Genomic DNA, 109,780 nt, shown 5'->3' with positions numbered 1-109,780 from the left:
CCAGGGCTATTCCGAACCAGGCGCGGGCAGCGACCTGGCCTCGGTCCAGACCCGGGCCGAGGACCGCGGCGATCACTGGGTGGTGAATGGGTCGAAGATCTGGACCAGCTACGCCGATCAGGCCGACTGGATCTTCGCCCTGGTGCGCACCGACCGCGAGGCGCCCAAGCATCGCGGCATTTCCTTCATGCTGATCGACATGACGGCCGAGGGCGTCAGCACGAAACCCATCCGCCTGATCTCCGGCGCCTCGCCCTTCTGCGAGACCTTCTTCGACAACGTGGTCGTGCCCAAGGAGGACCCCGCCGGCCTGTCGCGCATCGTGGGTGAGCTGAACCGGGGCTGGGACGTGGCCAAGCACCTGCTGACCCACGAACGCGAGATGATCGGCGGCGGCGCGCAAGGCCTGCTGGGCACCCGCTCGCTGGGCGCCTTCCTTCAGGATCTGGACGATCAGGTGCTGGCCGATCCGGTGCTGCGCACCCGAGCGATGGAGTTGGAGGTCGACAGCCTGGCCACCGCCATGACGCTCGACCGGTACAAGGACATGGCGAAACAGGGTGGCGTCGGCCATGCCTCCGCCATGCTGAAATACGCCGGCACCGAGCTGAACAAGCGCCGCTATGAACTCTTGATGTCGGTGACGGGCAGCGACGGGTTGGACTGGGACGGGGCCCATGGCGCCCTGCCCTCGGAATGGCTGCGCACCAAGGCCAATTCGATCGAGGGCGGCACTTCCGAAGTGATGCTCGACATCCTGTCGAAACGCGTCCTCGACCTGCCCAGCCAATAGGAGATCCAAGATGACCGCTTCTCTTGTGCCCTCCGGGGATGAAGTGATGCTGCGCGACAGCGCCCGGGCCTTTCTGGCAGAGGCCAGCCCGGTCAGCGCCCTGCGCGCCAACCGCGATGCGGGCCGCCCCTATGATCCGGGCCTGTGGTCCGAGATGGTGAAGATGGGCTGGGCCGGTGTGCTGGTGCCCGAAGAGGCCGGGGGTGCCGACATGGGCCACCGCGCCGCCGGCATCCTGGCCGAGGAGATGGGCGAAGTGCTGGCCGCCTCGCCCTTCCTGTCGTCCGCGGTGATCGCCGCCACCGCCCTGCGCGCGGCGGGCAGCGCGCGGCTGGCCGAGATTGCCGGGGGCGCGACCTATGCGCTGGCCCTCGACGAGACCTCGAAGTTCGCGCCGGAACGCAGTGGGTTGCAGGCCACCCGCGCCGGGAACGGCTATCGCCTGACGGGGCGCAAATGCTTCGTCGCCGATGGCGGCAGCGCCGACCGGCTGCTGGTGCTGGCCCGCACGGCAGGCGCCCCGGGCGAGCCGCAGGGCCTGACACTGTTCGACCTCGACGCCAGCCGCGCCGGGATCAGCCGCAGCCCCCGCGCCACGGTGGACAGCCGCGATCACGCCAACATCGACCTCGACGGGGTCGAGGCCACGGGCGAGGACGTGCTGGGCGAGGCCGACAATGCCATGGCCGTGCTGGCCCCCGCTCTGCGGGCCGGTCAGGCGGGGCTCTCGGCGGAGCTTCTGGGCCTGACCTCGGGCGCCTTCGGGATGACGGCGGCCTACCTGCGCGAGCGCCGCCAGTTTGGCCGCACCATCGGGTCCTTCCAGGCCCTGCAACACCGCGCCGCGCATCTGTGGTGCGAGATCGAGGTGACCGCCTCGGCCGTGGCCAACGCGGGCCGGGTGCTGGACGAGACACCGGAGGAGGCCGACCTGGCCGTCTCAGTCGCCAAGGCCCGCGCCACGCAGACCGCGAAACTGGCGGTCAGCGAAGGCGTGCAGATGCATGGTGGCATCGGCATGACGGACGAGTTCGACATGGGGTTCTACATGAAACGCGCCCGGGTGGGCGCCGAATGGCTGGGCGACTACGGCTATCACGCCGCGCGCGTCGCCGCCGCAAGGGGGTTCTGATGAGCTTGAAACCATCCGATCTGAACGATCTGACCGGAAAGGTGGCGCTGGTCACCGGCGGGGCCACCGGCATTGGTCGCATGGCCGCCGAAGGGCTGGTGGCCGCGGGCGCCCGCGTCCTGATCGCCTCGCGCAAGGGCGAGGCCTGCGAGGCCGCCGCAGAGGAGCTGAACGCGCTGGACCTGCCGGGCAGCGCCGAGGGCTTCGCCGGCGACGTGGGCCGCGAGGCGGGCATCGCGGCGCTGGCCAAGGCCATGGCCGCGCGCACCGGCCAGCTGCATATCCTGATGAACAACGCAGGCCGCACCTGGGGGGCGCCCTTGGGCGAGTTCCCCTATGACGCCTGGGGCAAGGTGCTGGATCTGAACGTCACCGGCATGTTCCAGCTGACCCAGGCCCTGCTGCCCCTGCTGGAAGCCGCCGCAACGCCGGACGACCCGGCCCGGGTGGTCAACGTGGGCTCGGTCATGGGCGAAATTCCCAAGGGCCAGGGCGCCTATTCCTACGCCACCTCGAAGGCGGCAGTGCACCACATGACCCGCATCCTGGCGAATGAGCTGACGCCTCGGGGCATCACCGTCAACGCCATCGCGCCCGGCCCCTTCATGTCCAAGATGATGGCCTTCGCCATCGGCCACGAAGAGGGGCGCCGCAAAACCGCCGCCACCGTCCCCGCCGGCCGCGTGGGCCGCGAGGAAGACGTGGCGGGCGTGCTGCAATTCCTCTGCGGGCGCGGCGGCAGCTACGTCTCGGGCGCGGTGATCCCGCTGTCGGGCGGGATGCAGGTCGCCACGGCCCAGGCCGCCTTCCTGGAGGACGCATGACCGAGCTTACCCTGGACGCGTACACCGCCCTGACGGGGCAGGAGTTGGGCGTGTCGGACTGGATCGAGGTCACCCAGGCCCGGATCGACGCCTTTGCCGACTGCACCGAAGACCGGCAATACATCCACGTGGACCCCGAACGCGCCGCCGAAACGCCTTTCGGCGGGACGATCGCCCATGGGTTCCTGACGCTCTCGCTGCTGTCGGCCATGGTCTACCAACTCCCCAGCATCACGGGGACAACCATGGCGGTGAATTACGGCATGAACCGGATGCGCTTCATCTCGCCCGTGCCGTCGGGCGCGCGCATCCGCGGTCGCTTCGTGCTGCAAAAGGTCGAGGAGATCCGGCCCGGAGAGATCCAGACCACCACCGAGGTCACGGTGGAGATCGAAGGGCAGGACAAGCCGGCGCTGGCCGCCGAATGGCTGGGCCGCAGATATTTCGGAGACAAGACATGAGCATTTCCTTCGAGGGCCGCGTGGCCATTGTCACCGGTGCGGGCGTGGGCCTGGGCCGCAGCCATGCCCTTGGCCTGGCCGCGCGCGGCGCCAAGGTGGTGGTGAACGACCTGGGCGTGGCCACCGACGGCACCGGCCAAAGCTCGGCCGAGGCCCAGGCGGTTGTGGAAGAGATCCGCGCGGCGGGCGGCGAGGCCATGGCCCATGGCGCCAATGTCACCGATGCCGCCCAGGTGAAGGACATGGTGGATCAGGCCGTGGCCCAATGGGGCAAGGTGGACATTCTGGTCTGCAACGCCGGCATCCTGCGCGACAAGACCTTCACCAAGATGGAGTTGGACGACTTCGCCAAGGTCGTCGATGTGCATCTGATGGGCTCCGTGGTGCCGACCAAGGCGCTGTGGGATCAGTTCCGCGAACAGAACTACGGGCGCATCGTCTATACCACCTCGGCCTCCGGGCTTTACGGCAACTTCGGCCAGGCCAACTACGGCGCGGCCAAGGCGGCGCTGGTCGGGCTGATGAACGTGCTGACCCAGGAAGGGGCCAAGTACAACATCCGCGCCAACCTGCTGGCCCCCACGGCGGCCACCCGCATGACCGAGGGCCTGCTGCCCGAGGAGGTGCTGAAGCTGCTGCGCCCCGAGACCATCACCCCGGGCCTTCTGACCCTGCTGCACGAGGACGCCCCCAGCCGAATGATCCTGGGCGCGGGGGGCGGCTGTTTCACCGAAACCCGCATTTACGAAACCCCCGGCCTCGCCTTTGCCGACGACGAGCTGGACCCCGACACAATCGCCGCCCGGATGGAGGAGATCCGTGCCGAAGAGGGCCAGGAGGTCATGCCGGGCGCCTTCGCCCAGACCCGCAAATACGCCGCCATGGCGGCGAAACTGCGCGGCCTCCAGCTGCCCGAATAACCCACGAACGACAGGCGCGGCCCCCGGGCCGCGTCCCCCCCAACACAGTCTCAGGGAGGAGACCCAACCATGCGTGACGCCGTCATCGTCTCGACCGCCCGCACCCCGATCGGCAAGGCCTTTCGCGGTGCCTTCAACAACACCCAGGCGCAGGAACTGATCGGCCATGCCGTCCGCCACGCCGTGGACCGCGCCGGGCTGGAAGGCCCGGAGGTGCAGGACTGCGTCGTCGGCTGCGCCATCCAGCAGGGATCGACCGGGGGCAACATCGGTCGCCAGGCGGTGATCCGGGCAGGCCTGCCGACCTCTGTCGCGGGCTTCTCGATGGACCGGCAGTGCGCCTCGGGCATGATGGCCATCGCCACGGCGGCCAAGCAGATCATCACCGACGGGATGCAGGTGGCCATCGGCGGCGGGGTCGAATCGATCTCTCTGGTGCAGAACCAGAACATGCGCACCGACCGCGCCCGCGATCCCTGGATCATGGAACACCGCCCCGACATCTACATGACCATGCTGGAAACCGCCGAGATCGTCGCCGACCGCTATGGCGTCACCCGCGAAGACCAGGACGCCTATTCGCTGCGGTCGCAGCAACGCACCGCCTCCGCCCAGGAGGCGGGCAAGTTCGACGATGAAATCGTGCCCCTGACCACCACCATGGGCGTCATGGACAAGGAGACGAAGGAGGTCTCCTTCCACGAGGTGACCCTGGCCAAGGACGAGGGCAACCGCCCGTCGACCACACTGGAGGGGCTGCAATCGCTTTCGCCGGTGTTCAAGGACGGGCAGAAGGTGAAAGAGGGCAAGTTCATCACCGCCGGCAACGCCTCGCAGCTGTCCGATGGCGCCTCTGCCTCGGTGCTGATGGAGGCGAAAGAGGCCGAGAAGCGCGGGTTGCAACCGCTGGGCCGCTACATCGGCGTCATGGCGGCGGGTCTGGACCCCGAGGAGATGGGCATCGGCCCGATCCACGCGGTGCCGAAACTGCTGAAAGCCCACGGGCTGACCATGGACGACATCGGGCTGTGGGAGCTGAACGAGGCCTTCGCCTGCCAGGTGCTGCATTCGGCCCGCGTGCTGGGCATCCCGGACGAGATCCTGAACGTCAACGGCGGCGCCATTTCCGTGGGCCACCCCTACGGCATGTCCGGCGCCCGCATGGTCGGCCACGCCCTGATCGAGGGCAAGCGCCGTGGCGCCCGTTACGTGGTCTGCACCATGTGCGTGGGCGGCGGCATGGGGGCGGCGGGCCTCTTCGAAGTTCTGTAATGGGCACGCTCTACCTGATCCGGCATGGTCAGGCCTCCTTCGGCGCGGCGGATTACGACGTGCTGTCGGAGGTGGGCCATGCCCAGTCCCGCGCCCTGGGCGGCTGGTTCGCCGCCCAGGGCATCCGGCCCGACCGGGTGGCCCATGGCGGGCTGAAACGCCAGCGCGACACGCTTGTCGGTGTGCTGGAGGGCGTGGCTGACGCACCCGCGCCCGAGGTGCTCCCCGGCCTGTCCGAATTCGACTTCAAGGCCCTGCTGGAGGCGCGCTTTGCCAGGGGCGGCGCGCCCGAGCACATGCACGACGACCGCCGCAGCCATTTCCGCACCCTGCGTGACACCGTTCTGATGTGGCAGCGGGACGAGGTGGAAAACCCGCCCGAACCCTGGGCCGATTTCGCCGCCCGGGTGGAGGCCGCCCGCGCCCACCTGATGCGCGACGGCGCCGAGACGGTCTTTGCCGTCTCTTCGGGGGGCGCGATTTCCCAGATGATCGCCGCCACCCTCGGCGCCCCCGGCCAGGCCCAGATCGAGCTGCAATTGCAGACCCGCAACTGCGCTGTCGCCCGCTTCGTCTTCTCCCCGCGCCGCCATTTCCTCAACGGCTTCAACGAGACGCCCTTCCTCGCCAGCCCCGGCGACCCGCTGCTGACCTATTCCTAGGAGGCCCCGATGACGACCCAGACCCTCGACCTTGCCGCCGTCGAACGCTGGCTGAAAGCCCATCTGCCGGGCTTCGATGGCCCGCTGGAGGCGGAAAAATTCGCCGTGGGCCAGTCGAACCCCACCTTCCGGCTGACCACGCCGACGAAAAACTACGTGCTGCGCCGCAAGCCGCCGGGCGTGCTGTTGAAATCCGCCCATGCGGTGGACCGCGAGTTCCGGGTGCAGAAGGCCCTGGCCGACACGGACGTGCCGGTGGCGAAGATGCATGTGCTTTGTGAAGACGATAGTGTCATCGGCTCGGCCTTCTACGTGATGGACGAGGTCCACGGGCGGCATTTCAACCTGCCCGACCTGCCCGAGCTCGCCCGCGACGACCGCCGCCCCATCCAGGAGGAGATGTCGCGGGTGCTGGCCGCGATCCACGGGGTGGATCTGCAGGCCACGGGCCTCGACGACTATGGCCCCGCGGGCAACTACTACCGCCGCCAGATCGACCGCTGGACGAAGCAATATCGCGCCGCCGAGACCGAGGCGCGGCCCGACATGGACGCGCTGATCGCCTGGCTCGACGCCAATATCCCGCCCGACGACGGCATGCGCACGCTGGTGCATGGCGACTACCGGATCGACAACATGCTGTTCGACCAAAGCCGCCCCCGAATCGCCGCCGTGCTGGACTGGGAACTGTCGACCACCGGCCACCCCTATGCGGATGTGGCCGCCGTCATCATGCAATGGTCGATGCCCCAGGGCCCGGACGGGCGCGGGCTGGCCGGCGTCGACCGCCGGGCGGCGGGACTGATGGAGGATGAGGAGTTCCTGGCCGACTACTGCGCCCGGGCCGGGCTGCCGGGGATCGAGGGGTTCGGTTTCTACCTGGCCTTCACCTTCTTCCGCATGGCTGGCATCATCCAGGGTGTCTACAAGCGCGCGCTGGACGGCAACGCGTCGAACCCCGAACGCGGCCGCCAGATGGGCGCGCTGGTGCCCAGGTTCGCCGCCGCCGGCCTGGAGGCCGCGAAAACCGTCTGAGAGGTACCATGGACCCGAACCTGGTCGAAGATCCCTACGCCCTGCAACGCCACCTCGGCTTCTACATCACCGACTGGCGCGAGGATTACGCGCGCTTCGAACTGCCGATGGAAGAGTTCCTAATGAACCGCTACGGCATCCTGCATGGCGGGGTGCATTCGATGATGTGCGACACCGCCATGGGTTTCGCCGGGTGCTATACCGGCGACCCCGAGAAGAAGCGGCTGGCGATGACGTTGAACCTCAGCGTCAACTTCCTCGGTCAGATGACGGGCAAGATGCTGATCGCCGAGGGTTTCCGGACCGGCGGTGGCGCGAAGACCTTCTTCGCCGAAGCGAAGATCAGCGACGAGTCGGGGGCGCTGGCGGCCACCGGCACCGGCGTCTTCCGCCTCCGCCAGGGCGGCTGAGCGGGATGTCGGCCCGTGCCGGGCCGACGCCTCCGGCGGGAGTATTTCCGACAAGGTGAAGATGGGAACAGCCCTGCCCCCGGCGTGACCTACTTTGGCCCGGAGGCGGGTCCCGCCCGTGGCCAAAGTCGGCCACATCTGCCTGTCCGGGTGGCGCCCCTGTCTTCACCTCGTCCAAAATACTCAGAGGGCCGCGCCCCCTCCTCTCCTCAGAACAGCGCTTCGGCGCGGAAGCCCTCGGGGATCGCGTCGGTGCCCTCCAGCACCAGGTCGGCCATCACCGCGCCCACCTTGGGCCCCATGCCGAAGCCGATCTTGAAGCCGCCATTGGCGATGTAGTGCCCTTTCCGTCCCGGCCAGACGCCCAGCATCGGCGCGCGGGACCGGGCGCGCGGGCGCAGCCCCGCCCAGCGGTCGATCACCTCCGCCCCGCGCAGGACCGGCACGGCCACGCGCGCCGCCTCGATCACCGCGTCGAGCTGATCATCGGTGCCGAGCCCCTCGAACTCCCGCTCCGAGGTCGAGCCGACGGCGACGGTGCCATCCGCATGGGGCACCACGTGGACACCCCCGGCGAAGACCTGCGGCACCGCCCCCGCATCAAAGCGCAGCAGCGCCGCCTGGCCCTTGATCGGCACCCCCACCTGGCGGTCCGCTTCGCGGCTCATTTCCTCCAGCCCGGCGGCGCCGGTGGCCCAGATCACCGCGCCTTCGTCGGGGGCCTCGGCCATCACCTCGACCCCGCGCGCGGCCAGGGCGGCCACCAGGGCGGCACAGGCGCGGCGGGGGTGCATGCGGGCGGTCAGCGTGTCGTGGATCAGAAGCCCCGTGGGGCTGGCCGGTTCAAAGGCGGCGCCGGTCGCGGCGACGACCTGCCAGCTGGCCTGCCCCTGCCACAACTCCGCCGCCGTCGCCTCGCGCCCCCGCGCCAGGGCGACCGCCGCCTCATCCGCCAGGGGCTGCAACCGGCCCGACCGCGCGTAGCCCGCCGTCACGCCGCCCGTCGCCTCGACCTCGGCCCAGAACGCCTCGGCCATCAGCAGGCTGTCCAGCTGGAAGGCCTTCTTGTCGTTCCAGTTCTCCGGCACATGAGGCGCCAGCGCGCCCACCACGCCACCCGAGGACCCGGCCCCGGGACCGAAGGGATCGACCACGTGCACCCGTGCGCCACGCTGCACGCAGGCCCAGGCGCAGCTGAGGCCGAAGATCCCCGCACCGCGCACGGTCACGTCCACGCTGCCTGCCATTCCGCCGCTTGCCATTCCCCGGCCTCCGTTCCATCTTGCCGTTGATTTTGCCCTTCCTAGAGGATCGCCCCATGCAGGGCCAGAGACCCGAGCTGGCGTGGAAAGAGGGCGACGTGCCCGTCGCCACCCGCTTCGACGACCCCTATTTCAGCCTCGGCAACGGGCTGGCCGAGACCGGCCATGTCTTCCTGGCCGGCAACGACCTGCCCGCGCGGTTCGGCACCGGGTTTCACGTGGCCGAGTTGGGCTTCGGCACCGGGCTGAACCTGCTGGCGGTGTGGAAACTGTGGCGCGAGACGGGGCAGACCGGCCCCCTGCATTTCACCACCTTCGAGGCCTACCCGATGGAGGCCGCCGACATGGCTCGCGCCCAGGCGGCCTTCCCCGAGATCGCGGAGCTGGCCGAAGAGCTGGCGCCGCACCTGGGCAAGACGGCCTTCACCCTGCCTGACCTGACCTTCGAGATGATCGTGGGCGACGCACGCGACACCCTGCCCGCCTGGGACGGCCGGGCGGACGCCTGGTTCCTCGACGGCTTCGCGCCCGCGAAGAACCCCGAGCTTTGGGGCGAGGACCTGATTCAGGCGGTGCATGACCACACCGCCCCGGGCGGCACGGCGGCGACCTATACGGCGGCCGGCCACGTGCGGCGCGCCCTGGCCTCCGCCGGGTTCGAGGTGACGCGCGCGCCCGGCTTCGGGCGCAAGCGGCACATGACCCGGGCGCAGCGGCCCAACACGGATGCGGATGCCAGCATGGAAGGACAAGGCGCATGACCGACCAGGACACCCGGCGCGGCATCTGGCTGATGATCCTGACGACCTTCATCTTCGCCGCGCAGGATGCGCTGTCGCGGCATCTGGCGGGCACCTACAACACCTGGATGGTGGTGATGATCCGCTACTGGTTCTTCGCCGCCTTCGTTATCCTGCTGGCCACGCGCAAGGCCGGGGGCGTGCGCGCCGCCGCCGCCACCACGCAGCCGGTGCTGCAGATCATCCGGGGCGTCCTGCTGGCGCTGGAGGTCTGTGTGATGGTCGTGGCGTTCACTCACCTCGGGCTGATCGAGACCCAGGCCGTGTTCATTTCCTACCCGCTGCTGATCGCCGCCCTGTCGGGGCCTGTGCTGGGGGAAAAAGTGGGTTGGCGGCGCTGGTCGGCCATCGCCGTGGGCTTCGCCGGGGTCATGGTGATCCTGCAGCCGGGCATGGCCGTCTTCGCCCCCGCGGCCATCCTGCCGCTGATCGCCGCCGGCATGTTCGCGACCTACAGCCTGCTGAACCGCTACGTGGCGCGGCGCGACAGCTCGGCCACATCGTTCTTCTGGACCGGCGCGGTCGGCTGCATCGTGATGACCCTGCTGGGCGCCTGGTGGTGGGAACCGATGACGGCGCCGGACTGGGGCTGGATGGCCTTGCTCTGCATCACCGGCGCCTCGGGCCACTACCTGCTGATCCGCGTCTACGAACTGGCCGAGGCCAGCGCGGTGCAGCCCTTCGCCTATTTCCAGCTCGGCTTCGGCGCGCTGATCGCCATTCCGATCTTCGGCGAGACGATCCGACCCAACGTCGCCCTCGGCGCCGCCGTCGTCATCGCCGCCGGCCTATTCACCCTGTGGCGCGAGCGGCATCAGGGTTGATCCCTGAAGCTCAGCGGTGAAGGGGATGGGCAGAGGATCGCGCCCCAGCCGGGCGCGGTAGACCGGCAGGCTTTCGGCCACCCGCTGCACGTAGTTGCGGGTCTCGCGGTAGGGGATCGTCTCGATCCAGTCGACGATGTCGATGTCGGGATCGCGCGGGTCGCCGTAATCCTCGATCCAGGCGCGGGAGCGATGCGGCCCGGCGTTGTAACCGATCGACATCAGCACGACATTGCCCCAGAACTCCTCGCTCAGCTCGGCCAGGTAGGCGCCGCCCAGGGTGGCATTGTGGCGCCAGTCCCCGGTCAGCCAGGCGGGATCATGGGCAATCTCCAGCCCGTTGGCGACATGGGTCGCGGTGCCCGGCATCAGCTGCATCAGCCCCGCCGCGCCGACCGGAGAGCGGACGGTGGGGTCGAACTCGCTTTCGCGCCGGGCGATGGACAGGGACATTTCCGGAGCGATCGGCAGGGGCATCTCTGCCAGCGGATGCAGCGGATAGTAGGCCCGCGGCAGGATGACGTTTTCCTGCGCGGCCAGCTTGCCCAGGCGGACGGCCAGGTGCGCCTCGCCGCGCGCCTCCAGCAGGGCCGCCAGACGTCCCAGGTCGTCGGGACTGAGGCTTTCGGCCCAGTGCATCAGGAAATACTCCCCCGTCGCAGGCTGGCCCGAGGCAGTCAGCAACATGGCGGCCTGGCGCAGCTCTGCCGTCTCGACGGCGCTGCCGCGCCAGTCGGGCGGCGTCTGGGTGCCGGCCAGGCTGGCATCGAAGGGCACGCCCGCCTTCTCGGCGGACAGCAGGCCATAATAGGTCGTCTGCAGCTGCGCGCCGGCCTCATAGGCCACCTGCGCCTTGGCGGTGTCGCCCAAAGCCTCCTGCGCGCGGCCGATCCAGTACCAGGCCCGCCCGCGCGAGATGGCGCCGTCGACGCCCTTTTCCAGCGCGCTGAAATGCTTGAGCGCGGTTGCCGGATCCTCCAGCCACTTCAGCGCGATATAGCCCGACAGCCATTCGAGGTCGGCAAAGGTGCCGCCACCCGACAGCTGGTGGTGGGCCGCCAGCACATAGGCCTGTTGCGGCTTGTCATCGTCGAAGAGGGTCAGTCGCGCCCAGAGGCGGCGTTCAGGGCCCCAAAGCTCCGGCCGGCCCAGCCCGCCGGGCACCTCGCTCTGCGCCAGCAGGATCTCGCGGGCGGTGTCATCGCGCCCGGCGGCCAGCGCGCCGCGAAAGCGCGCATAGGCCAGCGCCGGATCGTCGCGCGCGGCGCGGGGCAGATCCGCGATGGCCTCGGCGGCCTCCGGCGCGCCGGATCGGGCCAGGCGGCGGGCCTCTGACAGGGCGGCCTCGGGTCCGGACAGATGGGCGGCCATGCGTTTCTGATCATCCGGGGCGCCTGCCCAGAACATCGCCTCGGCGCGCTCGGGATGGTGCGGGGCCAGAACCGAACCGAACTCGGCCAGGTAGGTTTCTTCCAGCGAGGCGGGCATGGGCATTTCGCGCCAGGCGCGCAGCACCTGCGCCTCCGCGCCGGCGCTGTCGCCCCCGGCGGCCAGGGCCCGGGCGTAGATCACGGCGCCTTCGGGCGTCTGCGGCGGCTGGCCATCGAAGAAGGCGCGCACCTGCGCGGCGGAGGCTGCAGCGAAGGCCGGCTCGCTCTTCCGGCGCATCAGGTCCAGGCCGGGCCAGTCGGGATGGGCGGCGAGGAAGACCAGCACGTCGACCGGGGTGCCTTCGCCGGCACGCAGGCGGGCCCATTCCACGATCTCCTGGGCCACCGGCCCGTCGCGTTTCGCCACCTCCGCCGCGCGGTCCCAGTCGCCCCGCGCGATGGCCCGGAACGCCCAGGCCAGGGGGCGCGGCATCATGCGCGAGGGTTCGCCGTCGCCGGTCACCTGGGTTGCCGCAGCCCCGCCGAGAGGCGCCATAAGCGCCGTGCAAAGGGCGAAAACCGCCGGAAATCGTCTCACTCTCACTTGTTTTGGCCCCGTTCCGAAGGTATGCGACCACGACGATAATGCGCCGTCTCTGTCTCTCAACTCACATATCCGGCAGAGCGGTTTCACCCACCGGGTCCGCGCGGTTTTCCGCCACCCGCCACTTTTAGAAGGAGCGTGTCATGTTCAAAGGGTCGATTCCCGCCCTGGTCACGCCGTTCAAGGACGGCGAGCTGGATCTGGTGACGCTCAAGAAACTCGTGGACTGGCATGTGGCCCAGGGCTCGAACGGGATCGTGCCGGTCGGCACCACCGGCGAATCGCCCACCCTGTCGCTGCGCGAGCATGAGATCGTGGTGGAAGAGGTGGTGAAATACGCCGCCGGCCGCATTCCGGTGATCGCGGGCGCGGGCGCCAACAACACCAAGGAAGGCGTGCGCCTGATCTCCCACGCCGCCGAAGTGGGCGCCGATGCCGCCCTGGTGGTGACGCCCTATTACAACAAGCCGACCCAGGCCGGGTTGATCGCGCATTACACCGCGATGCACGACGCCGCCGAGCTGCCGATCGTGATCTACAACATCCCCGGCCGGTCGGTGATCGACATGCTGCCCACGACCATGGCCGAGCTGGCCAAGCTGGAGCGCATCGTCGGCGTCAAGGACGCCACCGGCAAGCTGGAGCGCGTGGCCTTCACCCGCATGCTCTGCGGGGCCGATTTCTGCCAGCTGTCGGGCGAGGACGCGACCGCCGTGGGCTTCAACGCCATGGGCGGCGTCGGCTGCATCTCGGTCACCGCCAACGTGGCGCCGAAGCTCTGCGCGGAAATGCAGGCGGCAACGCTCGCGGGCGATTACGCCAAGGCGCTGGAGTACCAGGACCTGCTGCTGCCCCTGCACGAGGCGATCTTCATCGAGCCGGGCGTCTCGGGCGCCAAGTTCGCCATGTCCGAGCTGGGCCTGTGTTCCCCGGAGGTGCGCCTGCCCCTGCTGGAGCCCTCGGAGCCGGTGAAGGAGAAGATCCGTGCCGCCATGCAGCACGCCGGTCTTTACGAGACCGCCGCCGCCTGAGCGCGCCACGCGACGTGATCCAGGGGCCGTCCTTCGGGGCGGCCTTTTTCGTTTCGGCCCCCTTCTGCGCGGGCCGGCCCGGACGGGTCCGTGGTGTTTGAGTATTTTTGGCTATCGGGTGGGAGGGGCGTGATGCGCAGCCTCCGCGGGTCTTTGTCTTTCGCACGCCGGGTGACTAGGTAGAAGAGGCAACTTCCGAGGGCCCCATGATCGAGTTCCTGCTTGTCGTCCTGATCCTTGTCGCGGCCCTTGTGGGCGTGCTGGCCCTGCGTCGCCGGGCCCGGCAGACCCGGCGCGACGCCGGGCTGACCGAGGCGCAGCGCGCCATCGTCGCCGAGGAGGTACCCCTGTCGCGCGCCCTGCCCGCCGAGGTGCGCCCCGCCTTCGAGGCGCGCATGGTCGATTTCCTCGATCAGGTGGAATTTACCGGCTGCAACGGGCTGGAGGTGACGGACGCCATGCGCCTGTCCATCGCCGCCCAGGCTTGCCTGCTGATCGCCAATTCCGGCGCCTGGTACGAGACCCTGCGCAGCGTGCTGGTCTACCCCGATGCCTTCCGCTCGAAGATGAAGGACCATGACGGCTACGTGGTGACGGAACGCGAGACGGTGCGCAGCGGCGAAAGTTGGGCGCGCGGGCCGGTGGTCCTGTCCTGGGCCGATGCGCAGCACGGCGCGGAAATGGCCCACGACGGGCACAACGTGGTCTTCCACGAGTTCGCGCATCAGCTGGACGACCTGTCTGGCGCCACCGACGGCATGCCGGACCTGGCCCCGGGCCAGAGCCATGCCGAATGGCGCCATGTCTTCGACGAGGCCTATGCCCAGCACCTCTACCGGGTGCAGAACCACCGCCACACGCTGTTCGACCCCTATGGCGCCGAGGGCCCGCAGGAGTTCTTTGCCGTGGCGGTCGAGGCCTTCTTCGAGACCCCGCACCGCGTCCGGGACCACGCGCCGGAGGTCTATGACCAGCTGGCGCGGTTCTTCGCGCTGGACCCGGCCAGCTGGCGACAGCCCTAGCGCCGGTAGGGATCGGCGGGCGCGCGGCTGTCGGACAGGGTGTCGGTGCGGCGTTCCACGATCAGCTCGATCGCATCGGCCAGGTGCTCTTCGGCGATGTTGTAGTCGCCACGCGCGACGCGGATGCGGTGCGCCTCCAGCAGGACCTCGGCATGGGTCGATCCCTCGGGGGGAAAGAACTTGTAGCTGGCCAGTTCGATCAGCAGACCCAGCGGATCCTTGAAATAGATCGAATCCATGAAGCCGCGGTCCTTCACGCCCGAATGCTTGATCCCGCGTTCATCCAGCCGCGTCACGGCCTGGGCGAAACTCGCCGCCGAGACGTTGAAGGCCAGGTGATGCACGCAGCCGGGATCCATCGGCGTCCGGTCATGCACCGCTGTGCGGTCCTCGTTGGTGAAGATGGTGATCAGCCGCCCGTCGCCGGGGTCGAAATAGAGATGCCCCTGGTTCGGGTCATCCAGGTTGGGCTGATCGAAGACGAAGGGCATGCCCAGCACCCCCTCCCAGAAATCGATGCTGGTCTGCCGGTCGGCTCCGGTGAGGGTGATGTGGTGTACCCCCTGAACCTGTAGTTTGCGCATGGCCGTCTCCTCCGCTTGTTCTGCGGAAGATCGTCGGCCAGACGCGCGTTCTGGTCAACGCAGCGGGTCCACAGTCACCTGCGAACCCGCGCACCATTTCCCAGACGGCCCGGATCAGATGCCGGCGTCGATGATGGCCTTGGCCAGGATCGGCACGGTCTTGGTGTTCAGACCGGCGATGTTCATGCGGCTGTCGCCGACCATGTAGATGCCGCTCTCGTCGCGCATCTTCTCGACCTCTTCGGTCGAGCAGCCCAGGCGCGAGAACATGCCGCGGTGCTCGGCCAGGAAGGCGAACCGGTCGGAGTTGGTCAGCCGCGCCAGTTCGGCCGCCAGCTGCTTGCGCAGCTCCAGCATGCCCAGGCGGACCTCTTCCAGCTCTTCCTTCCACATCGCCGTCAGTTCCTCGTCATGCAGGATGGTGGCGACGATGCGGGCGCCGTGATCCGGCGGGAAGGAATAGTTCTGGCGGTTCAGGTAGGCCAGGGTGCCCTGGTTGACCTTGGTCTTGCCCGCGTCCTTCGACACGGCCATCAGCAGGCCGGTGCGTTCGCGGTAGATGCCGAAGTTCTTCGAGCAGGAGGCGGCGATCAGCAGTTCGGGCACGTTGGCGGCGACGTAGCGGGTCGCCGCGGCATCCTCGTCCAGGCCATCGCCGAAGCCCTGGTAGGCGATGTCGATCATCGGCAGCGCCTCGGTGGCGTTCAGCGTCTCGACGACCTTCTTCCACTGCTCCAGCGTCAGGTTGGCACCCGTCGGGTTGTGGCAGCAGCCGTGCAGCAGCACCACATCGCCCGGACGCGCCGCCTGCAGATCCTCGATCATGCCGTCGAAGTTGATGCCGCCGGTGGTGCTGTCGAAGTAGCGGTAGGGCACGGTTTCGATACCGAGGTACTTCAGGATCGACAGGTGGTTCGGCCAGGTCGGATCCGACACGAAGACGCGGGCGCCGGGGTTGGCCATCTTGATCAACTCGAAGGCCTGGCGCACGGCGCCGGTGCCGCCGGGGGTGGTCACGCCGGCGACCTGCTCGGGCGCGACGGCATCGGCCAGCACCAGCTTGCGGATCGCCTCGATGAACAGCGGCTCGCCGGCCAGGCCGGTGTAGCTCTTCGAGGTCTGCTCTTCCCAGATGCGCTTCTCCGCGGCCTTCACCGCGCGCATCACCGGGGTCACGCCCTCGGCGTTCTTGTAGACACCGACGCCCAGGTCGACTTTCTGCTCGCGCGGGTCGGCGCGATACATTTCCATCAGGGCCAGGATCTTGTCGGCGGGTTGTTCCTTGAGGTTCTCGAACATTTTTCTCTCACTCTCCGGTGGCCACAGGCAGGGTGGGGAAGGCCCCCCACTCGGTCCAGGAGCCGTCGTAAACTGCATGGTCCGTCTTGCCGATCCGTTCCAGCGCCAAGGCCAGGACACAGGCCGTCACGCCCGATCCGCAGGAGGCGATGACAGGCTTCTTCAGATCGACGCCGGCCCCCTCGAAGACACCGCGGATGCCCGCCGGATCCTTCATCGTCTTGTCGTCGTTCAGCAGGGCGGTATAGGGCACGTTCTTGGCCCCGGGGATATGCCCCGAGCGCAGGCCGGCGCGCGGTTCGGCCACTTCGCCGCGGAACCGCTCAGCCGCGCGGGCATCCACGATCTCGTAGTCGCCCAGCTTGGCGGCGGCGCTGACCTGGGTCACGTCCTTCACCATCTGGTTCTGGCGGCGCACGGTCATGTGGCGATCGCGGATCACCGGGTCCATGTCCTCGACCTCGCGGCCCTCGGCGACCCACTTGGGCAGACCGCCGTCCAGCACGGCGATGTCGAACTGGCCCATCAGGCGGAAGGTCCACCAGACACGCGCGGCGGAAAACAGGCCCTGGCTGTCGTAGACGACAACCTGATGGCCATCGCCCACGCCCATGGCCCGCATGCGCGACATGAACTTCTCCACCGTCGGCACCATGTGTGGCAGTTCCGAACGCTGGTCGCTGATCTCGTCGATGTCGAAGAAGCGGGCGCCGGGGATATGCGCGGCCTCGTACTCGGCCCGCGCGTCGCGGTCGGTGCCGGGCAGGAACAGGCTGGCGTCGAGGATCCGCAGGTCGGGATCCTTCAGGTGATCGGCCAGCCAGTCGGTGGAAACCAGTATCCGCGGGTCGTCCTGCATGATGCGCCTCTCCGATGAAAACCGCCGATTCCCTAGCCCCCCTGCCCGCACAAGGCAAGGAAAAGCCCGGGGCGGCGCGTCAGTGCTGTTCCTTCAGCAGGCGCTGCTTCTGCCGGTTCCAGTCGCGTTTGGCCTCGGTCGCGCGCTTGTCGTGGTTCTTCTTGCCCTTGGCGATGCCGATCTTCACCTTCGCCATGCCGCGATGGTTGAAGTAGAGAACCAGCGGCACCAGGGTCATCCCCTTGCGCTGCGTCGCATTCCACAGGTTCGCCAGTTCCTTCTTAGAAACCAGCAGCTTGCGCCGACGGCGATCCTCGTGGCCGAACATCGCCTGCTCGTAGGGGGCGATGTAGGAATTGACCAGCCACAGCTCGCCGTCCTCCACCGCCGCATAGCTTTCGGCGATGTTGGACTGGCCCGTGCGCAGGCTTTTCACCTCGGAGCCCTGCAGCTGGATCCCACACTCCAGATCGTCCTCGATCGCGTAATCGAAACGGGCGCGGCGGTTCTCCGCGATGACCTTGTAATTCGGGTTGTCTGGTTTCTTCGCCATGATCGGGCCTCTTTACGCCAGCCGGGCGGGCACTGTCCATCCGGGGGTTTCCGCTCCACCATCGGCGAGCCTCAGCTTCGCGGAAATCATTTCCGCAAAGCGGGTTGTCGCGACCGCCGGATGCCTTAACCTGTGTGCAAAGGAAAGGATTTCAAGATGACCGACACGATGCAACGGATCGTCCAGGCGCGCCGTCCCGATGGCTTCCCTGTGGAGGAGGATTTCCGGCTGGAAGAGATCCCCCTGCCCAGCCCCGGCGAGGGCGAGATCCTGGTGAAGGTGACCCACCTGTCGCTGGACCCCTACATGCGCGGCCGCATGGACGACGTGGCCAGCTACGCCGAGCCGCAGAAGCTGGACGAGACCATGGGCGGTGGCGCCGTGGGCGAGGTCCTGGAAAGCCGCAGCGATGCCTTCGCACCCGGCGACCTGGTGCTGGGCTACTTCGGCTGGGCCAGCCATGGCGTGGCCCCCGCCAAGGCCTGCCGCAAGCTCGACCCCGAGTTGCCGCCCTCCACCGCGCTCGGCGTGCTGGGCATGCCGGGCTTCACCGCCTGGGCCGGGCTGGAGGCCTATGGCAAGCTGAAGAAGGGCGAGACCCTGGCCGTCGCCGCCGCCACCGGCCCCGTCGGCTCCATGGTGGGCCAGCTGGCGAAACTGAAGGGCCTGCGCACCGTGGGCATCGCCGGCGGCCCGGAAAAGGTTGGCCTGCTGACCGATCGCTTCGGCTTCGATGCCGCCATTGACCACCGCGTCCATGGCGACGCCAAGGCGATGCGTGGCGCCCTGGCCGAGGCCGCGCCTGACGGCATCGACGTCTATTTCGAGAACGTCGGCGGGCCGGTCCTGGGCGGTGTCCTTCCGCTGATGAACCTGCACGGACGGATCATCGTCTGCGGCATGATCGCCTGGTACTCGGGCGAGACGGACGAGACCGGCTCCATCCCGCTGCAGAAGGTCTGGCGCATGGCGCTGGTGAAACGGCTGACGATCCAGGGCCTGCTGCAGACCGACCACACCGACCGCTTCGGCGACTTCCTGACGGAAGTCACGCCGTTGGTCAAATCGGGCCAGGTCTCCTACCTCGAAGACGTGGCCGAGGGGCTGGAAAACACCCCCAAGGCCTTCTTCTCGATGCTCAAGGGCGGCAACACCGGGAAGCAGGTGGTGAAGCTCTGAGGCGCTCCGGCGGGCGGAGGCACTCGCCCGCCAGTCGCGCGCCGTCAGAGCTGCGGCCGCGACCGAAGCCCCCGGAAAAATAAAAGGCGCGCCCCCTGCGGGCCGCGCCTCTCATTTGCTGCGGAAAGGGCCGAAGTCAGCCTTCCAGCTTGCCGTCCAGGATTTCCTGCAGGTCGGCGTAGGTCATGTTCGAATGCTTCTCGCCGTCGATCAGCAGGGTCGGCGTGGCGTTGATTTCATCCGCCTGGGCGTTCTTCTGATACCAGGCGGTCAGGGTGCGGGCCATGTCCACGTCGTTCAGGCATTCCTCCAGCGTGGCATCGTCCATGCCGGCCAGCCGCCCGATCTTGCGCAGGTTGTCGGCGATCTGCGCCTCGCTCTCGGCGCCGCGCAGCCAGGTGTCCTGCGACTTGTAGTACATCGACGCCAGGCCGAAGAACTTGTCCGGCCCCGCACAGCGCGCAATCATCGAGGCCCAGAGGCCGTAACGGTCGAAATAGACATCGCGGTAGATGAACCGCACCTTGCCGGTGTCGATGTAATCCGTCTTCAGCCGGTTGAAGACGCGCTCGTGGAAATCGGCGCAATGCGGGCAGGTGAAGGAGGCGTATTCCACCATCGTCACCGGCGCATCCTCGGCGCCCAGGGCCATCTCCACCACGGAGGAGGTGTCGATCTCGTCCAGCTCGGGGCTGGCCGCCCCGGCGTTGACCTGGGTCTGGGCCTCGGCCGGGCGGTTCATGTACCAGATGCCGCTCCCGGCGGCGGCTGCGACGACGGCAGCGCCGCCTCCGATGAGGAACCTGCGATCCATTATGGGTCGTCCTTTCTCAAGTCCTGTTTGTCTTGTTCAAAACGTTCTGGGCCAGCCGCTCCAGCGCATCCTTCAGGCCGGTATCGGCGACACCCTCGGCCACCTCGTGGGCCTTCGCAACCACCTCGGGCGGAGGCGGCGGCGGAGTGTAACTGGCCTGGCTGCGCGCGAAGGCGACGCGGCCTTCCTCGAACCCGGTGCGCGCGGTCTGGGTGATGCGCACGCGCGAAATGGCGTTGTAGCCGTAGACGCCGTTGACCTTGGCGCGCAGGCGTTCCTTCTCCATTTCCAGCACCGGGGCATGGGCGCCGGTGGTCAGCAGGACCAGCGTGGCCCCCATGGCACCGCGGCCATATTTCACCTCGACCGGGCGGGCCATGGCAGCGATGTCGCTGCCAGCGATCTCTTCCCAATGGGTCAGCAGCCGCGACACGGCAAAGCCGCGGGCCTCACCGGCCTTGCGGATGCGGGTCTCCAGCAGGCCGTAGGTCCGCTTGAAACCATAGGTCGAGGTCGCGCGTCGCGCCATTGCGTCGGGCCTTTCGCTCTTGCCGGGCCGCCGGGAAAACCTTGCGCCGAAGGGTTGCATCCCCCCGGCCCGCACTATTCTAGTCACCGCAAACGGGCACGCCAGCCTGAAAGGCCGTGCCCGCCCCTGACGAGGCATAAAGAATGCGTGACACGGCGCAAGCGGCGGATCTTCTTTCCTGGTACGACCAACACGCAAGGGCCCTGCCCTGGCGCGTGCCCCCGGCCGAAAGCCGAGCCGGCCACCGCCCCGACCCCTATCACATCTGGATGTCGGAGGTCATGCTTCAGCAGACCACGGTGGCCGCGGTGAAGGAGTATTTCACCCGTTTCACCACCCTCTGGCCGACCGTGCAAGACCTGGCCGCCGCCGACGATGCCCGGGTGATGGGCGAATGGGCGGGCCTGGGCTACTACGCCCGCGCCCGCAACCTGCTGAAATGCGCCCGGGTGGTGGTGGCCGAGCACAATGGCCAGTTCCCCGACAACCGCGAGGCGCTGCTGAAACTGCCCGGCATCGGCCCCTATACCGCCGCCGCCATCGCCTCGATCGCCTTCAACCGGGCCGAAACGGTGGTGGATGGCAACGTCGAACGGGTCATGGCGCGGCTTTTCGACATCCACACACCCCTGCCCGCGGCCAAGCCCGAGCTGACGGAGAAGGCCGCCCTGATGACGCCCGGGGACCGCCCCGGCGACTACGCCCAGGCGGTGATGGACCTGGGCGCCACGATCTGCAGCCCCCGTTCGCCCGCTTGCGGCATCTGCCCCTGGGTCGCGCCCTGCGCCGCCCGCGCCGCCGGCACCGCGGCCGAACTGCCGAAGAAGACCCCGAAGAAACCCAAGCCCACCCGGGTTGGCGTCGCCTACATCGCGCGCCGCGCCGATGGCGCCTTCCTGCTGGAAACCCGCCCCGACAAGGGGCTTCTGGGCGGCATGCTGTGCTGGCCCGGCTCCGACTGGGCCGAGGAGGTGCCGGAACACAGCCCCCCGGTGGAGGCGGACTGGCGCGACCCGGGCGCCGAGGCCCTGCATACCTTCACCCATTTCCACCTGCGCCTGGCCATCCGCGTGGCCGACCTGCCCCGGGGCAGCAACCCCGAACGCGGGCAGTTCCTGCCGCCAGAGCAGTTCCGCCCCTCGGATCTGCCCACCGTGATGCGAAAGGCATTTGACCTGGCCCGCGCCAGCTTCGTAGACATGAGCTGACGCGCGTCTTCGCCCCGGGAGGGCACATGATGAGCACTTCGCAAGGCATCTCCACCTTCACCCGCGCGGCGCCCTTCTGGCTGTCGCTGCTCATGGTGCCGCTGATCGTCATCGGCACGGTCTACGGCGGTTGGACCGTCCTGCTGGCGCCGCTCTACGGGCTGGGCCTCTTTTCCCTGCTGGATCGCCTGCTGGGCCTGAACACCGAGAACGCCGATCCCGACAGATCGGTGGACGACCTCTTCTGGTATCGCGCCATCACGCTGATCTGGGCACCTGTGCAATTCGTCACGCTTTTCTGGGCGATCTGGTACACCCGCCAGACCGAGACCCTGGGCCTGCTGGAGGTGATCGTGCTGTTCTACGGCATCGGCCTGATGTGCGGCGCCATCGGCATCGTCTACAGCCACGAGCTGATGCACCAGACCAACAAGCGCGAACGCTGGCTGGCGGACATCCTGCTGGCGATGACGCTTTATTCCCATTTCCGCAGCGAGCACCTGCTGGTGCATCACGTGGCCGTCGGCACCCCCCGCGATGCGGTGACGGCGCGCTACAACGAGAGCTTCCCGCATTACTTCTGGCGCGTGCTGCGCGACTGCCCGCGCTCCGCCTGGAAGACCGAGGTGGCACGGCTGAAACGCAAGGACCTGCCGCCCACCGACCGTCGCAACCCCTTCTGGCGCTACGCCGCGCTTCAGGGGGCCATGCTGCTGATCGCGCTGATCCTCGGCGGCCTGCCGGGGCTGTTGCTGTTCCTCTACCAGGCCTTCATCGCCGTCTGGATGCTGGAGCTGACGAATTACGTCGAACACTACGGGCTGACGCGGAAATACCTCGGGAATGGCAAGTTCGAGCATGTGAAGCCGCATCACAGCTGGAACGCCTCGCACAGGGCGACGAACTGGCTGCTGATCAACCTGCAGCGCCACTCGGACCACCACTACAAGCCCGACCGCCGCTTTCCGCTTCTGCAGACCTATACCGATGGCGAGGCGCCGGAGCTGCCGCACGGCTATCCGCTGATGACCATGCTGGCGATGATCCCGCCGCTGTGGCGGCGGCGCATGAACCCGCGCGTGCGGCTGTGGCGGCAAATGTACTATCCCGAGATCACCGACTGGACGCCCTACAAGACTGGCCGCCATGAAGGCCTGCCGGGGTAGGCAAGGGGGGCTCTGCCCCCCGCCGCTTCTGCGAAGCGACTCCCCCCGGGGGTCCGGGGGCAGCGCCCCCGGCCCGGGTGCAGCCCAAGGCTCAGGCGGCCATCACGCGCGACAGGTGGTAGTCGGTATCGCCCAGCTGGGCGTCGATCATCACCAGCCGCTTGGCGTAATGCGAGCCGGGATATTCCCAGGTCATCGCGATCCCGCCGTGCATCTGGATCGCCTCCTCCGCCACAAGACGCCCGGCGCGGCCGATCAGGTTCTTCGCCATCGAGGCATAGCGCCCGGCCTCGGGCCCGCCCAGCTCGCTGGCGGCCTTGATGGTGATGGAACGGGCCTGTTCGATCTCGGTCAGCATGTCGACGGAGCGGTGTTGCAGCGCCTGGAACTGGCCGATGGCCACGCCGAACTGCTTGCGGGTGCGCAGGTAGTCCAGCGTCATGGCGTAAAGCGCATCCATCGCCCCCACGGCCTCGGAACAAAGCGCCACGATCCCGGCGTTGACCGCATCAGCCAGGGCCGTCCCTGCATCTGCGATCAGCAAGCGTCCCGGGGTGGCGTCCAGCACAACTTCCGCCGCACCGCCGCCGTCGATCATGCCGTAGCCGGTGACCGAGGCCGCCTCGGCCGCCACCTCGAACAGGGCCACCTTGCCGTCCAGCCGGGCCGCCACCAGCAGCTTCTCGGCCACCTGGCCGCCGTAGACCACCGACTTGCGGCCCGTCAGCGCGTGACCCTCGCCCGAGGCCACGGCCTCGGTCGCCACGGCATCGACGTCATACCAGGCGTCGATCTCGCCAATGGCCACGGCATATTTCACCGCACCTGACAGCAGCGCCTCCTGGTCCTCGCCGGCGGCGGTCATCAGGCGCGAGGCCATCAGCGCGGCCAGCACCGGCTCGGGACAGAGCGCGCCGCCAAGCGCCTCGAAGACCACCGAGACGTCGAAGCCGGTGCCGCCAAAGCCACCGGCCTCCTCGGGCGCCAGGGCAAAGAGCGCGCCCAGCTCGCTGAGGCCCTCCCAATGCGCCGGCGCATGGAAGGGCTCGGCATAGGCGGCAGCATTGCGCGCCTCCATCGGGTATTTCTCCCGCAGGTAGCGGGTCAGGCTGTCCGACAGCATCTGCCGGTCTTCGGTCAGGGAGAAATCCATCGTTACAGCTCCAGCATGGTCTTGGTCAGGATGTTCCGCTGGATCTCGTTGGACCCACCGTAGATCGAGGTCTTGCGGTTGTTGAAGTAGCGTGCCGCGTTGTGCGCAGCGTCTTCCGGCGCGGGCGCGAGGTTGGCCGACAGCATGCCCGGGAAGGGCGCGGCGGCCGGACCGAGAGCCCGGCGGGCCAGATCCTTCAGCTCTTGTGCGATGACCGTGCCCTTGATCTTCAGGATCGAGGTTTCCGGCCCCGGCGCCCCCTGCTGCTGCGCCTTGTAGAGCATCCGCAGGTTGGTGATCTTCATCGCCTCCAGGTCGATCTCCACCTGGGCCACGCGGGCGGCAAACAGCGGATCCTCGATCAGGGGGCGACCATTGCGTTTCACCTGCCGTGCCAGCGCCTTCACCTCTTCCAGCGACTGCATGGAGAAGCCGACCCCGGCGATATTGGTGCGTTCGTGGGTCAGCAGGAACTTGGCGATGGTCCAGCCCATGTTCTCTTCGCCGACCAGGTTTTCCACCGGCACGCGGACGTCGGTGAAGAAGACCTCGTTCACTTCGTGCCCGCCCTCGATCAGCTTGATCGGGCGCATTTCGATACCGGGGGTGTCCAGATCTACGAGGATGAAGCTGATGCCCTTCTGCGGCTTCACATCCGGGTCCGTGCGGACCAGGCAGAAGATGCGGTTGGCGTGCTGGCCCAGCGTCGTCCAGGTCTTCTGACCGTTGATCACGTAATGGTCGCCATCGCGCACGGCGCGGGTTTTCAACGACGCCAGGTCCGACCCGGCGCCGGGTTCGGAATAGCCCTGGCACCACCAGTCCTCGCCCGACAGGATGCGCGGCAGATATTCCTGCTGCTGCTCTTCCGAGCCGAACTGCATCAGCACCGGGCCCAGCATCGCCAGGCCGAAGGGCACGATGCGCGGCGCATAGGCGCGGCAGGCCTCCTCCTCGAAGATATGCCGCTCGACCGGGGACCAGCCGGGGCCGCCGAACTCGACCGGCCATGTGGTGGCCAGCCAGCCCTTCTCGTTCAGGATCGCGTGGTAGCGGTCCATGATGTCCTTGGTCAGCTCGCCCCCCTTGCGCACCGCGTCGCGGATGTCATCGGGCAGGTTTGCGGCGAAGAAGGCACGTACCTCTTCGCGGAAGGCCTGTTCTTCGGCCGTGAAACTCAGATCCATGTCTTATCCCCAGTCAAGCCTTGTTCAAATCGGCGAAGCTGGTGCCCTCGGCCGCCATGCGGCGCAGGATGTCGGGCACCTGCCAGTAATGCGGGTCTTCCTCGGCGTAGCGCTCGATCCGGGCGACGATCTCTGCCGCCCCCAGGGTATCGGCGTAGTGCAGCGGCCCGCCGCGGAAGCGCGGGAAGCCGTAGCCGAAGAGGAAGACCATATCGACGTCGAGGGGGCGCTTGGCGGTGCCGTCCTCGACCACGCGGGCGGCCTCCACGATCATCGCGGTCATGTAGCGATCGACGATCTCCTGGTCGGTGAAATCGCGCGGCGTGATGCCCTTCTCGGCGCGCACCGCCTCGATGATCTCGGCCACCTCGGGGTTGGGCACCGGGGCGCCAGCGTCATAGAGGTAATAGCCCTTGCCGGTCTTGCGCCCGAACCAGCCCTGTTCGCAGATGCGGTCGGGGATGTCGCCGGCGTAGCGTTCCGCCGGATCCCGGTCGCCCGCCTTGCGCTTGCGCGTCATCCAGCCGATGTCGAGGCCCGCCAAATCGCTGACCTTGTAGGGGCCCATGGCAAAGCCGAAGTCCTCCAGCGCGCGGTCCACCTGTTGCGGGCTGGCGCCATCCAACACCAGGTAGCCGGAACAGAGGCCATAGTGGGCCAGGATGCGGTTGCCGATAAAGCCGTCGCAGACCTGCGCCAGCACGCCGACCTTCTTCAGCGTCTTCGCCAGGGCAAAGCCGGTGGCCAGCACCTCGGGCGCGGTCTTGTCGCCCTGCACGATCTCCAGCAGGCGCATCACATGGGCCGGGCTGAAGAAATGCAGGCCCAGCACGTCGGACGGGCGCGAGGTAGCCGCCGCGATCTCGTTAATGTCGAGGTAGGAGGTGTTGGAGGCCAGCACCGCGCCGGGTTTGCAGATCCCATCCAGCTTGCCGAAAATCTCGCGCTTGACCTCCATCTTCTCGAAGACCGCCTCGATCACAAGATCGACCTCAGCCAGGGCGTCCAGGTCGAGTTCGGGGGTCAGGCGGGCTAGCGCGGCGTCCTTCTTCTCCGCGCTCATCTTGCCGCGTTTCACCGCGCCGTCGAGGTTCTTGCCGATGGTCGCCACGCCCCGGTCCAGCCCCTCTTGCGCGACCTCGACCAGCACCACGTTCAGGCCCGCAGACAGGCAGGCGGTGGCGATGCCCGATCCCATGGTGCCGCCGCCGATCACGCCGACGGTCTGCACCTCACGCGACGGGCCCTTGGCCTCGGGGATGTTCGACACGGCGCGTTCGCCGAAGAAGGCATGGATCAGACCGGCGCGCTGCGGGGTCTCCATGCAGTCGAGGAAGCATTGCCGCTCGACCTTCAGCCCCTCGGGCAGCGGCAGATTGCAGGCGGCGATGGCATCGACGCATTTGCCCGGGTTCACCAGGTTGGGGGTCTTCGCCTGTGCAGCTGCCTTTGCCTCGGCTAGGGCCTCGGCGTCATAGGCGGCCTCGATCTGGTCGGTGCGGCGGGTGGGCAGATCGCCCGCGACCACGGCACGGGCCATCTCCAGCGCCACCTCGCGCGGCTCGCCCGTGACCACGCGGTCGATGGCGCCCGCTTGCGCCGCCTCTTCCACCGGCACCTGGCGGCCCGACAGGGACATGTCCAGCGCGAAGGGGATGCCGGCCAGACGCGGCAGGCGCTGCGTGCCACCGGCGCCGGGCAGCAGGCCGATCAGCACCTCGGGCAGGCCAACCTTGCTTCCGGCGATGGCGACGCGCGCGTGGCAGCACAGGCCCAGCTCGAACCCGCCGCCAAGGGCGGTGCCATGCATCACGGCGACGACCGGAATCGCGCTCCCCTCGATCACGTTGAAGACGTCGGGCAGCGCGGGCGGTTTCGACGGCTTGCCGAACTCGCGGATGTCAGCGCCCGCCATGAAGGTGCGCCCGGCGCACCAGATGGCGATGGCCTTCGCCTCGCCTGCGGCATTCAGCGCCTCTATCGCTTCGACCAGCCCCACGCGCACCGCATGACCGCTGGCATTCACCGGCGGGTTGTCGATGCATACCAGCGCCACATCGCCCAGAATCTCGGTCGTAACGACGTTCTCCGACACAGCTCCGTCGGCCATGGCGTTCTCCCTCTCTCCTGCGCGACCTCCACCGCCGCGCCTCATTGAGGAGCGACGTTAGGCCCTCGCGGAGAGGGGGTCAAGTTTTGCGGAAACAATTTCCGCAAAGCGAAATCAGGTCAGGAAATGATCTCGAACTTCTCGACGTCCACCATACCCCGGTCGGTGATCTTCAGCGCTGGGATGACCGGCAGAGCGAGGAAGGCCAGTTGCAGGAAGGGTTCTTCCAGTGTCACGCCCAGCCCCTTGGCGGCGGCGCGCAGATCGACCAGCGCGTCCCGCACCACCTCGAAGGGCTCCAGGCTCATCAGGCCCGCCACCGGAAGGGCGACCTCGGCCAGGACGCGGCCACCTTCGACCACGACGAACCCGCCCTCGATCTCCCCCAACCGGTTGGCGGCCAGGGCCATGTCATCGTAATCGACGCCAACGCAGGCGATGTTGTGGTGATCGTGGCAGACGGTCGAAGCGATGGCGCCCCGTTGCAGGCCGAAGCCCTGCACGAAGCCGGTGGCGATATTGCCGTTCTTGCCATGGCGTTCGACCACGGCGATCTTCACCAGATCACGGGACACGTCGGGGCGCTTGTCGCCGTCGGTGATGGCGATGTCCTCATGCAGGTGGCGGGTGATGATGCGGCCTTCGTCGATGCCGATCACATCCGTATCCTCATGGTTGGCCGAGGTGCGGAAGTTGGCGCCGGTGACCTGGCGCGCCTTGACCGAGTTGCGGCCCACCGGGTCGATCAGGTCGCGCGCGGCGAAGGCGGCATCGTCGACCACCACGCCGCCGGCCAGCACCATCTCGGCACGGCACTGGGCCGGGTCGTCCAGCACCACGATGTCGGCGCGCTTGCCCGGCGCGATCTGGCCGCGATCCTTCAGACCGAAGGCCTCTGCCGCAGACAGCGAGGCGGCACGGTAGACCGCCAGCGGCGACGACCCGAGGCGGATCAGCTCGCGGATCATGTAGTCCAGATGCCCATGCTCGCCGATGTCCAGCGGGTTCCGGTCGTCGGTGCACAGGCACATGTAGGCGCTGGTGATGTCGGTCAGCAGCGGTTGCAGCGCGTGCAGGTCCTTGGAAACGGAGCCTTCGCGGATCAGCACCCGCATCCCCTTCTGCAGCTTCTCCCGCGCCTCCTCTGCCGTGGTCGCCTCATGCTCCGTCCGGATGCCGGCGGCGACATAGGCGTTCAGGTCGCGGCCCGACAGCTGCGGGCAATGGCCGTCGATATGTTCGCCCCGGAACAGCTCCAGCTTTTCCATGCAGCCGGGGTCGCGGAAGATCACGCCGGGGTAGTTCATGAACTCCGCCAGGCCGATGCCCTGGGAATGCCCCTTCAGCGGGGCAAGATCGGCGGCCGTAATCTCGGCCCCGGCGGTTTCCATATGCGACGACGGCACGCAGGACGAAAGATTCACCCGGATGTCCATCAGGGTGCGGCGGGCGGCCTCCTGGAAATAGCGGATGCCGGGCACGCCGATCACATTGGCGATCTCATGCGGGTCGCAGATCGCCGTGGTCACCCCGCGCGGGCCGACACAGCGGTCGAACTCAAAAGGCGTCACCATCGAGCTTTCGATATGCAGATGCGTGTCGATGAACCCGGGCACCAACAGCTTGCCGGTCACGTCGATCTCGCGCTGGCCCTCGTAGGTCTCTCCGATGCCGACAATGCGGCTGCCGCAGATGGCCACGTCGCCCGGCACCTCCATCCCCGTCACCATGTCCCAGACCCGACCGCCCTTCAGCACCAGGTCGGCGGGCGCATCGCCGCGCCCCTGGGCAATCATCTCATCAAGCTGTTCCTGTGCCATTGCGGGCCTCCGTCGCTGGTTTCCCCCAACAGGCCCCATGCCCGCCCGCTTGTCCAGCGCAGCCCTCTCTTGCCGCCCGCCCGGGCGCCCGCTACCTCTGGAGCATCGCAGCAAAGGATCGCCCATGCCCCTCTTCGACCTGCCGCCCATCCCCGACCTCCCCGTCCTGGAGGAGGCGCAGGGCTATCCCGTGCGCCGCATCTTCTGTGTCGGGCGCAACTACGCGGCCCATGCCGCCGAGATGGGCAACGAGGTGCCCGAGCAGCCGTTCTATTTCACCAAGTCGCCCGCGAACATGGTTCTGACCGGCGCGACCCTGCCCTACCCGCCGGGCACCTCGGACTTCCACCACGAGGTGGAGCTGGTGGTGGCCCTGGGCGCAGAGCTCTTCCGAGCCACGCCGCAGGACGCGGCGGGCGCGGTCTATGGCTATGGCACCGGGTTGGACATGACCCGGCGCGACCTGCAGATCGCCGAGCGCAAGAAGCAGCGCCCCTGGGACCTGGGCAAGGACGTCGAAGGCGGCACGGTGCTGAGCCCGCTGACCCGCGCCACGGACGTCGGCGCTCTGACCGGACGGGCGATCACGCTGGAGGTGGACGGCGCGACGCGCCAGGCCTCCACCCTGGACCTGATGATCCATGACGTGCCGCATCTTCTGGCCCATCTCTCGGGCTTCTACCACCTGCGCCCGGGGGACCTGGTGCTGACCGGCACCCCCGAGGGCGTCGGCCCGGTCACCCCCGGCATGACCCTCACGGGCCGCATCGACGGCCTGTCGCCGGTGACGCTGACCCTGGGTCAGGCGGCCTGATATGTCACCCGACATAGCCCCGGGGCCAAAGGCCGCGGCGTCGCCGCACAGATAGGCAATTCTTTGCTCACACCGGGACAGAAAGCACGATGGACATCCGCGAATGTGACCGCTGTCACATCCTGCCGATTGCTGCGCCACGGCAGCTCCGATACCGTCTGACCCATGAGTAAACGGTCACGACTTTCCCCCGACGACTGGCTTCGCGCCGGTCTGGACGCCCTCAGCGCTGCCGGTCCCGAAGCGCTGAAGGCCGAACCCCTTGCCCGCAGCCTGGAGACCACCAAGGGCTCCTTCTACTGGCATTTTCCCGATGTGCCGGCGTTCCGGCAGGCCCTGCTGAAATTCTGGGGCAGCGAGGCCGGTGGCCTGCTGGCCGAGACGCCCTCCGACCGGACCGAGGCCGTGGCCCAGCTTCATGCGCTGGTCCGCGACGGGTTCTCCTCCGAGCCTGCGGCCGAGGCCGCGATGCGCGCCTGGGCCCGTACGGACCCGACGGCGGCGGAAACCCTGGCGCAGATCGACGCGGCCCGTCTGGATCACCTGCAAGAGCTGCTGACGCGGATCGGGGTGACCAATCCGGAGATCGCCCGCCTGCTTTACGCCGCCCAGATCGGCCTGCCGCAGATCGCGGGCGCCGAAGACAGCGACGACACGGCCCCGCTGGATACGCTGGTCGATCTGGTGCTGGCCCTGCGCTGAGCAGGACCGACGCCCACCCCATTCTCTCCCCAAAGGCCCCGAAAGAGGGCGGGTCGCGCGCCCCCGGCGCCGGCCTCGCCCGGGCCACCTCCCCCGGCCTTGCCCAGGATGCGGAACGTCGGGATCGCGCCGGGCCCCAGGGCCAGGCCCGCGACTGGTCACCCGGCCTGCCTCGGCGCCGCCTCTCCCAACCGTTTTTCGATCTGCCGCACCAGCCGCGCCCGCGCCTCGGGCAGAGGTTTCGTGCCCAGTTCCGGCGCCAGGTGGTTTTCCAGGAAATGCCCGGTCACCCGCAGCCCCGCAACGACCTCCGCATCCGGGGCCAGCCCCTCGCCGCGCAGCACCGGCGGCAGCGGCAACAGCCGATCCACGTAGTCCCCCGCCCCGGCCCGCGTCACTGCCCGCCCCGTCCGCGGCGAGACGAACGCAAGCCCCTCCACCGCGCCGGTTACTGCACAGGCCGTCAGGTCGAGGCCGAAGCCCGTATCCTCCAGCAGCGCCATTTCCCACCGCAGATAGGCCAGCGGCCAGACGTCCCCCTGCTCCAGCAGGTCCAGCAACTGCTCAGTCTGCCGATAGAGGCGCCCATGCGCCTCCCGTTCCGGCAGGGCGAAGGAGAGCAGGGCACAGACGGATCCCAGCCCGGCCAGCGCCAGCCGGTCGCCCAGGGATTGGGCAGCGCGCGAGCGGACTGGCTCGACGGTGAAATTTCCCAGCTGGTCCTCCAGCCGCGCGCGCCAGGTGATGTCCAGCTGCGCGCCGGGCTGCAACACCGGCGCCAGGCGGCGCGAGGCGCCCCCGCGGATCAACCCGGCATGGCGTCCGCGGGCCTCGGTGAAGACCTCGGCGATCGCCGCGCTTTCGCCATGCGGACGCACCGCCAGCAATATTCCCTCGTCACGCCATTCCATGCCGACACATCATCGGTGGGGTTGCGACCCGGGGCAAGATCAAGCAGCTTCCGGGCCATGGATTTTCGCTCCAACGCCCTCAATGCTCCCGCCCGCCTGACCGCCCGGCTGATCGCGCTTCTGGCGCTGGTTACGCTTGGCGCCCAGGCGCTGGTCACGGCGGCTCTGTACCCGGAGTACAGCGCGCTCGACACCGCCTGGCACATGCTGCGCTATTTCACCAACCTGACGGCCCTGCTGGCGCTGGTGACCTTTGCGGGCATGGGCGCCACGCGCCGCGCCGCGCATCGGCTGTGGCTGGGCGGGCTGGCCCTGTGGGAAGGCATGACGGCGGCGATCTACCATCTGCTGCTGGCGCGCGAGGGGCTGACGGGGCTGGAGCTCTGGGCCGATCACGGGTTGCATACGGTGCTGCCCGCCGCGGTGCTGCTGTGGTGGCTGGTCTTCGCCCGCAAGGACCGGATGCGCCCCTGGGCCGCGGTGGCCTGGCTGGGCTGGCCGGGGATCTACATCGGCTATGCCCTGGCGCGGGGCCGGTCGGACGGCTTCTACCCCTATTTCTTCCTCGATCCCGAGCAGGTCCGCTGGGACGGGGTCGCGGTCTGGTCGGGGATGATCGGGCTGGGCTTCTTCGCCGGCGGCCTGGTGCTGCTGTTCGTCGCCCGGCTGCTGCGGCGCTGAGGCGCCGCGCCGCTCACTCCGCCAGGCCGGGTTCGTCCAGCAGGTGACGGCCCTGCCGGTCCTCCACCTCGACCACCCAGAGGTCCGGATCAAAACCGCGCTGCCGCGCCACGGCCTCGTCCATCGCGCGCTCCTCGCCCTCGCTCAGGACCGTCCAGCGACGCGCGCCGGTCATCAGGTCGAAACTGCGCTGATAGAGCACGGCCTGCCCGTCCAGCGTGTTCATCTTCACCAGCACGGCGCCCGCATGGTCATCGCCATGGGCGGTGACGAAGGCGGGAATATCGGCCAGCCGCAGACGGGCCAGGTAGGCGTCGATCCAGAACCGGGCTGTCAGCCGCATGTCGCTCTCCTTGGACGGGATGCTTCCCCATGACATGCCGCGCGCCCGGCGCACAAGTCACCCGTGGTCAGCGCCAGCGGTCCGACCGCGCGCCTTTCTTTCGTCCGATTTCCTGCCTAGGGTCCTCCGGTCGGCCCCGTCCCGTACCAGGAAGATGCCGGCCCAACCAGGAAGGAGCGACCATGCCGATACCAGCAATGATCCTCATCGCCCTGGGCCTTGCGGGCTCCGGGGCCTTCCTGACGGGGCTGGCGCCTGGCCTCACTGGTGCCGGGCTGCATGCGGCCGGGGCCGTGCTGCTGCTGGCAGGCGTCCTGTGGTGGCGCATCGCCGCCCGCCGCCGCGCCAGACGCGCCGGCGCCGAAAGCTGACGCGCCGACGCTCAGGGCAGCCCCTTGGCAGCCCTGGACGATCATCCCGGTAGACCCATAGGCTCAAAAGCGGGCAGAGCGCGCCCTGTCCACCTGTCGCGACAGGCCCAGGGATCAGGCGTTGCCGTCCTTGAAATCCAAGCCCATCTCAGAATAGCGCTCGGCCTCTTCCAGCCAGTTCTCGCGCAGCTTCACCTGCAGGAACAGGTGCACCTTGCGGCCCAGGAACTCTTCCAGCTCCTCGCGGGCGGCCTTGCTGACGGCCTTGATCGTCTCGCCCTTCTTGCCCAGCACGATGCCCTTGTGGCCATCGCGGCTGACATAGACCATCTGGTCGATCCGGGCCGAGCCATCCTTGCGCTCTTCCCAGTGCTCGGTCTCCACGGTCAGCTGATAGGGCAGCTCCTGGTGCAGGCGCAGGGTCAGCTTCTCCCGGGTGATCTCGGCGGCGATCATGCGCATCGGCAGATCCGCGATCTGGTCCTCGGGGTAGAGCCAGGGGCCCTCGGGCATCTGCTCGGCCAGCCAGCTGCGCAGCGCCTGCACCCCGTGGCCCTTCTCGGCGGAGATCATGAAGGTCTCCTCGAAGGGAAACCGCTTGTTCATCTCGTCGGTCAGGGACAGCAGCACCGGCGATTCCACCCGGTCGATCTTGTTGATCGCCAGGGCGACCTTGCGGCCCTTGGGCAGCTTGTCGAGACCGTCGAGGATCGCCTCGACACCCGGCGTGATGCCGCGATGCGCCTCGATCAGCAGGACGATCACGTCGGCATCGGCCGCGCCGCCCCAGGCGGCGGCGACCATGGCGCGGTCCAGACGGCGACGCGGGCGGAACAGGCCCGGCGTGTCGACGAAGACCAGCTGTGCCTCACCCTCCATCGCCACGCCGCGAATGCGCGCGCGGGTGGTCTGCACCTTGTGGGTGACGATCGAGACCTTGGCCCCCACCATGCGGTTGGTCAGGGTCGACTTGCCCGCATTGGGCTCTCCGATCAGGGCGACGAAGCCCGCCGATGTGCTCATGCTATCCGTCCTTCAAGCGAAGTGCGCTCTCTAGAGGCTTTTAACGCAGCGCGCCAGCCCTGTCTGCCATGCTGTGATCCACGGATCACGGCCCCTCGGGCGCGGGGGGCACTGCGCCCCGCCCCGAGCGCATCAGCGTGTAGGTCCCGGACACCACGATCAGCAGACCGCCCGCCAGCGTCCAGAGGTCGGGGCGTTCGCCGAAGAACAGGTAGGCGATCAAGAGGGCGATCAGCAGCCGCGAATAGCGGAAGGGGGCCACGACCGAGACCTCGCCAGACCGCATCGCCACGGTCAGCGCCATATAGGCCGAGACCCCGACGAGCCCCAGGGCCAGCACCCGCGCGCCCTCCCCCGCCTCCGGCAGGCGCGGCGGCGCGGTGTCGAAGATCATGAAAACGAGGCCCGCACAGGTGATGACCAGGAAACCCAGGGTGCCCAGCTGGCGACCCGACACGGCCGGCGGCGCCATGCGCGTGGCCAGGTCGCGCCCGGCGAAGCCGATCATCCCCAGCAGGGCAAAGACCGATTGCGGCTCAAAGGCGGCGGGCGTGGGCTTCAGGATCAGCAGCACGCCCAGAAACCCGAAGGCCATGGCGATCCAGCGGCGCGGCCCGACCTTCTCCCCCAGCAGGACGGCGGCCCCCAGGGTAACGAAAAGCGGCGCGGCCTGCAGGATCGCGGAGGTGGAGCTGAGGGGCGTGAAGGCCAGCGCGAGCGCGAAGAACAACCGCCCCACCAGTTCGATGGCCGAACGGATCAGCAGGCGCGGGCGCAGCGCGTCGCGGGTCAGCGCCGGTTCTCCGGCCTGCCAGCAGAGGCCGGAAAACAGCAGCGTGCCGATGAGGCCGAAGAGCAGCGTGGTGAACCCGGGCGGCAGGGTGGTGACGATCCCCTTGAAGATGGCGTCCTCGATGGCGAAGCCGATCATCGCCAGGACCATGAAGAGGCTGCCGCGCAGGTTCGCGCTCACCCCTCGGTCTCCAGCCGGGCCAGCAACCGCGCGGCGGCCTGCTGTTCGGCGGCGCGTTTCGAGGTTGCCTGGGCCTGGGCCTCCTCGCCGGACTTCAGACGTGCGGCGATGGTGAAAACGGGGGCGTGATCCGGACCCTCGCGGGCCAGTTCCACATAGGCGGGCGGCGGCTGTCGCCGGGCCTGGGCCCATTCCTGCAGCGCGGTCTTGGCGTCGCGGGCGTCTTCCTCGACATCCTTGATGCGCTGCCCCCAGAGACGCAGGATCATTGCCTTCGCGGCATCGAAACCGGCATCGAGGTAGACGGCGGCAATCACCGCCTCCATCGCGTCGCCCAGCAGCGCCTGCTTGCGCCGCCCGCCGGACATCTGTTCCGAGCGGCCCAGCTTCAGCACCGCGCCCAGTTCGATCTCGCGGGCGATCTCGGCGCAGGCCTCCTTGCGCACCAGCGCGTTGAACCGCGGGGCCAGCTGGCCCTCGCTGGCGCCCGTGTCCTCGAACAGAAGCGCCTCGGCCATGACGAGGCCCAGCACCCGGTCGCCGAGGAACTCCAGCCGTTGGTTGTCGGGCCGCGTGGGCGAGGAAACGGAGCTGTGGGTGACCGCGCGCATCATCAGTTCGGGCCGGGCAAAGTCATGTCCCAGCCGCGCCTGAAAGGCCTTCAACTCGCTTGAAATCTTCATACGCCGGTTCCCGCTGCGGATTGCCGCCTTAAAAAGCGCAAAGCCGCCGCCCGTGCAAGGGCCGCGGCTTTGCCGGAAGGGTCCTGCGCCCCTGGGCGCGTTACTCGATCGGCTCCAGGAAGCGGTCGCCGCGCCAGTCCCAGAAGAACAGCAACGAGCGGCCCGCGGAGGAGAAGATCACCCGGTTGGCCCGGCCGATCAGGTTCTCGTAGGGCACGAAGCCCACGCCGCCGCCCGCCTGGGAGAAGCGCGAATCGGTGGAGTTGTCCCGGTTGTCGCCCATCATGAAATACTCGCCCTCGGGCACGGTGAAGACGGCGGTGTCATCCGCGCGCGAGGAATAGCCCACGTTCAGCACCGAATGGGTCACGCCATTGGGCAGCGTTTCCAGGAAGCGTTCCTTTTCACAGGTGCCGCCCAGGCCGACGGTGGCATCGTTGAAGCAACGCGGCATGCGCCCCTGGGGGCCCTGCGGACCGTAGGGTTCCACGAAGGTGCCTGCGGGCTCCATCTCGACGGCCTCGCCGTTGATGTGCAGCACCGAATCGATCATCTGGATGCGGTCGCCCGGCAGGCCGATGACCCGCTTGATATAGTCCTCTCCGCTGACCGGATGCCGGAAGACGGCCACGTCCCCGCGCTCCGGCTCCGAACCGAACAGGCGGGTGTTGTCGTTGTCGAGGAAACCGCAGAGGTCCTTGGCATCCAGGTCGATGCCGAAGCGCTGGATGCGGATGTTCGGGCAGGAGGCGTAGGAGTAGCCGTAGGACATCTTGTTCACGAAGAGGAAGTCGCCGACCAGGAGCGTGTCCTTCATCGAGCCCGAGGGGATCCAGAACGGCTGGAAGAAGACACTGCGGAAGACCCCCGCGATGATCAGCGCCCAGAAGATCGTCTTGATGGTTTCCCACAGGAAACTGCTCTCGCCCTCAGCCTTGGCCATGCCCGTCCGGTCCTTCCTGCCTGGTGGTACGCCTCGCCCTTGCGAAGCAGCCCGGCTTTCATGCGGGGGGCAGGCGGACAAGTCAACACGGGCCGGGGAAAAGGCGCCGAACGGTCTCGGGAACGTGTTTCACGGGGTGCGGGCAACGGGGCGCGAGGTCACGACCGTGCCGCCCCTGGGCCGGGCGGGCGGTTGCGACTTTCTGCGAAAGCCGCAGGCCTCCGGCGGGGATATTTCCGGCCAACAAATAGCAGGGAAGGGTTTCTCAACCTGAATCGTCGAGCCTGGGAGTGCGGTACAGGGAGGTAGATCCCGATGACCGCGCCCGGAAATGGGTCTCTCGCTCCGTCATGGGCGAGAGGTTCGTTCATTTTCTGTCTGAAAGTATCCTGGTCGACCGGCCCGATGCGGGCAAACGCGCAGGACAGGAGCGCCGAAGCTGGCCCTCCCGGACAAGCCCCGCGCTACAGCGGGCGCGCCTCGATCACCACGAAGGCCTGGGCCCAGGGGTGGTCATCGGTCAGGGTGACGTGGACGATGGCCTCATGCCCAGGGGGCGTCATCTCCGCCAGGCGGTCGGCAGCCCAGCCGGTCAGGGCCATGACGGGCTGTCCGGTGCCGAGATTGCTGACGGCCATGTCCTTCCAGGCGATGCCCATGGCCAGCCCGGTGCCAAGCGCCTTGGAGCAGGCCTCCTTTGCGGCCCAGCGTTTGGCATAGGTACCGGCCTCGTCCTTGCGGCGCGCGGCCTTGGCCTGTTCGATGGGGGTGAAGACCCGGTTGCGGAACCGGTCGCCATGGCGGTCCAGCACGCGCTGGATGCGGTCGATATTCGCCAGGTCCGTTCCGATTCCCAGGATCATGCCATGCCCCTTGTTGCAGGGGACAAAACTGGCGCGGGTCGGGGGTGGGATTCAACAGCTATTTCGCGGCACATGACGCACCGCGACAGGGTCGCAAGGACACGACATTCGGATTGGGAAATACGGCGCCCGGGGGGCGCCTCCGCCGGGCGGGCCTTCAGCAGGCCGCGGGGCGGGCGGCCGCGGGCGCGGCCATGCGGCTGTCCCGGCTTGCCTCGCGCGCGGGCGCCATCGGCGGCACCAGCGGCAAGTCGGCCAGTTCGCGCGGGGTCATCCGGGCGATCTCGGGGGTGTCCATCGGCTCGCGCGAGGTCGCGCGAGGGGCAGAACGGAACCAATTGAACATGGCTTTCTCCTTTCTTGGTTTCAGATGAACCCAACATAGGGACGCGCCAGACCCTTTTTAATTGCAGCAAAGGTATAGTCGAGTTTAGGTGATCTATATGAACCCACTGAACCGTCTTCACCTGAACAACCTGCGCGCGGTTGAGGCCGTGGCCCGTACCGGCGCCCTGCGGCTGGCCGCGACCGAACTGGGCATCACCCCGGGGGCCGTGTCACAACAGGTGGCGCGCGCCGAAGAGACCCTGGGCCACAGGCTCTTCGATCGCCGCCCCGAGGGGCTGCGCCCGCTGCCCGGCACCGAGGAGTTCTTTCGCCTGCTGACCTCGGGCTTTCGCCAGCTGACGGCGGCGGCGGAGCTGGGGCGGCGCGACCGGGGCGGGCAGCTGTCGCTGTCCTGCGCGCCGATCTTCGCCGCGCGCTGGCTGATCTGGCGGCTGCCGGGCTTCTACCGCGACTTCCCGGACATCAAGGTGCGGCTGGACAGCCAGGCGGCCCTGGCCGATCCCAACGACGGCGAGATCGACTTTGCCATCCGCATCGGGCGCGGCCCCTACCCCGGGCTGCGCGCCCAGGCGCTGTTTGCGCTGCGCATCGTGCCGGTCTGTTCGCCGGAAATGGCGCGCACGATCACCAGCCAGCAGGATTTCGCCTCGGTGCCGATCATCCGCGACACCAACGCGATGTTCACCTGGGACGACTGGCTGGCCCCGGAAGGTGCGGGCGGCCTGCCCTTGCGAGACGGGCCGGAGTTTTCCGAAGCCTCGCTCTGCCTCGATGCGGCAATGTCGGGGGCAGGGGTCTTCCTCAGCTTCGAGACGCTCTGCCGGGATGCGCTGGACCAGGGGCGGGTCTGCGCGCCGATCCCGCGCTTTCACCGCACCGACCTGCGCTACTGGCTGCTGTCGCACGGAGAGCTGTCGCTGTCCCCCGAACAGCGGCTGTTCCGCAAGTGGCTGATCGACAGCACCGGGGCGGAGGGGCTCGGCCACCGCGGCATCGTCAACGGTGGAAACGGTGGCGGCCTGCGAAGCGGCGGGGCCTGATCAGGCCCGCGCCTCATCCATCAGCCGGCGCATCTCGGTGATCGCCGTCGGCAGCCCGCGGAAGATCGCCTCGCCGATCAGGAAATGACCGATGTTCAGCTCGCGCAGCTCGGGGAAGGCGGCGACGGGCACGACGGTGTCGTAGGTCAGACCATGGCCCGCGTGGACCTCCAGCCCCAGGGAATGACCGAAGGCCGCCATCTCGCGCAGCCGCTCCAGTTCCGCGTCGCGGTCGTCGAAACGACCCTCGGCATGGGCGTCGCAATAGGCGCCGGTGTGCAGCTCGATCACCTCGGCACCGATGCGGTTGGCGGCCTCGATCTGGGCACGGTCGGCGGCGATGAAGATCGACACCCGGCAGCCCGCCTCGCGCAGGGGCGCGATGAAATGGGCCAAACGGTTCTCCTCGCGCGCCACTTCCAGCCCGCCCTCGGTGGTCCGTTCCTCACGCTTTTCGGGCACGATGCAGACCGCGTGGGGCTTGTGGCGCAGGGCGATGGCCTGCATTTCGTCGGTGGCGGCCATCTCGAAGTTCAGCGGCACGGTCAGCGCCGCGGCCAGCGCCTCGATGTCGGCGTCCGAGATATGGCGGCGATCCTCACGCAGGTGTGCGGTGATGCCATCGGCCCCCGCCTCCTCGGCCAGTTTCGCCGCGCGCAGCGGATCGGGATAGGCGCCGCCGCGCGCGTTGCGCACCGTGGCCACATGGTCGATGTTCACACCCAGACGCAGTTTCGGCTGATCGCTCATGACGGGACTCCCTTCGCGTTGCGCCAATTCATGCCGCAGCCCTGACCCAAGCGCCACCCCCCAAAAGCCTCCGAGGCGCCACGCCGGACCCGGCGCGGCCCGCCCCTGTCTTCACTTCGTCGAAAATACTCCGGGGGGAATTGCGCCGCAGGCGCAAGGGGGGCAGAGCCCCCGCCCGGCCCGACCAATGGCTCAGCGTTTCGGCTTGGCGCTCTTGGCGGCGGACTTGGCCCGCATTGCGGCCAGCTTGGCCTTCAGGGCGCCCTTGCGACGCGCCTGGTAGGCCCGGATCAGCGGCACCGAGATCCAGTAGCCGATCAGCCCGGCGATCACGCCCGGGATCAGCCCGCCCACCATGTAGGGGAAGAAAATCTCGTGGTAGAAGGTCGCCAGCCCCTGCCAATTGGCATCCACGTCGGTGAACAGCGCCCAGATGTTGTCCTTCAGGTCATCGGCGGCGGCCACGAACTTGCCCCCGAACCCGTGGGTGATCCCGTCGGGATGCGGCGCAGGGCCCGGCCCGTTGCGCATGCCAAGCAGCCAGTAGCCGGTCTGCAGCGACACCACCCCGATGGGCACGAAGGTCAGCGGGTTGCCGACAAATGTCGCCAGCAGCGCAGCCAGGACGTTGCCGCGCAGGATCACCGACAGCAGGGCCGCGACGACGAAATGCATCCCGTAGAAGGGCGTGAAGACGGTGAAGATCCCGGCAAAAATGCCGCGGGCGATCTTCTCCGGCGTATCGGGCAGCCGCCGCAGGCGATGCTTCACGTAATGAAAGGCGCGGGTCCAACCCCCACGGGGCCAGAAGAACTCGAAGGCGATCTTCCAGTAGGGTCGTCTGTCCCGACGTTTAAAGACCACTAGGGCGACCTCAGGGGCTTGGAGAAGGCGCCGCCGGCGGCTCCTCCGGTTTGCGATGGCGCGAGACAGAGGCCACATCCGCCTCGGCCTCAAGCGCCGAGATCAGGTTGTGGAGATGTTCCGCATCCCGCAGTTCCACGTCGACCAGCAAGCGGTAGAAGTCCGGCTTCCGGTCCTGGAACTCAAGGTCCGAGATATTGGCCTTCTGCTCCCCGATCAATGTGCAAATCCGCCCAAGCACCCCGGGATCATTTGCAAGAACGAGGTCGAGCGTGACGCCGTAGATCGCGGCATGGCGACCGACCTGCCAGTGCAGGTCGACCCAGCGGTCCGGCTGGTCCTCGTAGGCCGACAGGCTTTCGCAGTCGATGGCATGCACCTGCAGCGGCCGGCCGCGCCAGGTGATGCCGACGATCCGCTCGCCCGGCAGTGGCTGGCAACAGCGCGCCCGCTTGAAACTCTGACCCTTTTCCAGGCCGATCAGGGCGCGGTCACGGCTCAGCGCCTCGCCCTCGTCGCTGGCCATCAGCTCGGGGTAGAGGACGTTGACCACCCGCGCCACGCGCAGTTCGGCCCGGCCCAGTTGGGCCAGCAACTCATCCTTGCCGTCCTCGATCCGCAGCTTCTTGGCGGCGGTTTCCAGCACCTTGTCGGTGGCCTTCTTGCCCACATGTTCAAAGCCAGAGCGCGCCAGTTCACGGCCCAGCTTGATGTAGCGTTCGCGGTCCACCTCTCGCAGCGCCCGGCGAATGGCGGCCTTGGCGCGGCCCGTGGTGGCGATGTCTAGCCAGGTGGCCTGCGGCTCCTGGCCCTCGGCGGTGATGATCTCCACCGACTGGCCGTTCTTGATCCGGGTCCAGAGCGGCACGCGCATGCCGTCGATCTTGGCGCCCACGCAGGCGGACCCGATGCGGGTGTGGATCGCATAGGCAAAGTCGATCGGCGTCGCACCGCGCGGCAGCTTCACAACCTCGCCCTTGGGAGTGAAGCAGAAGACCTTGTCGGAATACATCTCCAGCTTGACCGCTTCGAGGAAATCCTCGTGGTCCTCGTCGGCGCCCATCTGTTCGGTCAGCGCGCTGATCCAGCGGGTGGGGTCGACGGCGAAGGGGTTCTCGGCCTTCACCCCGTCCTTGTAGGACCAGTGCGCGGCGACGCCCGCCTCGGCCACATCGTGCATGGCGCGGGTGCGGATCTGCACCTCCACGCGCTTGCCGTCACGGCCCGAGACCGTGGTGTGGATGCTTCGGTATCCGTTCGACTTCGGCTGGCTGATGTAATCCTTGAACCGGCCCGGGATCGACTTCCACCGCTGGTGGATGATCCCCAGGGCGCGATAACAGTCATCCTCGGTCTCAGTGATGACGCGGAAGCCGTAGATGTCGCTGAGGCGGGAGAAGCTTTGTTTCTTCTCCTCCATCTTGCGCCAGATCGAATAGGGCTTCTTGGCGCGGCCGTAGACTTGGGCGGGCACGTCATGTTCCGACAGTACCTTGCGCATGTCCTTGGTGATCCGCTCGATCACGTCGCCGCTTTCGTTCTGCAGCATCAGGAAGCGGCGGATGATCGAGTTGCGTCCCTCGGGGTTCAGCACGCGGAAGGCCAGGTCTTCCAGCTCCTCGCGCATCCACTGCATGCCCATGCGGCCTGCCAGCGGGGCGAAGATGTCCATCGTCTCCCGCGCCTTCTGCTGCTGCTTCTCCGGCTTCATCGCCTTCAGCGTGCGCATGTTGTGCAGGCGGTCGGCCAGTTTCACCAGGATCACGCGCATGTCCTTGGACATGGCCATGAACAGCTTGCGGAAGTTCTCGGCCTGCTTCGTCTCGCTCGACGACAGTTGCAGGTTGGTCAGCTTGGTGACGCCATCGACCAGTTCGGCCACGTCCTCGCCAAACATCTCGGCGACCTGCGAATAGGTAGCGCGGGTGTCCTCGATGGTGTCGTGCAGCAGGGCCGTGACGATGGTGGCATCGTCCAGCTTCTGCTCGGCCAGGATCATGGCCACGGCGATGGGATGGGTGAAATAGGGCTCGCCCGAACGGCGGAACTGCCCCTCATGCATCTCGCGCCCGAAATCATAGGCGCGACGCAGCATGCCGGCGTTGCATTTGGGATTGTAGGCGCTGACCAGCGTGGTCAGCTCCTCGACCGGCACCATGTCCGCGGTTTCGGATGCAGCCTCCATCGTGGCCCCCTCTTCCCTGCGCGGCGCATCCGCCGCATCGGCATCGCGGGGGCCCATGGATCGTTTACTCCTGGCGCTGAGCCTCGACGAGGGCGCGCAGCAGCTTTTCTTCGCTCATGTCGTCCTCGGCCGGCTTGTCGGCGGCCTCGGCCCCCATCAGCAGGGCCATGCTGTCTTCTTCCGGCTCATCGACCTCGATCTGGGTTTGGTTCGACTCGATCAGGCGCTCGCGCAGCTCGTCGGCGGACTGGGTCTCTTCGGCGATCTCGCGCAGGGCGACGACAGGGTTCTTGTCATTGTCGCGATCCACAGTGATCGGCCCGCCCGAGCTGATCTCGCGCGCCCGGTGGGCAGCAAGCATCACCAGTTCGAACCGGTTCGGTACCTTGTCGACGCAATCTTCAACGGTAACGCGGGCCATCAGTCACTCCTCGGTCGCGGCATGGATCATGAACGGATCATGAGCGGGGGTCGAATGAGGGTATCTAAGACCTCTGCCCCTTGAGAGCAAGCTGATTCTGGACGCCCCCCGGCGGGGGGCGCCAGTGCGCCGAAGGAACCGCGCCTCGCATGGATTGGTCGAAATTCCAGCACAGACGGCAAAATGCCGCTACGTCACCGGAACCAGCGCCCGGCGGTCCTCCGCCGGCAGGTCACGGCACATCTGCGCCACGCTACGGCACAGCAAGGGATGCACCCAATCGGGGGCCACATCGGCCAGCGGCACGAGGACGAACGCCCGGTCCTGCAAGCGCGGATGCGGCAGGATCAGCTCCCCCGGGGCCTCTGCCATTTGCCGCGCCAACGGCAGGCTGCGCCAGCGGGTCTGGGTGGCCGTATCGGGCCGGATTTCCCCGTCGCAGGCGATCAGGTCGAGGTCCAGAACCCGGGCGCCCCAGCGGGTTTTCCTTTCGCGACCAAAGTCTTGCTCGACAGCATGTAACCGCGCCAACAGGACCTCGGGAGACTCGACGCTTTCCAGCGTCAGGGCGGCGTTGATATAGTCCGGACCAGACCCCGCGGGAAAGGCCGGACTGCGGTAGAACGGGCTGACCGCGGTGACCTGGCCGGGCCCTGCCCGCAGCGCCTCCACCGCCTCTGTCAGGGTGGCCGCGATGCCCCCGGGACCGGCCTCGATATTGCCGCCAAGGGCGATCAGGAAATGGTGATTCACGCTCTGCAAACCGTGCTCCCGCTTAGACTTGGACATGCTCCATCACTTGATGCATGCTCAGTTAGGATTTATTTTCATTCACCTGCCCCGGGTCGGGCCCTCACTCAGCCCGTATTGGATCCGCGGCGGTAAATTGGGAAGGTTATATTCATGTTCTACAAAGACGAACGGCTTGCGCTGTTCATCGACGGGTCGAATCTATATGCCGCCGCCAAGGCGCTCGGGTTCGACATCGACTACAAGCTCCTCCGCCAGGAATTCATGCGCCGCGGCAAACTTCTGCGCGCCTTCTACTACACCGCCCTGCTGGAAAATGACGAGTATTCGCCCATTCGCCCCCTGGTCGACTGGCTGCATTACAACGGCTTCACCATGGTGACCAAGCCCGCCAAGGAATTCACCGACAGCCAAGGACGGCGCAAGGTGAAAGGCAACATGGACATCGAACTGACCGTCGATGCGATGGAGCTGGCCCCGCGCGTCGATCACATCGTGCTGTTCTCCGGCGACGGCGACTTCCGCCCGCTGGTGGAAAGCCTGCAACGCCAGGGCGTGCGCGTCTCGGTCGTCTCCACCATCCGCAGCCAGCCGCCGATGATCGCCGATGAACTGCGCCGCCAGGCCGACAACTTCATCGAGCTGGACGAGCTGAAGGACGTGATCGGTCGCCCGCCGCGCGAAACGCCCAGCGAGGACACCCGTAGCGCCCGCGCTTCGGCCTGATCCCTGACAGATCCCTGCGGTGCCCCGGGCGGGCGCCGCACCCAGGATCGGGACCCCAGTCACCGGGCCCCACTTTGCCCGCCGCCGGATCCCGCGCCTGCCCTTTCCAACCGGTGCATGCCAGGCCTCATTTCTCGGCCCAGCCGCGCCGGGCTGCCGCACCGGCAGACCAATCCCGCCCGCGCAGCCGTCATCGCACCGCCGATCCGTTTTGCAGGGCCTCCCCCCTCTGGACGTGCCGCCACCGCTCCCCTACCTGTGGGGGGCAGCAGGAGACGCATCATGACCACCGCCGCCAAGCCGCCCCTTACCCTCTACCTCGCCGCCCCGCGCGGGTTCTGCGCCGGCGTCGACCGGGCCATCAAGATCGTCGAGATGGCGCTGGAGAAATGGGGGGCGCCGGTCTACGTCCGTCACGAGATCGTGCACAACAAGTTCGTCGTCGACGGCCTGCGCGAGAAGGGCGCGATCTTCGTCGAGGAACTGGACGAATGTCCGACCGACCGGCCGGTGATCTTCTCCGCCCATGGCGTGCCCAAGGCCGTGCCGGAGGCCGCCGCCGCGCGCAAGATGATCTATGTCGACGCCACCTGCCCGCTGGTGTCCAAGGTCCACATCGAGGCCGAGCGGCATGCCGAGGAGGGGCTTCAGATCGTCATGATCGGCCATGCCGGCCACCCCGAAACCATCGGCACCATGGGCCAGCTGCCCGAGGGCGAGGTCCTGCTGGTGGAAACCGAGGCCGACGTCGACACGCTGGAGGTTCGCGACCCCGAACAGCTGGCCTTCGTCACCCAGACAACCCTGTCCATCGACGACACCGCCGGCATCGTCGCGGCCCTGCAGGCGCGCTTCCCGGCCATCGTCGGGCCGCACAAGGAAGACATCTGCTACGCCACCACCAACCGCCAGGAATCGGTGAAGGCCATGGCCGGCAACATCGACGCCATGCTGGTCGTCGGCGCGCCCAACTCGTCCAACTCCCGCCGCCTGGTCGAGGTCGCCGCGCGCCAGGGCTGTGAATATGCCCAGCTCGTGCAGCGCGCCACGGACATCGACTGGCGGTCGCTGGAAGGCATCCGGTCGATCGGAATCACCGCCGGGGCCTCCGCCCCCGAGGTCCTGGTGAACGAGGTGATAGACGCCCTGAAGGCGCGATATGACGTGACCGAGGAACTGGTGGAAACGGCGAAGGAGAACGTCTCCTTCAAGGTGCCCCGCGTGTTGCGCCAGCCGGCCTGAGGGCTCCGCGAGGAACGCTCACGACAGAAGGGAACTTTGCCCCACCCCGCGCCCGCGCGCGGTCTAGTGCGGCGCCTCGCCCCGCGCGATCGCCAGGTGATGCGCCTGGTGATGGGCGCCCAGCGTCATGACCCCGTGAAAGCCCAGGGCGCGGATCTGCGCCGCATCGCCCGTCACCCGCAGCTCCGCGCCGTTGTCCAGCAGCCGCGCCGAGGCGGCCCATCCGGTCTCGGCGGTGATGAAGGGGGCATGGGCGGGCACCATGGTCCGGATCGCCTCTACCACCCGGCCGCTGCCCGTCACGGTGAAGACCATGCCGTCGTCCAGCCGATCCCGCGACACCTTCGCCTCCAGCGTCAGCAACTCCATGTCCACCAGGTGATTGCGCAGCGCTTTGATGTCGACGCGGCTCCAGTCCGTCTGCGGGTCGGCGCGCAGGAGCGCCACGATCTCTGCCAGTGCCGCGAAGGCCCCCTGCCCCGGCTCCACCGGCAGCGCAGCCCCGGACATGCCATGCGCCGCGTGGTCATGGGCGGTCTGCGCCCAGGCCGGCAGGCCGAGGTATAGGCAAAGGGGCAGCGCCAGCAGGAACAGGCGTGACCGGCGGGAGGATGGGGCGGAATGGGGGCGCATGGCGATCTCCTTGTGTGACCGCAGGTTAACCGGCGCCGCCATCCGGGGGGAACAGTATGGTCACGCGACCCGCTCACCGCCCCGTCACGGGCCTTGACCTTCCCCCGCGCCCCGTGCTGTCTCCGCCCACGATCCAGCACGCATGAGGACCCCATGGCCGAGTTTCTTGCCTTCACCGATGGCGCCTGTTCCGGCAACCCCGGCCCCGGGGGCTGGGGCGTCCTGCTGCAGGCCCGCGAAGGCGAGACGGTTCTGAAGGAACGCGAGCTGAAGGGCGGCGAGGCCAATACCACCAACAACCGGATGGAGCTGCTGGCCGCGATCAACGCCCTCGACTCCCTGGGCCGCCCCACCGAGATCACCATCTACACCGACAGCCAGTACGTGAAGAACGGCGTGACCGGCTGGATCCACGGCTGGAAGAAAAACGGCTGGAAGACCGCCGCCAAGAAGCCGGTGAAGAACGCCGAGCTGTGGCAGGCGCTGGACGAGGCGGCGAAACGCCACCAGGTGACCTGGAAATGGGTCAAGGGCCACGCCGGCCATCCGGAAAACGAACGCGCCGACGCGCTGGCCCGGGCTGGCATGGCCCCCTACAAGGGCTGATCGGCTCGGCCGGTCACGCCTCCGGTCAGAGCTTCGCGTCGTAGTCCGACACCAGCAGGTGCAGCGGATCGGCATCTTCCTCGATGGTGGAAAACCGCCCGATCGGCGCCTCGAAGATGTTGTCGGTGCGGTCGTCGTTGACGGTCGAGACCTCGCCGATGCAGACACGCCCGCCCTCGCCCCAGAAGGCATGCCAGATGTCCGGGGTCAGGGTCACGCTTTCGCCCGGCATCAGCTTCAGGTGCCCGCCCGCCGGCAGGGTCCGCCACAGCCCGTCGGTCATCACCCGCACCGGGGCCGCGCGGTCGATCCCATCGGGGCCGTCCATCCACAGTTCCAGCACCAGCGGCGCGCCGCCGCGGTTGATGATGTCCTCGGTCTTCACGATGTGGCGGTGCATGGGCGAGATCTGGTGGTCGCCGGAAATCAGCAGCTTCTCGGCATAGACCCGACCGCCCTTCGGGTTGCCCAGATCGCCCGCATTGCCGTTGCGGACGGTGAACAGGAACAGACCCAGCGTGTCGTAATGCCCGTCGCCGTAATCCGTCACGTCCCAGCCCAGGCCCTGGTCGACGATCAGCCCGGCCTCCGCCTTGCGGGCGCGGAAGTCGTCCGGCGACCAATGGGCGAAGGGCGGCAGGGTGAAACCGTACTGTCGGAAGAAGGCGTCGCCCTCGCGGATCAGCTCGTTGATCTCGGATCGCAGCATCTCAACCTCCCAGGATGGTGCCGGTGGCAAGCGCCTTGCCGCGCAGGAAGACATCGACCGCCTGCGCCCCCTTGCCGGCCCGTTGCAGTTTCAGCAGCTCGACCGCGCCCGCGCCACAGGCCACAATCAGCCGGTCGTCGGCGCGCAGCACCTCACCCGGGGCGCCATGACCCTCCGCCAGGCGCGAGGCCAGAAGCTTCAGGCGCTGCCCATCGTGATCCACCCAGGCGCCGGGGAAGGGCGAGAGGCCGCGGATCTGCCGGTCCACCCCCTCGGCGGGCTGGGTGAAATCCACCCGCGCCTCGGCCTTGTCGATCTTCGAGGCATAGGTCACGCCCTCCTCGGGCTGGGCCTCGGGCACCAGTTCGGGCAGGCGATCGAGCGCCTCGACGATCATCCGCGCGCCCATCACGGACAGGCGGTCGTGCAGCTCGGAGGTCACCTCCTCGGCCCCGATGGGGGTCGCCTCGCGCAGCAGGACGGGACCGGTATCCAACCCCGCTTCCATCTGCATGATGCAGATGCCGGTCTCGGCATCGCCCGACAGGATCGCGCGGTGAATGGGGGCGGCGCCGCGCCAGCGGGGCAGAAGGCTGGCGTGGATGTTCAGGCAGCCGTGCTTCGGCGCGTCCAGCACCGGCTGCGGCAGGATCAGACCATAGGCCACGACGACCGCCACATCCGCCTGCAACGCGGCGAACTCGGCCTGTTCCGCCTCGCCCTTCAGGCTGACCGGGTGGCGCACCTCCAGCCCCAGCTCGGCCGCGCGGGCGTGGACGGGGGTGGGCCGGTCCTTCTTGCCGCGCCCGGCGGGCCGGGGCGGCTGGCAGTAGACGCAGGCAATGTCATGCCCGGCGGCGACCAGCGCCTCCAGCACCGGCACCGAAAACTCGGGCGTTCCCATGAAGATCACGCGCATCGCCTGCCCCTTCACCTTGTTTCCAAATACTCAGGTCCGACAGCGCCCGCAGGCGCCGTCATCGCAGTTTCGCGGCCTTGCGCAGCAGCATGTCCCGCTTCACCTTGCTCAGCCGGTCGAAATACATCTTCCCCGCCAGGTGGTCGATCTGGTGTTGGACGGAGGTCGCCCAGAGACCGACGAAATCCTTCTCCTCGATCTCGCCCGCCTCGTTGAGGAAGCGCACGGTGACGGCACGCGGGCGTTTGATCTTGGCCGAAACGCCGGGCAGGTTCGGGCTGGCCTCTTCATGCTCGCGCAGCTGGACGGAGGCATGCAGCACCTCCGGGTTCGCGATGCGCACGGCCTTGCCCCGCTCCTCGGAGGCATCGACGACCGCGAGGCGCAACAGCACGCCGATCTGATTGGCGCCCAGGCCCACGCCCGGCATCGCCTCCATCGTGTCGATCATGTCGTCCCAGGTGGCACGGATCTCGTCGGTGATCTCACTCACCTCGGCGGCGGGGGTGCGCAGCCGCTTGTCGGGCCAGGGAATGCAGGTGCGGGCGGTCATGCGCCGGCCTCCTCATAGGCGCGCAGAACCTCGGCGCGATGGTCGGGGGAAAGGTAATCCAGGTAGACCCGGCCCTCCAGGTGGTCGAACTCATGCTGGGCGCAGACGGCTTCGAAGCCCGAAAGCTCCGCCTCGTGCAGAGCCCAGTCGGCATCATGCCAGCGCATGCGCACCCGCGCCGGGCGCGGCAGGCTGGCCACCACGCCGGGGATCGACAGGCAGCCCTCTTCATGGGTGGCGATCTCGTCCGAGCGCCAGAGGATCTCGGGGTTCACGCAGGCGCGTGGGCTGCGCGGGCCATCCTTCCAGGTGCAATCCATCACGAAGACGCGTTTCAGCACGCCGACCTGCGGCGCGGCCAGGCCGCGACCGGGGGCGTCGTACATGGTGTCGAACATATCGGCCAGCAGCGGGCCCAGATCGGTCCCCTGCTCCACCGTCTCCGCTGCCGTCTTCAGCGTCGGATCGGGCCAGCGCAGGATCTCCATCACGGCCATCAGCGGCGCGCCCGCTCACGTTTGAGCTTCTGGCTCTTGCGGGTGATCATCTGGCGGCGCATCGGGCTGAGGTAGTCGATGAACAGCTTGCCTTCCAGGTGGTCGATCTCGTGCTGCACGCAGGTCGCCCAAAGCTTGTCGAAGGTCTCTTCGCAGGCATTGCCGTCGCGGTCCATCCAGCGCACCGTCACCTCGGCGGGGCGGGTCACCTCGGCATATTGCTCGGGGATCGACAGGCAGCCCTCCTCGTAGGAGCTGGTCTCGTCCGAGCTGGCCACCACCTCGGGGTTCAGCATCACCAGCGGGCGCGGCGTCTCGCCCTCTTCCTTCACGCAGTCCAGCACGATCAGGCGCTGCAGCAGGCCGATCTGCGGCGCGGCCAGGCCGATGCCGGGCGCGTCATACATGGTTTCCAGCATGTCGTCGGCCAGCTTGCGCAGCTCGTCCGAGCTGTCCTCAAGCGGGGCTGCGACCTTTTTCAGGCGCGGATCGGGATGGATCAGGATAGGGCGTTTCATGGGGCCGATCTAAGCGATGCCTTGCGTTTGCGCAACTCCGCCGCGCCAGGCGGACCGCGACGGGATCAGGGGAGCAACTTGCCCGGGTTCAGTATGCCCTTGGGGTCCAGCGCGGCCTTGATCGCCCGCATGGCGGCCAGCGCCCCCGGGTCCTTGCGGCGCGCCATCGTCGTCAGCTTCAGCTTGCCGATGCCATGCTCGGCCGAGAAGGAGCCACCCAGTTCCGCCACCACGTCCTCGATCCCCTCGACCAGCACGTCCTTCTGCGCCGGATCCGTGGGGAAGATGGTGTAGTGCACGTTGCCGTCCCCCAGGTGCGCCACGACCGAGGTTTCCGCCCTGGGATCCATCCGTGCCAGCGCCGCATCGGCCCGGTCGAGGAAATCGCCCATCCGGTCCACCGGCACCGCCACGTCCATGATGATCTGGTTGGGTCGCAGGCCGGCCACTTCGCTGGCGGCCTCGCGGATCGCCCACATCTCGCGGCGCTGCTGCTCGGAGCTGGCGATGACCGCATCATCGACCTCCCCCTCTTCCAGCATGCCGCCCAGCACCTCTTCTAGGTAGCTGGCAATCGGCATCTGCCCGTCCGGACCGGGGGTATAGTCCCGCGGGCTCAGCGCGCCGATCTCCAGCAGGATGTTGACCTTGTGCGCCTCTTCGAAGGGGCGGCGGGTCTCGGGGCGCATGGCCTGGTAGTCGGCCAGGTAGGTGTCGGGCATGTATTCGAAGGCCTCGACGGCGCCGCCGGTGACCTCTTGCAGCCGGTTCAGCAGCGACAGCGCCGGATCCAGCGCCTTCAGCCCCACCATGGCCGTGACATAGGCGCCGGGCTTGGGCATCAGCCGCACCACGGCGCCGGTGATGATGCCCAGCGTGCCCTCGGCCCCGATCAGCAGGTGGCGCAGATCATAGCCGGAGTTGTTCTTGTGCAGGTTCTGCATCAGGTCGATCACCGTACCATCGGCCATCACCGCCTCGATGCCCAGCACCAGGTCGCGCGTATTGCCGTAGCGTAGCACGTTGGACCCGCCCGCATTGGTCGACAGCGCGCCGCCGATCATGGCCGATCCGCGCGCCCCGAAGAACAGCGGAAAGATCAGCCCCTCGGCCTCCACCGCCTCGTGCAGGTTGGCCAGGATCACGCCGGCCTCGACCACGGCGGACCGGGCGCCGGTGCGGATCTCGCGGATGCGGTTCATCCGCTCCATGGAAATCACCAGGCTGCCTTCGCCCTGGCCACCGCCGGCCATGCCGCTGCGCCCGCCCAGGGGGGTGACCACCGTGCGGGTCTCATGTGCGAGCTTCATCAGCGCCGAGACCTCCCCGGTGCTGGCAGGGCGCACCACGGCAAGGGGAGCCTCGAACCGCTCATGGGCCCAGTCCCAGCCATAGGGTTCGGCCTCTGCACCGGTCAGCACATGGGCCGCGCCGACGATTTCCTGCAGCTTCTCGATCATGGTCACTCCGCTCTTGCGCGGCGCATATTGGCCCTCCCGCAGGGGAAGGACAAGCGGGTCGCCCGGGGCGCGAAAAACCTCGATTTTTGCGCTTGACCTGTCCGGGGCGCTATCTTAGGAAGCGCCACGGTTTGGCGGAGTAGCTCAGTTGGTTAGAGCAGCGGAATCATAATCCGCGTGTCGGGGGTTCAAGTCCCTCCTCCGCTACCAGACCTTCCCCTGAAAATTCGACGATATGACGCGGCGCGGCGATGCGCCTGCCGGTTTTTCATGCGCTGGATCAGCCCAGCTCCATCGTCGCGATGGCCTGAAGGGTCGTGCCCGCCTGCGGCGCCGGGCCGCGATACATGCGGGCGGTGGCGAAGGTCGGTGCGAACCCAAGAGCTTGCAGCTGCGCCGCCAGATCCGCACTGGCCTCGGGCAGGTCGATCATCACCTCCGGCAGGCCCTCGGCCCCGTCCAGCGCCGCGCGGGCCAGCCGCAGGGCGGCCTCGGCGTCGGGCGCAATCACTGGCCCTATCTTGATCCCCTCGCGGCACACCCGGGCGGTGGCGAAACCGCCGATGGTGCCCTCTTCCTCCAGCACAACGCTCCACCGGGTCGGGTCCGGCGCCAGCCAGGCCGACAGAAAGGTCGGGCGGGCATAGCCGTTGGCGGCGCCATCCAGCGCGGCGACCGCCGCCGCATCGCCATCGCGCAGCGGGCGCACCGCCGGATCTGCCGCCGGGTCCAGCCTGCCGCTGTAGCGCGTCGTGCTGCCGGCCAGGACAAAGCCCGATTTTGCATAGTTCGCCTGCTGCGCCGCCACCCCGTCCAGCCCCACGGTACGACCGCCCGCATGAGCCAGCGCATGCTGCCACAGGGCATAGCCGATCCCCTGCCCGCGATGGTCGGGGTGGCAGAGGTAGAGGCCCAGAAAGGCGATCTCGTCGGAATGGGTCACCACCGAGATAGCGGCCACGGGCGCGCCCTCGACCTCGGCCACGAAGAATCCCTGCGGGTCGGCGGCGCGAAAGGCGGCCGCGTCACCCAGCCCGGGGTTCCAACCCTCGGCGGCGGCCCAGTCCAGCATCCGGGCCACATCGGCGGCCGTGGCGACCCGCATCACGGCGCTCATGTCAGCGCCTCGCGTAGCGAACCGGGGGCGGACACCTGGTTGCGCAGATCCAGCGACGACACGAGATCCAGCAGGTGGCTCTTCATCAGCTCCTCCGCCTGCGGCCCGTCATGGGCGGCCAGGGCGGCGATCAGCGCATCATGGGCATGGCTTTCGCATATCGCCATCCGGCGGCGCCAGTAGAGCGCGATGATCAGCGAAGACCGCGAGACGAGCTGGGCGATGAACGCCGCGATCGTCTCCTGGTCGGCAATCCGTGCGATCTCGATATGAAAGAGGCCCGACAGATGCAGCGCGCGGCCATTGTCGCCGGCGGCCAGCGCGGCGTGTTCGGCCTCGATATGGGCGCGCAGTTTCTCGACATCCTCGGGCGTGCAGCGGGCGGCGGCGGAATGGGCCGTGCGCGGCTCCAGCAGGGCGCGGGCCTCGAAGACCTCGCGCGCCTCGCGCAGGGTGGGCTGGGCGACGAAGGCCCCGCGGTTGCGTTTGTGCTCGACCAGTTTCAGGTGCGACAGCGCCTGCAGGGCGGCGCGGATCTGGGTGCGGCTGACCCCGTAGATCTCCGCCAGGTCATCCTCGCCCAGCTTCGAGCCGGGCGGCAGGCGATGTTCGTGAATCGCCTTTTCCAGCGCGCTTGCCACGCTCTCGATTGTGCCGCTCTGGCTCTGCTTCTTCGTCATCGTCCCAACTTTCATGACCATCGGGACACTACTGCACAGCCCCGCGAGAGCAAGCGAATCGCTATCCAGACCAAGTGTCGACATGATTGTATGCAATATTGAATTCATTTTTGCGCACAGACACCGCGGAACCGCCCATTCCTTGGGCAGAGTCTGTTTTCGCCCCGACCGCCCTCCGGAAAGACCTGACAGGGGACGCAGGCCGTGACCAGCGTGAGACAGGACAGCGACCAGAGGGCTTCATGGCACGCAGCAACCAACTCGAACTTGTGCAACTGACGAAACGCTACGGCGAGACGGTGGCGGTGGATGATGTAACCCACGCCTTCCCCGCCGGCGCCTACGTCTGCCTGCTGGGCCCCTCGGGCTGCGGCAAGTCGACGACGCTGCGGATGATCGCCGGGCATGAAGAGGTGACCGAGGGCTCGATCCTGCTGGACGGCTTCGACATCTCCGACCTGCCGCCCGCGCGCCGGGGCACTGCGATGATGTTCCAGAACTACGCGCTGTTCCCGCATCTGAACGTGCGCGACAACGTCGCCTTCTCCCTGCGGATGAAGGGCGTAGACAAACCCACCCGCCACAAGCGCGCCAACGAACTGCTGGAGCTGGTGGACATGGGCCGCTTCGCCGACCGGCTGCCGGCGCAGCTGTCGGGCGGCCAGCAACAGCGTGTCGCCCTGGCCCGCGCGCTGGTCACCGACCCCAAGGTCCTGCTGCTGGATGAACCGCTGTCGGCGCTGGACCCCTTCCTGCGGATCCGCATGCGCGCCGAGCTGAAAAAGTTGCAGCGCGAGCTGGGCATTCCCTTCGTCCACGTCACCCACGGCCAGGACGAGGCGCTGGCTCTGGCGGACGAGGTCGTGGTGATGAACAACGCGGTGATCGAACAGGCCGGCCCCGCGCGCGAGGTCTTCAATGCGCCGCGCACCGAATTCGTGGCCCGCTTCATGGGCGGCCACAACGTGATCGCCACGCCCCAGGGCAAGGTCGCCTTCCGCGCCGATGGCGTGCGCCTGGCCGGCCCCGACGCGGGCCTGCCCGCCACCGTCACGGCCGTCGAATACCAGGGCGCCAGCGTCGCCCTGACCGCCGCCACCGAAAGCGGCGAGGAACTGCTCGCGCTGCTGCCCGAGGAGGATTTCTTCGCGGCACCGAAATCTCCGGGAGAGGCCGTGCGCCTGTCCTGGGACGAAGGACGGGCCAACCGTCTTCAAGCCTGATCAATGACAATCCAACGGGGAGTTACCACCATGTCGAAGATGAGATACAGCCGCCGCACCATCCTGAAAGGCGGCGCCGCGGCAGCCGCCGCCACCGCCCTGCCGGCCCCGATGATCTGGGCGCAGGAGATCAAGGACATCACCCTGCGCCAGTTCGGCACCGGCGTGTCGAACCTCAACGACGTGGCGCAGAAGGTGAAGGAAGACCTGGGCTTCACCCTGGAGATGACCGCGCTGGATTCCGACAGCGTGACGCAGCGCGCGGCGACCCAGCCCGACAGCTTCGACATCGCCGATATCGAATACTGGATCTGCAAGAAGGTCTGGCCGACCGGCAACCTGCAGGCCATGGATGTCTCGAAGATCGCCAACTACGACAAGATCGTCGGCATCTTCAAGGACGGCAAGCTGACGCCCGACAGCGAGATCGCCCAGGGCACCGCGCCGCACTCCGTGGGCTTCATCCCCGAACCCGGCGCCACCACCTTCGCCGATGAACAGACCAACTGGATGACCCTCATCCCGACGATCTACAACGCCGACACCCTGGGCATCCGTCCCGACCTGATCGGCCGCCCGATCAACACCTGGGCCGAGCTGCTGAACCCCGAGTTCAAGGGCAAGGCCTCGATCCTCGACATCTCCTCCATCGGCATCATGGACATGGCCATGGTCTGTGAGGCGATGGGAGAGATCACCTACGGCGACAAGGGCAACATGACCCGCGAGGAGATCGACGCCACCTTCGCCATCTTCACCGAAGCCAAGCGCGCCGGCCAGTTCCGCGCCTTCTGGAAGACCTTCGATGAAAGCGTCAACCTGATGGCCTCGGGCGAGGTGGTGATCCAGTCCATGTGGTCGCCCGCCATCACGGCGGTGAAATCGCGCGGCATTCCCTGCGTCTACCAACCGCTGAAAGAGGGCTACCGCTCCTGGGGCGGCGGCATCGGCCTGTCCTCCTCCCTGTCCGGGATGGAACTGGATGCGGCCTACGAATACATCAACTGGTACCTGTCCGGCTGGGTCGGCGGCTACCTGATGCGCCAGGGCTATTACTCGGCCGTGCCCGAAACCTCGAAGGACTTCATGTCCGAGAACGAGTGGGGCTTCTGGTTCGAGGGCAAGGAAGCCACCGACGTCATCACCTCGCCCACCGGCGACACGCTGGCCCAGGCCGGCGAGGTCCGCGATGGCGGCTCCTTCGAGGAGCGCATGGGCTCCGTCGCCTGCTGGAACGCCGTGATGGACGAAAACCAGTACATGGTCCGCAAGTGGAACGAGTTCATCGCCGCCTGACCCCATTGCGGGCGGTTCCCTTCCTGTCCGCCCGCAACGCCGTGGCCGGGTCCCTCGGGACCCGGCCCATCCGCCCCGCCTGACCCTGCCCCAATGAACGGACCGACCGGATCATGACCGACCTGACCGGAGACACCCCACCGCCCGAAACCACCGCCGCCCCGAAACGGGCGGGCCACGGGCTGGGCGCCAATCTTCTGGGCTGGCTGCAGGCCGCGCCCCTGACCGTGATCCTGGTGGGCTTCCTGGTGGCGCCGATCATCATGATCGTCATCGTCAGCTTCTGGGGTGCGACCGAGTTCTCGATCTACCCCGCCTTCCAGTTCGACAACTACGAGTTCCTCTTCGGATCGCCGGTGACCTACCGGGTCTTCCTGGCGACCTTCAAATACGCGCTGATCACCTGGGCGCTGACGCTGTGCATCGGGTTCACCGTGGCCTATTTCCTGGCCTTCCACGTGCGCAGCCAGACCATGCAGATCGCGCTGTTCCTGCTCTGCACCATTCCGTTCTGGACCTCGAACATCATCCGGATGATTTCCTGGATCCCCTTCCTGGGACGCAACGGCATCGCCAACCAGACTCTGCAGGACTGGGGACTGATCGACGCGCCGCTGGAATGGCTGCTCTACTCCGACTTCTCGGTGATCCTGGCCTTCGTGCACCTCTATACGCTGTTCATGGTGGTGCCGATCTTCAACACCATGATGCGCATCGACAAATCCCTGCTGGAGGCGGCGCGCGACAATGGCGCCAGCGGTTTGCAGACCCTGCGCCACGTGATCCTTCCGCTGACCAAGCCGGGCATCATGATCGGCACGATCTTCGTCGTCACCCTGGTCATGGGCGACTTCATCACCGTGCGCTTCATGTCGGGCAGCCAGAAGGCCAACGTGGGCCGGCTGATCTCCAACGACATCGCGCTGCTGCAATACCCCTCGGCCGCCGCCACCGCCGTGGTGCTGCTGGCCACCGTCCTGATTATCATCGCGGTGCTGCTGCGCTTCGTGAACATCCGCAAGGAGCTTTGACATGGAAAAGCGCACCACCAGCTTCTACGTCCTCGCGGCCTTCTTCGGCCTCTTCGTCCTCTTCCTCTACGGGCCGACGATCACCATCGGCATCCTGTCGTTCCAGGGGCCGCAGGGCGGGCTGACCTTCCCGATGAACGGGGTCTCGCTGCACTGGTTCCGCGACCTGTTCCAGGAACAGGCCGTGGGCGACATCTGGGGCGCCTTCCGCCGCAGCCTGGCCCTGGGCCTGATGGTCATGGTCAGCACGGTCGTCATCTCGGTCATGGCCGGCCTCGCCTTCCGCAAGCGGTTCAAGGGATCAGGCGTGCTGTTCTACCTCGCAATCACCTCGCTGGTGATCCCCTCGATCCTGATCTCGCTGGGCGTCGGCCTGATCTTCAACCAGCTGGGGTTCAAGATCCACTGGGCCACCTCCGGCTTCGGATCGCAGCTGACCTGGACGCTGCCCTTCGGCCTGCTGATCATGTTCGCCGTCTTCAACCGCTTCGACCGCAGCTACGAGGAAGCCGCCCGCGACCAGGGCGCCACCGCCTGGCAGACGATCCGCCACGTGGTCCTGCCGATCATCGCGCCCTCGCTGATCGGGGTCGCGCTCTTTGGCTTCACCCTCAGCTATGACGAGTTCGCCCGCACCCTGCTGACCTCGGGCAGCTACAACACCCTGCCGCTGGAGATCTTCGGCATGACCACCAACGTCACCACGCCGGTGATCTATGCCCTCGGCACGCTGACCACGCTGTTTTCGCTGCTGATCATCGGGGCCTTCCTGCTGGCCGCCTGGATCATGGGCAAGCGCCGGGCGCGGGCCGGGTCCGACGCGGGCCAGGGCGTCTGAGGGGCGGCGATGAAACTGGTCTACATCAACCCCAATGCCACCGCCTCGATGACCCGGGCGATCGTGGCCGAGGCCCGCGCGGCCCTGCCCGACGCCGAGATCATCGGCGTCACCAACACCGACGGCCCGCCCGCCATCGAAGGCCCCGAGGACGGTGAGCGCGCCGTGCCCGGCGTGCTGCGCCATGTGCGCGCGGCCGCCGACGCGGATGCCATCGTCATCGCCTGTTTCGACGACACCGGCCTGGACGAGGCGCGCCAGGTTGCCCCCTGCCCCGTGCTGGGCATCGGCCAGGCCGCCTATCAGATGGCCAGCCTGATGGGCGCGCGATTCTGCGTCGTCACCTCGCTCGCCGTGTCGATCCCCGTGATCCGCGCCAATATCGAAGCGCGCGGCTTCTCCGGCGGCTGCGCCGGGGTGGAGGCCAGCGGCCTGCCCGTACTGACCATCGACGAGGCCAGCGAAGAGACCCGCGGGCAGCTGTCCGACAGCATCCGACGCGCCCGTGCCGACACCGGCGCCCAGGCGGTGGTGCTGGGCTGCGCCGGCATGGCGCCGCTGCGCGCCGACCTGCAACGGCGCAGCGGCGTGACCCTGATCGACGGCGTGGCGGCCTCGGCCCACCTGGCGCGGGCGGCGGCGGATTTCCTCGCCGGCGCTGCGACGGCGGCGGAGGGCTAGATCGACCGGGCCATCAAACGCCCGAAGGGCAGGTGATCCGTCTCCTGCCCGGCCAGCCGCAGCATGTGCCACAGCAGCACCTGGTTGCTGGTCAGCACCGGCAGGCCCAGCTCCGCCTCCAGCGGGGCGACAAGGTGCAGCGCGCGCAGGTTGGTGCAGGACAGGAAGACCGCATCGCAGGGCGCCTGGGCGACCACGTTGCGGATCCCTGCGGCGATCGAGGGGCCGTCGATCCGCGCCACGCGCAGGTCATCGCGTTCCTCCATCGAGCCGAAGCCTGCGATCTCCATCCCTGCCTCTTCCAGCCTGGCCCGCATCGCCTGCGACACCTCCGGCAGGTAGGGCGAGACGAAGGCGAGGCGCCGGGCGCCAAGAGCCTGCATCGCGGCAATCGCCGCCACCAGCGGGTTGGTCACATGCCGCACCCGCGTGCCGGCCCGCACCGCCGCCTCCACCCGGTCCGACCCGATGGAGGTCGCCCCCGAGGTACAGGCATAGCCCACCACGTCATAGCCGCGCTCATCCGGCAGAAGGGAGGTCGAGCGCGGGATCTCCGCCTCCATCAGGGCCAGACCCGCCATCGTCACATGGGGCTGGCACGGCCCCCGGCTGACGTAATGGGCCAGCCCTTCGCCCGCGAGCATCTGCCGCGCGTCGGCCTCCACCGTCTCGTCGGTGCGCAGCACGATCAGGCCGAAGGTGGCCCGGTGGCCCAGGGGCGGGCCGAGGGTGAAATGCAGCTTGCTCACGGATCCCACTCCAGCTCCGGCAGATCCTGCCGCGCGCGCGGGGTCAGCCATTCCACGCGATCCTCGCGGATCACGATGTTTTCCTCCTGCACCATCATCCGCCCCGGCCCCAGCACCAACGAGGGCTCCAGGGGCACGCCGATACGGCCGCCGGGCGGCACCAGCTCCACCAGCGTCTCCGCCAGCAGGCCCACCCCGTCATCGGCATAGTCGGGCGCGTCCCAGCAGCGGATGTCGGTGACCCAGCTTTGCCCCATCAGGTCGGCGCCGATGGCGGGGATCACGGCCACCGGCGCCCCCGTCGCGGGCAGTACCAGGAACCAGGGCCGCGTCGGGCTTTCCCAGAACCGGGTCAGGAAGCCGGTGAAATAGCGCACGTCGGGTTCCGAGATCAGCAAAAGCGCCGCGATGCCCTGCGCCGCCATGGCCTGCTGTGCACGGGCCGTGCGGCTGAGGTATTCGGTGACAGGCCGGGGGGCGGCGGCGGGCAAGGCGGATCTCCGAGCGACAAGAGGCTCCCGCGGATCATCGCAGAAAGCCTTGAGGTGATCGGAGCACCCGAGGGGGCGCAGGTGACAGGATTATGCGCAGAAACCGGGTCCGGCTGTCGCACACAGGTCCCGAAATCCTGCAAAATGCCGCCATGATGATTGAAACGCCCTCCCCAACCTCCGCCCGCGCGCCCGGTTTCCACACCAGCCCCGCGCGCCCGCTGGCCCTGCTGGCCCGCTGCCCGGCCCACGCCCCCACCCCGCTGCGCGAGGCACCCAGGCTGGCGGCGCGGCTTGGCCTCGACCAGCTCTGGATCAAGGATGAAAGCCCGCGCATGGGATTGGGCAGCTTCAAGGCCCTGGGCGGTGCCTTCGCCGTGGCACAGATGATCCTGGACAGCGCGGGCACGGATGACCCGATGGATCCGCAGGCCCAGGCCGTGGCACGCGACATGACCTTCATCACCGCCAGCGCGGGCAACCACGGGCTGTCGGTGGCCGCCGGCGCCCGCGTCTTCAGCGCCCGGGCCAGGGTGGTCCTGTCGGCCAGCGTGCCGCAGGCCTTTGCCCGCCGGATCGAGGCCATGGGCGCCGAGGTGATCCGCGTCGACGGCAGCTACGAAGACAGCGTGGCCGAGGCGGTGCGCCTGGCCGAGGTGCAGGGCTGGATCCACCTGGCCGATGGCTCCTGGTCCGGCTACACCGCCGCGCCCGCGCTGATCATGGAAGGCTACACCGTGCTCGCCGAGGAATGCCGCGCGGCCTTCGCCGGCCGGGGCCAGTGGCCCACCCACGTTTTCCTGCAGGCCGGGGTCGGCGGGCTGGCCGCCGCCACCGCCGCCCATATCCGCGAGAGCTGGGACCAACAGCCCGAGGTCATCGTGGTCGAACCCGAGGCCGCCCCCTGCCTGCTGCGCAGCGTCGCGGCGGGCGCGCTGACCCGGGGCGACGGGCCGGTCTCCGCCATGGGGCGGCTAGATTGCAAGGACGCCTCGCTGCTGGCCTATCAGACGCTGCGCCATGACGCCGACCGCTTCGTCACCGTGACCGAGGATCAGGCGGCGCAGGCCGTGACCCTGCTGGCCGAGGGGGCGGCGCTTGCCACAACCCCCAGCGGGGCGGCAGGGCTGGCCGCGCTGCTGGCCGCCGACCTTCCCGCGCAGGCGCGCGCGCTGGTCATCCTGTCGGAAGGGCCGGAGGGTTGAGCCTAGTCCTCCAGCGGCACGTCCAGGCTGACCTTCGAGCGGTCCATCACCACCGAGGTGCGGAACCGTTTCACATTGCTGTCGTCGAAGAACAGCCGATGGGTCAGCGCCTGGTAGTCATCCATGTCGCGCGCCAGGGCGATCAGGGCGAAATCGGCGTCGCCGGTGATGTAGTAGCACTGCTGCACCTGCGGCTCGGCCCGGACCTTGCGGCGGAAGGCATCCAGCTGGTCGATGCGCTCGCGCTCCAGCTCCACCAGGATGACGAAGGACATGGGATACCCCAGGGCGGCGGGCGACAGCTGTGCCACGTCGGCGGCGATCACCCCCTCGGCCTTCATCGCCCGGATGCGCCGCTGTATCGTGGCGACGGAGACCCCGGCCTCGGCGGCGATGGTCTCCAGCCGCTCACGGGCGTTGGCCTGCAGCATCGACAGGATGATGCGATCGGAGGGGGCGATTTCCATGGCGACCATTTTCCTTCACATTTCGGTACATGAGTGACCGAATTTCTCACAATCCGCCATAAATGATAAGCCCACACCGCAAATTTCCCCGCTATCCTGCCCACAAGCCTCAGACGACCGGAGCCCGACCGACATGACCGATCTCGCCGCCCTCGACCGCCGTATGCGCGCCTGGCGTCACGACCTGCACGCCCATCCCGAGTTTGGCTTCGAGGAGCAGCGCACCGCCCGGCTGGTCGCCGAGGAACTGCGCGCCCTGGGGCTGGAGGTGGCCGAGGGTGTCGGCGGCACGGGCGTCGTGGGCACCCTGCGCCGGGGCGCGTCGAACCGCGCCATCGCGCTGCGCGCCGACATGGACGCCCTGCGCATCACCGAGGCGACGGGCGCGCCCTATGCCTCCACCCGGGAGGGCCTGATGCACGCCTGCGGCCACGACGGGCACACGGCAATGCTCCTGGGCGCCGCGCATCTGCTGGCGGCGCAGGAGGGCCTGGAGGGCACGGTTCAGTTCCTCTTCCAGCCGGCGGAAGAATGGGGGCGCGGGGCGCAGGCGATGCTGGATGACGGGCTGCTGACCCGCTTTCCCTTCGATGAGGTCTACGGGCTGCACAACACGCCAGGCCTGCCCATCGGCCATTTCGCCACCCGGGCAGGGCCGATCATGGCCGCCGAAGATGTCTTCGAGATCACCCTGCAGGGTCAGGGCGGCCATGCCTCCGCCCCGCACCTGGGGGCCGAGGTGATGGTGCCCGCCTGCCAGCTGGTGTTGGCCCTGCAGAACATCGTCGCGCGCCGCCTCGATCCGGCGGAGACAGCGGTGGTTTCGGTGACCGAGATCGTGACAGATGGCACCCGCAACGCCCTTCCGGGGCAGGCCCGCATCCTGGGCGACGCCCGCAGTTTCCGCCCCGAAGTCTCCGCCCGAATCGAGGCGGAGATGCGCCGCATCGCGGAGGGCACCGCCCTGCAATTCGGCCTGTCGGTCGACGTGCGCTATGGGCGTGAATTCGTCGCCACGATCAATGATGCAGATGCCACCCGCGCCTTTGCCGAAGCGGCCGGCGCGGTCTCGACCCATGTCGCGGCGGACAGTGCCCCGATCAGCGCGTCAGAGGATTTCGCCCGCTTCCTGGCGCATGTGCCCGGCTGCTTCGCCTTTCTGGGCAACGGCACCGCATCGGCCCCGCTGCACGCGGCCAACTATGATTTCAATGATAAGGCGCTGCTGCATGGCGCGCAGCTCTACGCGGCCATCGCGCGGGCGCGTCTCGCGCCCGTTACTACTAGATAGCGGCCAGATCGGCCGCGGGCGCATCTCACGTCCGCTACTACTAGATAGCAGCCAAATCGGCCGCGGGCGCGTTTCACGCCCGCCTCTGTCTGAAATCGCGGTCTATTCGGCCGCGGTCGGCGCCTCTGCAGAGCGCCCCGGCGCGACGATGCGCGCGTAGAGGCCGAACGGCAGGCAACGGCTCAGCTTGGTGAACACCCAGGCGAAAGGCCGCGGGAAGCTGACCTCCCGCTTGGCGGGATTGCGGATCAGGACCATGACGTGGCGCGCGGCCTCTTTCGGCTCCATGATCTGCGGCATCGTGAAATCGTTCTTCTCGGTCAGCCGGGTGCGGATGAAGCCGGGGTTGGCCACCTGCACATCGACGCCAGTGCCCTGCAGGTCCAGGTACATATCCTCCCCCAGATGCCGAAGCGCCGCCTTGCTGGCGCCATAGCCGATGGCACCGGGCAGGCCGCTGAATCCGGCAAGCGATCCGATCAGGACGACATGGCCCGAGTTCCGCTGCACCCAGCCCGGCACGACCTGACCCAGCAGCCGCAGCGCGCCCATGAAGTTCGCCTCGGCGATGGACTCGGCCACCGTCGCGTCCCACTCCTGCGCGCTCATCGGATCATAAAGGCCGACGGAATAAATCACCCCGTCCGCGTGGCGGGCCTTCAGGGCGGCCTCCTGGATGGCGTCGCGGTCGGTGACATCCAGCGGCAGGACCTCGCTGCCCGGCAGTTCCTCGGCCAGGGCCTGCAGACGTTCCTCGCCGCGGGCGGACAGGATCAGCTTCGCGCCCAGGCGGTGCATCTCACGAGCCACTTCGCGCCCCAGCCCCTCGCTGGCACCGACGATCCAATAGGTCTTGTCCTTGACGGGGCGTGACGGCATCGACAGCTTTCCTTCTTCAATCTTTAAAACAGCCTCACGCGCGATCACGCAAAGGGTCTCAACCAAACCAACTCCGGGGGCCGGAAAGGAGTTTCAGCAAGCTAATCAATTCCATCCGTAAATCCCCCCTTTTCAGGGGGGTATCGGCAATTTTCCGCTCAAGGAAGGCACAGGACCGGGCGCACAGGGCAAACTGGCGCCACTGCGCGCGGGTTTCACACCGGGCTGATGCGCATAAGATACCGGTCCCGGCGCTCAGGCCACGTTTTGCCTGGACAGTCCGGCCCCTGTCGTCGCGGCGGCTCCGGCATGGGCCAGCTCCACTTGCAGGACCTGGGTCTGCCCCACCTCGAACGACCCGGCACAGATGCCGAGGTAATAGCGCCAGCTGCGCAGGAAGGCCTCGCCATACCCCAGGCGGGCGATCCGCCCGGCCTCGGCATCCATCCGTTCCAGCCAGGTGCGGCAGGTGCGGGCGTAGTCCGGCCCGAAGGCGAAGGAGTTGCGCAGCTGCAACCCGGCGCGGGCGGCGGCCTCGCGGATCTGCCCTTCGGACAGCAGCATGCCCCCCGGGAAGGCGTGCTGGCGGATGTAGTCAGACCCCTGCCGATAGGTCGGGAAGTAATGATCGGAGACAGTGATCGCCTGCACAACGGCCCGCCCGCCCTCGGACAGCCGCGCCTTCAGCGTCTCGAAGAAGGTCGGCCAGTAGCGTTCGCCCACGGCCTCGATCATCTCGATCGACACGATGCCGTCGAAGGTGCCGTCACTGTCGCGGTAGTCGCGCAGCTGGATATCGGCCCGGCCATCGAGCCGCGCATCCGCATAGCCCTTCTGCGCCGGAGAGATGGTCAGCCCGGTCACGTGCCGCCCCTGTTCGGCGGCGCGTTCCGCAAAGCCGCCCCAGCCACACCCCACCTCCAACAGCCGCTCGCCACCGCCCACCTTTTCCAGGATCCGGTCATACTTGCGGTACTGGGCGCGTTGCAGGTCGTCGTCCCCCGGGGCGAAGAGAGCCGAGGAATAGGTCATCGACGGGTCCAGCCAAAGCTGGAAGAACTCGTTTCCCACATCATAATGCGCCTGGATGTTCTTCGATGCGCCGCTTTTGGAATTGGCCCGCAGGATGCGGTCCACCGCGCGGAACTTCAGCGCCTGCCAAGGCCCGGCATAGGCGTACCGGCCGAACTGGTCGAGGTTCTGCAGCGCCAGCGCGGTCAGCGCCTCGATCGACGGCGTGTCCCAGAGACCGGCCACATAGGCCTCCCCCAGGCCCACGTCGCCGCGTGCCAGCGCCGCGGTGACGGCGGCCCAGTCGTTGATCCGGAACTCTGCCTCGATGCCCTCGCGCCCGAAATGGTGGGTCTCGCCCTCCGGGGTGATGACGGTCAGGCGGCCTGTCTCGATCTCCTCGCAGCTGGCCAGGAAGTCACGTTTCACGCGGGACGTAATCAGGGGCATGTCAGGTGATCTCCTCGGTCGGGGGCTCTGGGCGGGTACGGTAGTTTGCCCCTTTCAGCTTCAGACGCAATGCCTGCCAGTAGATCAGGGAAAGAACGCGGGCCCCGCCAAAGGGTCGTCTGAGAGCTGCGCGAAGCAGCCCCCAGGACGTCAACCTACGACGGGGCCCGGCCAAGGTGGCGAACAGGGTCTCCCCTCCCTCTTCGCCGTGGAGGATAAGGATCGAAACCCTCTCCTCTCCCATGTGAAACCGGAAGCTATAGTGCCCGGCGATTTCGCGAAAGGGGGAAACGTGAAAGACTTTGGTCGTATGGACAGTGTCGGTCTTCTCGATTTCCGCGAATCCCGGCTTGGCACAGAGGTAGCTGTGGCGATCGCCGAAGGTGTTGTTCACCTCGGCGATGACGGCAATCAGGGCGGGGCGGCCCTCGCGGGTCTCGAAGGCCATCCAGAAGGACACGGGGTTGAAGACCATGCCGAGGAAGGACGGCTGGGTCAGCAACAGCAACTGGTCGACCCGGTTCATGTCCAACCCCTGCGCCGCCAGCACGCGGCGCGCCCATGGCGCCCCCTCGCCATCGCCGCGCGGCCCACCATGGTCACGGTCCTGAACGGCGGCGAAGCCACGGGCATTGCGGGCAAACAGGCGTGGGCCGGCCTGGCTGTCGGGATCGATCAGCACGTAATCCACCCCGTAGCGGAAGCTGTGTTCGGCGCTGCCCTTGCAGGCATGAACGGTGGTGCCGGGGATGTGTTCGGGCCAGCGGGTCATGCCACCGCCTGACGGCCGGCGGGTTCGGGCAGCGGATCCAGCGCCCGCACCACGCGCATGGCGCTGGCAAAGCCGTCCTCGTGGAAACCATGGCGCAGCCAGGCACCGGCGTACCAGGTGGCGTTCTGCCCCTGGATCAACCCTATGCGGTTTTGCGCCTCCAGGGCGGCGGCATCGAAAACCGGGTGGCGGAAGGTCTTCTCGTCGTAGATCGCCTCCTCACGCACCGGCACCACCGGGTTGAGCGAGACGAAAAGCGGATCGCTCTCGTCGATGTTCTGCAGTTTGTTCATCCAGTAGGTCACGCCGATGGCCTGTTGCCGCTGGCGGGTGTCGGCCTTGTAGACCCAGGAGGACCAGCAGGCACGGCGGCGCGGCATCTGCGCCGCGTCGCAATGCAGCACCGCGTGGTTGTCCTGGTAGCGCACGGCGGTGAGCGCCGCCTGTTCTTCCTCGCTGGGCTGCGCCAGCAGCACCAGCGCTTCGTCCGAATGGCAGGCCAGGATCACCTGGTCGAAGGCCTCGGGCTCCTGCCCCGGGGTCAGGACCTGCGGCACCGGGCCGTCCCGGCGGACCGCCTGCACCGGTGCGCCCGTGCGGATCGTGACGCCGCGTGCGATTATCGAGGCCTCCAGACGGCGGACGTATTCCACCGACCCGCCGGACACGGTCCACCACTGGTGCTGGCCGGTCGTCGACAGCAGCGCGTGGTTGCGGAAGAAGCGGACAAGCGCGGCGGCTGGGAAATCCTCGATCCGGTCGGGGGCGGTGGACCAGATCGCGCCCGAGATGGGCTTCAGGTAATAATCGCGGAACCAGGACCCCAGGCGCAGGTGGCGCATCAGATCGCCCATCGACATCTCGGGATGGGCGGCCACGACAGCCTCGGCCCGGGCGTTGAACCGCAGGATATCGCGCACCATCGCGGCGAAGCCGGGCCGCGCCAGGTTGCGCCGCTGGCCGATCAGGGCGGCCGGCGTCTGCAGCCCGTATTCCACGCGGCCATTGTCGATCGTGGCGCCGAAGGACATGTCGGAGCGTTCCACCGGCACGTCGAGGTCGCGGAACATCGCGGTCAGATGCGGATAGTTGGCGTAATTGAAGACGATGAAACCGGTATCCACCGGCTGATCGCCCCGCTTGCCGGCGATCACCGTGCGCGCGTGGCCGCCCAGGCGGGGTGCGGCCTCGAACAGGGTCACCCGGTGCTGCGGCGCCAGCCGCCAGGCCGCCGCCATGCCCGATATGCCGCCACCGATCACGGCGATCCGCTGCGGGCGATTGGAAAGGGCATCGAAGGACATGGGCGCTCCTGGCTGTCGCCGAACAGTTTTTCCGGCGTGTTTCATGAAGACTACGGGCGGCCCGCCGGATCGGTTCACATGCGGCGCCAGTTTTTCGCAGGATTTTTTCGCCCGTCTGTGATCCGACCTGCCTGCGCCCGCGTATCCTGTCCATGTTGAACCAAGATCCGATGCCTGCGACACTCGACCGGCAACGGCCCGCCCTGATGGCGCGGCCGCCTCGCCGGAACGAAAGGCCGCAGTTGGATCAAGACCAGGACCTAACGGAGCAGACGAGCTGGATGCTGGCCGTGCGTGACAATCGGGACCGGGCGGCCTTCGCCCGGCTCTTCGCTCACTTCGCGCCCCGCGTGAAGGGCATGCTGATGCGTTCCGGCATGGGCGCGGCGGCGGCCGAGGATGTGGTGCAGGACGTCATGCTGGCGGTCTGGCACAAGGCGCATCAGTTCGATCCGGCACGGGCCCAGGTGTCCGGCTGGGTCTACCGCATCGCCCGGAACCGCCAGGTCGACCTGGCCCGCAAGGCCGGGCGCCCCCTGCCCGAGGAGGTCGAGACGGAAACCCCGCCCGAGGCCGACCCGGGCGCGATCCTGGGCCTGGCCCAGGAAGCCGGTGAACTGCGCGCCGCCCTGGCCCGACTGACCCCGGATCAGCGCGAGGTGATCTCGCGCGCCTACCTGGGCGACCTGACCCACGGCGAGATCCGCGAAGAGACCGGGCTGCCGCTCGGGACGATCAAGTCGCGCATCCGGCTGGGACTGGAACGCCTGCGCCACGAGTTGAAGGACCTACGACGCGAATGACCAAGATCGCGCATCATATCCCGGACGAAATGCTGGCCGCCTATGCCGCCGGCCGTCTGCCCGCGACCTTCGAGATGATCGTCGCGGCCCATGTGTCGATGTGCGACGCCTGCCGCGCCGCACTGGAAACCCATGAGATGCTGGGCGGCACCCTGATGGAAACCGCCGCCCCCGCCGCGCCACTGGAAGGCGACCTGCTGGAACGCACCCTGGCGCAACTGGACGCCCCGGTGGAGGCCGATGGTGCGGCCCGCACGCCCCCGGCCCGCATGGGCATCTACCCCGGCCCGGTGGCCGAGGCGCTGCACCACGGCCCGCCTCGCTGGCGCGCCGCCGGCGGCGGCGTGCGCCAGCAGATCCTGGCGGAAGACGGCAAGAGCTCCGTCCGGCTGCTCTACATTCCCGGCGGCCAGGCGGTGCCCGATCACGGCCACGGCGGCACCGAACTGACCATGGTGCTGCAGGGCGCCTTCCATGACGAGACCGGCCATTTCGGCCCCGGCGATGTGGAGGTGGCGGACGAAAGCCTGGAGCATACGCCCATTGCCGATGCGGGCGCGGCCTGCATCTGCCTGGCGGCCACGGACGCCCGGCTGCGGTTCCGCTCTCTGCTGCCCCGCCTGGCGCAGCCCTTCCTGCGGATCTGACCCGGCCTGCGCCGGCGTCGCTGCGCGAACAAATCAGGCCGTTTTCCCGCCATCCCTTGTTGCCACGCTCGGCGATACTCTGCCTGTCCACTGGACAGTGGGGGCTGCGTCTGTGAGACTTCGCGGTCTCCGGTCCGCCGGACACCCCGCCCGCGTCCCGGAATGGTCCGGGGCCACGACAACGGAGTTTGAATGCAAGCCCAGGTCATCGCCGCCGTCCTCCTTCTGCCCTTCGCCCTCGCCTTTCTCTATGCCGCCTTCCACGAGTTCCGGCGGTACAAGTCGGAAGGGCGTGCCAACTACGGGCTGGTCTACAACGAGGAAACGGGAACGACCCATGTGACCGGCATCGAAGAGGGCGAAGACGGGTTTGACCCCGGGGATTTCGATCCCAACGATTATAACGACCCCGAAATCAACAGCACGGCGGATGATCCCGGAGAGGCGGAGGACGCCGATCCCGAGGACAGCCGAAAGAACGCCTAGGCGCCTGCGCGGACAGGCACTGTCCCCAGACAGACCCCCAGCATGCCGTTCCCGCCCGCCGCAAAGGAATCGTTGCGCGCGGCCACATATTTCCGTATTTCATGAAATATGGAAATGGATGCTGCCGATACACTTGCCATTCTTGGCCACCCGCAACGCCTGCGGGTCTGGCGCCTGCTGATGCGGCGCTACCCCCAGGCCGTGCCCGCTGGTGAAATCGCCGAGGCGACCGGGCTGAAACCCTCGACCCTGTCGGTCTACCTCTCCTCGCTGCGCGTCAACGGGCTGATCGAGCAGGAACGCGAGGGCACCTCGCTGCGCTACCGCGCGGGCATGTCGGCGGCCAATGACCTGCTCGACTACCTCTTTGCCGATTGCTGCCGCAGCCGGCCCGAAACCTGCCTGACCGGCGCCACCGGGGGACCTTTCGACATGGCTGATCGCAAGCTGAACGTGCTGTTCATCTGCACCGCCAATTCCGCCCGCTCCCTCTTTGCCGAGGCGCTGCTGCGCGACATCGCGGGGGACCGGTTCAACGTCTATTCCGCCGGCACCGCGCCCGCGGGCCAGCCCAACCCCTTCGCCCTGCGCCTGCTGCAGGACAAAGGGTTCGACACCGCGCCGCTGCGGTCGAAGAACATGGATGAATTCCAGGGGCCTGACGCGCCGGTGATGGATTTCGTCTTCACCGTCTGCGACCAGGCCGCGAACGAGGAATGCCCGGCCTGGGACGGCCAGCCGATCAGCGCCCACTGGGGCCTGCCCGACCCGGCCAAGGCCATGGGATCGGACGCCGAACGGGCGCTCGCCTTCCAGCAGGCCTTCGGGATCCTGCAGAACCGCCTGCACGGCTTCGCCGCCCTGCCGATGGACAGCCTCGACCGGATCTCGCTGCAACGCGCCGTCGACGACCTGGCCCTCACCGACAAGGAACCCGCCGCATGACCACCTATGCTCTGAACGGCCTCGGCCGGATGGGAAAGCTCGCCCTGCGCCCCCTGCTGGAAAGCGGCGCCCAGATCGCCTGGATCAACGACGCCCTGGGCGATCCGGAGATGCACGCGCATCTGCTGGAGTTCGACAGCGTGCATGGCCGCTGGCCCGCGACCTTCGCCCATGACACGGACAGCGTGACCATCGACGGCACCCGCCTGCCCTTCGTCGGCGCCCGCGACATCGCGGATCTGCCGCTGGAGGCCGTGGACGTGGTCATCGACTGCACAGGCGTCTTCAAGACAGAGGCGAAGATCGCCCCCTATTTCGAGGCCGGTGTGAAAAAGGTCGTCGTCTCGGCCCCCGTCAAGGATGGCCCCACGGCGAACATCGTCTACGGCGTGAACGATCACGACTACGACCCGGCACAGCACCGCATCGTCACCGCCGCCAGTTGCACCACCAACTGTCTGGCGCCGGTGGTGAAGGTCATCCACGAAGCCTTAGGCATCCGCCACGGCTCGATCACCACGATCCACGACGTGACCAACACCCAGACCATGGTCGACAGGCCGGCCAAGGATCTGCGCCGGGCGCGCTCGGCGCTGAATTCGATGATCCCGACGACCACCGGCTCGGCCAAGGCGATCACGCAGATCTTCCCCGAGCTGACCGGCCGCCTGAACGGCCACGCGGTGCGCATCCCGCTGCTGAACGCCTCGCTGACCGACTGCGTCTTCGAGGTTGAGCGCGAGACCACCGTGGAAGAGGTCAACGCCCTGCTGCAGGCCGCCGCCGAAGGGCCGCTGGCGGGCATCCTGGGCTATGAGACGCGGCCGCTGGTCTCTTCCGATTTCCTCAACGATGCGCGCTCGTCCATCATCGACGCGCCGTCGACCATGGTTGTGAATGGCACCCAGGTGAAGATCTACGCCTGGTACGATAACGAGTGGGGCTACGCGAACCGTCTAGTGGACGTGGCGCGCATGGTTGGGGACAGGCTGTGACCGCGACACGTCCCGATGGCCTTGCGGCCTATGTCGCGGTCACGGCCGCCTATTGGGCCTTCATGCTGTCCGACGGCGCCCTGCGGATGCTGGTGCTGCTGCACTTTCACACGCTGGGCTTCTCGCCGGTGCAGCTGGCCTACCTGTTCCTGCTCTATGAACTGGCAGGCATCATCACCAACCTCTCAGCCGGCTGGATCGCCGCGCGGTTTGGCCTGACCAAGACGCTCTACGCGGGTCTTGGCATTCAGGTCGCGGCGCTGGTGGCGCTGGCGCAGCTGGATCCGGGCTGGACCCTCTGGGGGTCCGTCGCCTTCGTGATGGCGGTGCAGGGGGCCTCGGGCGTGGCCAAGGACCTGGCGAAGATGTCGTCGAAATCAGCGGTGAAGCTGCTGGCGCCCAAGGGCAATGGCGGGCTCTTTCGCTGGGTCGCGGTGCTGACGGGCTCGAAGAACGCGGTGAAGGGGCTGGGGTTCCTTCTGGGCGCGGCCCTGCTGGGCCTCCTGGGCTTCGTCGCCTCGGTCTGGGCCATGGCGGGCGTGCTGGCGGTGATCCTGCTGGCCGTCGCCTGCTTCATGCCCGCAGGCCTGCCGCAGGGCCGCAAGGGCACCAAGTTCGCCGAGGTCTTTTCCAAGGATGCCAACGTCAACTGGCTGTCCTTCGCCCGCGTCTTCCTGTTCGGCGCGCGCGACGTGTGGTTCGTCGTCGGCATCCCGATCTACTTCTATGCCGTGCTGTCGGACGGGTCGGAGGCAGGGAACCGCGCGGCCTTCTTCACCATCGGCACCTTCATGGCGGTCTGGACGATCCTCTACGGCGCCGTACAGGCCTCCGCGCCGAGGCTGCTGCGCGCCGCCAGCCGCCCCGAGGGCGAGCTGATCCGCGCCGCGCGGGGCTGGGTCGGCGCCCTGGTGGCGATCCCGGCGCTTCTGGCGGCGCTGGTGGCGGCGGCCGGCGATCCGGCGCCTTGGCTGACGGTGACACTGGTGGCGGGGCTGCTGGTCTTCGGCGCGGTCTTCGCCGTGAACTCCTCGCTGCACAGCTACCTGATCCTGGCCTTCACCAGCGGTGAGCGGGTGACGATGGACGTGGGGTTCTACTACATGGCCAATGCCGCCGGGCGCCTCTTGGGCACGCTGCTGTCGGGGCTCAGCTACCAGCTGGGCGGGCTGCCCGCCTGCCTCGGCGTGGCGGCGCTGTTGCTGCTGCTGTCGCGGGTCGGCGCCGGGCGGCTGGACGCCGGGGCGCAGGCGCAGCCGGCCTAGGCCGCGCCCAGCACCCGACCGGCCCGCATCCGCGCGGCCAGGATATGCACCAGCGCGCCCAGCCCGTAGAACAGGACGGAAAACACCACCAGCCCGGCGAAATCGAAGGCCCCGGTCATCGCCAGCAGGATCGGCGTCCCGCTGAGGTTGCCCACGTTGCCCATCTGCGCCAGCACCCCGTTGGCCAGCGCCCGGTCCGCCGGATCGGCGTTGATCTGGGGCACGGAGGCGAAACCGCCGCTCTGCATGAAGCCCATGGCGATGAACAGCACCGCCGGCACCCAGACCACGCCCGGCGCCAGCACCAGCAGCACGACCGAGGCCGCGGCCATGATGTAGCCCGCGATGGCCACCGGCACCGCGCGGAACAGCTTCAGCGCCAGCGCGCCCAACGTCAGGGCCGAGACGATGCCCACGAGCGGCAGGAGCGTCATCTGCATCTCCCGCGTGGCCTCGGGCAGGAAAGTCGGCAGCACCGTCATCAGCGCGACGAAGTTGATGGCGTAGAACAGCCAGGCCACGCCCGACGCCGCGATGAAGGGCGAGGAATAGGCGGTGGCGTGGCGATCCAGGATCATCCGCAGGCCCAGCCGTTCGCCCGGGTGGGCCACCTCGCCATCGGGAACGGCGCGATCATCGGGCAGCAGCGCCCAGAGAAGCGCGGCCATGACCAGCAGGAAGCCGCCATGCGTGGCCAGCACCAGCTGCACCCCGCCCACGCCCAGCATCCAGGGGCCGACGGCGGCATAGATCGCGAAGGTCACGCCGAAGTAGGTCCCCCAGAGCGTCATCGCCATGGGGCGCGAACGGTCGTCGGTGATCTCCGCCAGCAGGGTCGGCGCGGCGACGACGATGGCCAGGTGCGGCAGACCTTCCAGCGCCCGCAGCACCAGCATCACCGGCAGCGGCGGCAACAGCATCTCCAGCCCGGAGATCACCGCGCCCGCCACCAGCGCCCAGATCAGCGTGCGGCGAAAGCCGACGCGCGTGACCACCATGCCGACCAGCAGGCCCAGAAGGACCCCCATCAGCGACACCAGCGACACCAGGAAGCCGAGCGCCGCGCCCCCCTGCGGGTACACCCCTTCCCAGGCATGGAACAGAACCGAAACCTTGCCGAATTGCGCCGCGGCCCCCATGCCCGCGCAGAACAGCAGGACGACGCGCAGCCAGGTGATCACGCGGCGCCGCCTTCGTCCTCGGGGCCACCCTCTTCCGTCGGATCACCCAGGTCCTTGCGGCCCGGGATCTCGCTGCGCTTGGTGCCGGCACCTTCCCAGCTCTCGATCGCCTCCAGCGCTTCCTCGGCGGTTTCTACGAAGCGGAAGAGGTCGAGGTCCTCAGGCGAAATGGTGCCCGCCTCCACCAGCTTCTCGAAGTTGATGACCCCTTCCCAGAAGCTGCGGCCGAAGAACAGCACCGGCTGGCGCTCCATCCGGCCGGTCTGGATCAGGGTCAGCGCCTCGAAGGTCTCATCCAGCGTGCCGAAGCCGCCGGGGAAGACGCAGACGGCGCGGGCGCGCATCAGGAAATGCATCTTGCGCACAGCGAAATAGTGGAAGTTGAAGGTCAGCTCGGGCGTGACATAGCGGTTGGGCACCTGTTCGTGCGGCAGCACGATGGACAGGCCGACGGAGCGCCCCCCGGCCTCATGGGCGCCCTTGTTGCCCGCCTCCATCACGCCGGGGCCGCCCCCGGTGCAGACCACCCAGTCGGTGCCGCCCGCGTCCAGCGACTTCTTCGTCACCAGCGCCGCCAGCCGCTCCGCCTGGGTGTAATAGGTGGCCAACTTCGCCATCGGATGCCCTTCGGGCACCACCCCGGGCGCCCGGATGCGCGCGCCGCCGAACAGCACCACGGTGGAGTTGATCCCCGCCTCGTCCAGCGCCAGCTCGGGCTTCATCAGCTCCAGCTGCAGCCGGACCGAACGCATCTCGTCGCGCAGCAGGAATTCCTCGTCCGCATAGGCCAGCCGGTAGCTGGGCGACATGGTCTGCGGCGTCTGTTCGACATAGCGGGCGGTCGTCTTGTCGTCATGGGCGTCGCGGAAACGGGAATGGCGGCTGTCGTGGCTCATGGTCTTTCCTTCAATGACCCGACCTGCCTAGCGCAGGCCGCGCCCGGGCGCCATGGGGGATGGTCGGATCATCGGGCAAGTGGCGGGCAAGGGCGGATCTGCCTGCAACGGTGGCGCAACCCTCGGCACCCTGCGCCGCCGGGACGTCCCGCCCGGCCGGGCGCCGGGGTACTTCCTTCGCCAAAGAGCCCCAAGGTGTCGCTGCATGCAATTGCGGTGCGGGCGGCAAGCGCTTATACCGCGCTGGACCGAATTCATCGCCTGACGTTCCCGGAGGAAGACCATGTCCAACGCCCAGCTCGAAGCTGCCATCGAAGCCGCCTGGGAGGCGCGCGACCAGATCACCCCCGCCACCGAAGGCGAAACCCGCGAGGCGATCGAAGCCACGCTGAACGCGCTGGACAGCGGCAAGCTGCGCGTCGCCGAGAAGGGCGAAGACGGCAACTGGCACGTCAACCAGTGGGCCAAGAAGGCCGTCCTGCTGGGCTTCCGCATCAAGGACATGGAACCCCACGCCGGCGGCCCGCAGGGCTCCACCTGGTGGGACAAGGTCGACAGCAAGTTCTTCGGCTGGGGCGAGAAGGAATGGAAGGACGCGGGCTTCCGCGCCGTGCCCAACTGCGTCGTGCGCAAATCCGCCTTCATCGCGCCGGGCACCGTGCTGATGCCCTCCTTCGTGAACCTGGGCGCCTATGTCGACAGCGGCACCATGGTCGACACCTGGGCCACCGTCGGCAGCTGCGCACAGATCGGCAAGAACTGCCACATCTCGGGCGGCGCGGGCATCGGCGGCGTGCTGGAACCGCTGCAGGCAGGTCCCGTCATCATCGAGGACAACTGCTTCATCGGGGCACGCTCCGAAGTGGCCGAAGGCGTGATCGTGCGCGAAGGCTCGGTGCTGGGCATGGGCGTCTACCTCGGACAGTCCACCAAGATCGTCGACCGCGAAACCGGCGAAGTCTCCTACGGCGAAGTGCCGCCCTATTCCGTCGTCGTCGCGGGCACCATGCCGTCGAAGAACGGCGTGAACCTCTACTGCGCCGTCATCGTGAAGCGCGTGGATGAACGCACCCGCTCCAAGACCGGCGTGAACGAGCTGCTGCGCGACTGATCGCGCCTCGCCCGCTGACGCGGCGCCACGGATCGGCCCGTCTCCCCGGGGAGGCGGGCCTTTTTCGTGGCTGCGCCCACACGGGCCAAAGGGTGTGGCCTCAGGGAACCGCAACGCCTTGATCCACGTTGTCATCGAAACGGGCCCCACGCGGGCACAGACACGGACAGGAGAGAACACATGGTCGGCATCGGCTGGTTTCTGGCAATCATCCTCGGCGCCCTGGCGGGCTGGATCGCGGAGAAGATCATGAACTCCAGCATGGGGCTTCTGATGAACATCGTGATGGGCATCATCGGCGCCGTGGTGGGCAATTTCCTTCTGACCGCCATTGTCGGCGCCACGCTTTACGGCATCATCGGCCAGATGATCGTGGCCGTGCTGGGCGCCTGCCTGCTGATCGCCATCGTGCGCGGCCTGCGCCGGGCCTGACAGGGCCAAGAGCTGACAGGGCAAAGAGCCGACAGGGGCAAGAGAATGCAAGATGCGTGAAGGGCGGGGCTACTCCGCCCTTTTTGCGTTGGTGTCGCGGTCGTCTTCGTCGGCAGGCTGCGGCAGGTGGCCCGCCAGGTTCGGGGGCCGATAGTCGGGCCGAGCCTGCAGGCGCGTCGCGACACTGGGATGGATCGTTGCGCCCTCCGGTATGTGCCGATAGGCCCCGAGGGGCCAGTTCAGCCCGAGGAAGCGGCGCCCCGGCGCCCCGCGATCGAGGGACGGCCAGAGCTCCAGCGGCCACCAGCCCCAGGTCAGCGAGACGTTCTGATCGGCGGTCGGGTCCGGAGCGACGTATTTGTCCCCCTCGGTCGCCCCAAGGACCAGGCGGTTCACGCTGCGGGTCTTGTAGCGCAGCCCCGCGGCCTGCGTCTCCTCGATGAGCCAGGCCAGGGGGATCTTGCCCAGCTGGCTACGCGCCTCCTCGTAGCCACCGCCCACGTCGCCATGGACACCGGCGAACCAGACCTCCTTGGCATCCTGCGGCTCTCCGCTGCCGGGTTTGGCAAAGGGTTTGCGCACCTCGCGATCCGGCCCCCACAGCGCAGCCCGATACATCGAGCGGCGCTCGTCTATGGCCACGGCATGACGCAGGAATCGGACGGACGGGTTGTTGGCCGTATAGGCGTGATGCTTCAGCCGGATGCCGCGCCGCCCCCATTCAATCACGCTGGCCACGGTGTCCATCAGGGCCAGACCGGCCACAGCCACCTTCTGCGGGCGCAAGGCTCGATCATGCAGACGGATCTCGGCGAAGGCCGCCTCGGCATCCGCGTCTTCCCTCGCCCCGGCGCCCTCTCCGATGCCCTTGTAGGCGCGATAGGCATAGTCCAGCAGGTTCATCTGTTCGGGCCGCAGCACGCCGAAGGCATGCAGGAACCCCGCCAGCACCCGCGCCGTGTAGGCGCCCCGCGAGAACCCCATTAGCCAGATCCGGTCCGCGTCCTCGCCACCCTCCCCGTGCTCGTAGTTGGCGCAGAGAAAACGGTAGGCCTCCTTCACGTTGCGATCCATGCCGCTGCCGGTGGCCATGCCCCAGATCTCGGCGGTGCGCCGCCGCAGCCGGGACCAGGCGTTCTGGGCCTCCAGCGTCCCGACCCCGGGGTCGTAGTAGACCAGCTGCGCCTCGTCGCTCTTGAGGCACCCGTAAAGGCGCAGGACATTCGTTCGCTTGCGCCCGATCTCGTTCGATGTCCCGTCCAGCAGGATCACGATGTCCTTGGCCATGCCCGCGCCCTTCCCGATACCATCGCGTATGCCTCGACCCTAGCGCCGGGCCGCTGCGGAGGCGAGTCGCGAAAGCCCCCCTTTACTCGGCGCGCCCTTTCTGGCACGGCCCTGCGCATCAGCGAGGAGCGCGAGATGGCCAAGGACGGCAAGGACAAGAAGGCCCCGAAACGGCAACAGGTCTACACCCTGCTGGTCGAGGTCGGCCGCCATGACGGCGACGGCCTGCCCGAGGGCAGCACCGGTGCGGCGCTGATGTGCTATGCCTCCGGCGTGGACGAGGCCGAGGCGGTGCGCGAGACCGTGGCGATCCTGAAACAGGCCGACCTGGCACCGTTGGACGTGACCGGCTACGGCACGCTGGACGACCGCATCGAGATGGGTCACGAGGTCGAGCAGGAAGAGCGCGATCTGATGGCCCGCGCGGCGGAGGAAAACTCCGTCATCGTCGCCCAGATGACGCCCTTCTTCGGCGATGAACAGGGCAGCGCAGACCGCCCGAACTAAGGCGCGCGCCTACGGCGCGCCGCAAATCCCACAGCTTCGAATGATGGCTTCACCTGCCTGACGGCCCGCGCCGCTCAGGCCGCGCGGTGGTTGGCCAGGATCTTCGCCTCGTAGTCGCGCAGGACGGGTCGGGCATGGCCCGGCTGGTGCGGCAGGCGTGAGCGTTGGTAGCCCGCCAGCAGGCTGGCCTCGACCAGGGCGGCCGATCGGCGCAGACGCCCCACGTGCAGGCTTTCCATCTGGGCCCCGCAAACCCCCAGCACCTGCTGATCCGGCAGCAGCAGCTGGTGCATCGTGACCAGCGGACCCGTCTCGGCCCAGGCGCCGGTCCGGTCGGTCACCGAATGCTGCGCCGCGACCAGCACGCTGTCGCTGTGGAAGAGGTAGCGAACCTCCTCCCCCCCGGTCACCAGCCGCTGGCCCGCAGCCACAACCACGTCACGGGTCAGACCGAAATGGGGGGCGAACAGCTGCACCGGACGGAACAGGCCGCGCGCCGGCAGGGTGCGGCGCACCGCGGCCAACACGGGCACGGCGCCCTCACCCTCGATCAGCACCAAGTCGCCGCGGCGCAGTTCGCGAACCGCGCGGCGCCCCTCGGGCGTGTCGATCAGCGTGTCGCCCTGCAGCCCCGGCATCGGCCCGATCGGTTCGATCCCGTCCGACACGGCCAGGAAATCGACGCCCGCGCCCAGCATCTCCAGCTCGGGGTAAAGCGCCGCCTCGGTCAGCGCCTGGAAGGGCAGCGCGACGGGATCGGCAAAACCCGTGGCCAGCGGCGCCACGTCCCGTTCGGGCCGCTCCACCACCAGCCGCGCCACGCCGGACCGGCTTTCCCAGGACAGCATCGCGCGGATCCGTTCGGGCCGCTCGCCACTGTCCAGCGTCAGGCTGCACTGGCGCACCTTGCTGCCCCGTTCGAGCACGAGGCTCAACGCCCCGCCGGGCACCTGGCTGAGGGTCAGCCGCCCGGCGACGGGGTGGCGGAAAGGAATGTCGAGAAGCGGGTTCAGCACCCGGGTCGCGGTGATCTGCGCCTCCAGCAGGATCGAGCCCTGGCCCATCAGCTCCGCCGGGCCTGCGCTGCGCAGCAACGTTCCGGTGCCCCGCCCGGCTGGCGTGTCCGACCCGCTGGCCGCGATGGCCCCCACGCCGGGGCAGGAAACGGCGACCCAGCCCATGGCTCAGCCCCGCCCGAATGCAGACATGGCCCGACGTGCGGACCGCCGCGCAGATCCCCGCGCCGTGCTGGAAAGAAAGATCGTCTGCCCTGTCATGGCGCCTCGCCCGGCGCGTCTCTCTGCGCGCTCTTGCAGGTAAAATCGCATTCCTTGGCCGTCAGGTAAAGATCATATGGTGGCAAACTGCATTTCACCGGGCAGATATGGCCCGTCGCTCCGGTTTCGGGCCGTCTCACGCCTCTCCGGGGGCCGTCCCGGCCCCACCCTTTGCAACAGGCGCGAAACCCGCTAGCCATTCGCCCAGAAAAGGAGTTCCCCATGCCCGCCGACACCTCCGCGCCCACCGATCCCGTTGCCCTGACCGCCGAGCTGATCCGCTGCCCCTCCGTCACGCCGGAAGAGGGCGGTGCGCTGGTCCTGCTGCAGGAGCGGCTGGAGGCCGCGGGCTTCACCTGTTTCCGCGCCGACCGCAATGGCATCGCCAACCTCTTTGCCCGCTGGGGGGAGAAGGGGGCGGCCCGCACCTTCGGTTTCAACGGGCATACCGACGTGGTGCCCGTGGGCGACGCCGCCGCCTGGACCGCCGATCCCTTCGGTGCAGAGATCCGCGACGGCCGCATGTACGGACGCGGCGCCACCGACATGAAATCGGGCGTGGCCTGTTTCGCCGCCGCCGCCATCGACTTCGTCACACAGACCCCGCCCGAGGACGGCGCGGTGGTGCTGGCGATCACCGGCGACGAGGAAGGCGACTCGACCGATGGCACCATCGCCCTGCTGGACTGGATGGCGGCCAACGGCGAGAGCATGACCCATTGCCTGGTGGGCGAGCCGACCTGCCCCACCACCATGGGCGAGATGATCAAGATCGGGCGGCGCGGGTCAATGACCGCCTGGTTCACCGCCACCGGCAAGCAGGGTCATTCCGCCTATCCGCATCGTGCAAAGAACCCCCTGCCCGCCATGGCGCGGCTGGTCGACCGGCTGGCCAGCCACGAGTTGGACCAGGGGACCGACCATTTCGACCCGTCGACCCTGGCCGTGGTGCAGTTCGACACCGGCAACGACGCCACCAACGTCATCCCCGCCCAGTGCCGCGCCGCCGTCAACATCCGCTTCAACGACATCCACACCGGCGAAAGCCTGAGCCAATGGCTGCGCCGCGAGGCGCAGGACGTGTCGCGCCAGTTCGACATCCTGATCGAACCGCGCATCAAGATCTCCGGCGAGGCCTTCCTGACGCCCCCGGGCGAGTTGTCGGCGCTGGTGGCCAAGGCCGTGGAGGCCGAGACCGGCGTGACGCCGGAGCTGTCGACCACGGGAGGCACCTCGGACGCGCGCTTCGTCAAGGATCTGTGCCCGGTGGTCGAGTTCGGCCTGGTGGGCGAGACCATGCACCAGGTGGACGAAAACGTGCCCGTGGAACAGATCCCGCAGCTGAAGGCGGTCTATGCGCGGGTTCTGAAGGACTATTTCGCGTGATGCTGCGGATTGCCCCCGTCACCGACCCCGCCCCCTGTTTCGCCCTGCGCGAAGAGGTTTTCATGGCCGAACAAGGCTTCACGGCCGAGGAGGAATGGGACGACCTGGATGCCAGCGCCGAGCATCTTCTGGCAACGCTGGACGGCACGCCCGTCGGCACCGCCCGTCTGCTGGAAGAGGACGGGGCGGGGCGGATCGGACGGATCTGCGTGGTGAAGGCGCAGCGCGGTACCGGCCTGGGCGCGGCGCTGGTGCGCGCCGGCATCGAGCGGCTGGCGGCGCAGGGACACACCCGGATCACGCTGGGCGCTCAGGTGCGGGTCATGGGGTTCTACGAGGGCCTGGGGTTCGTAGCCTTCGGCCCGGAGTATGACGACGGCGGCGTGCCGCATCGGGAGATGGAGCTGCGGCTGAAGGCCTGAGGGGAAGGGGGCGCTGCCCCCGTCGCCCCATGGGCGACTCCCCCGGAGTATTTTTGTCTGTCGGATGAGAGCAGGGCCGCGCCAGGCGGCAAGCGCAGGGAGAAAGAGCATGAAAGTTGCGGTGATCGGATGCGGAGCCATCGGCGGCTGGCTGACGGCGGGTCTGGTGCGCGGGGGCGCGGAGGCCGTCGTGCTGGCGCGGGGCGCGACGCTGACCGCGCTGCGGGCCGAGGGGCTGTTGCTGGACGAGGGCGCGGGACCGCAGCGGGTGGCCATCACGGTCACCGAGGATCCGGCGGATCTGGCGGGGGCCGATCTGCTGGTGCTGGGGGTGAAGGCCCATGCGTTGCCCGGTCTGCTGCCCGCGATCGAGACCGCCATGGGTCGCGAGACCCTGGTGATGCCGGCGGTGAACGGGCTGCCCTTCTGGTTCCTGCAGGATTTCGGCGGCCCGGTCGAGGGGATGGTCCTGGATGCCGTGGACCCCGGTGGGGCGCTGGCCCGGGCCATTCCGGCGGAGCGGATCGTCGGCAACGTGGTGCATGCGGCCTCGCGCACGCCCGCACCGGGGCAGGTGGAACTGGTGAAGGCCAACAAGCTGTTGCTGGGCCAAATCACGCCGGACGGTCCCACCGCGCGCATCTCCGCGCTGGCGGAGGTCTTCCGCAAGGGGGGCATCCCGGCGGAGGAGACCGGCGAGATCCGGCGCGAGGTCTGGACCAAGCTCTGGGGCAATTCCAACATGAACCCGCTGTCGGCCCTGTCGCGCGCCGATACCGCCGCCATGCTGGCCGATCCGGGCGTGCGCGCCCTGACCCTGTCGATGATGCGCGAAATGGCCGATCTGGGCGCGCGCATCAGCCTGCCGGGCTTCGACGACATGGAGGAGCGCATTGCGACGACGCGGAAGCTGGGCCCGATCCGCACCTCGATGTTGCAGGATGTCGAGGCCGGGCGGCGGCTGGAGATCGACCCGATCCTGGGGGCGCTGGTGGAACTAGCCGGGAAGCTGGACATGCCCGTGCCCGCCATGGCCGGCGTCTATGGCCTGACCCGGCTGCTGGACGAAAGCCTAGCCTAGCCCAGACCAGTGATGCCGTCCCAGAGCAGCTTCACCGCCGCCAGCGCCACCAGGGCGTAGCAGATCGCGTAGAGGCGGCGGGCGTCCATCCGGCCATGCAGCCGGTGGCCAAGCCACAGCGCCAGCGGGATCACCGGCACGGCGGCGGCCATCAGGATCAGCTCGGACGCGCCCGGGGGCGCCACCAGCATCCAGGGCACCAGCTTGAACAGGTTGGCCGCGGTGAAGACGATGGAGGTGGTGCCGGCGTAGAGCCGCGTCGGCAGGTCGCGCGGCAGCATGTACATGGCCAGCGGCGGGCCGCCCGCATGGGCCACCATCGAGGTGGTGCCGCACCCCAGCCCTGACAACAGCGCCCCCGGCGCGCTGAAGCCGCGGTGCCCTGTCCTGCGGCCCCCGCGCAGCCACAGCCCGGTGAAGATCAGCGCGATGCCGCCCACCAGGATCGCCACCGCCGGTTCCGGCAGGACCCCCAGCAGGACCGTGCCCAGCAGGGTGCCCGCTAGTACCCCGGGCACCAGCCAGCTGGCGTCCTGCCGGCTCCAGGTGGAGGGGGACCAGTAGCGCAGCCCGAAGAGATCCATCGTCAGGAAAAGCGGGGCCAGCACCACGCCCGCCGTCAGCGGGTCCATCGCCAGCGACATCAGCGGGATGCCGATCAGGGCGAAGCCGCCGCCGAAGGCGCCCTTGACGAAGGCGATCATCCCGGCGGCCGCCAGGGTGACGAGAACGGCCGCGAGGTCGGGCAGGACGGCAAGATCGGGCAGCATCGGCGGGGGCCTTCCGGGCAGGTGAAACGCCGGCCAGAAAAGGCCGCCGGCGGGGAAAGGTCAAGCGTCCTGCCCTGCCCCTTTTCCCGATGACCCCGCCCGCGCCGCGTGCTAGGGCTGGCCCATGTCCCAGCTACCGACGAAGCAAGAGATCCTCGACTGGATCGCTGCCAACCCCACCCTCACGGCCAAACGCGACATCGCCAAGGCCTTCGGCATCAAGGGCGCCGCCCGGATCGACCTCAAGCGCATCCTGAAGGAGCTTGAGGACGAAGGCGTGCTGGAAAAGCGCAAGAAGACCTATCGCGACCCGGACCGGCTGCCGCCCGTCTCGGTGCTGCTGGTCAATGCGCCCGATGCCGATGGCGACCTGACGGCGCGGCCACTGGAATGGCATGGCGAAGGGGTGGAACCCGCCGTCCACCTGATCCTGCGCGCCTCCGACCCCGCGCTTGGCGCCGGCGACCGGATCCTGGGACGGCTGACGCCGATCGAGGGCGAGAACGCCTACGAGGCCCGGCTGATCCGCAAGATCGGCACCAACCCGACCCGCATCCTGGGCGTCTTCCGAATGGGCTCCGAAGGCGGGCGCATCGTGCCGATCGACAAGGGCAACGACAAGGAATGGATGGTGTCCGCCGGCGCCACCCACGGCGCCAAGGACGGCGAGCTGGTCGAGGGCGAACAGGCCGGGCCGAAGGCGCGCATGGGCCTGCCCAAGGCCCGCATCGTCGCCCGCCTGGGCGATCCCACCGCGCCGCGCGCCGTCTCGCTGATCGCCATCCACCAGCACGGCATCCCCGATGCCTTCCCCGACGAGGTGATCGCCGAGGCGGATGCCAAGAAGCCCGCCGGCCTGTCCGGGCGCGAAGACCTGCGCGAGCTGCCCCTGGTCACCATCGACCCCAGCGATGCCCGCGACCACGACGACGCCTGCTATGCCGAGGCGGACGACGATCCGAAGAACCCCGGCGGCCATATCCTGTGGGTCGCCATCGCCGATGTCGCCCATTACGTCACCCCCGGCTCCGCCCTGGACCGCGAGGCGAAGAAACGCGGCAATTCCAGCTATTTCCCCGACCGCGTGGTACCGATGCTGCCCGACCGGCTGTCGGGCGACCTGTGTTCGCTGCACGAAGGCGTCCCGCGCGCCTGTATCGCCGTGCGCATGGTTCTGGACCGGCATGGCAAGAAGTTGCGCCATACCTTCCACCGCGCCCTGATGCGCTCCGCCGCCTCGCTGGCCTACGAGGACGTGCAGGCCGCCATGGACGGGGCGCCGAACGACAAGACCGCACCGCTGCTGGAGACGGTGATCAAGCCGCTTTACGAGGCCTATGCCGCGCTGAAGGCCGCGCGCGAGGCACGCCAGCCGCTGAACCTCGACCTGCCGGAGCGCAAGATCGTGCTGTCGGACGAGGGCGAGGTGCTGTCGGTCAACTTCCGCGACCGGCTGGACGCGCACAAGCTGATCGAGGAATTCATGGTGCTGGCCAATGTGGCCGCCGCCGAGACGTTGATCGCGAAGAACTCGCCGCTGCTGTTCCGCGTGCACGAGGAACCCAGCCCCGAGAAGCTGAACGCCCTGCGCGAGACGGCGGATGCCGCCGGGTTCGGCCTGGCCAAGGGGCAGGTCCTGAAGACCGCCCATATCAACCGGTTGCTGGACCAGGCGGCGGGCACGGATCAGGCAGAGCTGATCAACATGGCCACCCTGCGCTCGATGATGCAGGCCTATTACGCGCCGGTGAACTTCGGCCACTTCGGCCTGGCCCTGCAGAACTACGCCCATTTCACCTCGCCCATCCGGCGCTATTCCGACCTCGTGGTGCACCGCGCGCTGGTCAATGCCCACCACTGGGGCAAGGACGGGCTGACGGCCCAGGACATCGAGAACCTGGAGCAGACCGCCACCCATATCTCGGAGACCGAGCGCCGCTCGATGATGGCGGAACGCGACACGACGGATCGCTACCTGGCCGCCTACCTGTCCGAACGCATCGGGCAGGAGTTCGAGGGCCGCGTTTCCGGCGTGGCCCGTTTCGGCGCCTTCGTGCGGCTGGATGAGACCGGCGCCGACGGGCTGATCCCGATCCGGTCCCTGGGGCAGGAGTTCTTCCACTTCGACCGCGAGGCGATGACCCTGATGGGCTCGCAATCGGGGATGCTGGTGGAGCCGGGCATGCGCGTGAAAGTGAAGCTGGCCGAGGCCGCCCCCGTCACCGGCGGGCTGGAGCTGGAGCTGATCGAGCTGGAGGGCGAGGCCGTCACCCCCGGGCCCCGTGGCGGGCGCCCGGGGCGCGGCGGCCCGCGCAAAAGCTTCGGCAAGGGCAAGGGGAAGCCCAAGGGTAGTCCCAAGCGCAAGCTGATCCGCGCCAAGGCCAAGACCGACAAGACCAAGCGCAAGCTGACCCGCAAGCGCAACGGCTGAGGCCCCGGACCGACGGGCGGCGCGCACGGCGCCGGCCCGCCGGTCCCGCTTTCGCGTCAGCCCATGCTTTCGGCACGGCAGTTTTCCGGTTACACTGGGGTTAATAATAATGTCAGAGCAGTCGGATTTTCAGCCATGCGCGTTCCCGCCAAGGCCTTTGCCCTTGCCGCCCTCGCGGCCACCCTCGCCCCGCCGATGAGCGGCGCTGCGGTGGCCGATGCCCCCCAGACCTCCCTGCGCCCGCAGGCCAGGCCCGTGGTCATTGCCGGGTCGGTCACCGCCGCCTCGCTGGCGCAGGTCATTGATCGGGCGACCCCCGCTGCGGCCCCGGCCGCCGCCCCCGCGTCCCAGCCGCAGACGACGCCGCGCGCCAGCGTGATCCTGGCCTCGGCCAGCTCGCTGCGCCCGCGCCTGCGGCCCTCGGCGCTGGCCAGCTCGGGCAGCCGGTCCGCCACGCCGCAAGCGACTCCCGTCGCCGCCGACCCCGGTTTCACCGCCTGGCTGAGCGGCTTCCGCCGTCGCGCCATGGCCGAAGGCATCACCGGCGCCACCTTCGACCGGGCCTTCCGCAATGCCCGCTTCATGCCCGAGGTGATCGCCAAGGACCGCAACCAGTCCGAGTTCACCAAGTCGATCGGCGACTACATGGATGGCGCCGTCTCCGACAGCCGCGTGCGCAATGGCCGACGCGAGTATTCCCGCAACACGCGGCTTCTTTCGAGCATCGAAAGCAGCTACGGCGTGCCGGGGCAGTACATCACCGCGATCTGGGGGCTGGAAACGGCCTATGGCTCCTACCGGGGCAAGACGCCGCTGATCTCCTCGATGGCGACCCTGGCCTATGAGGGCCGCCGCGGTGCCTTCTACGAGGCGCAGCTGATCGCGCTGCTGAAAGTGGTGCAGCACGGCGACAGCCAGCCGGAGAACATGCTGGGCTCCTGGGCCGGGGCCTCGGGCCATACGCAGTTCATGCCCACCTCCTACCTCGGCTACGCGGTGGACCACACCGGCGACGGGCGGCGCGACATCTGGTCGGACGATCCGTCGGATTCGCTGGCCTCCTCGGCCAACTACCTGGCGAAACACGGCTGGCGGCGCGGCCAGCCCTGGGGGGTCGAGGTGACCCTGCCCGCCAATTTCGACTACACCCAGGCCAACGGGCCGGAACGGATGCCCTCCGCTTGGGCCCGCCTGGGCGTGCGCCCCGCGCGCGGCCAGCTGCGCGACTACGGCAATGCCCGGCTGCTGCTGCTGGCCGGCGCCCGCGGGCCGGCCTTCCTGGTGTTCCACAACTTCGACGTGATCAAGCGCTACAACAACGCCGACACCTACGCCCTGGCCGTGGGCATCCTCGGCGACCGGATCGCCGGCGCGGGCGACATCACCCGCCCCTGGCCGCAGGGGGAACGGATGCTGAAACGGTCCGAGCGGGTGGAACTGCAGCGCCTGCTGACCCGCCGCGGCTATGACACCGGGGGCGTCGACGGCATCCTCGGCTCGCGCTCCACCGCCGCGATCCGCGCCTACCAGCGCTCCATCGGGGCCACGCCGGACGGCCACCCCTCGGTCGCCCTGTTGTCGCGCCTGCGCTAACGCAGCATCCGGGCGCGCCCGCAAGTCCCGGCGCGCCCCACCCTGATCGCCGCGCGTGGCACACCCGCCAGCCGTCGCAGCGGACCGGACACCGGGCACCCCGCCCCTGTCTTCACGTCGTCGAAAATACTCCGGGGGGAATTGAACCCGGCACGGGCTCAAGGGGGGCAGCGCCCCCCCCCGCCCCCTCAGCTATCTGCACAGTCTTCGAAAAGAGGCGATGTCTCACCAGGCGCTCGCGTCTCGCGTCGGGGGCACTGCAAACAACGGTTGGACTGGGCCCCCGCCCCGCCTCAGCGCAGGCCGTCGCGCGCCACCTGGCCCGCCAGCTCTGCCACCGCCTGCGCCCGGGCCGCCGCGATCTCCGACGGGCCCGGCCCGGCCACGGGGACGGTGATGTCGAACAGCCCCGTCCGGCCACGCCCGCCCAGGTCGGGCGCCACGAAATACTGCCCCGACAGGCGGAAGGTGCCATTGGCCTCCGCCAGCATCTGCTCCACCCGGACCTCCAGCCGCGCCTGGGCCCGGTCGTTGAAGGGCCAGGGCTCGCCCGCCACCTGCACGCCGGTGATCCGGCCCAGATGCCGCGCCAGTTCCAGGCTCATCCCGCGCGACGGCAGATCGGCCCAGAGCACATCGGTCTCGGCGGCCACCGCGCCATCGGCCTGGCGCCGGGCAATCTGCTGACGTCCGGCATAGTCGGGCAGCGACACCTCCAGCACCTCGACGGAGCTGTAGCGGATGCTGACCGGGGCCAGCGTCTCGGGGGCCACGTCGGGCACGGTGTAGAACCGTTCATCGGCGGCGCAGCTGGCCAGGGCCAGGACAGCGGAGGTGGCAAGGATCAGGTGGCGCATGGTCATCTCCCGAAGAGAATGGAATTGGGGTTGCGTTCCAGCTCGCGCGCCAGGGCGCTGATGGCCTGGGCGGCGCGGTCCAGCTCGCGCAGGGTGCCCCGCAGGTCGCGGCCCACGCCGGCGTCGGCGTCATAGCCCGACAGCACGGTGGCGGCGCGCGACAGGACCCCGCGCGCCTGTTCGATCAGCCGCGGCAGGTCGTCGGCGGCCACCTCGATCGAGCCGGCGGCATCTCGGGCCGAGGCCAGGGTTTCGTTCAGGTTGGCCACCACGCCGCCCTCGCGCAGCTCGGCCAGGGTGGCGCGCAGCTCGTCCAGGGCCTCGTTCAGATGCGCGGGCAGGTCGCGGGCCCCTTCGGTCGCGAGCACCGCATCGGCGCTTTGCATCAGCTGGTCCAGCGTCGCGGCCAGTTCGTCCAGCGGGACCTGTTCGGCATTGGCGGCGATGGCGTCGATGCGGGCCACCACGTCAGGCACGCCAGCCACGGCGCCGCTGACGCTGTCGGCGGCCGACGACACACCGTCGAGCGCCTCCGCCAGCTTTTCGGCCGCGGCCTGGGCGTTCAGCGCCGCCACCAGCTCCTCGACCTGATCCGCGATGCCGCCGATCTGTTCGGGCAGCGCCTGCACCGCGTCCGACCCGACCAGGTTGCGGGCATTGCCCAGCAGGTCGCGCACGTCACCCGGCACGGCGTTCAACTCTTCATTGCCAGCCAGGTTGCCGATGTTGTCCAGCGTGTGGATGGCACTGTCGATCAACTCCTCGATCTTGAGGTTGTTGATCCGCTCCATCACGCCCTCGGCGGTGGCGGAGACGTCGGAAATCGCGCCCTCGGTGGTGGGGAAGGTGATCGAGCCGTCCTCGTCCACCACGACCTCGGCGGGCGCGGCATCCTCGATCTCGGCCAGTTCCACCTTCAGCCCGCCGGTCAGGATCGATGCCGTCGCCAGCCGCGCGCGCAGCCCGTCCTCGCGCACGCGGTCCTCGAAGAACTGCAGGGGGTCAATCGCCACGCCGGAGGCCTCCAGCCCCAGGCGCTGCGGCCGGATCTGCAGGGTGACGGCCAGCCGCACCCGGTTGTCACCGAAGCGGTCCGGGTCGACGATACCGCTGACCGCGTCCACGCGGCCGATCCGCAGACCGCCGTAGGTCACAGGGGCATCCACCGAAAGGCCCGCCACGTTCTCCTCGAAGATGGCGTTGAAGACCATCCGCTCGCCGTCCTGCTCGCCGAAGGCGCTGGCGCGGGCCGCGCCCTCGCTGGGGTAGACAGTAAAGAGGGTGCCCTCATCCACGGGTTCCCCGCCCGAGACGACGGTATTGAAGGTCACGCCCCCTGCCAGCAGCGAGGCGACGGAGGAGAAATCGAGGCTGGCGCCGTTCGGGCCGAGGGAGAAGTTGAAGCCGGAGGTATCCCAGAACCGCGTGGCCGAGCTGATGAGCCGGTCATGGGGGGCAAAGATGATCGCATCGGCCTCGACGGTCGATCCATCCTCGCTGACCTGCGCCTGGCCCAGGTGGCCGACCTCGATGCCGCGGAACTCGATCGGCACGTCGCTGGTCAGATCGCCATCGGCGGAGGCGCGCAGGCGGATGCGCAGCCCCTCGCGGCCCTCGCGGTTGAGCGGCGCGCGGTCCAGCCCCTCGAAACTTTCCTGACTGCCCTGGGCTTCGCTGTCCCAAAGCCCTTCGATGTAGACGCCCGACAGCACGGTGCCGAGGCCGGTGACCCCCCGCGCGGTGACCTGGGGGCGTACGATCCAGAAGGCGGCGTCATCATCGACGTATTCGGCCACGTCGCGATCCACGCGGATAAAGACCTGCACCCGGCTGAGGCCCTTGTTGAAGCCGACCTTCTCGACCACGCCGACGGCCACATCGCGATAACGCAGCTCGGTCTCGCCGGCGGCCACGCCCTCGGCATTGCCGAAAGTGACCTCGATCAGCGGGCCCCGTTCGGCATAGCTTTGCCAGGCCACGCCCAGGGCGATCGCCAGGGCGATCACCGGCAGCAGCCAGATCACCGACAGCCGCTGGATGACGGACCGGCGGGTGGAGGTGACATGAACGTCAGGGGTCTCGCTCATCCGGCGGGCTCCTCTTTGGGGTCTTTCGGGGAGGGGGCGGGCAAGGGCGCCAGGTCCGGCACCTCGCCCTCCTCCGCATCCCAGATCAGGCGGCTGTCGAAGGCCATGGCCGAGAACATGGTGAAGATCACCGACAGCGCGAAGTAGAGACTGGCCTGGCCCGGGCGGATCGCCACCACCGCGCCCAGTTGCACCAGCGAGCTGAGGATGGCGACGACGAAGACGTCGATCATCGACCAGCGACCGATGTATTCCACGATCTCATGCAGGTGCTGGCGCCGTTCGGCCGACATGCGGCTGCCGTGGCGCACGCCGAGGGCCAGGGCCGCGATGACCGAAAACTTCGCCACCGGGATCGCCACCGAGGCCGCCAGGATCACCAGCGCGATCCCCCAGCTGCCATGGCGCCCCAGTTCCAGCGCGCCGCCGATGATCGTGTTGTCCTGGCGGCTGACCAGGGTGCGGGTGATCAGCATCGGGTCGAGGTTGGCGGGGATGTAGCAGATCAGCCCCAGCACCCACCACGCCCAGACCTTCTGAAGCCCGAGGGGATTGCGGCTTTGCAGCTTGTGGCCGCAGCGCCCGCAATGGGCTATCCCCGGCTCCCAGACGCGGTTGCAGCGGGTGCAGGCCACCAGGCCCATTTCGCGGGCCGACTTCATGGCGCGCTCTCCGCCGGAAGATCCGGGGTGCGGTCGCGGGCGCGGTCAGCGTCGCGGGCCGCGCGGCGTTCCTTGCGGCCAGGGTGCACCAGGCTGCGGTCCAGGCTGCGCCAGACCGACTGGCGGCAGGTCAGTCCGTCCTGCACCGGCACCAGGATGACCAGGAAGGCGAAGATCCAGAAGGCGGGGCCGAATTCCACCCGCGCCAGGTCGCTGACCTTGATCAGAGCCACGGCACAGCCGATGGCGAAGACCTCGGCCATGGACCAGGGGCGCAGTGCCTCGGACAGGCGGAAGGCGCCGATGGCGCCGGGCCAGGGCGCGCGGTCGCGCACCAGCGGCCATAGGACGTAGATCGACAGCAGCGCCCGCAGCGCCGGGATGAAGACGATCAGCCCGGCCAGCAGAAGGGACAGCAAGGTGAAAAGCGTGGAGGAGGAAAAAGCCAGCGCCGCGTCGAGGATCGAGGAGGCATTGGCCAGCCCGGCCCGGCTGATCCGCAGGAAGGGCAGCGAGGTCGCCGACACCGCCAGGATCAGCACCGAGACCGCCACTGCGATGATCTGCTTGCCCGCGCTCTTGCGGGGCGCGATCAGCACGTGATCGCAACGCCCGCACAGCGCGCGCTGCCCCGGCTGCGGTTCCACCACGTGCTGAACCGCGTCGCATCGCGGGCAGGCGATGAGATCGGCAAGCGGATCTGCGGAAGCTTTGGCATGAGCCATGGTGGCGCGCCCCGAGGCGGAAAAATCAGGTATCAGCTAGCCTCACCATGCTTCATGTCAAATGGCAAGGCACGCCCCCGAAAGGCCCTTCCGCAGCGTCAGAGCGTCCCGGTCAGCCCGGGCAGCAGCCGGGCGATGATGCCCTTCAGCTTGGCCGCGCCAATGGGGGCGCTGTTCTTGGTGTGCTCATGGCTGATGTTCTCGTCCGACAGGCCCGCCGCCATGTTGGTCACCACGCTGACGGCGGCACAGCGCAGGCCCAGGAAGCGGCCCAGGATGACCTCGGGCACGGTGGACATGCCGACGGTATCGGCGCCCAGCATCTTCAGCATGCGGATCTCGGCCGGCGTTTCGAAGGAAGGGCCGGAATACCAGGAATAGACGCCCGACTTGATGTCGATGCCCTGGGCCTGTGCCGCCTCTTCGATGGCGGTGCGGATGGCGGGGTCGTAGGCGTCGGTCATGTTGACGAAGCGCGCGTCGGTGGGTTCACCGATCAGCGGGTTCAGACCCGAGTAGTTGATGTGATCGGCGATGATCATCAGATCGCCCGGCGGAATGTCACCGCGGAAGCTGCCGCAGGCGTTGGTCACCAGCAGCGCCTTGGCGCCCAATTCCTTCATCACCTCCAGCGGCAGGCGCATCGCGTCCGAGCGGCCGTTTTCGTAGTAGTGTTCGCGCCCGCTCATCACCGCGACGCGCATGCCGTGCAGGGTGCCGATCACCAGCTCGGCGGAATGGCCGGAGACGCCGGAATGGGGAAAGCCCGGCAGGTCGGTGTAGGGGATATGCGTGCCCTCGACCTCATCGGCCAGCGGGCCCAGGCCGGAGCCGAGGATCATCGCCATTTCCACCGGGGCGTCGCCCACCCGGGCGCGGATCGTCTCGACAAGGGTCTCGATGCTGGGGGCTGTCATGGTGGATCCTCTGCTGTCTGTCCGCCTGTTGTCTGACGGTCTGCTGTCTGTCAGTTGATGTCTGTCGGGTGCCCGCGCCTGCGGGCCGTTCCTTCCCCGGTAGCGGCCCGGCCCGCGTCGGGCAAGCCCTGCCGGTGCGACAGCCGCCCGGCTTCGCGCCACTGCACAGGGGCAGCCCACCATCCTGCCGGAATCGCCTTGCACCGAGGACCCGAGACGCTAGCGTCGGCACCGACGTAAAGGAGCCCCGCATGACGACCCCCGATTTCGACGAGATCATCGACCGCCGCGGCACCCATTCCGCGAAATGGGACAACCTGGAAACCTACTACGGCCTGTCCCCGGACGAGGGCATCCCGATGTGGGTGGCCGACATGGATTTCCGCCCGCCGGCCTGCGTCACCCAGGCGCTGCGCGATTTCGTCGACCAGGGCGTCTTCGGCTATTTCGGGGATGACACCGCCTACAAGAACGCGATCGTCTGGTGGATGCAGAACCGTCACGGCTGGCAGGTGGACCCGGACGCCATCTTCTCCACCCACGGGCTGGTCAACGGCACCGGCCTCTGCCTGCAGGCCTTCACCGAACCGGGCGACGGGATCGTGATGTTCACGCCGATCTACCATGCCTTCGCCCGGGTGATTAACGCCGCCGACCGCAAGGTGGTGGAATGCCCGATGGTGCTGGACGAGGGGCGCTACAGGCTCGATTTCGACGCCTATGACGCGCAGATGACCGGCAACGAGAAAATGCTGCTGCTCTGCTCGCCGCATAACCCCGGCGGCCGCGTCTGGACGCAGGCGGAGCTGGAGGGCATGGCGGCCTTCGCCAAACGCCACGACCTGATCATCGTGTCGGACGAGATCCACCATGACCTTGTGATGCCCGGGCAAAAGCATATCCCCATGGCCGTGGCCTGCCCCGAGATTGCCGACCGTCTGGTGATGATGACGGCCACCACCAAGACCTTCAACCTGGCCGGCGGGCATGTGGGCAATGTCATCATCCACGACGCGGCCCTGCGCCGGCGGTTCGAGAAGGTGATGGGCGCCCTGGGCATCTCTCCCAACTCCTTCGCGCTGCATATGGCCACCGCCGCCTATTCGCCCGAAGGGGCCGAGTGGGTCGATGCGCTTTGCGACTACCTCGATGGCAACCGGAAGGTCTTCGACGCCGGCATCGAGGCGATCCCGGGACTGAAGTCGATGCGCCTGGAGGGCACCTACCTGGCCTGGGTCGATTTCTCCGGCACCGGGATGGACCCGGCAGAGGTGAAGCGGCGGATCCTGGAAGAGGCGAAGATCGCGGTGAACTACGGCGCGGTCTTCGGGCTGGGCGGCGACGACTTCCAGCGGTTCAACCTGGCCACGCCGCGCGCGCGGGTGGAAGAGGCCGTCGCACGGATGCAGGCCGCCTTCGCCGATTTGCAGTGATCGCGAGGGGGCGGGGGCTCTGCCCCCCTTGAGCCCTCATGGGCTCAATTCCCCCCGGGATATGTCCGGCCAACAAATGGAGAGAGGGGAGGAGCGCCCGGAACCGGCGGTCATGCCCCAGGGAGGAAGACATGCAGGCAGACAGCCGTCTGGATCATATCGTGGTCGCCGCCAGCACGCTGGACGCGGGCCTCGCCTGGACCGAGGAGAAGCTGGGCGTGGCCCTGCCGCAGGCGGGCGGCCAGCATCCCCTGATGGGCACCCACAACCGGGTCATGCGCCTGGGCGAGGCCAGTTTCCTGGAGGTGATCGCCCCGGACCCGGAGGCGCCGGACCCGGGGCGCGCGCGCTGGTTCGGGCTGGATTCTCCGCCGGACACCCCGCGCCTCGCGCACTGGTTGGTACGGGTGCCGGGGTTGGTGACCCGGCGCGACACCCTGCCCCTGACCTGTGGCCCGGCGCTGGCCCAGCAACGCGGCGATCTGCGCTGGAAGATCACCGTGCCCGAAGACGGCCACCTGCCCTTCGGGGGCGTCTTTCCATCCTTCCTGGACTGGGAATGCGACGAGGGCGCGATCCCGCCGCGCGCCATGCCCGGTGGCGACCTCACCCTGACCGCGCTGGAGCTGTCGCATCCCCGTGCCGCCCAGGCCGAGGCCCTGCTGGCGCCGATCCTGCGCGACAATCGGGTCCGCTGGACTGTCTCGGACGCCCCCGCCCTGACCGCCCGCCTCACCGGGCCGTCGGGCGAGGTGGTTCTGGGCTGACCCCCAAACGCAGAAGGCGCGACCCCCGGATGGAGGCCGCGCCCGACTGAGGTAAGTCCCAGGCGTTCTCGCTCCTGGAACTACAGGGCCCGAGGGTATCAGGCGTCCTGTGCGGCGATCGCGCGGTGGTTCACGGTGTTGCCACGGGCGATCTCGATCCGGCGCGGTTTCAGTGCTTCGGGCACTTCGCGCACCAGGTCGATATGGAGCATACCATCGGTATGGGTCGCCCCCGTCACCTGAACATGATCCGCCAGCTGGAAGCGGCGTTCGAAGGCGCGGGTGGCGATGCCGCGATGCAGGTAGGTGCGGCTGTCGTTTTCCTCAGCCTTGCGGGCAGAGACGACCAGCGCGCGGTCCTTGACCTCGACCGTCAGCTCGTCTTCGGCGAAGCCGGCGACGGCGATCGAGATGCGGTAGGCATCATCGGCGGTTTTCTCGATGTTGTAGGGGGGATAGGTGGATTGGGCGCCATCATTGGTCAGCACGCGATCCATCATGTCGGCCAGTTGATCGAAGCCAACGGTGGCACGGTAAAGCGGCGCAAGATCGAAGTTACGCATGTCTGTCATCCTTCTTGAAGCGATAACTATGTCAGGCGGCCCTCCCACGGGGACGAGCCGGTCTTTCGGGACCCGTCTGGCGTCCCGTCTTCCTGATCTGGGATAGCGCTTTCGCGATTTCAAGAGGGCGAGCGAGGGTCCGCCTCAGTCCCCGGGGCGGATGAATTTCGCGCCGATATCCTCGCGCCCGCCGCCGACGGTCACGCGGTTGGCCCGCGGCGCGGGCTCCAGACCGTAGCCCTGGCCGGCGGCCAGTTCGGCCTTCAGCACCGACAGCGGGGTTTCCAGCTCGGTGCCCAGGGCCACCGGCCCGCCGTCCACCTCGGCCTTGGCCGAAACCACCGAGACGATGCGCGGCACGCCACTGGCGAAGGAGAAGATCGGCGCGCCGGAGCTGCCGTAATCGACGTTGCACGACGTGACCAGAACCCCGCTCTGCCGGGCGATCACGCCGCAGATTTCCTGCAACGATGGCGCCTCGGCCCGGTCATGGGCATAGGAGACGATGCCCACCTTGTCCCCGGCGGCGGGCCGCATGTCCGTCTGGAAGGGGATGACGGTGGTGTTGCGGATGGGCTGGTACAGCTCCAGCAGGGCCAGGTCGTTGCGCACCCGGTCGGCGGAGACGGCGGCCTGGTAGACGTAGTCGGGATGGGTCACCGCGCGACGCACCTGCCGATAGGCGCTGGCGCGGCCGTTGCGCATGCCCGCCAGGAACTCGATCTGGCCGGGGTCGATGCGCGCGCCGCTGCCGCGTTGGTAGAGGCAATGCGCCGCCGTCAGCACCAGGTCGGGTGCCACCAGCGCCCCGGTGCAGAACCCCTTGCCGCCGATATCGAGCCGCCCCACGGCCTCCCAGCCGCGGCCGGCGTCGCCGGTATCCAGCCGCTGCAATGCCGAATCGTCAGGCTGCGCCAGCATCGGCCCACTGACCAGGACGGGCGCCAAAAGGCCAAGCAGGGCTGAGCGAAGGCGCGATCGGCGCGGGAAACGGGCGTGGGGGCGGGGCATTGGATCTCCGGGGTCTTGCCGCCCTACACTGCCTGCCGCTTCGGGCCAAATTTGGGCGAAGACGGGATTTAATCGCGCAGGTTCGGCACTGGCCTCGCGCCGGGCATCGCACCGGACACCGAACGGGGCTGCGGCAGCGGGTCGCCCGACAGCGCGGGCGGCACCGGCCCGCCCGTGGCCCAGTCCAGCAATTCCACCGAATGCACCACCGGCACCCCCGTCCCCGATCCGATCTGCATCATGCAGCCGATATTGCCAGCGGCGATGACCTCTGGCCGCAGCGCCTCCAGCGTGGCCACCTTGCGCGTCTTCAGCTGGCCCGAGATCTCGGGCTGCATCAGGTTGTAGGTGCCCGCGGAGCCGCAGCACAGATGCGCGTCGGCCGGCAGAAGCACCTCGAAGCCGGCGGCCTTCAGCAGTGCCTTGGGCGGGTCGGTCACCTTCTGGCCGTGTTGCAGGGAGCAGGCCGCGTGATAGGCGACGCGCATCCCCCGGGCGGGGTGATCAGGGGCGACCTCGGGCAGATCCAGCTTCGCCAGCAGCTCGGTGATGTCCATCGCAAGGCCCGCGACCGTCTCCGCCGGGCCCGCGATGTCGCTGTCCCGAAACATGTGGCCGTAATCCTTCACCGTGGTGCCGCAGCCGGAGGTGTTGATGACGATGGCGTCCAGGCCCTCCCCGTCGATTTCCGCCTCCCAGGCGCGGATATTGGCCTCGGCGGCGGCGTGGCTGTCATCTTCGCGCCCCATGTGATGGGTCAGCGCGCCGCAGCAGCCGGCGTCCTTGGCGACCACCACCTCGACGCCCAGGCGGCGCAGCAGGCGGATGGTGGCATCGTTGATGTCGGTGTTCAACGCGCGCTGCGCACAGCCGGTCATCAGCGCAACACGCATCCGGCGCGGGGCGGCGGGTGCGAAGGTCTGCGGCCGGTCATTGGGCGAGACGGGCGGCAGGTGTTTCGGTGCCATCTCCAGCATGGCGCGCAGGCGGGCGTCGGGGATCAGCCGGCGGAAGGGCCGAGCGATCTTGGCCCCCATCATCGCCAGGCGGAAGCGCCCCGGATAGGGCAGGATCCGCGCCAGCAGGGCCCGCAAGGCGCGGTCATGCCAGGGGCGCCGGTAATGCGTCTCGATATAGGCGCGGGCATGGTCCAACAGGTGCATGTAATGCACGCCCGAGGGGCAGGTGGTCATGCAGGCCAGGCAGGACAGGCACCGGTCGATATGCTTGACCGTCTTTGCGTCCGGCACCCGCTCGTTCTCCAGCATGTCCTTGATCAGGTAGATGCGGCCCCGGGGGCTGTCCAGCTCGTCGCCCAGCACCTGGTAGGTGGGACAGGTGGCGGTGCAGAACCCGCAATGCACGCAGGCGCGCAGGATCTTGTTGGCGGTGGCGGTGCCGGGGTCTTCCAGCTGTGCGGGGGTGAAGTTGGTCTGCATGTCAGGCCCCTTCCATCAGGCCGGGATTGAGGAGGCCCCTGGGGTCGAACTTCGCCCGCAGGCCGGCTTCCAGCCGGGCAATCGGCGCCGGGCGCGGCTGGAACATCGGCACCCGGGCGCGCAGGGCCTCACCTGCGCGGATCAGCGTGGCATGACCGCCCCGCGTGGCGCATTCGGCGCGGATCGCGGCGGCGCCCGCGTCGCCCTCTTCCGGCACGCGCAGCCAGATCAACCCGCCGGACCAGTCCAGCAGCGCCTCGTGATCCAACCCCACAGCCTTCAGCCGCCCCAGCAGCCCCGGCGCCTCGGTGGGTTTCACCGACAGCTTCCACACCGCGCCCGGTTGCCCGACGAAGGGCGCCGCGTCGCGCAAGCCCTGCCACAGCGCTGCGCTCTCGGCGCCCTCGACCACGTCCCAGCCGCCGCCAAGCGCCGCGTTCAGGGCCCCGGCGCGATAGGCGACCGATCCGGCCAACCCTTCGACCCGCAACCGCGTCTCGCCCCCGGCCCAACCGGCGCCGCTGACGTCATAGGGGGTGCCCATGGCGCGGCACATGTCGGTGACGGCCTGCGCCACACCCTGCCCCGACCGGACCAGCGTCGCCTCCGCCTGGGGTCGGGCCAGCACCTTCAGGCTGACCTCGGTCAAAACGCCCAGCGTCCCCCAGCTGCCCGCCATCAGCTTCACCAGGTCATAGCCGGTGACGTTCTTCATCACCCGCCCGCCGTTCGACACCACCTCACCGGCGCCGGAGACAAATCGCACCCCCAGCAGGTGATCGCGGCAGGCGCCGACCTGCACCCGGCGGGGGCCCGAGACATTGGCGGCCACCACGCCACCGATGGTCGGTTCCCCCCCGGTGCCCAGAAGCGCGCGGTGATCCATCGGCTCGAAGGCCAGGCGCTGCCCCTTTTCGGCCAGCAGCGCCTCAACCTCGGCCAGGGGCGTCCCCGCCCCCACCACCAGGGTCAGCGCGCCCGGCTCGTAAAGCCGCACACCCGACAGCCCGCCTGTCTCCAGCCCCTCGCCCGCCAGCGCCACGCCCCGCGTGCCCCCGCCCCGCACCGCCAGCGGCGCGCGCGCGGCCTGCAACAGCTCAGCCAGCTCGGTCTCTGTCCCGGGTCTCATCATCCGAAAGCTCCAAATACTCTGGGGGGAGGGGCGCCGTCAGGCGACCCGGGGGGCAAGGCCCCCTGCCCGGCGCGAGGCCGAGACCTCCAGCGGGAACACCTTGGCCGGGTTCAGCAGCCATTGGCCGTCAAACACATCCTTCACCCGCATCTGCGCCTCCAGGTCGGCGGGCCGGTACTGGTGACCCATCAGGTCGCGCTTCTCGATGCCAACCCCATGTTCGCCGGTCAGGCAGCCGCCCACCTCGACGCAGAGTTTCAGGATCTCGGCGCCAAGCGCCTCGCACAGCTCCAGCTGGCCCTCCTCATTGGCGTTGAACAGGATCAGGGGATGCATGTTGCCGTCGCCGGCGTGGAACACGTTGGCCACGTCCAGCCCGTACTCGGCGCTCAGCGCCTCGATGCGGGCCAGCACGCGCGGCAGCTCCGTCACCGGGATCGTCCCGTCGAGGCACATGTAATCGTTGATCTGCCCCATAGCGCCAAATGCAGACTTGCGCCCCAGCCAAATCCGCGCGCTTTCCTCGGCCGAGCCGCTTTCGCGCAGCTCCACCGGATCGTGGCGGCGGGCGATGGCGGTGATGATCTCCAACTGCTCGGCGATCTCGGCCTCCGATCCCTCGACCTCGACGATCAGCAAGGCCTCGCAATCGGGGTAGCCCGCGCCGGAGAAGGCGTCGGTGGCGCGGATGCAGGGGCGGTCCATGAACTCGATCGCCACGGGCAGCACGCCCGCCTCGATAATGTCGGACACGCACTGCCCCGCGACCTCCAGGCTGTCGTAGCCGATCAGCACGGGCCGCGCGCCCTCGGGCTTGGCGATGATCCGCAGGGTCGCCTCGGTCACCACGCCCAACTGACCCTCGGAGCCGCAAACCAGGCCCAGCAGGTCCAGCCCGGCGGCGTCCAGATGCGCGCCGCCCAGTTCGATCACCTCGCCCTCCATGGTGACCATCGTGACGCCCAGCAGGTTGTTCGTCGTCACCCCGTATTTCAGGCAATGCGCGCCCCCGGAGTTCATCGCGATGTTGCCGGCGATGGCACAGGCCAGCTGACTGGAGGGGTCGGGGGCGTAGAAGAACCCGTCGGCCTCCACCGCGCCGGAGACCGACAGGTTGGTGCGCCCGGTCTGCACACGGATGAACCGGTTGGCATAATCGGTTTCCAGCACCGCGTTCATCCGCGCCACGCCCAGGATCACCGAATCCGCCGTTGGCAGGGCCCCGCCCGCCAGCGAGGTGCCCGCCCCGCGCGGCACCACCGGAACCCCCATCTCGTGACAGATCTTCAGCACCGCCGCGACTTCCTCGGTCGAGCTGGGCAGCACGGCACAGAGGGGCGGACAGCGGTAGGCCGTCAGGGCGTCGCATTCATAGGCGCGGGTCTCGGCCGGATCGTCGATGACGGCCCCCGCGGGCAGCACCTTGCGCAGGCGCGCCACCAGCGCGGGCTTCTTCGACAGGACCGCCGCATCGGGCGCTGGCATCTGCATGGCTCTCCTCCCCTTGGTCCGCGGATCGCTGACCCGGGAATATCAGGATTGGTAAGATTTTTGAACCAATTTTTTCCCGCAAGTATCCAGCACCATTTTTCGATAGCCAGACGCCGCGTCCCGCGGCTAGGTAGCGACATGACGATGAGCGATGTCCTGACCCTGTTTTCCACCGCCGACGCCGCCGCCGTGGCGTTGATCCTGGCCGGCTGGCTGGGCATCGGCTGGCGGATCGAACACCCGGGCCCGCGCCCCTCGGTGTCGATCCTGATGGCCGAGAACCGCCGCGAATGGCTGCGCATGGCGATCGAACGCGGCAACCGCATCGTCGACAGCCAGATCCTGGGCATGCTGCGCGCCAACAGCTCGTTCTTCGCCTCCTCCACGCTGATCGCCATCGGCGGCACCCTGGCCCTGCTGGGCAACTCCGACCAGCTGCGCGGGGTCGTCAGCGACCTGGGCGTGATCGACCGCAGCTCCGAAGTCTTCTGGGAAATCAAGCTGATCCTGGTGCTGCTGTTCATGGTCAACGCCTTCCTGAAGTTCGTCTGGGCCAACCGCCTGTTCGGCTATTGCGGCGTGTTGATGGGCGCGATCCCGAACGATCCGACCGACCCGCGCGCCATGCCCCGGGCGCAGAAGGCGGCGCAGATCAACATCTTCGCTGCGCGCAGTTTCAACCGGGGGCTGCGGTCGATCTATTTCGCCATGGCGGCCGCCGGCTGGTTCCTCGGCCCCTGGGGCCTGCTGGCCGCGACCCTGACCACCTGCGCGATCCTGTGGCGGCGCGAGTTCGCCTCGCAGTCGCGCGAGCTGTTGCTGACCCGCGACATGGACCCGGCAGAGGCACCGAGCGGGCCCGACAGCGCGGCCTGACCGGTCACGAAACGGGCAGGGCGGCGGACAGGGGCGCGGTTTTCTTTGCTCCACTGGCGAAGCGCGCCAAGGGCGCTTACCGGCGGGTCGCAACGTGGAAATCTGACAGGCAAAGGCCGTAGCAACCGGGAAATAGGGTCCGACCGTGCGGCGTCCCTGCGCGGGGCGTCAAACGTCCTGGTCAGGAGTGTTTAGGTCAGCCCCGCTGGATGCGCTGTCCTCTCGCCGCAGACCCTGGGTCACGCCGCGCCAGTACAAGGGCCAGCCGGTGCTGAGCGTGGCGATTGTCGGCGGCGGCCAGTCGAGCCTGTCGATCACCTTCGGCCTGATGCGCGCGAATGTCACCAACATGCGCATCTACAGCCGCAACCGTCCCGACGAGGCCGGCCCCTGGACCTCGGACACACGGATGCAGACCTGCGCACCCATGACGACCCCGAGCTGCGCCTTTAGTCTCCCAGGACAACATGGTCTCGCCCCGGCATCCGCGCATTGCCAACCGGATCGAGTTTGGGTCGAACGCCACATGCCGCCCCTGCCCGGGGGCGGGCGCAAGGGGCTGCGGATGATGCCCTGCACGGCGACCAGAGTTTCTTACTCTGCCATGGCCGCCGCCGCACCCGCCTCTGGGCAAGACGGGGCGGGCAGGCTATCGAAAGGGCTGGATGACCCGCAGCGAGGCCCTCATGACCGACGCCCCCCAGACCGGCACGCAACCCAAGATCACCCTGATCGCCCTTGGCGGCACCATCGCCTCGATCCGCAGCGACAGCGGGCGGGCGCGGGCCGGGGCCATGACGGGCGAGGCGCTGATCGCGGCGCTCGGCCTCGACACCCCTGTCACGCTGGAGGTCGAGACCCTGGCGCAGAAGGCCTCCAACGCGCTGACCTTCGAGGATCTTTTCGCGGTACGCGATGCGGCGCAGCGGGCGGTGGCCGAGGGCGCGGCGGGCGTGGTCGTGTCGCAGGGCACCGATACGCTGGAAGACAGCGCCTTCCTTCTCGACATGATCTGCGATCTGCCCGGCGCCGGGCTGGTGCTGACCGGGGCGCAGCGGGTGCCCTATGCGCTCGGCTCGGACGCGGGACCGAACATCCGCGATGCGATCACCGTGGCGGCGCACCCGGCGGCACGGGGCGCAGGCGCGCTGCTCGTCTTCGACCAGGAGGTCCATGAGGCCCTGCATGTGCGCAAGGTCAGTTCGCACCGGCTGCGCGGGTTCGAGTCGCCCGGGCACGGGGCGCTTGGCCTGGTCGACGGCGCCTTCGTCGACATGCGCCGCCCGGCGCGCCTGCCGGATCGCTTCCCCGACCTCACCGGCCCCCTGCCCCGGGTCGACATCCTGCCCGCCGCGATGGAGGCCTCGCCGCGGCTGCTGCGCGCCGCCGTGGACAGCGGAGCGCGCGGGCTGGTGCTGGACGGGCTGGGGCGCGGCCAGGTGCCGCCCGACTGGATGCCGGAGATCGCCGTGCTGCGCGAAGCGGGCGTGCCGATGGCGGTGACGTCGTCGACCCTGTCGGGACGGCTGGGACCGGATTACGACTACCCCGGCTGCATGGCCGAGATCACCGCGCTTGGCGTGCTGCCCTGTGATGAGCTGAGCGCGCGCAAGGCGCGGCTGTGGCTGGCCTGCCGGATCGCCGCAGGAGTCTAAGCAGAGGGGGCTGAGAGGAAGGGGCCCTCAGCGGCGCCCCTCGCGCAGCCAGCCTGCCAGGATCAGCCCGGCCGACAGCAGCAGGACCAGCCAGGGCGGCAGAAGCGGGATCTGGCGAACCGAGCGGGTCTCATAGGCCTCGCGCGGGGTCAGGCCGATCCAGCCGCGCCCCGCCGCCGGACGCCCGGGACGCACATCGCGCAGGCCCGGCAAACCGTCAGACAAATTGCGCACCCCGCCGCGCGTGGCCTCCACCGCCTCGGCCATCACGTCGCCGCTGGCAATCGTCTCCTCGAACTCGCGGGGCGCGGCAGGACCGAGACCGATGACCGAGCTCAGATCGCCGGAGGTCAGCCGGTAAAGACCGATCTCGGGGCCCTCGAACTGGGCTTGGAAGCGCCCGGGCGAGACCTCCTCCAGCGCCAGCTCCGTCTCGGTGCCGTCGGGCGCAATCACGGTGACGCCACCCACGCTGTCCGACAGCGACCGGCGGGTGATCACCATGCGCTGCCCCTGGGCCTCGGCGGTCAGGGCCTCTTCCTCCAGCTCGGGTTCCTTCATCATCCAGTGGGCCAGGCGGCGCAGCAGCTCCAGCTGCGGCCCACCCCCTTCGAAGCCGCGATTCCACAGCCAGGGTTGGTCGGAGGCCAGTTGCGCCACGCGGCCCTCGCCTACACGGTCAAGGATCAGCAGAGGCCGGTCGCCCGCGCCCGACATCACCACCTGGCCGCGTTCCGGGATCAGCTCGACCTGACGCATCCAGCGGCCCCAGTCGCCGTCCCAGGCCTCCTCCAGCCCGGCGGTGACCGGGTGGCGGTGGCCCAGCTCGGTGACGGCGGGACGATAGCCCTCTTCCACCACCCGCGCCGTGGGCCGGCCCGGCAGCACCTCGGCCAGGGGCGAACGGTAGAGCGACTCGGCCGAGGCGAAATCGGGCCCGGCGGCGATCAGCACCGCGCCGCCCGTTTCCACGTAGTTGCGGATGTTGTCGAGGTAGAGCGCCGGCAGGATGCCCCGCCGTTTGTAGCGATCGAAGATGATGAGGTCGAAATCCTCGATCTTGTCCATGAACAGCTCCCGCGTGGGGAAGGCGATCAGCGACAGTTCCGACACCGGCACGCCGTCCTGTTTCGACGGGGGGCGCAGGATGGTGAAATGCACCAGGTCGACGGAACTGTCGGATTTCAGCAGGTTGCGCCAGGTGCGCCCCCCCGGGTGCGGCTCACCGGAGACCAGCAGGACCGACAGCCGGTCGCGCACACCGTTCATCTGCACGATGGCGGAGTTGTTGCGGTCGGTCAGCTCACCGTCCTGTTCCGGCGTGGTGAAGCGGATGACGTTGCGCCCCCCGTGCGGCAGCACGATCGGGATCTCGACCTCCTCGCCGACGGGCAGACCGTAGCTTTGCGGCGGGCCGCCATCGACGGAAATGGCCAGCTCGGCCACCTCACCCAGATCCTCGGGCACGGCGCCCTCGTCCTCGATCCGCAGGGTCAGCAGGACCTCTTCTCCCAGGATGCCGAAGGCCGGGGCATTGCTGACCACCAGCCGGCGGTCCCAGTCCTCGGGCGTGCCGGACAGCAGCAGGTGCATCGGCGCGGGCAGGCCGGGCAGCTGGTCGATGTCATGGACGCGCCCGTCGGACAGCAGGATCACCCCGGCGATGCGCCCGCGTGGCTCCTCCGCCAGGGCCTCGCTGAGGGCGGTCATCAGCAGGGTGCCGCTGTCACCCTCGCCATCGCCGACCTCGATCCGGCGCAGCTCGGTATTGTCGCGCGCGGCGATGCGGGCGGCCAGGGTTTCGGCGGCCTGTTCCGTCTGCGCCGCGCGGTCGCCCAGGCGTTGCGAGGCGGAGCGATCCTCGACCAGCAACACGATGTCCGACAGTGGGCTGCGATCCTCCTGCCGCAGCGAGGGACCGGCGAGCGCCGCCAGCACCGCCGCCGCCGCCGCGCCGCGCCAGGCCCAGCCGGCCAGCCCGCGCCAGACCGCCAGGACCATGCCCGCGACCGTCAGCGCGGCCAGAACGGCCCAGACGGCCCAGGGCAGAAGCGGGTCGAAGATGATCTGTCCAAGCATGGCCTAGTTCCCCAGCCGGTCCAGCAGCGCAGGCACGTGGACCTGGTCGGATTTGTAGTTCCCGGTCAGCACGTGCATCACCAGGTTCACCCCGAAGCGATAGGCGATCTCGCGCTGGCGTTCGCCGCCCATCCCGGACCCCACGGACAGCAACGGCAGCCCGTCCTCGTCCACGGCCCAGGCCGCGGCCCAGTCGTTGCCGCCGATGACCACCGGCGTCACCCCGTCGTTGAGGTTGCGGAAGGGCATCCCCTCGATCTGCTCGGCATCCGCGGGCGCGGCCTCCACCCAAACCGGCGCACCGACATAGCGGCCGGGGAAGTCCTGCAGCAGGTAGAAGGTGCGGGTCAGCACGTGATCTTCGGGCATCTGTTCCAGCGCCGGCACGTCCAGCGGCCGGGCCAGGTCCTGCAGCCGCCGCCCTTCCGGCGTGGCGGCGCCAAAGCCCGAGACATCGCCGTCCCGCGTGTCGAAGAGGATCATCCCGCCGCTGCGCAGGTAGCGGTTCAGCTTGGCATAGGCCGCGTCCGACGGGATCGGCTGATCGGCGGTGACGGGCCAGTAGAGGAAGGGGAACAGCGATAGCTCATCCGTTTCCAGGTTCACCCCCATGGGCGGGGCCGGTTCGACCGAGGTGCGGAAGTAGAGCGTATCGGACAGCCCGCGCAGACCGGCCTGCGCCAGGTCGTCAACACGGTCGTTGCCGGTCAGCACATGGGCCAGCACGGTTTCTTGGGTGGCGGCGAGGGCGAAATCCTCGGCCTCCCGCGCCGCCTGCCCCCGCGTCTCCTGTCCCTGCGCCTCCTGCGCACGGGCCACCTCGGGCGCGGGCAGCAGCAGGGCTAGGGCCAGCAGCACGGAAGCGCCCGCGGCACGGGCCCCGCGCAGCCGGCCGGACAGGGCCAGCGAGGCCAGGATATCGGCCAGCAGCAGCAGCAGGGCCAGCCCCAGAAGGAACCCGCCCAGGGGGCGTTCGACCGGCGGCACCAGTCCCTGCACCGTCACGCGGCCGGGCCAGCGGGCGGGAGAGATCGAGGTTTCGACCCCCATCACGTTGCGGGCGATGGCGCGGTCCTCACTGCGATAGAGGCCCGGTTGCAGGTCCGGCCCAAGGGGCGCCGCGATCAGGTCGGCCCCGTCCACCCCCGGTAGGGTGCCTGCATTGGAGATGGTGCCAAAGGCGTCCATCACCCGTTCGGGCGCCCAGGTGCTGCCCTTGATCTCCTCCGCGGCGGGGCGGGTGTTGACCGAGGACACCGACAGCCGCTCCAGCATGCTGACGAAGAGACCCGAAAGCGGCAGGGTGGACCATTCGGCATTGGCAGTGACGTGGAACAGCACGACCTGCCCCTGCCCGATGGCCTTGCGTGTGACCAGCGGCGTGCCGTCGCTGAGGCGCGCGATGGATCTTTCGGCCAGGGTCGGATCGGGCTGAGCCATGACCTGCGAGGACACGGTGACGTCTTCGGGCACCGTCAGACCGGCAAAGGGGCTGTCATCGTCGAAAGGCGCCAGTGTCTTGGGATCGCCCCAGGACATGGCGCCGCCCAGGCTGCGCCCGCCCGCGCGCAGGCGCACGGGCATCAGCGGGTCTTCCTCGGCCCGGCTGACATCGCTGGCGGCCAGGCGCGGGCCGGCAAAGCGCAGGAGCATCCCGCCGCCCTCGACCCATTCCGTCAGGGCCTCGGCCTCGCCGTCCGAGAGGGTGGCCACATCGGCCAGCACCACCACGTCCGGGTTTGCGGGCAGCACGTCGGTCAGGGCGCCATGCAGCAGGTCGGCATTGGTTTCCAGCGCGCTTTGCAGGTAGTGCAGCGGCGACAGCAGTTCCAGCGCCTCGCGGTCGTCGCGGCCAGCGATCAGGGCAACCTCGCGCCGGCGCAGCCCGTCATCGGTCAGCGCCACGGCCCCGGCAGAGCGGGTGCCGGCGAGGGCGAAATGGGTCAGCCGCGCCCGGATCTCGGCCGGCAGGACCATCTCGGTGCGGGCCAGGACGGCCCCGGCGTCGAAGGTCATCTCGGCCTGATCCAGCACGCGCATCACGCCCGCCGGGTCGCGGCCATGGGCCTGCACCGTGACCGCCTGGATGCGATCGAGGTCGCGGGCGGCGCGGATCGCGGTCAGCTGCACTGCGCCATCGGCGAAGGCGGGCGGACGCAGCGCCAGCACGTCGCCGCCGGTTTCCAGCACGCGCACCGGGCCACGGTCCTCGACGGCCTCCAGCAGGGCCTCGCGCCCGGGCCGGTCCAGCCCGTCGGAAATCCAGACGGTCTCGACCCCGGCCTCCAACTCCTCGATGGCCGCGATGGTGCGGGCCATGCCTTCGTCCTCGGGGCCGCGCGGCGCCCAGGGTTCGGGGGCCAGGCCCGGCAGTCGTGTGACCCAGGTTTCCGGGGTCTGGAACACGGGCGGTTCGGGGGTGGTCAGTCGGATGACGGCAGCAGTGCGTCCAGCGCGGGCCGCATCCTCCAGCAGGGTCTCGGCGGCCTCTTCCTGGCGCGGCCAGTCGGCGGCGCTGGCCCAGCTGCCGTCGAGCAGCAGCAGAAGCGGGCCATCGCTGCCCTCCGCCGCGCGCTCCTCGGGGTTCAGAACGGGACCGGCCAGGCCGATGATCACCGCGGCCACGGCCAGCATGCGCAGCAGCAGAAGCCACCAGGGCGTGCGGTCGCTGACGCTTTCATCGTCCTTCAGGCCCAAGAGCAGCGCGACGCCGGGGAAGCGCCGGCGCACCGGCGCGGGCGGCACCGCGCGCAGGATCAGCCACAGGATGGGCAGGGCCACCAGGGCCAGCAGCAACCAGGGCGCGGCGAATCCGACAGGTCCCAGCATCACACCCCCCGATCCAGCGCCTGCCAGACCCACAGCAGCGCGCTCTGGGCCGAGGCGGAGGTATGATGCTGGCCGTATTGCCAGCCGGTCGCGGCACAAAGCTGCGTCAGATGCTCTTTGCGTTCCGCCAGGCGGGCGAGATAGCGATCCTTCAGCTCGCTCGCCTTCAGCGTCTCATGGGCGACAGTGCCCCCCATGCTTTCGAAGATGGTGCGCCCGTGGAAGGGAAAGGCCTCCTCCACCGGGTCCAGCACCTGCAACAGTACGCCCCGCACGCCGCGGTCGGCGGCCTTGGTCAGCGCGGTGGTCAGCCCGTCGATGGGGCCGAGGAAATCACTGACGAAAAGGGCGCGGGCATTGGGCAGCATGGCGCGATGTTCGGGCACGCCGAAATCCTCGTCGCTGGCGCGGCTGAAGAACTCGGCCAGCCGCAGCACCTGGTTCTGGCCCCGTCGCGGCGGCAGCAGGGTGCCGGTCAGGCCCACGCGTTCGCCGCCCCGGATCAGCAGGATGGCCGTGGCCAGGGCAATGTCGCGGGCGCGGTCACCCTTTTCAGGCAAGCTCTTGTCGTTCGACGTGAAGGACATGGACGCCGACTGATCGACCCAGAGCATGACGCTCTGCGCGATCTGCCATTCGCGTTCGCGCACGAAACGGTCGTCGGACCGGGCGGAGCGGCGCCAGTCGATCATGCGGCGCGGATCGCCCGGCTGCACCGGGCGGTATTGCCAGAAGTCATCGCCCAGCCCTGCGCGGCGGCGACCGTGGTCGCCCAGCAGGACGGTGCCGGCCAGCTGCTCGGCCCGCGCCAGCAGCGGCGGCAGGCGGGCGGCCTCCTCCTCGGCGCGGTGTCGAAGGGCGGCCGGTGTCCTCACGCCGCGGCCCCGCTCCCCTTGGCGACGCCACCGATCACGTCCTGCGCGATCTCAGCGATCAGCCCGTCAACGTCGTCGCCCCGGGCGCGGGCGGCGAAGTTCAGGCCCATGCGGTGCGACAGGACAGGCTGCGCCATGGCCAGCACGTCCTCGGGGGCGGGGGCCAGGCGGCCCTGCAGCATGGCGCGGGCACGCACGGTCAGCATCAGGGCCTGGGCGGCCCTGGGGCCGGGGCCCCAGGACACGGTTTCGCGCACCCGTGCCGGCGCGGTGGCATCGTCGGGGCGGCAGGCGCGGACAAGATCCAGGATCAGCTCGACGATCGATTCGCCCACGGGCATGCGGCGCAGCAGGGACTGCGCGGCGATCAGCTCCTCGGCGGTGAAAATGGCATGGGCCTCATCCTCGGTGGCGCCGGTGGTGGACAGCAGGATCGCGCGTTCGGTGTCGCGGTCGGGGTAGCGCACATCGATCTTCACCAGGAAACGGTCCAGCTGCGCCTCGGGCAGCGGATAGGTGCCCTCTTGTTCGATCGGGTTCTGGGTGGCCAGCACGTGGAAGGGACGGCCCAGCTCCCGATCCTCACCGGCCACGGTCACCACCTTTTCCTGCATCGCCTGCAGCAGCGCCGACTGGGTCCGGGGCGAGGCGCGGTTGATCTCATCCGCCATCAACAGCTGGCAGAAAATCGGCCCCTGCAGGAACCGGAAGGCACGGCTGCCGTCCTCGCCGGTTTCCAGCACCTCGGAGCCCAGGATGTCGGCAGGCATCAGGTCGGGCGTGAACTGGATGCGGTTGCCATCCAGCCCCATCACCGTCGACAGGGTTTCCACCAGCCGCGTCTTGCCCAGGCCCGGCAGGCCGATCAGCAGGGCATGCCCGCCGCAGAGCAGCGAGGACAGGGTCAGATCGACCACCTGTTCCTGGCCGACAAAACGCCGCGTGATCGAGGCCTTGGCCTGCGCCAGCTTCGCTTCGACCGCCTCGATCTCGGCCACGAGATCCTCGGCGGGGGTTTCCTGGGTCGTTCCGGGGGCGGTCTCACCCATGACATTCCTCCAGCGCAGGCTATGCTCTATAGTGTTAAGGGAAACTGTAGCGACGAGTTGGTTAATGATAAATTCACTGTCGTCACAAAATAGTGTGAATGTCTCCGCGGACAGCATCGCAGCCTCGGCGCGCGCCGCCAAGGGGCGCGGATTGCCGCCGATCCACAAGTGGAACCCGCCCTTCTGCGGCGACCTGGACATGCGGATTGCCCGCGATGGCACCTGGTTCTACCTCGGCACACCCATCGGGCGGCCGGAGCTGGTGCGACTGTTCTCGACCATCCTGCGCAAGGATGGCGATGATTACTTTCTGGTCACTCCGGTGGAGAAAGTCGGCATCACCGTCGATGACGCCCCCTTTGTCGCCGTTGATTTCGAGGTCGAGGGGGAGGGCGAGTCGCAGGTACTGACCTTCCTGACCAACGTCGCCGACGAGGCCGCGGCCGGCCCCGACCACCCGATCCGCGTCGAACGCGACCCCGAGACGGGCGAACCTTCGCCCTACGTGCTGATCCGCGACCGGCTGGAGGCGCTGATCGACCGCAAGAGCTTCTACCGGCTGGTCGATCTGGGCGAGACCCAGGAGGTCGAGGGCACGGACTGGTTCGGCGTCCGCTCCTCTGGGGAGTTCTTCCCGATCATCCCGGCGGCGGAGTTGAGCACCTCCTAGGCTGTGCCCCCGGCGCCAGCACCGCGGGACCTGCCGGGGCGCCCTGCGCGGCTGGCTGGCCTGGAGCTGCGCGCCTCCGGCAGGACAGACGTGAGCTTTCCGCTGGACGCTGACGGCTGCTGACAGGATGCTGTCAGCAGGGCTGTGTCAGACAGGGCGCATCACCGCTCTGACAGGAGACACATCATGAGCCAAGACATGCAGACCCCCGCCCTGACGACCGTCTGGACCGAGATCCCCGTCACCGACCTG

The 109,780-nt window shown here is 68.5% G+C and carries 109 protein-coding genes, 1 tRNA gene and 3 pseudogenes (2 of these 113 cut by a window edge); 52 read left to right on the top strand and 61 right to left on the bottom strand.

Annotated features, from left to right (window positions below):
- From CVM50_RS10340 to CVM50_RS10300, 9 genes are all read left to right on the top strand, one after another.
- Positions 1-793, top strand: partial view of an acyl-CoA dehydrogenase family protein gene (locus tag CVM50_RS10340; RefSeq protein WP_198431887.1) — the 3' portion only. The gene continues 401 nt to the left of window position 1, outside the view; the window shows 793 of its 1,194 coding nt (coding positions 402-1,194); its start codon lies off the left edge, out of view; the stop codon is at positions 791-793.
- 10 nt (positions 794-803) lie between these two features.
- Positions 804-1,925, top strand: a complete 1,122-nt coding sequence (locus tag CVM50_RS10335) for an acyl-CoA dehydrogenase family protein (protein ID WP_232618210.1) — start codon at positions 804-806, stop codon at positions 1,923-1,925.
- A complete protein-coding gene (locus CVM50_RS10330) occupies positions 1,925-2,749 on the top strand; it encodes an SDR family NAD(P)-dependent oxidoreductase (protein ID WP_085889068.1) in 825 nt (274 codons plus the stop codon). Before CVM50_RS10335 ends, CVM50_RS10330 begins: the two co-directional genes overlap by 1 nt.
- A complete protein-coding gene (locus CVM50_RS10325; protein WP_085889069.1) occupies positions 2,746-3,210 on the top strand; it encodes a MaoC family dehydratase in 465 nt (154 codons plus the stop codon). The genes CVM50_RS10330 and CVM50_RS10325 overlap by 4 nt, the downstream gene beginning before the upstream one ends.
- Positions 3,207-4,130: an SDR family NAD(P)-dependent oxidoreductase gene (locus CVM50_RS10320; protein WP_085889070.1), complete on the top strand. Its 924-nt coding sequence runs from the start codon at positions 3,207-3,209 to the stop codon at positions 4,128-4,130. Before CVM50_RS10325 ends, CVM50_RS10320 begins: the two co-directional genes overlap by 4 nt.
- 69 nt (positions 4,131-4,199) lie before the next feature.
- A complete protein-coding gene (locus CVM50_RS10315) occupies positions 4,200-5,402 on the top strand; it encodes an acetyl-CoA C-acyltransferase (RefSeq protein WP_085889071.1) in 1,203 nt (400 codons plus the stop codon).
- Positions 5,402-6,064, top strand: a complete 663-nt coding sequence (locus CVM50_RS10310) for a histidine phosphatase family protein (protein WP_085889072.1) — start codon at positions 5,402-5,404, stop codon at positions 6,062-6,064. Before CVM50_RS10315 ends, CVM50_RS10310 begins: the two co-directional genes overlap by 1 nt.
- Positions 6,065-6,073: 9 nt before the next feature.
- Positions 6,074-7,099: a phosphotransferase gene (locus tag CVM50_RS10305; RefSeq protein ID WP_085889073.1), complete on the top strand. Its 1,026-nt coding sequence runs from the start codon at positions 6,074-6,076 to the stop codon at positions 7,097-7,099.
- A gap of 8 nt (positions 7,100-7,107) precedes the next feature.
- Entirely contained in the window at positions 7,108-7,509 is a 402-nt protein-coding gene (locus tag CVM50_RS10300) for a PaaI family thioesterase (RefSeq protein WP_085889074.1), read from the top strand.
- Positions 7,510-7,718: 209 nt separating this feature from the next.
- Here CVM50_RS10300 and CVM50_RS10295 read toward each other — a convergent pair whose 3' ends face one another.
- A complete protein-coding gene (locus CVM50_RS10295; protein WP_232618209.1) occupies positions 7,719-8,771 on the bottom strand; it encodes an NAD(P)/FAD-dependent oxidoreductase in 1,053 nt (350 codons plus the stop codon).
- 56 nt (positions 8,772-8,827) lie between these two features.
- Between CVM50_RS10295 and mnmD the strand changes: the two genes are divergently transcribed.
- Positions 8,828-9,532: a tRNA (5-methylaminomethyl-2-thiouridine)(34)-methyltransferase MnmD gene (gene mnmD / locus CVM50_RS10290; protein ID WP_085889076.1), complete on the top strand. Its 705-nt coding sequence runs from the start codon at positions 8,828-8,830 to the stop codon at positions 9,530-9,532.
- Complete coding sequence (locus CVM50_RS10285) at positions 9,529-10,395, top strand: DMT family transporter (protein ID WP_085889077.1); 867 nt, start codon at positions 9,529-9,531, stop codon at positions 10,393-10,395. Before mnmD ends, CVM50_RS10285 begins: the two co-directional genes overlap by 4 nt.
- Here CVM50_RS10285 and CVM50_RS10280 read toward each other — a convergent pair.
- Positions 10,360-12,363: a lytic transglycosylase domain-containing protein gene (locus tag CVM50_RS10280; RefSeq protein WP_157792169.1), complete on the bottom strand. Its 2,004-nt coding sequence runs from the start codon at positions 12,361-12,363 to the stop codon at positions 10,360-10,362. The genes CVM50_RS10285 and CVM50_RS10280 overlap by 36 nt on opposite strands.
- Before the next feature lie 149 nt (positions 12,364-12,512).
- Between CVM50_RS10280 and dapA the strand changes: the two genes are divergently transcribed.
- Together dapA and CVM50_RS10270 are read left to right on the top strand one after the other, a co-directional pair.
- Positions 12,513-13,400, top strand: a complete 888-nt coding sequence (dapA, locus tag CVM50_RS10275; protein WP_085889079.1) for a 4-hydroxy-tetrahydrodipicolinate synthase — start codon at positions 12,513-12,515, stop codon at positions 13,398-13,400.
- Positions 13,401-13,606: 206 nt separating this feature from the next.
- On the top strand, positions 13,607-14,422 hold the full coding sequence (locus CVM50_RS10270) for a M90 family metallopeptidase (protein ID WP_085889080.1): 816 nt from the start codon (positions 13,607-13,609) through the stop codon (positions 14,420-14,422).
- On the opposite strand, the gene CVM50_RS10265 is transcribed toward CVM50_RS10270, so the two are convergent.
- The 4 genes from CVM50_RS10265 to smpB form a co-directional block, all read right to left on the bottom strand.
- Entirely contained in the window at positions 14,419-15,006 is a 588-nt protein-coding gene (locus CVM50_RS10265; RefSeq protein WP_085889081.1) for a VOC family protein, read from the bottom strand. The two genes, CVM50_RS10270 and CVM50_RS10265, sit on opposite strands and share 4 nt — an antisense overlap.
- 114 nt (positions 15,007-15,120) lie before the next feature.
- Positions 15,121-16,305 (bottom strand): amino acid aminotransferase, encoded by a 1,185-nt coding sequence (locus CVM50_RS10260; RefSeq protein WP_085889082.1) that lies wholly within the window; start codon positions 16,303-16,305, stop codon positions 15,121-15,123.
- A 7-nt stretch (positions 16,306-16,312) separates the two neighbouring features.
- Positions 16,313-17,164, bottom strand: a complete 852-nt coding sequence (gene sseA / locus CVM50_RS10255; RefSeq protein ID WP_085889083.1) for a 3-mercaptopyruvate sulfurtransferase — start codon at positions 17,162-17,164, stop codon at positions 16,313-16,315.
- Between the two features lie 79 nt (positions 17,165-17,243).
- A complete protein-coding gene (smpB, locus tag CVM50_RS10250; RefSeq protein WP_085889084.1) occupies positions 17,244-17,717 on the bottom strand; it encodes an SsrA-binding protein SmpB in 474 nt (157 codons plus the stop codon).
- 156 nt (positions 17,718-17,873) lie between these two features.
- On the opposite strand from smpB, the gene CVM50_RS10245 reads away from it, so the two are divergent.
- Positions 17,874-18,896, top strand: coding sequence for an NADP-dependent oxidoreductase (locus tag CVM50_RS10245; protein ID WP_085889085.1), 1,023 nt, complete (start codon positions 17,874-17,876; stop codon positions 18,894-18,896).
- Positions 18,897-19,032: 136 nt separating this feature from the next.
- On the opposite strand, the gene CVM50_RS10240 is transcribed toward CVM50_RS10245, so the two are convergent.
- Both CVM50_RS10240 and CVM50_RS10235 read right to left on the bottom strand, forming a co-directional pair.
- Positions 19,033-19,710 carry a DsbA family protein gene (locus CVM50_RS10240; protein ID WP_085889086.1) on the bottom strand — a complete coding sequence of 226 codons (678 nt, stop codon included), beginning with the start codon at positions 19,708-19,710 and terminating at the stop codon, positions 19,033-19,035.
- Positions 19,711-19,726: 16 nt separating this feature from the next.
- On the bottom strand, positions 19,727-20,239 hold the full coding sequence (locus tag CVM50_RS10235; RefSeq protein ID WP_085889087.1) for a DUF721 domain-containing protein: 513 nt from the start codon (positions 20,237-20,239) through the stop codon (positions 19,727-19,729).
- Positions 20,240-20,382: 143 nt separating this feature from the next.
- Here CVM50_RS10235 and mutY point away from each other — a divergent pair, with 143 nt between their 5' ends.
- Together mutY and CVM50_RS10225 are read left to right on the top strand one after the other, a co-directional pair.
- Positions 20,383-21,447 carry an A/G-specific adenine glycosylase gene (gene mutY / locus CVM50_RS10230; protein WP_085889088.1) on the top strand — a complete coding sequence of 355 codons (1,065 nt, stop codon included), beginning with the start codon at positions 20,383-20,385 and terminating at the stop codon, positions 21,445-21,447.
- Positions 21,448-21,473: 26 nt separating this feature from the next.
- Positions 21,474-22,613 (top strand): alkane 1-monooxygenase, encoded by a 1,140-nt coding sequence (locus tag CVM50_RS10225; protein WP_085889089.1) that lies wholly within the window; start codon positions 21,474-21,476, stop codon positions 22,611-22,613.
- A gap of 91 nt (positions 22,614-22,704) precedes the next feature.
- Here the strand turns inward: CVM50_RS10225 and CVM50_RS10220 are convergent, their stop codons facing one another.
- The 4 genes from CVM50_RS10220 to ade form a co-directional block, all read right to left on the bottom strand.
- Positions 22,705-23,766, bottom strand: coding sequence for an acyl-CoA dehydrogenase family protein (locus tag CVM50_RS10220; RefSeq protein WP_085889090.1), 1,062 nt, complete (start codon positions 23,764-23,766; stop codon positions 22,705-22,707).
- Between the two features lie 2 nt (positions 23,767-23,768).
- Positions 23,769-24,953 (bottom strand): acyl-CoA dehydrogenase family protein, encoded by a 1,185-nt coding sequence (locus CVM50_RS10215; protein ID WP_085889091.1) that lies wholly within the window; start codon positions 24,951-24,953, stop codon positions 23,769-23,771.
- Between the two features lie 13 nt (positions 24,954-24,966).
- Entirely contained in the window at positions 24,967-27,063 is a 2,097-nt protein-coding gene (locus CVM50_RS10210) for a 3-hydroxyacyl-CoA dehydrogenase NAD-binding domain-containing protein (protein ID WP_085889092.1), read from the bottom strand.
- A gap of 119 nt (positions 27,064-27,182) precedes the next feature.
- On the bottom strand, positions 27,183-28,883 hold the full coding sequence (ade, locus tag CVM50_RS10205; protein WP_085889093.1) for an adenine deaminase: 1,701 nt from the start codon (positions 28,881-28,883) through the stop codon (positions 27,183-27,185).
- A gap of 124 nt (positions 28,884-29,007) precedes the next feature.
- Here ade and CVM50_RS10200 point away from each other — a divergent pair, with 124 nt between their 5' ends.
- Both CVM50_RS10200 and CVM50_RS10195 read left to right on the top strand, forming a co-directional pair.
- Positions 29,008-29,697 (top strand): fumarylacetoacetate hydrolase family protein, encoded by a 690-nt coding sequence (locus tag CVM50_RS10200; protein WP_085889094.1) that lies wholly within the window; start codon positions 29,008-29,010, stop codon positions 29,695-29,697.
- Between the two features lie 165 nt (positions 29,698-29,862).
- Complete coding sequence (locus CVM50_RS10195) at positions 29,863-30,399, top strand: TetR/AcrR family transcriptional regulator (protein ID WP_085889095.1); 537 nt, start codon at positions 29,863-29,865, stop codon at positions 30,397-30,399.
- A gap of 158 nt (positions 30,400-30,557) precedes the next feature.
- Here the strand turns inward: CVM50_RS10195 and recO are convergent, their stop codons facing one another.
- Complete coding sequence (gene recO / locus CVM50_RS10190; protein ID WP_085889096.1) at positions 30,558-31,310, bottom strand: DNA repair protein RecO; 753 nt, start codon at positions 31,308-31,310, stop codon at positions 30,558-30,560.
- A gap of 57 nt (positions 31,311-31,367) precedes the next feature.
- Between recO and CVM50_RS10185 the strand changes: the two genes are divergently transcribed.
- The gene (locus tag CVM50_RS10185) at positions 31,368-31,991 is read left to right on the top strand and encodes a Pr6Pr family membrane protein (RefSeq protein WP_085889097.1); all 624 of its coding nucleotides are present in this window, start codon (positions 31,368-31,370) and stop codon (positions 31,989-31,991) included.
- 13 nt (positions 31,992-32,004) lie between these two features.
- Here the strand turns inward: CVM50_RS10185 and CVM50_RS10180 are convergent, their stop codons facing one another.
- Entirely contained in the window at positions 32,005-32,334 is a 330-nt protein-coding gene (locus CVM50_RS10180; RefSeq protein ID WP_085889098.1) for a DUF1491 family protein, read from the bottom strand.
- 182 nt (positions 32,335-32,516) lie between these two features.
- Between CVM50_RS10180 and CVM50_RS21330 the strand changes: the two genes are divergently transcribed.
- Positions 32,517-32,705 carry a hypothetical protein gene (locus tag CVM50_RS21330; RefSeq protein ID WP_143515627.1) on the top strand — a complete coding sequence of 63 codons (189 nt, stop codon included), beginning with the start codon at positions 32,517-32,519 and terminating at the stop codon, positions 32,703-32,705.
- A 114-nt stretch (positions 32,706-32,819) separates the two neighbouring features.
- Here CVM50_RS21330 and era read toward each other — a convergent pair whose 3' ends face one another.
- The 6 genes from era to CVM50_RS10150 all read right to left on the bottom strand — a co-directional run bounded on the left by era (position 32,820) and on the right by CVM50_RS10150 (position 37,536).
- Entirely contained in the window at positions 32,820-33,728 is a 909-nt protein-coding gene (era, locus tag CVM50_RS10175; protein ID WP_085889099.1) for a GTPase Era, read from the bottom strand.
- Positions 33,729-33,813: 85 nt separating this feature from the next.
- A complete protein-coding gene (locus CVM50_RS10170; protein WP_085889100.1) occupies positions 33,814-34,701 on the bottom strand; it encodes a DMT family transporter in 888 nt (295 codons plus the stop codon).
- Positions 34,698-35,384 carry a ribonuclease III gene (gene rnc, locus CVM50_RS10165; RefSeq protein WP_085889101.1) on the bottom strand — a complete coding sequence of 229 codons (687 nt, stop codon included), beginning with the start codon at positions 35,382-35,384 and terminating at the stop codon, positions 34,698-34,700. The genes CVM50_RS10170 and rnc overlap by 4 nt, the downstream gene beginning before the upstream one ends.
- A gap of 100 nt (positions 35,385-35,484) precedes the next feature.
- Positions 35,485-36,327, bottom strand: coding sequence for a signal peptidase I (gene lepB, locus CVM50_RS10160; RefSeq protein WP_085889102.1), 843 nt, complete (start codon positions 36,325-36,327; stop codon positions 35,485-35,487).
- A gap of 464 nt (positions 36,328-36,791) precedes the next feature.
- Positions 36,792-37,190 carry a holo-ACP synthase gene (gene acpS, locus CVM50_RS10155; protein WP_085889103.1) on the bottom strand — a complete coding sequence of 133 codons (399 nt, stop codon included), beginning with the start codon at positions 37,188-37,190 and terminating at the stop codon, positions 36,792-36,794.
- A gap of 157 nt (positions 37,191-37,347) precedes the next feature.
- Complete coding sequence (locus tag CVM50_RS10150; protein ID WP_085889104.1) at positions 37,348-37,536, bottom strand: hypothetical protein; 189 nt, start codon at positions 37,534-37,536, stop codon at positions 37,348-37,350.
- A 97-nt stretch (positions 37,537-37,633) separates the two neighbouring features.
- Here CVM50_RS10150 and CVM50_RS10145 point away from each other — a divergent pair, with 97 nt between their 5' ends.
- On the top strand, positions 37,634-38,578 hold the full coding sequence (locus CVM50_RS10145; RefSeq protein ID WP_085889276.1) for a LysR substrate-binding domain-containing protein: 945 nt from the start codon (positions 37,634-37,636) through the stop codon (positions 38,576-38,578).
- Here the strand turns inward: CVM50_RS10145 and CVM50_RS10140 are convergent, their stop codons facing one another.
- From CVM50_RS10140 to folK, 5 genes are all read right to left on the bottom strand, one after another.
- Complete coding sequence (locus CVM50_RS10140) at positions 38,579-39,328, bottom strand: pyridoxine 5'-phosphate synthase (protein ID WP_085889105.1); 750 nt, start codon at positions 39,326-39,328, stop codon at positions 38,579-38,581. It lies immediately after the preceding gene.
- A gap of 192 nt (positions 39,329-39,520) precedes the next feature.
- Positions 39,521-40,192 carry a DUF2062 domain-containing protein gene (locus CVM50_RS10135; protein ID WP_085889106.1) on the bottom strand — a complete coding sequence of 224 codons (672 nt, stop codon included), beginning with the start codon at positions 40,190-40,192 and terminating at the stop codon, positions 39,521-39,523.
- 10 nt (positions 40,193-40,202) lie between these two features.
- Entirely contained in the window at positions 40,203-42,350 is a 2,148-nt protein-coding gene (locus CVM50_RS10130; protein ID WP_085889277.1) for a RelA/SpoT family protein, read from the bottom strand.
- A 91-nt stretch (positions 42,351-42,441) separates the two neighbouring features.
- Positions 42,442-42,798, bottom strand: a complete 357-nt coding sequence (gene rpoZ, locus CVM50_RS10125; protein ID WP_085889107.1) for a DNA-directed RNA polymerase subunit omega — start codon at positions 42,796-42,798, stop codon at positions 42,442-42,444.
- A gap of 189 nt (positions 42,799-42,987) precedes the next feature.
- A complete protein-coding gene (folK, locus tag CVM50_RS10120) occupies positions 42,988-43,587 on the bottom strand; it encodes a 2-amino-4-hydroxy-6-hydroxymethyldihydropteridine diphosphokinase (protein ID WP_085889108.1) in 600 nt (199 codons plus the stop codon).
- A 114-nt stretch (positions 43,588-43,701) separates the two neighbouring features.
- On the opposite strand from folK, the gene CVM50_RS10115 reads away from it, so the two are divergent.
- The gene (locus tag CVM50_RS10115) at positions 43,702-44,274 is read left to right on the top strand and encodes a LabA-like NYN domain-containing protein (protein WP_085889109.1); all 573 of its coding nucleotides are present in this window, start codon (positions 43,702-43,704) and stop codon (positions 44,272-44,274) included.
- Between the two features lie 282 nt (positions 44,275-44,556).
- A complete protein-coding gene (gene ispH / locus CVM50_RS10110; protein ID WP_085889110.1) occupies positions 44,557-45,516 on the top strand; it encodes a 4-hydroxy-3-methylbut-2-enyl diphosphate reductase in 960 nt (319 codons plus the stop codon).
- A 63-nt stretch (positions 45,517-45,579) separates the two neighbouring features.
- On the opposite strand, the gene CVM50_RS10105 is transcribed toward ispH, so the two are convergent.
- Positions 45,580-46,149 (bottom strand): hypothetical protein, encoded by a 570-nt coding sequence (locus CVM50_RS10105; RefSeq protein ID WP_232618208.1) that lies wholly within the window; start codon positions 46,147-46,149, stop codon positions 45,580-45,582.
- Between the two features lie 153 nt (positions 46,150-46,302).
- On the opposite strand from CVM50_RS10105, the gene rnhA reads away from it, so the two are divergent.
- The gene (rnhA, locus tag CVM50_RS10100) at positions 46,303-46,755 is read left to right on the top strand and encodes a ribonuclease HI (protein ID WP_085889111.1); all 453 of its coding nucleotides are present in this window, start codon (positions 46,303-46,305) and stop codon (positions 46,753-46,755) included.
- A gap of 25 nt (positions 46,756-46,780) precedes the next feature.
- On the opposite strand, the gene CVM50_RS10095 is transcribed toward rnhA, so the two are convergent.
- The 6 genes from CVM50_RS10095 to CVM50_RS10070 form a co-directional block, all read right to left on the bottom strand.
- Positions 46,781-47,464: a D-lyxose/D-mannose family sugar isomerase gene (locus CVM50_RS10095; protein ID WP_085889112.1), complete on the bottom strand. Its 684-nt coding sequence runs from the start codon at positions 47,462-47,464 to the stop codon at positions 46,781-46,783.
- Position 47,465: 1 nt separating this feature from the next.
- The gene (fmt, locus tag CVM50_RS10090; RefSeq protein ID WP_085889113.1) at positions 47,466-48,383 is read right to left on the bottom strand and encodes a methionyl-tRNA formyltransferase; all 918 of its coding nucleotides are present in this window, start codon (positions 48,381-48,383) and stop codon (positions 47,466-47,468) included.
- 58 nt (positions 48,384-48,441) lie between these two features.
- Entirely contained in the window at positions 48,442-48,936 is a 495-nt protein-coding gene (gene def / locus CVM50_RS10085; protein ID WP_085889114.1) for a peptide deformylase, read from the bottom strand.
- Entirely contained in the window at positions 48,933-49,433 is a 501-nt protein-coding gene (def, locus tag CVM50_RS10080) for a peptide deformylase (protein ID WP_085889115.1), read from the bottom strand. The genes def (CVM50_RS10085) and def (CVM50_RS10080) overlap by 4 nt, the downstream gene beginning before the upstream one ends.
- Positions 49,433-49,951, bottom strand: a complete 519-nt coding sequence (def, locus tag CVM50_RS10075) for a peptide deformylase (protein WP_085889116.1) — start codon at positions 49,949-49,951, stop codon at positions 49,433-49,435. Before def (CVM50_RS10075) ends, def (CVM50_RS10080) begins: the two co-directional genes overlap by 1 nt.
- 65 nt (positions 49,952-50,016) lie before the next feature.
- A complete protein-coding gene (locus CVM50_RS10070) occupies positions 50,017-51,411 on the bottom strand; it encodes an FAD-binding oxidoreductase (RefSeq protein ID WP_198431886.1) in 1,395 nt (464 codons plus the stop codon).
- A 133-nt stretch (positions 51,412-51,544) separates the two neighbouring features.
- On the opposite strand from CVM50_RS10070, the gene CVM50_RS10065 reads away from it, so the two are divergent.
- Positions 51,545-51,621 (top strand) — tRNA-Met (locus CVM50_RS10065).
- 70 nt (positions 51,622-51,691) lie between these two features.
- Here the strand turns inward: CVM50_RS10065 and CVM50_RS10060 are convergent.
- Together CVM50_RS10060 and CVM50_RS10055 are read right to left on the bottom strand one after the other, a co-directional pair.
- Complete coding sequence (locus CVM50_RS10060) at positions 51,692-52,528, bottom strand: GNAT family N-acetyltransferase (protein ID WP_085889118.1); 837 nt, start codon at positions 52,526-52,528, stop codon at positions 51,692-51,694.
- On the bottom strand, positions 52,525-53,229 hold the full coding sequence (locus CVM50_RS10055; protein ID WP_085889119.1) for a GntR family transcriptional regulator: 705 nt from the start codon (positions 53,227-53,229) through the stop codon (positions 52,525-52,527). Before CVM50_RS10055 ends, CVM50_RS10060 begins: the two co-directional genes overlap by 4 nt.
- 221 nt (positions 53,230-53,450) lie before the next feature.
- On the opposite strand from CVM50_RS10055, the gene CVM50_RS10050 reads away from it, so the two are divergent.
- The 5 genes from CVM50_RS10050 (at position 53,451) to CVM50_RS10030 (ending at position 58,277) form a co-directional block, all read left to right on the top strand.
- Positions 53,451-54,431 carry an ABC transporter ATP-binding protein gene (locus CVM50_RS10050; RefSeq protein WP_085889120.1) on the top strand — a complete coding sequence of 327 codons (981 nt, stop codon included), beginning with the start codon at positions 53,451-53,453 and terminating at the stop codon, positions 54,429-54,431.
- A 30-nt stretch (positions 54,432-54,461) separates the two neighbouring features.
- Complete coding sequence (locus CVM50_RS10045) at positions 54,462-55,727, top strand: ABC transporter substrate-binding protein (RefSeq protein WP_085889121.1); 1,266 nt, start codon at positions 54,462-54,464, stop codon at positions 55,725-55,727.
- Positions 55,728-55,840: 113 nt separating this feature from the next.
- Positions 55,841-56,758, top strand: a complete 918-nt coding sequence (locus tag CVM50_RS10040; protein WP_232618207.1) for an ABC transporter permease — start codon at positions 55,841-55,843, stop codon at positions 56,756-56,758.
- Position 56,759: 1 nt separating this feature from the next.
- A complete protein-coding gene (locus CVM50_RS10035; protein ID WP_085889122.1) occupies positions 56,760-57,596 on the top strand; it encodes an ABC transporter permease in 837 nt (278 codons plus the stop codon).
- 9 nt (positions 57,597-57,605) lie between these two features.
- Positions 57,606-58,277: an aspartate/glutamate racemase family protein gene (locus tag CVM50_RS10030; protein ID WP_085889123.1), complete on the top strand. Its 672-nt coding sequence runs from the start codon at positions 57,606-57,608 to the stop codon at positions 58,275-58,277.
- Here the strand turns inward: CVM50_RS10030 and CVM50_RS10025 are convergent.
- Positions 58,274-59,026, bottom strand: coding sequence for a maleate cis-trans isomerase family protein (locus tag CVM50_RS10025; RefSeq protein ID WP_232618206.1), 753 nt, complete (start codon positions 59,024-59,026; stop codon positions 58,274-58,276). The genes CVM50_RS10030 and CVM50_RS10025 overlap by 4 nt on opposite strands.
- Positions 59,027-59,157: 131 nt before the next feature.
- Positions 59,158-59,517: pseudogene (locus CVM50_RS10020) on the bottom strand (aminopeptidase P family N-terminal domain-containing protein); the annotation flags it as partial.
- A gap of 152 nt (positions 59,518-59,669) precedes the next feature.
- Between CVM50_RS10020 and CVM50_RS10015 the strand changes: the two are divergent.
- The gene (locus CVM50_RS10015; RefSeq protein ID WP_085889282.1) at positions 59,670-60,722 is read left to right on the top strand and encodes a diaminopropionate ammonia-lyase; all 1,053 of its coding nucleotides are present in this window, start codon (positions 59,670-59,672) and stop codon (positions 60,720-60,722) included.
- Between the two features lie 2 nt (positions 60,723-60,724).
- Here the strand turns inward: CVM50_RS10015 and CVM50_RS10010 are convergent, their stop codons facing one another.
- Positions 60,725-61,189, bottom strand: a complete 465-nt coding sequence (locus tag CVM50_RS10010; RefSeq protein WP_085889283.1) for an Lrp/AsnC family transcriptional regulator — start codon at positions 61,187-61,189, stop codon at positions 60,725-60,727.
- A gap of 133 nt (positions 61,190-61,322) precedes the next feature.
- Here CVM50_RS10010 and CVM50_RS10005 point away from each other — a divergent pair, with 133 nt between their 5' ends.
- Positions 61,323-62,480, top strand: coding sequence for an amidohydrolase (locus CVM50_RS10005; protein ID WP_085889124.1), 1,158 nt, complete (start codon positions 61,323-61,325; stop codon positions 62,478-62,480).
- A 102-nt stretch (positions 62,481-62,582) separates the two neighbouring features.
- Here the strand turns inward: CVM50_RS10005 and CVM50_RS10000 are convergent, their stop codons facing one another.
- The 4 genes from CVM50_RS10000 to CVM50_RS09985 all read right to left on the bottom strand — a co-directional run bounded on the left by CVM50_RS10000 (position 62,583) and on the right by CVM50_RS09985 (position 66,896).
- The gene (locus tag CVM50_RS10000) at positions 62,583-63,359 is read right to left on the bottom strand and encodes an SDR family NAD(P)-dependent oxidoreductase (protein ID WP_085889125.1); all 777 of its coding nucleotides are present in this window, start codon (positions 63,357-63,359) and stop codon (positions 62,583-62,585) included.
- A gap of 255 nt (positions 63,360-63,614) precedes the next feature.
- A complete protein-coding gene (locus tag CVM50_RS09995) occupies positions 63,615-64,820 on the bottom strand; it encodes an SAM-dependent methyltransferase (RefSeq protein WP_085889126.1) in 1,206 nt (401 codons plus the stop codon).
- Between the two features lies 1 nt (position 64,821).
- The gene (locus CVM50_RS09990) at positions 64,822-65,592 is read right to left on the bottom strand and encodes a DUF1365 domain-containing protein (RefSeq protein WP_085889127.1); all 771 of its coding nucleotides are present in this window, start codon (positions 65,590-65,592) and stop codon (positions 64,822-64,824) included.
- Complete coding sequence (locus CVM50_RS09985) at positions 65,589-66,896, bottom strand: NAD(P)/FAD-dependent oxidoreductase (protein ID WP_085889128.1); 1,308 nt, start codon at positions 66,894-66,896, stop codon at positions 65,589-65,591. Before CVM50_RS09985 ends, CVM50_RS09990 begins: the two co-directional genes overlap by 4 nt.
- 242 nt (positions 66,897-67,138) lie before the next feature.
- Here CVM50_RS09985 and CVM50_RS09980 point away from each other — a divergent pair, with 242 nt between their 5' ends.
- From CVM50_RS09980 to arsJ, 6 genes are all read left to right on the top strand, one after another.
- Positions 67,139-67,699 (top strand): sigma-70 family RNA polymerase sigma factor, encoded by a 561-nt coding sequence (locus tag CVM50_RS09980; RefSeq protein WP_306372317.1) that lies wholly within the window; start codon positions 67,139-67,141, stop codon positions 67,697-67,699.
- Positions 67,696-68,346, top strand: coding sequence for a ChrR family anti-sigma-E factor (locus CVM50_RS09975; protein WP_085889130.1), 651 nt, complete (start codon positions 67,696-67,698; stop codon positions 68,344-68,346). The genes CVM50_RS09980 and CVM50_RS09975 overlap by 4 nt, the downstream gene beginning before the upstream one ends.
- A gap of 192 nt (positions 68,347-68,538) precedes the next feature.
- The gene (locus CVM50_RS09970) at positions 68,539-68,832 is read left to right on the top strand and encodes a hypothetical protein (RefSeq protein ID WP_085889131.1); all 294 of its coding nucleotides are present in this window, start codon (positions 68,539-68,541) and stop codon (positions 68,830-68,832) included.
- 108 nt (positions 68,833-68,940) lie between these two features.
- Complete coding sequence (locus CVM50_RS09965; RefSeq protein ID WP_085889132.1) at positions 68,941-69,777, top strand: arsenate reductase/protein-tyrosine-phosphatase family protein; 837 nt, start codon at positions 68,941-68,943, stop codon at positions 69,775-69,777.
- Positions 69,774-70,772: an ArsJ-associated glyceraldehyde-3-phosphate dehydrogenase gene (locus tag CVM50_RS09960; protein ID WP_085889133.1), complete on the top strand. Its 999-nt coding sequence runs from the start codon at positions 69,774-69,776 to the stop codon at positions 70,770-70,772. The genes CVM50_RS09965 and CVM50_RS09960 overlap by 4 nt, the downstream gene beginning before the upstream one ends.
- On the top strand, positions 70,769-72,037 hold the full coding sequence (gene arsJ / locus CVM50_RS09955) for an organoarsenical effux MFS transporter ArsJ (protein WP_085889134.1): 1,269 nt from the start codon (positions 70,769-70,771) through the stop codon (positions 72,035-72,037). The genes CVM50_RS09960 and arsJ overlap by 4 nt, the downstream gene beginning before the upstream one ends.
- Here the strand turns inward: arsJ and CVM50_RS09950 are convergent.
- Together CVM50_RS09950 and CVM50_RS09945 are read right to left on the bottom strand one after the other, a co-directional pair.
- A complete protein-coding gene (locus CVM50_RS09950; RefSeq protein WP_085889135.1) occupies positions 72,034-73,218 on the bottom strand; it encodes an MFS transporter in 1,185 nt (394 codons plus the stop codon). The genes arsJ and CVM50_RS09950 overlap by 4 nt on opposite strands.
- A complete protein-coding gene (locus tag CVM50_RS09945; protein WP_085889136.1) occupies positions 73,215-74,114 on the bottom strand; it encodes an LOG family protein in 900 nt (299 codons plus the stop codon). The genes CVM50_RS09950 and CVM50_RS09945 overlap by 4 nt, the downstream gene beginning before the upstream one ends.
- 283 nt (positions 74,115-74,397) lie before the next feature.
- On the opposite strand from CVM50_RS09945, the gene dapD reads away from it, so the two are divergent.
- Together dapD and CVM50_RS09935 are read left to right on the top strand one after the other, a co-directional pair.
- Positions 74,398-75,225, top strand: a complete 828-nt coding sequence (gene dapD / locus CVM50_RS09940) for a 2,3,4,5-tetrahydropyridine-2,6-dicarboxylate N-succinyltransferase (RefSeq protein ID WP_085889137.1) — start codon at positions 74,398-74,400, stop codon at positions 75,223-75,225.
- A 180-nt stretch (positions 75,226-75,405) separates the two neighbouring features.
- Entirely contained in the window at positions 75,406-75,657 is a 252-nt protein-coding gene (locus tag CVM50_RS09935; RefSeq protein ID WP_085889138.1) for a GlsB/YeaQ/YmgE family stress response membrane protein, read from the top strand.
- Between the two features lie 69 nt (positions 75,658-75,726).
- Here CVM50_RS09935 and CVM50_RS09930 read toward each other — a convergent pair whose 3' ends face one another.
- Positions 75,727-76,944, bottom strand: a complete 1,218-nt coding sequence (locus CVM50_RS09930; protein ID WP_085889139.1) for a DUF2235 domain-containing protein — start codon at positions 76,942-76,944, stop codon at positions 75,727-75,729.
- A 135-nt stretch (positions 76,945-77,079) separates the two neighbouring features.
- Between CVM50_RS09930 and CVM50_RS09925 the strand changes: the two genes are divergently transcribed.
- Positions 77,080-77,451 carry a hypothetical protein gene (locus CVM50_RS09925; RefSeq protein WP_085889140.1) on the top strand — a complete coding sequence of 124 codons (372 nt, stop codon included), beginning with the start codon at positions 77,080-77,082 and terminating at the stop codon, positions 77,449-77,451.
- Between the two features lie 74 nt (positions 77,452-77,525).
- Here the strand turns inward: CVM50_RS09925 and CVM50_RS09920 are convergent, their stop codons facing one another.
- Positions 77,526-78,632, bottom strand: coding sequence for a Hint domain-containing protein (locus CVM50_RS09920; RefSeq protein WP_085889141.1), 1,107 nt, complete (start codon positions 78,630-78,632; stop codon positions 77,526-77,528).
- 318 nt (positions 78,633-78,950) lie between these two features.
- Between CVM50_RS09920 and dapE the strand changes: the two genes are divergently transcribed.
- The 3 genes from dapE to CVM50_RS09905 all read left to right on the top strand — a co-directional run bounded on the left by dapE (position 78,951) and on the right by CVM50_RS09905 (position 81,617).
- The gene (dapE, locus tag CVM50_RS09915) at positions 78,951-80,114 is read left to right on the top strand and encodes a succinyl-diaminopimelate desuccinylase (protein WP_085889142.1); all 1,164 of its coding nucleotides are present in this window, start codon (positions 78,951-78,953) and stop codon (positions 80,112-80,114) included.
- Positions 80,114-80,536 (top strand): GNAT family N-acetyltransferase, encoded by a 423-nt coding sequence (locus tag CVM50_RS09910; protein WP_198431885.1) that lies wholly within the window; start codon positions 80,114-80,116, stop codon positions 80,534-80,536. The genes dapE and CVM50_RS09910 overlap by 1 nt, the downstream gene beginning before the upstream one ends.
- A gap of 109 nt (positions 80,537-80,645) precedes the next feature.
- Positions 80,646-81,617 (top strand): ketopantoate reductase family protein, encoded by a 972-nt coding sequence (locus CVM50_RS09905; protein WP_157792167.1) that lies wholly within the window; start codon positions 80,646-80,648, stop codon positions 81,615-81,617.
- Here the strand turns inward: CVM50_RS09905 and CVM50_RS09900 are convergent.
- A complete protein-coding gene (locus CVM50_RS09900; protein ID WP_085889145.1) occupies positions 81,614-82,387 on the bottom strand; it encodes a sulfite exporter TauE/SafE family protein in 774 nt (257 codons plus the stop codon). The genes CVM50_RS09905 and CVM50_RS09900 overlap by 4 nt on opposite strands.
- Before the next feature lie 124 nt (positions 82,388-82,511).
- Between CVM50_RS09900 and rnr the strand changes: the two genes are divergently transcribed.
- Positions 82,512-84,818: a ribonuclease R gene (gene rnr, locus CVM50_RS09895; protein ID WP_085889146.1), complete on the top strand. Its 2,307-nt coding sequence runs from the start codon at positions 82,512-82,514 to the stop codon at positions 84,816-84,818.
- 135 nt (positions 84,819-84,953) lie between these two features.
- Positions 84,954-86,411 carry a lytic murein transglycosylase gene (locus CVM50_RS09890; protein ID WP_085889147.1) on the top strand — a complete coding sequence of 486 codons (1,458 nt, stop codon included), beginning with the start codon at positions 84,954-84,956 and terminating at the stop codon, positions 86,409-86,411.
- Positions 86,412-86,704: 293 nt separating this feature from the next.
- On the opposite strand, the gene CVM50_RS09885 is transcribed toward CVM50_RS09890, so the two are convergent.
- The 6 genes and pseudogenes from CVM50_RS09885 to CVM50_RS09865 form a co-directional block, all read right to left on the bottom strand.
- Positions 86,705-87,268, bottom strand: coding sequence for a PqiC family protein (locus CVM50_RS09885; RefSeq protein ID WP_085889148.1), 564 nt, complete (start codon positions 87,266-87,268; stop codon positions 86,705-86,707).
- 2 nt (positions 87,269-87,270) lie between these two features.
- A pseudogene (locus tag CVM50_RS22255) lies at positions 87,271-88,443 on the bottom strand (paraquat-inducible protein B); the annotation flags it as partial.
- A 528-nt stretch (positions 88,444-88,971) separates the two neighbouring features.
- A pseudogene (locus CVM50_RS22250) lies at positions 88,972-89,355 on the bottom strand (MlaD family protein); the annotation flags it as partial.
- Positions 89,352-90,017, bottom strand: coding sequence for a paraquat-inducible protein A (locus CVM50_RS09875; RefSeq protein ID WP_222477333.1), 666 nt, complete (start codon positions 90,015-90,017; stop codon positions 89,352-89,354). The pseudogene CVM50_RS22250 and the gene CVM50_RS09875, both read right to left, overlap by 4 nt.
- On the bottom strand, positions 90,014-90,742 hold the full coding sequence (locus CVM50_RS09870; protein ID WP_085889150.1) for a paraquat-inducible protein A: 729 nt from the start codon (positions 90,740-90,742) through the stop codon (positions 90,014-90,016). The genes CVM50_RS09875 and CVM50_RS09870 overlap by 4 nt, the downstream gene beginning before the upstream one ends.
- Positions 90,743-90,840: 98 nt before the next feature.
- On the bottom strand, positions 90,841-91,659 hold the full coding sequence (locus CVM50_RS09865; RefSeq protein WP_085889151.1) for a purine-nucleoside phosphorylase: 819 nt from the start codon (positions 91,657-91,659) through the stop codon (positions 90,841-90,843).
- Between the two features lie 251 nt (positions 91,660-91,910).
- On the opposite strand from CVM50_RS09865, the gene CVM50_RS09860 reads away from it, so the two are divergent.
- Together CVM50_RS09860 and CVM50_RS09855 are read left to right on the top strand one after the other, a co-directional pair.
- Complete coding sequence (locus CVM50_RS09860; protein ID WP_085889152.1) at positions 91,911-93,092, top strand: MalY/PatB family protein; 1,182 nt, start codon at positions 91,911-91,913, stop codon at positions 93,090-93,092.
- A 131-nt stretch (positions 93,093-93,223) separates the two neighbouring features.
- The gene (locus tag CVM50_RS09855) at positions 93,224-93,859 is read left to right on the top strand and encodes a VOC family protein (RefSeq protein ID WP_085889153.1); all 636 of its coding nucleotides are present in this window, start codon (positions 93,224-93,226) and stop codon (positions 93,857-93,859) included.
- 98 nt (positions 93,860-93,957) lie between these two features.
- Here the strand turns inward: CVM50_RS09855 and CVM50_RS09850 are convergent, their stop codons facing one another.
- The 5 genes from CVM50_RS09850 to CVM50_RS09830 form a co-directional block, all read right to left on the bottom strand.
- A complete protein-coding gene (locus CVM50_RS09850) occupies positions 93,958-94,422 on the bottom strand; it encodes an Hsp20 family protein (protein WP_085889154.1) in 465 nt (154 codons plus the stop codon).
- 144 nt (positions 94,423-94,566) lie between these two features.
- On the bottom strand, positions 94,567-95,433 hold the full coding sequence (locus CVM50_RS09845) for a trypsin-like serine peptidase (RefSeq protein ID WP_085889155.1): 867 nt from the start codon (positions 95,431-95,433) through the stop codon (positions 94,567-94,569).
- A gap of 68 nt (positions 95,434-95,501) precedes the next feature.
- Positions 95,502-96,872: a glycolate oxidase subunit GlcF gene (glcF, locus tag CVM50_RS09840; protein WP_085889156.1), complete on the bottom strand. Its 1,371-nt coding sequence runs from the start codon at positions 96,870-96,872 to the stop codon at positions 95,502-95,504.
- Position 96,873: 1 nt separating this feature from the next.
- Entirely contained in the window at positions 96,874-98,001 is a 1,128-nt protein-coding gene (glcE, locus tag CVM50_RS09835; RefSeq protein WP_085889285.1) for a glycolate oxidase subunit GlcE, read from the bottom strand.
- A 39-nt stretch (positions 98,002-98,040) separates the two neighbouring features.
- The gene (locus CVM50_RS09830) at positions 98,041-99,495 is read right to left on the bottom strand and encodes an FAD-linked oxidase C-terminal domain-containing protein (RefSeq protein WP_085889157.1); all 1,455 of its coding nucleotides are present in this window, start codon (positions 99,493-99,495) and stop codon (positions 98,041-98,043) included.
- Between the two features lie 138 nt (positions 99,496-99,633).
- On the opposite strand from CVM50_RS09830, the gene CVM50_RS09825 reads away from it, so the two are divergent.
- Both CVM50_RS09825 and CVM50_RS09815 read left to right on the top strand, forming a co-directional pair.
- Positions 99,634-100,371, top strand: a complete 738-nt coding sequence (locus CVM50_RS09825; RefSeq protein ID WP_085889158.1) for a DUF599 domain-containing protein — start codon at positions 99,634-99,636, stop codon at positions 100,369-100,371.
- Between the two features lie 686 nt (positions 100,372-101,057).
- Positions 101,058-102,026 carry an asparaginase gene (locus CVM50_RS09815; RefSeq protein ID WP_085889286.1) on the top strand — a complete coding sequence of 323 codons (969 nt, stop codon included), beginning with the start codon at positions 101,058-101,060 and terminating at the stop codon, positions 102,024-102,026.
- Positions 102,027-102,053: 27 nt separating this feature from the next.
- Here CVM50_RS09815 and CVM50_RS09810 read toward each other — a convergent pair whose 3' ends face one another.
- The 4 genes from CVM50_RS09810 to CVM50_RS09795 are packed head-to-tail and all read right to left on the bottom strand — an operon-like array spanning position 102,054 to position 108,858.
- A complete protein-coding gene (locus tag CVM50_RS09810) occupies positions 102,054-104,105 on the bottom strand; it encodes a hypothetical protein (RefSeq protein WP_085889160.1) in 2,052 nt (683 codons plus the stop codon).
- 3 nt (positions 104,106-104,108) lie between these two features.
- Positions 104,109-106,934, bottom strand: a complete 2,826-nt coding sequence (locus CVM50_RS09805; RefSeq protein WP_085889161.1) for a DUF4159 domain-containing protein — start codon at positions 106,932-106,934, stop codon at positions 104,109-104,111.
- Positions 106,934-107,809: a DUF58 domain-containing protein gene (locus tag CVM50_RS09800; RefSeq protein ID WP_085889162.1), complete on the bottom strand. Its 876-nt coding sequence runs from the start codon at positions 107,807-107,809 to the stop codon at positions 106,934-106,936. The genes CVM50_RS09805 and CVM50_RS09800 overlap by 1 nt, the downstream gene beginning before the upstream one ends.
- Positions 107,806-108,858, bottom strand: coding sequence for an AAA family ATPase (locus tag CVM50_RS09795; protein WP_085889163.1), 1,053 nt, complete (start codon positions 108,856-108,858; stop codon positions 107,806-107,808). Before CVM50_RS09795 ends, CVM50_RS09800 begins: the two co-directional genes overlap by 4 nt.
- Positions 108,859-108,922: 64 nt before the next feature.
- On the opposite strand from CVM50_RS09795, the gene CVM50_RS09790 reads away from it, so the two are divergent.
- Both CVM50_RS09790 and CVM50_RS09785 read left to right on the top strand, forming a co-directional pair.
- Positions 108,923-109,528 (top strand): DUF1285 domain-containing protein, encoded by a 606-nt coding sequence (locus tag CVM50_RS09790; protein WP_085889164.1) that lies wholly within the window; start codon positions 108,923-108,925, stop codon positions 109,526-109,528.
- Between the two features lie 186 nt (positions 109,529-109,714).
- Positions 109,715-109,780 carry the beginning of a VOC family protein gene (locus CVM50_RS09785; RefSeq protein WP_232618204.1) on the top strand. 318 nt of this gene lie beyond the right edge of the window, so 66 of the gene's 384 nt are visible here — the first part of the coding sequence; the start codon lies at positions 109,715-109,717; its stop codon lies beyond the right edge, outside the window.

It is taken from the genome of Pseudooceanicola marinus, assembly GCF_002786295.1.
Taxonomy (GTDB): Bacteria; Pseudomonadota; Alphaproteobacteria; order Rhodobacterales; family Rhodobacteraceae; genus Pseudooceanicola; species Pseudooceanicola marinus.
The sequence above is the reverse complement of the archived record's forward strand: the minus strand, read 5'-3'. Positions and strand labels throughout refer to the sequence as shown.

Coding starts and splice junctions, on each gene's coding strand:
- CVM50_RS10335 (WP_232618210.1), top strand. CDS start 804: ATGACCGCTTCTCTTGTGCCCTCCGGGGATGAAGTGATGCTGCGCGAC.
- CVM50_RS10330 (WP_085889068.1), top strand. CDS start 1,925: ATGAGCTTGAAACCATCCGATCTGAACGATCTGACCGGAAAGGTGGCG.
- CVM50_RS10325 (WP_085889069.1), top strand. CDS start 2,746: ATGACCGAGCTTACCCTGGACGCGTACACCGCCCTGACGGGGCAGGAG.
- CVM50_RS10320 (WP_085889070.1), top strand. CDS start 3,207: ATGAGCATTTCCTTCGAGGGCCGCGTGGCCATTGTCACCGGTGCGGGC.
- CVM50_RS10315 (WP_085889071.1), top strand. CDS start 4,200: ATGCGTGACGCCGTCATCGTCTCGACCGCCCGCACCCCGATCGGCAAG.
- CVM50_RS10310 (WP_085889072.1), top strand. CDS start 5,402: ATGGGCACGCTCTACCTGATCCGGCATGGTCAGGCCTCCTTCGGCGCG.
- CVM50_RS10305 (WP_085889073.1), top strand. CDS start 6,074: ATGACGACCCAGACCCTCGACCTTGCCGCCGTCGAACGCTGGCTGAAA.
- CVM50_RS10300 (WP_085889074.1), top strand. CDS start 7,108: ATGGACCCGAACCTGGTCGAAGATCCCTACGCCCTGCAACGCCACCTC.
- CVM50_RS10295 (WP_232618209.1), bottom strand. CDS start 8,771: ATGGCAAGCGGCGGAATGGCAGGCAGCGTGGACGTGACCGTGCGCGGT.
- mnmD (WP_085889076.1), top strand. CDS start 8,828: ATGCAGGGCCAGAGACCCGAGCTGGCGTGGAAAGAGGGCGACGTGCCC.
- CVM50_RS10285 (WP_085889077.1), top strand. CDS start 9,529: ATGACCGACCAGGACACCCGGCGCGGCATCTGGCTGATGATCCTGACG.
- dapA (WP_085889079.1), top strand. CDS start 12,513: ATGTTCAAAGGGTCGATTCCCGCCCTGGTCACGCCGTTCAAGGACGGC.
- CVM50_RS10270 (WP_085889080.1), top strand. CDS start 13,607: ATGATCGAGTTCCTGCTTGTCGTCCTGATCCTTGTCGCGGCCCTTGTG.
- CVM50_RS10265 (WP_085889081.1), bottom strand. CDS start 15,006: ATGCGCAAACTACAGGTTCAGGGGGTACACCACATCACCCTCACCGGA.
- CVM50_RS10260 (WP_085889082.1), bottom strand. CDS start 16,305: ATGTTCGAGAACCTCAAGGAACAACCCGCCGACAAGATCCTGGCCCTG.
- sseA (WP_085889083.1), bottom strand. CDS start 17,164: ATGCAGGACGACCCGCGGATACTGGTTTCCACCGACTGGCTGGCCGAT.
- smpB (WP_085889084.1), bottom strand. CDS start 17,717: ATGGCGAAGAAACCAGACAACCCGAATTACAAGGTCATCGCGGAGAAC.
- CVM50_RS10245 (WP_085889085.1), top strand. CDS start 17,874: ATGACCGACACGATGCAACGGATCGTCCAGGCGCGCCGTCCCGATGGC.
- CVM50_RS10240 (WP_085889086.1), bottom strand. CDS start 19,710: ATGGATCGCAGGTTCCTCATCGGAGGCGGCGCTGCCGTCGTCGCAGCC.
- CVM50_RS10235 (WP_085889087.1), bottom strand. CDS start 20,239: ATGGCGCGACGCGCGACCTCGACCTATGGTTTCAAGCGGACCTACGGC.
- mutY (WP_085889088.1), top strand. CDS start 20,383: ATGCGTGACACGGCGCAAGCGGCGGATCTTCTTTCCTGGTACGACCAA.
- CVM50_RS10225 (WP_085889089.1), top strand. CDS start 21,474: ATGATGAGCACTTCGCAAGGCATCTCCACCTTCACCCGCGCGGCGCCC.
- CVM50_RS10220 (WP_085889090.1), bottom strand. CDS start 23,766: ATGGATTTCTCCCTGACCGAAGACCGGCAGATGCTGTCGGACAGCCTG.
- CVM50_RS10215 (WP_085889091.1), bottom strand. CDS start 24,953: ATGGATCTGAGTTTCACGGCCGAAGAACAGGCCTTCCGCGAAGAGGTA.
- CVM50_RS10210 (WP_085889092.1), bottom strand. CDS start 27,063: ATGGCCGACGGAGCTGTGTCGGAGAACGTCGTTACGACCGAGATTCTG.
- ade (WP_085889093.1), bottom strand. CDS start 28,883: ATGGCACAGGAACAGCTTGATGAGATGATTGCCCAGGGGCGCGGCGAT.
- CVM50_RS10200 (WP_085889094.1), top strand. CDS start 29,008: ATGCCCCTCTTCGACCTGCCGCCCATCCCCGACCTCCCCGTCCTGGAG.
- CVM50_RS10195 (WP_085889095.1), top strand. CDS start 29,863: ATGAGTAAACGGTCACGACTTTCCCCCGACGACTGGCTTCGCGCCGGT.
- recO (WP_085889096.1), bottom strand. CDS start 31,310: ATGGAATGGCGTGACGAGGGAATATTGCTGGCGGTGCGTCCGCATGGC.
- CVM50_RS10185 (WP_085889097.1), top strand. CDS start 31,368: ATGGATTTTCGCTCCAACGCCCTCAATGCTCCCGCCCGCCTGACCGCC.
- CVM50_RS10180 (WP_085889098.1), bottom strand. CDS start 32,334: ATGCGGCTGACAGCCCGGTTCTGGATCGACGCCTACCTGGCCCGTCTG.
- CVM50_RS21330 (WP_143515627.1), top strand. CDS start 32,517: ATGCCGATACCAGCAATGATCCTCATCGCCCTGGGCCTTGCGGGCTCC.
- era (WP_085889099.1), bottom strand. CDS start 33,728: ATGAGCACATCGGCGGGCTTCGTCGCCCTGATCGGAGAGCCCAATGCG.
- rnc (WP_085889101.1), bottom strand. CDS start 35,384: ATGAAGATTTCAAGCGAGTTGAAGGCCTTTCAGGCGCGGCTGGGACAT.
- lepB (WP_085889102.1), bottom strand. CDS start 36,327: ATGGCCAAGGCTGAGGGCGAGAGCAGTTTCCTGTGGGAAACCATCAAG.
- acpS (WP_085889103.1), bottom strand. CDS start 37,190: ATGATCCTGGGAATCGGAACGGACCTGGCGAATATCGACCGCATCCAG.
- CVM50_RS10150 (WP_085889104.1), bottom strand. CDS start 37,536: ATGTTCAATTGGTTCCGTTCTGCCCCTCGCGCGACCTCGCGCGAGCCG.
- CVM50_RS10145 (WP_085889276.1), top strand. CDS start 37,634: ATGAACCCACTGAACCGTCTTCACCTGAACAACCTGCGCGCGGTTGAG.
- CVM50_RS10140 (WP_085889105.1), bottom strand. CDS start 39,328: ATGAGCGATCAGCCGAAACTGCGTCTGGGTGTGAACATCGACCATGTG.
- CVM50_RS10130 (WP_085889277.1), bottom strand. CDS start 42,350: ATGGTGCCGGTCGAGGAGCTGACCACGCTGGTCAGCGCCTACAATCCC.
- rpoZ (WP_085889107.1), bottom strand. CDS start 42,798: ATGGCCCGCGTTACCGTTGAAGATTGCGTCGACAAGGTACCGAACCGG.
- folK (WP_085889108.1), bottom strand. CDS start 43,587: ATGTCCAAGTCTAAGCGGGAGCACGGTTTGCAGAGCGTGAATCACCAT.
- CVM50_RS10115 (WP_085889109.1), top strand. CDS start 43,702: ATGTTCTACAAAGACGAACGGCTTGCGCTGTTCATCGACGGGTCGAAT.
- ispH (WP_085889110.1), top strand. CDS start 44,557: ATGACCACCGCCGCCAAGCCGCCCCTTACCCTCTACCTCGCCGCCCCG.
- CVM50_RS10105 (WP_232618208.1), bottom strand. CDS start 46,149: ATGCGCCCCCATTCCGCCCCATCCTCCCGCCGGTCACGCCTGTTCCTG.
- rnhA (WP_085889111.1), top strand. CDS start 46,303: ATGGCCGAGTTTCTTGCCTTCACCGATGGCGCCTGTTCCGGCAACCCC.
- CVM50_RS10095 (WP_085889112.1), bottom strand. CDS start 47,464: ATGCTGCGATCCGAGATCAACGAGCTGATCCGCGAGGGCGACGCCTTC.
- fmt (WP_085889113.1), bottom strand. CDS start 48,383: ATGCGCGTGATCTTCATGGGAACGCCCGAGTTTTCGGTGCCGGTGCTG.
- def (WP_085889114.1), bottom strand. CDS start 48,936: ATGACCGCCCGCACCTGCATTCCCTGGCCCGACAAGCGGCTGCGCACC.
- def (WP_085889115.1), bottom strand. CDS start 49,433: ATGGCCGTGATGGAGATCCTGCGCTGGCCCGATCCGACGCTGAAGACG.
- def (WP_085889116.1), bottom strand. CDS start 49,951: ATGAAACGCCCTATCCTGATCCATCCCGATCCGCGCCTGAAAAAGGTC.
- CVM50_RS10070 (WP_198431886.1), bottom strand. CDS start 51,411: ATGATCGAGAAGCTGCAGGAAATCGTCGGCGCGGCCCATGTGCTGACC.
- CVM50_RS10060 (WP_085889118.1), bottom strand. CDS start 52,528: ATGAGCGCCGTGATGCGGGTCGCCACGGCCGCCGATGTGGCCCGGATG.
- CVM50_RS10055 (WP_085889119.1), bottom strand. CDS start 53,229: ATGGTCATGAAAGTTGGGACGATGACGAAGAAGCAGAGCCAGAGCGGC.
- CVM50_RS10050 (WP_085889120.1), top strand. CDS start 53,451: ATGGCACGCAGCAACCAACTCGAACTTGTGCAACTGACGAAACGCTAC.
- CVM50_RS10045 (WP_085889121.1), top strand. CDS start 54,462: ATGTCGAAGATGAGATACAGCCGCCGCACCATCCTGAAAGGCGGCGCC.
- CVM50_RS10040 (WP_232618207.1), top strand. CDS start 55,841: ATGACCGACCTGACCGGAGACACCCCACCGCCCGAAACCACCGCCGCC.
- CVM50_RS10035 (WP_085889122.1), top strand. CDS start 56,760: ATGGAAAAGCGCACCACCAGCTTCTACGTCCTCGCGGCCTTCTTCGGC.
- CVM50_RS10030 (WP_085889123.1), top strand. CDS start 57,606: ATGAAACTGGTCTACATCAACCCCAATGCCACCGCCTCGATGACCCGG.
- CVM50_RS10015 (WP_085889282.1), top strand. CDS start 59,670: ATGATGATTGAAACGCCCTCCCCAACCTCCGCCCGCGCGCCCGGTTTC.
- CVM50_RS10010 (WP_085889283.1), bottom strand. CDS start 61,189: ATGGAAATCGCCCCCTCCGATCGCATCATCCTGTCGATGCTGCAGGCC.
- CVM50_RS10005 (WP_085889124.1), top strand. CDS start 61,323: ATGACCGATCTCGCCGCCCTCGACCGCCGTATGCGCGCCTGGCGTCAC.
- CVM50_RS10000 (WP_085889125.1), bottom strand. CDS start 63,359: ATGCCGTCACGCCCCGTCAAGGACAAGACCTATTGGATCGTCGGTGCC.
- CVM50_RS09995 (WP_085889126.1), bottom strand. CDS start 64,820: ATGCCCCTGATTACGTCCCGCGTGAAACGTGACTTCCTGGCCAGCTGC.
- CVM50_RS09990 (WP_085889127.1), bottom strand. CDS start 65,592: ATGACCCGCTGGCCCGAACACATCCCCGGCACCACCGTTCATGCCTGC.
- CVM50_RS09985 (WP_085889128.1), bottom strand. CDS start 66,896: ATGTCCTTCGATGCCCTTTCCAATCGCCCGCAGCGGATCGCCGTGATC.
- CVM50_RS09975 (WP_085889130.1), top strand. CDS start 67,696: ATGACCAAGATCGCGCATCATATCCCGGACGAAATGCTGGCCGCCTAT.
- CVM50_RS09970 (WP_085889131.1), top strand. CDS start 68,539: ATGCAAGCCCAGGTCATCGCCGCCGTCCTCCTTCTGCCCTTCGCCCTC.
- CVM50_RS09965 (WP_085889132.1), top strand. CDS start 68,941: ATGGAAATGGATGCTGCCGATACACTTGCCATTCTTGGCCACCCGCAA.
- CVM50_RS09960 (WP_085889133.1), top strand. CDS start 69,774: ATGACCACCTATGCTCTGAACGGCCTCGGCCGGATGGGAAAGCTCGCC.
- CVM50_RS09945 (WP_085889136.1), bottom strand. CDS start 74,114: ATGAGCCACGACAGCCGCCATTCCCGTTTCCGCGACGCCCATGACGAC.
- dapD (WP_085889137.1), top strand. CDS start 74,398: ATGTCCAACGCCCAGCTCGAAGCTGCCATCGAAGCCGCCTGGGAGGCG.
- CVM50_RS09935 (WP_085889138.1), top strand. CDS start 75,406: ATGGTCGGCATCGGCTGGTTTCTGGCAATCATCCTCGGCGCCCTGGCG.
- CVM50_RS09930 (WP_085889139.1), bottom strand. CDS start 76,944: ATGGCCAAGGACATCGTGATCCTGCTGGACGGGACATCGAACGAGATC.
- CVM50_RS09925 (WP_085889140.1), top strand. CDS start 77,080: ATGGCCAAGGACGGCAAGGACAAGAAGGCCCCGAAACGGCAACAGGTC.
- CVM50_RS09920 (WP_085889141.1), bottom strand. CDS start 78,632: ATGGGCTGGGTCGCCGTTTCCTGCCCCGGCGTGGGGGCCATCGCGGCC.
- dapE (WP_085889142.1), top strand. CDS start 78,951: ATGCCCGCCGACACCTCCGCGCCCACCGATCCCGTTGCCCTGACCGCC.
- CVM50_RS09910 (WP_198431885.1), top strand. CDS start 80,114: ATGCTGCGGATTGCCCCCGTCACCGACCCCGCCCCCTGTTTCGCCCTG.
- CVM50_RS09905 (WP_157792167.1), top strand. CDS start 80,646: ATGAAAGTTGCGGTGATCGGATGCGGAGCCATCGGCGGCTGGCTGACG.
- CVM50_RS09900 (WP_085889145.1), bottom strand. CDS start 82,387: ATGCTGCCCGATCTTGCCGTCCTGCCCGACCTCGCGGCCGTTCTCGTC.
- rnr (WP_085889146.1), top strand. CDS start 82,512: ATGTCCCAGCTACCGACGAAGCAAGAGATCCTCGACTGGATCGCTGCC.
- CVM50_RS09890 (WP_085889147.1), top strand. CDS start 84,954: ATGCGCGTTCCCGCCAAGGCCTTTGCCCTTGCCGCCCTCGCGGCCACC.
- CVM50_RS09885 (WP_085889148.1), bottom strand. CDS start 87,268: ATGCGCCACCTGATCCTTGCCACCTCCGCTGTCCTGGCCCTGGCCAGC.
- CVM50_RS09875 (WP_222477333.1), bottom strand. CDS start 90,017: ATGAAGTCGGCCCGCGAAATGGGCCTGGTGGCCTGCACCCGCTGCAAC.
- CVM50_RS09870 (WP_085889150.1), bottom strand. CDS start 90,742: ATGGCTCATGCCAAAGCTTCCGCAGATCCGCTTGCCGATCTCATCGCC.
- CVM50_RS09865 (WP_085889151.1), bottom strand. CDS start 91,659: ATGACAGCCCCCAGCATCGAGACCCTTGTCGAGACGATCCGCGCCCGG.
- CVM50_RS09860 (WP_085889152.1), top strand. CDS start 91,911: ATGACGACCCCCGATTTCGACGAGATCATCGACCGCCGCGGCACCCAT.
- CVM50_RS09855 (WP_085889153.1), top strand. CDS start 93,224: ATGCAGGCAGACAGCCGTCTGGATCATATCGTGGTCGCCGCCAGCACG.
- CVM50_RS09850 (WP_085889154.1), bottom strand. CDS start 94,422: ATGCGTAACTTCGATCTTGCGCCGCTTTACCGTGCCACCGTTGGCTTC.
- CVM50_RS09845 (WP_085889155.1), bottom strand. CDS start 95,433: ATGCCCCGCCCCCACGCCCGTTTCCCGCGCCGATCGCGCCTTCGCTCA.
- glcF (WP_085889156.1), bottom strand. CDS start 96,872: ATGCAGACCAACTTCACCCCCGCACAGCTGGAAGACCCCGGCACCGCC.
- glcE (WP_085889285.1), bottom strand. CDS start 98,001: ATGAGACCCGGGACAGAGACCGAGCTGGCTGAGCTGTTGCAGGCCGCG.
- CVM50_RS09830 (WP_085889157.1), bottom strand. CDS start 99,495: ATGCAGATGCCAGCGCCCGATGCGGCGGTCCTGTCGAAGAAGCCCGCG.
- CVM50_RS09825 (WP_085889158.1), top strand. CDS start 99,634: ATGACGATGAGCGATGTCCTGACCCTGTTTTCCACCGCCGACGCCGCC.
- CVM50_RS09815 (WP_085889286.1), top strand. CDS start 101,058: ATGACCGACGCCCCCCAGACCGGCACGCAACCCAAGATCACCCTGATC.
- CVM50_RS09810 (WP_085889160.1), bottom strand. CDS start 104,105: ATGCTTGGACAGATCATCTTCGACCCGCTTCTGCCCTGGGCCGTCTGG.
- CVM50_RS09805 (WP_085889161.1), bottom strand. CDS start 106,934: ATGCTGGGACCTGTCGGATTCGCCGCGCCCTGGTTGCTGCTGGCCCTG.
- CVM50_RS09795 (WP_085889163.1), bottom strand. CDS start 108,858: ATGGGTGAGACCGCCCCCGGAACGACCCAGGAAACCCCCGCCGAGGAT.
- CVM50_RS09790 (WP_085889164.1), top strand. CDS start 108,923: ATGATAAATTCACTGTCGTCACAAAATAGTGTGAATGTCTCCGCGGAC.